A 115343-nucleotide genomic window follows, 5' to 3' on the forward strand; every position below is an offset into this window, starting at 1 on the left:
TGCCAGGCACCGGCCAGATTAATGCTCTCCAGAAAGTCGCCTTTTGATGTGCCTCCATCACCAATACAACACACCACAGCCCGGCTCTGATCCCGGATCTTCATGGCCGCCGCCACGCCCATCGCATGACAACATTGGGTGGCAATCGGCACGGATATTGGTAGGTCTTCCGGGCAATTCTTCCAGGCGCTTCCACGCTCATCGCCACCCCAGTAAAGCAGCAATTCAGTCAGGCTCACGCCCCGCAAAATATGACTAGCCTGATCCCGGTAATAGGGCACGAACACGTCAGATTTCGCCATGCTCTGACCAATGGCTGTGCCCACCACCTCGTGCCCCAGCACAGACGGATAGGTACCGCATTTTCCAGTGCGTTGCAGCGCAATGGCTTTGGCATCGAAGGTGCGTGTCAGCACCATATTTCGATAGGCATCCAACACTCTGTCAATGTTCTCGGCCTGCGGTGGCAGTTCCGCAAGTGGTCTGCCGTGGTCATCCAGATAGCGGGTGCTATCCACATGGAATTCGTGGATTCGTCTCATTCCATCCTCCTGTCCCCCGGCCTCGGGATAAAAGCCTGGCTGCACAGACAACCTGCTTGTGGCGGGCAGCGGCAGCGTTGGGGTGGTTGGCACTCTGTTTAAGGTTTAGTCGAAGGTCCACGAATGATCAAAGGAACTTTACCGGCGGGCGCCTGACAATACGTTCACCCCCGGTTCTTGTTGGTCATGGTTTACTGAAGCTACAATCAACCAACAAGCCACGGGCAACAACGTCATCAGGAGATGAGTAATGAATGTCATGTCGGTACTGAATCAGATCATGGGTCAGGCTCAGGGTGGCCAATCCCAGAGCGGCGGCGGAATGGATGTAAAGGGCCTCATGGGAGGTTTAGGCAACCAGCTTTCTGGCAGCAAAGGTGGCAGCAGCGGGGTTGACGTGAAAAGCCTGTTGGGCGGCGGCGCCCTGGGCCTGATGCTGGGTTCTAAACGCGGCAGGAAAATGGGAGGCACTGCGCTCAAATACGGGGCCCTGGCTGGCGTTGGCGCGCTGGCTTACAAGGCTTACCAAAATTATCAGAACAACGCCCAGGGGGTACCGCAACAAGCGCCCACCCAACAAGGGCGACCTCTGGAACAGCTTCAAGGTGCTGACCAGGAGAGGCGAGGACTGGAAATACTCCAGGCCATGATCATGGCCGCCAGGGCCGATGGCCACATAGACGCCAATGAACGGGCTTTGCTCACTCAGGAAATCGAGAAATTAGGACCAGACGACGAATTACACGCCTGGATTCAGCAACAGTTTGACGGCCCCCTGGATGCGCAAGCCCTCGCCAGAAACTCCGATTCGCCACAAGCAAGCCGTGAAATCTATGTCGTCAGCGCGGTGATGATCAACGACCAGAACCCAATGGAGCGGGCCTGGCTTGACCAACTCGCCGCAGCCCTGAAGCTCGACCCCCGTCTGGCTAAGGAGCTGGAACAGCAGGTGCAGGCTTTAGAGGCCTAACTATCCGCGGTTAAAAGAGACAGGCTTAGGGAATCTGGGCAGAAGCCTGTTTCTACCCGATATCGAACACATCAAGTACTTGGCATATAACTTAGTCGTGCCAGTGTTCACCAGAATTCTTTCGGCTGAGCAACCAGTATGTGATACCCAGAGCCAGCGTGGTTGCGGCAATACCCAGCAGGTACATGGGAGTAAGCGTATCGAAATCCAGAACAATGACCTTCCGGGAAATCGCCATCAGTGCCGTAGCAACCACCAGCTGAACCGGGAACACATTGGTGCCCAAATAAAGCCGGATGTTGATGAAAATCTCCACCGCAATCAGCACCGCCATGAAGGCACCGAAGGTGAAGAAGATATCGTTGATATCCAACAGCAGAAAAGGTGGCGTCAGCAGGCGTTCGTAAATGATATACACTACATCACCCACGCCCCACAGGATTACCGCCACCATCAGCACCGCGAGCACCCTTATGGCAAAGCGAATAACCCGGTGCAGCCCCCGGAAGAAAGGGTCGGGGAAATCAATCGGCAGCTCCTGATGAAGTTCATGATTCCGGGCAGATTGCTCCGGCAAAACGTCCTTTTCTTTATCCACCATGGCACCGCTCCTGTGCTGCCGATGACGACGGGAATCAGGCTTTCTTCACAAACTCCGACTTGAGTTTTATAGCACCAACACCGTCAATCTTGCAATCAATATCGTGATCGCCATCCACCAGGCGAATGTTCTTGACCTTGGTGCCTACCTTAACCACCAGACTGGACCCCTTAACCTTCAAGTCCTTGATCACAGTGACCGTATCACCATCCTGAAGTTCATTACCGTTGGAATCCCGAACCACCTTACCGGCCTCGGCCTCAGCCTGTTCCGCCGCGGTCCACTCATGCCCGCACTCGGGGCAAACCAGCTGAACGCCATCTTCATAGGTGTATTCAGAATTGCATTGGGGGCATGGGGGCAATTGAGACATTATCATTTCCTGTTAATTAAATGAGCACAGAATTATACCACTACCGCCCGGGAGACACCCTCGCCAGAACCGTCGGATTCTCCGACAGCGGCAACGCCAGAATCACACCCTCATTGGAAGCCGGAAAAACCCCGGTCAGCGCCGTCACATTCACCTGATGCGACACCAAAATCACCGCCGCCCCCGGCTCAAGCTCATTCACCAACGCAATCGTTTGCCGCGTTTGGGTATCGCCATCACCTCGATTCCGAAAAAACGAATTCAACGCCGGCCACCCCGTCACCTCACCCATCTCCATTTCCCGAGCCGTATCCAGACACCGACACCACTGACTGGAAAACACCCTGGCCTCGGCAATACCCCGAGACTCCAGAAACGGCTTCCACGAACGCGCTTGCTCCCGCCCAACCGAATTGAGATTGCGCTGTGTGCTGCAATCCTCCAGGTCAAACCCGCCGGGATCGCCCGTGCCTGGCGCAAGAGCGTGTCGCATCATCAGAACCGCCCGGCCCTCCGCGAGGGCAGTCCAGGCTTCGCTCTCGGCTGCCTCTGATTGCAGAGACAACAACGATAAGAGCATTAACAATCCCAAAATCAGAACGTTCATCGCGTTCCCTCATCTTTCGATTTAATTGCCAAACCGCGGAGGCATCCGAGCTGTCAGATCGGTGTCATTGGGGGCCGCTTTCCAAAAATTTCGAAGGCCATGGATGGCCTGAGAGAAGCGCACATGGATGTGCTCGTAGCGGTTTTTGGAAAGCGGCACCCAATGACACAGGCACCGGAACCCTAGACGGCATAGAGACAAATACGCGGCCCAAAACTAACAAGCTCACCTGATGAACGGTTAAAATGCACCAACGACAAGCCAACAAAGGAACACCAAAATGCCAATCTGGGTCGACGCCGACGCCTGCCCCGTCCCCATCCGGGAAATTCTCTGCCGCGCCGCCACCCGCTGGCAAATCCAGACCACCTTCATCGCCAACCACGCCATCACCCTGCCGCCGAGCCCTTACATCAGCCGCCGCCAGGTACCCCAAGGCTTTGACGTCGCCGACAACGAAATCATGGACCAGATGACCAAAGGCGACCTGGTCATCACCCAGGATATCCCCCTGGCTGCTGAAGCCATCGAAAACGGCGCCGACGTTTTTAACCCCAGAGGCCAGGCCTTCACCAAGGAAAACATCCGCCAGCGCCTGGCCATGAGAAACTTCATGGAAGAGATGCGCAACGCCGGGCAAGTCACCGGCGGGCCCGCCCCCTTCGGCCAGGCAGACCGCAAAGAATTCGCCGATCAACTGGACCGCTGGCTGCAACGCAACGGCCGAAGGTGATAATGATTCTATTTTAACTCAGTCAAAAATCCGCTAACCTTCCCGCCTTCAGTGAGATCAGCCACGGCGAGAAGGAAGCGGAACATGGCCACAAGCAGCCAACACACCAGCAGCTTTGCGGCACTCGGCCGCCTGTTGCGTTATGCCCGGGGTTATCGTCGGCGGATCATCGCCGCCACCACCTGCTCCGTCATCAACAAACTGTTTGATATTGCCCCCGAAATCCTGATTGGCGTGGCCATCGATGTGGTTGTGAACCAGGAACAGAGCTTTGTCGCCCGGCTTGGGTTTGAGACCGCCCAGCAACAGATCACCATCCTGGCGGTACTGACCTTTTTCATCTGGGCGGGCGAATCCCTGTTCGAATACCTGTACCAGATCCTCTGGCGCAATCTGGCCCAACGCCTGCAGTCGGATCTTCGGCAAGACGCCTATGAGCACGCCCAGCGTCTGGATATGAGCTTCTTTGAAGCTCGAAGCTCCGGGCAGCTGGTTGCCACCATGAATGACGACGTTAACCAGCTTGAGCGTTTTCTCGATGGGGGTGCCAACGCCATGATTCAGGTGGTGGTCACTGTGGTCGCGGTGGGTGCCGTGTTCTTTGTGTTATCCCCGCTGATTGCCCTGCTGGCGTTTACACCGATCCCCCTGATTATCTGGGGCGCCTTCTATTTCCAGCGTAAAGCCGGGCCGCTGTACGCCGATGTGCGCGAGAAAGTTGGTGATTTGTCCAGCCGTCTTGCCAATAACCTCGGCGGTATTGCCACCATCAAAAGCTTTACCGCGGAACTGCGTGAAGCTCGCCGACTGAAACAGGCCAGCGAGGCCTATGTGGAGGCCAACCGACAAGCCATCCGTATCAGTTCAGCGTTCATACCCGTGATTCGCATGGCCATTCTCGCCGGATTTCTGGCGACCTTTACAGTCGGTGGCATGATGGCATTGAACGGCGACCTCAACGTCGGTGCCTACGGCGTGCTGGTATTCCTGACCCAACGCCTGCTCTGGCCCCTGACGGGCCTCGCTGAGGTTATTGACCTGTTCGAGCGCGCCATGGCCAGCACCCGACGAATTCTCGATCTGCTGGCAGAACCGGTCAACGTTCGGGACCAGGCTGGCAAAGACCTTGAACAACCGGTTCAGGGCAGCGTGGCGTTTGACCAGGTGGGCTTTCACTATGCCAGTAGCGGTGCTGGTGTTAACGACATCAGCCTGGAGGTACCCGCCGGCAATACCCTGGCCTTGGTGGGCGCAACCGGCTCTGGCAAATCAACCCTGATCAAACTGCTGTTGCGATTCTATGACCCCACCCACGGCGAGATCCGCCTGGATGGTCAGGCTATTCGGAACGTGAGCCTGAAATCCCTGCGGGACGCCATCGGTCTGGTCAGCCAGGATGTCTACCTGTTTGAAGGCAGCATTCGCGACAATCTGGCCTACGGTAAGCCCGACGCCACCGATGAAGAGATTATCGAAGCGGCCCGAACAGCAGAGGCCTGGTCGTTCATCAGCCAGTTACCCCAGGGCCTGGATACTCCGGTTGGCGAACGCGGGGTACGCCTCTCCGGCGGCCAGCGCCAAAGACTGTCTCTGGCCCGTGCGCTGCTGAAAGATCCTCCGGTTCTGGTACTCGATGAAGCCACCAGCGCCGTGGACAACGAAACCGAAGCGGCAATTCAGCGTTCGCTCCGGCGCATTGGCCACAACCGAACCGTGATCATGATCGCCCACCGATTGTCGACCATTGTTGACGCGGACAACATCGCGGTGATCGACGGAGGCCAGGTGGTCGAACAAGGCGACCACAAGACACTGCTGGCGCTAAACGGCGCCTACGCTGCGCAATGGCGCGTTCAAACCGGCCAGGTGAACAATGCTGACACCTGACATACATTGATAGTAATTCGCATTTAGATTATCCTGCCCACCAAAGCCAAGGGAGAGTCTGAATGCCAGCGTTTTTTGAAGTCGACCAACTGGCGGTTCGCCTGGGTGACACCGCCATATTGCACAATGTCAGCCTGGCGTTTCAGGAAGGCGAGGTAACGGCGCTGCTCGGCCATAACGGCTCGGGCAAATCCACCTTGTTGAAGACCCTGGCCCGGCAGATATCGCCCTCCCACGGCGAAGTCCTGCTCCATGGCCAGTCTTTCCGGGCTACAGGTGCCCGAGCATTCGCAAGAACCGTGGGCTACCTGCCACAACATCCCCCGGCAACCGACGGACTCACAGTGAGAGAGCTGGTCGCACTCGGACGCTATCCCTGGCGCGGCCCCCTCGGCCGTTACACTGCCGGCGACCAGACACTGATTGATCAGGCCATCCATGACACCGGCCTGGCACGATTCGCTGGCCGCGCGGTCGACACCCTGTCGGGTGGCGAGCGGCAACGGGCCTGGATAGCCATGTTGCTGGCCCAGCAAACCCGCTGCCTGCTGTTGGATGAACCCATTTCCGCCCTGGATGTGAAGCACCAGGTGGAGACCCTGCGCCTGGTCCACCGCCTTGCCGAGGAGCGGGAACTGACCGTCATTGTGGTATTACACGATGTGGATCTCGCGGCCAGATTCTGCGACCGCCTCGTAGCCCTGAAGGCCGGACAGGTTGTGGCGGATGGAACGCCCAATGAGATTATGGACAGCGGCGTACTGGAATCCATCTACGGCGTCGCCATGGGTGTAATGGAACGGGCGCCCGGCCAGTGGGTGTCTTATGTGCACTGAACAACGGGCTCACCGCCCACTGGCGTATCTCTGCTTACTTGCATTGATGATCAGCCAACCCGCGCACCCCGGAACCTGGAGCCACGAAAATGGCTCAATCACCCTGCCCCGGCCGCCTGAGCGCATCGTTGCCCTCAACTGGGCCGCAACCGAGGCGCTTTTGCTATTGGGGGTGACCCCGGTGGGCGTGGCAGACCGGGACGGCTATAGTGCCTGGGTCCAGGCCCCGGAATTACCCGGCGGCATTGCCAATGTTGGTACCCGGGTCGCTCCCAGCCTGGAAGCGATTGCCGAGCTGAAGCCAGACCTGATTGTCACCAGTGCCGAAATGGCGCCTGCGGCCGAATTACTGGAACGCATTGCCCCCACCTACGTCATCAGCGTCTACAAAGAGGGCTCCGCCCCCTTCGCCAAAGCCCGGGAAATGCTGACCACGCTTGGCGAGATGCTGAACCTCGAACACCAGGCCGAGGCTATCCTTATGGATATTGACCAAACTCTCGAGGAGCAACGCACCCGCCTGGCCGAGGCCGGCATGAATCAGCAGCCGGTGGCCCTGGTCAACTTTCTGGATGACCGACATGTTCGTATCTACGCGCACAACGGCCTATATCAGACCACCCTCAAAGCCTTGGGGCTGCGCAATGCATGGCCACACGAGGGTAACTATTGGGGGTTCTCTGTGGTTGGCCTGGAGGCCATTGCGCCCTACCACGACAGTCGTATCGTTGTCATTTCACCCACCCTGCCCGGGCTCTCGGATCACCTGGCAGGCAGTCCCTTCTGGACCTATCTGCCGCCCGTCAAGCGAAACCAGGTTTATCAAATTGAGCCGGTGTGGCCATTCGGCGGGGTGTACCCGGTAAAACGCCTGGCGATCTTGCTGGCTGATGCCCTGTTGGAGGGAGGCCGCAACAATGTTCGCTGACTCGGCACGCGTACCTGCAACCGCCCCGTCCCTCCCCAGAAGACTTCCGGTTGCCATTGCCCTGCTCTGGCTTGTCGCCCTGGCGGCCAGCTCCCTTCCCTGGCTGGGCCAGATGACACCAGGCGAGCTGTTCGCGGCGTTCTGGAGCTATACCGAAGATCATTACCCATCTGTGCTCGCTCACTACAGCTGGGCCCCCAGGGTCTCAATAGCCGTTCTGATCGGCTGCGGACTGGGCCTGGCAGGCGCTGTTACTCAGCAAATCCTTGGCAACCCCCTGGCCTCGCCCACCACGCTGGGCGTGGAAGCCGGCGGGCAGTTCGGGGTGACCATTGCCACCCTTTTTGTACCGGGTTTGCTGGCCTTCAGCCCCGATCTTGCCGCCGTGGCGGGTGGCCTTCTGGCCATTGGCCTGGTGATCGCGCTGACATGGCGCCTGGGCTTTTCACCGGTCACCGTCATTCTGGCGGGGCTGGTGATTACCTTCTTCCTCGGCGCCATGAACATGGCCTTTCTTCTGCTCAAAGGCGAATGGCTGGGCAACCTGTTTATCTGGGGTGCAGGCTCACTGGTCCAGAATAACTGGGAGCCCTTCCTGGAGTTGCTGCCGCGGGTACTGATTCTTGCGGTTGCCATGCTGATGTTGATGCGGCCACTGGCACTGCTGCAATTGGGGCAGGCTTCGGCTTCGGCACTCGGGGCCAAGGTTGCGCTGGTTCGGGGCGGCGCCCTGATTCTGGTAGTCCTGATGAGTTCCGTAGTGGTCAGCCGGGTAGGTGTGGTGGCATTCGTGGGGCTGGCCGCCCCGGTGCTGGCCAGGCTACTGGGCGCCCGCACGCTGGGTGAGAGACTGCTTTGGAGCACGGTCACCGGCGGCGGGCTCTTGCTGCTGGCAGACACCCTGGCGCACTGGGCAACAACTCTGGGTAACGGCTCCATTGTACCCACCGGCACCACCACCGCCCTGATCGGCGGCCCCATTATCCTGATGGCGTTGCAGGGCATTCGAAACACACACCATATGCCCGGCGCAGATTCGAGCCCGGCCGGGTTCATGCCCACCCGCAAGCCAACACTTCTGATCGCCGGCATTCTAATGGCGCTGCTGGTGCTGACCATCGCTGTGTCTATGGCCTGGTCGCCCGGCCTGAGTTCCTGGAACTGGACACCGGTTTCGAACTGGAGCGATGCCTGGGTGTGGCGTGGCCCCCGGCTGATGGCGGCCATTCTTGCCGGCATGGCTCTGGGCATGGCCGGCACCCTGATACAGCGCATGACCGGCAACCCCATGGGCAGCCCGGAATTACTGGGTATTAGCGGTGGTGCGGCTTTGGTGATGGTGGTCCTGGTGCTCACCGGCCTCGACATCGGCCGTGGCGGCCAACTGGTCGGAGCCACTGCGGGGGCCGCTGCTGCATTGGGCCTGTTGATTCTGCTGGCCCGCCGTCATCGCTTTGCCGGCAACCAACTGCTGTTGGGCGGGCTGGCGCTTTACGTTTTTATGGATGCCGGATTGAGGCTGGTAATGGCTTCCGGGGGAACCGTTGCGTCGCGATTGCTGAACTGGATGTACGGCTCCACCTGGCTGGTGTCTGAACCGGAAGCCATTGGTTTGCTGGCACTGGTGCTGGGGCTTGGAGCACTGCTTTTGCTGGTTATACGACCGCTTACCCTTTTGCCTCTGGGGGATTCGGCCGCATCATCACTGGGGCTGCCGGTTGCGCGGGCCCGGCTTCTGCTCCTGCTGATGGCTTCGGTACTCACTGCCGCCGCCACCGTGGTGATCGGCCCGCTGAGCTTTGTTGGGCTGATCGCACCCCATCTTGCCAGGGTGCTGGGCCAGCAAACGGTGGGGCGTCAGCTTGTGGTTGCGGCGCTGGCAGGCGGATTGCTGCTGGCCATCGCCGATTATCTGGCACGGGTCGTCGTGTTTCCCAACCAGTTGCCATCCGGGCTATTAGCGGCCCTGGTGGGCGGCCTGTACTTTCTCTGGGGATTGAGCCGCCATGGCCGTCACTAAGGTTTGTGGTGATCCCTGGCTGGCCAGTTATCGCCATCTGTTAACCGGACATGGCCTGAGCCCACAGAACACCCTGAACAGCGCACTGGCTCAAGACGCCGGGCTGCGCCCTGCGCTGTTTTCCCTGGCACAGGTTCTGGCTAAGCCGGAGCTGCTGGAAAATCAGCTGCTGGAGGATTATCCGGACGCGTGCCGCCCCAGGATGCACAAGGCCCGCGTGTCGGTGCTACACCAGAGCCTGGCTTTGCAGGTCATCGCCCCCCGGGTGCTACAGCTGTTCCGGGATGGAGTCTGCGCCCCCCTGAACCCCGATCGAATTTTCCTGTGCCCGCTGGAACTCGCTGACGCGCCGTCTCGCTGGGTTAACTTGAATGACGGCCAGACACCCCTGGCGCCCGAGGCATTTATTGAGATAACCGCTGATCAGATGCAGGCGTGGTATCCGGTCTTCCGGCAGTCTTTCGGGGTCAGTCCCGGCGCCTACTGGAGCAGTGTTGGCTTGGCACTGGGTGCACCATTTTCCGCGGTCTGGAATCAGGTGGACCCGGAAGCGCTCTGCGCCCTGGCCACCAGCTGGCTGGCCCGGTTTGAGTGTGAGGCAAACCGATACATCGACTGGATACCGGCTGAATTCAGCCAACAGCGCTGTGCACTGCCTCAACGGCGAGGCTGCTGCCTGAAGTACCTGTTACCGGACGGCGGATACTGTGGGACTTGCGGGATTTACCGTAAGCAGCGAATGAAAGAGGCAGAACTTGCGCCCTGCCCCCAATGTCATCAGTAAACCCAGGAAACGGTGATACTGGCATTAGCCGGCGCACCGTAAAAACCCTGGGCCGACGTGCCGAACTTCTTCAGGCTTTCGATGTATTTTTCATCGGTCACGTTGTTCACGTTCAGGGTTGCGTTCCAGTTGCGGGCGAAATCGTAACTGGCCATTAAATCGATGACCGCATAGCTGCCTTGTTCGGTCACTATCGTGGTACCGGCGTTTGGCCCGGTTGTGGCGACCCCTTGCTCCTGGCTGATCGCAGACTGCCAGCGCACTTTGCTGCCCAGTTGCAGACCTTCGATACCAGGCACTTTCCAGGTGCCCCGGAACTGAGCCAGGTGCTCAGGCACAAACGATTTTGCAGAGCGACCCTCGTTGTCTTCAATGTCCACATAGGTGTAGCCCGCAAAGAGCTGAACTCTGTCGGTCACGTCGCCCACAAACTCCAGCTCAACGCCCTGGCTCTTCAGGCCATCCACAGCACGGTAGTAGGCATCCTGTGTACCTTCGAAGGTACCCGCAGCCTCCGCCACGTTCTTCTGTTCAGTCTGGAACAGCGCCACAGTGGTGTTAACGCGATCATCGAGAAACTCACTTTTCAGGCCCAGTTCATAATTCACGCCATCAATGGGATCGAGCCTGCTGCGGTTAATATCCAACTCCGTTTGCGGCGTAAATATTTCGGTGTAGCTGGCATAGACCGAGTGGTTGCGGTTGAGGTCGAAGATCAGGCCAGCGTATGGGGTTTCAACGGCGTTGTACCGAGTCGTCTTGGTATTGCCGTAGCTGGTGCCCTTACTATCGATCCAGGTCATCCGGAGGCCGGTAATGGCGGTGAGCCGATCTGTCAAACTCCAGCGGGCAGCGGCATAGCCAGCGGTTTCGCGATCGGTCCAATCGGAACCATCAACGCCATTGGTGAAAGCAGGTTTGGGGTAATTACCGCCCCACTCATTCAAAGGCGGCAGCGGATCGCCAATACCCTGGCCGTAGCGTGATTCATCTACCGTCTCAGAGCGTGACCAGGTGGCCCCCAACACCAGCTCATGGGTGCGATTGCCAAGATTGAACGGTCCGATTGCAAAGGCATCAACCACCCATTGCTCGACATTCAGATCGTACTGGCTGGCATAGGCCATCAAGCCCTCACCGGTATCCGGGTCTGGAGTGCCGAACTGATAGAAAAGCTCAGAGTCACTGTCACTTTCCAACCGGGAAACCGTGCCTTGCGCCCTCCAGCCGTTTGCCAGCTGCTGCTGCAGCTCAACGAAACTGTTATGCAGGGTGTTATCCCAGTAGGACCAGTCTGAAGAGGTGCTGGTGGAGCGAGTAAACTCGGTAGCAGTGCCGTCGGTGAAAAACAGTGGCAGGGCGCCCCACAACGGGCTATCGGTGTCTGAAGTCTGAATCGCGTGGCCGGCGGTAAGCAGCGTCGTATCGGTCAGGTCCGCCTCAATTGCACCGTAGAACATCTTCTTCTCGTTGCTGTAGCGGTCCAGATAGGAATTCTTGTCCTCATAACCCGCTACGACTCGTCCGCGAACTTTACCGGAATCCGTTACGGCGCCGGCAACATCACCAACAATGCGTTTCTGATCCCACGAACCGCCGGTGACCCTGACAGATGCCTGAGTATCCTCTGTTGGGCGCTTACGTATGAAGTTAACCGTTGCTGCCGGACTGCCAGAGCCGGTCATCAGACCATTTGCGCCCCGAACCACTTCAACCCGGTCAAGGAATGCCGTATCCAGCTCGCCCTGGATATTGTCGTATACGGCTGGCATACCCACGCCATCATACTGAAAGTTATTGATGTCAAAACCGCGAGACGTGTAATAGGTTCGATCCGTCTCAACGGACTCCACGGTCACACCGGTGGTGCCCTCCAGTACATCGTTGACACTGTTCTGGGCAAAGTCGTCCATTTGCTCTCGGGTAATCACGGTAACAGCCTGAGGTGTCTCGCGGTGAGACAGCTCCATTTTCATGGACGTAGTCGTTGCACCGCTTAAGTAACTTCCCGTGGATTCAGTGGACAACACGCCCCGCTCTGCCGAAACATCAATTGCGTCCAATGTGGCGGGTTCGCCGGTTTGAGCCGCTGCTACAGCAGGAAAAGAGGCCAGACAAACGGCAGTCGCCAGTGCATTTCTGCGCAAAGCGGGCGTGGGGAATCGGGACATCAGAATCTCCGTAATTTTGTCGATGATAGGAGCCAAAAAACAGTCGACACATATTAATACGAATCATTCTAATTTTAAATACTAAAGTTGATCCATAATAATGCTCTTCCCCTATTACCAATAGTTAGTCACAGACCAACAGGGCCCTGCGACCTGCTATTCTTGACTAACAACAAGTACCAGACGTGCAGAAGAAACGGCTCAAGGGGAGAGTTCCATGTTTTACGGCAAACAACTTATCGTCATCAGCAGCTTGCTGCTTTCAACGGCAGTCGCCGCCCAGACATTCTCATCCGACAAAACCGAGTTCCGGATAGAAACCGTCGCCCAAGGCCTTGAGCACCCCTGGAGCCTGGCGTTCCTGCCCGACGGCACCATGCTGGTCACCGAACGTGAGGGTCGGCTTCGCCGTATTGAAAACGGCAATCTTGTACAAGAGCCGGTGAGGGGGCTGCCGGATCTGGTTGCCTCCGGCCAGGGCGGGCTTCTGGATGTGGTGCTGCATCCGCAATTCGAGAACAATCAGACCCTATTTCTGAGTTATGCCCACCGTAACAGCGACAGCATGACTACCCGGGTTGCCCGCGCCACCTACAACGGCGAAGCGCTTGGGAACGTAGAAGTGATTTTTGAAGCTCTACCCCGCTCCAGCAATGGCAGGCACTTTGCGGGCCGGATGGTTTTTGACCAGAGCGGTCATCTCTACGTGGCCATCGGTGACCGGGGTGAAATGGACAGGGCCCAGGACAATCGGGATGATGCCGGTGGTGTTCATCGCATTTCCACCAACGGTGACGCGATTGCAGACAACCCTTTTATGGATGATTCCCGCATCAACAACACCTTCTTTACGTACGGCAACCGAAACATTCAGGGCATGACCCTGCACCCGGACACCGGTGAAGTCTGGAGTCATGAACATGGCCCCCGGGGTGGTGACGAGATCAACATCATCAGGGCGGGGAATGACTACGGCTGGCCGAAGGTCACCTACGGCATCGACTACTCCGGCATCCCCATCTCAGACAAGACCACCATGGACGGTGTAACCGATCCACTGCACTACTGGGACCCGTCCATTGCCCCCTCTGGCATGGCCTTCTACACAGGAGACCTTTTCCCCGAATGGACAGGGGATGTGTTTGTCGGTGCCCTGAGAAGTCAAAAACTGGTTCGACTGACCATCAATGACGAAAAGGTGACAGAGGAAGAAGATCTTCTCACCGAACTTGGCGAGCGCATCCGGGATGTGCGCATGGGGCCGGATGGCGCCCTGTGGCTGCTGACCGATTCACGCCAGGGCAAGGTGTACCGGGTGGTGCCGGCCGAGTGATCAGTGCGGATCGTTGGTGCGTTCGGTTTTCTCGAACTGGGGCAGGTTGTCGGTGATATCAAACCAGTCAGACTTTGACCCCACGTAGACGTGCTGGGCCGCCTTTTTTCCCAGGGGTTCGTTGATCACGCCCACACGCAGTCTCAGGATACCGGGGATGGCGTCAACACGGCTGTATAGCTGACTGCCACAACGGGGGCAGAAAGCCCGGTATTTGCCGGGCCGGGATTCGAATTCACGCACTTGATCCTGTCCGGCAACATACCGGAAGCGCACCGTCTGAACCGGCACACTGGCTGAGAAAGCACTGCCGTGCGCCCGACGGCACTGGCTGCAATGGCACAGGGCAACCGGGCCAAGCGGGCCATCGTATTCAAACTGGATATCACCACAAAGGCATTGGCCGGTGTACATCACGCGCTCCCGATTCTGGCTCACAAACTATGGGCGCTGATCATACCGTGTCGGGCCCGGAATGCCACCCCGGGCCAGCCATTGCGTGACTCTCAGCCGCCGTACTGACTGTTCAGGTAAGCCATGATCCGGCCTGATTCAAACAGCTGCTGGCCAGTATTGGTGTCTTCCAGGTAAGGCACCTGAACACGGCCGTGTTGCTGAAAAAACGCATCCCGCTTGCCGCCCGGTATGGGCCTGTACTCGCCTGGCTTTAAACGTTGTTTGGCCGGGCCGATTTCGGTCCAGTGCTCCTTGCCCAGGTTATGCAGTGTGTAGGGAATCTCCAACTCGCACAATCTTTCCCGCACCAGACGCGAATACGGGCTACCCTCAAAGCTCCATAGGTGCAAGCCCTGTTCCGGACGGTTACCAGAGGTGGCGCGCAAGCCGCGCAGTTCACTGGCGGCCGATCCGATTGAATTTAAAGCTGGCTGCCAGGCTTTGGACTGATAGTAGCCGGGCACAGACCGACCGGCATACTGACTGAACAGGTACGCAACAATATCCTCAGATTCGTAGATCACCTTGTTGGTGTTGTGATCCACCAACAACGGGAACTGTTGCTTGCCACCCACGGCTTCGGCTTCCGGGCGGAACAAACGCCCGCCTTTGGGGCAGGGCCGTATTTCCACATCCAGGTGCAGCGCAGTCAGCACTTCCCGTACACGGCGGCAATAGGGGCAGGCTTCCATATCATACAGAATGATAGGTTTCTCCGGCTGCGGAATAGCCTTGATCACCAGGCATCCACGCCAGGCAGCGAAGGAAGAGGTCGCCACGGATTCCAGTACGTTCACCTGATGTCTGATCGCTTTGAGCATATTGTTCCCTTTGTTCGTTGTATTCGGTTCACGGGCTCTGGGGCGGCATTGTCTCACAATCGCTGTCTGCCCCATTGGCCTGGGTGTCAGCAAGGTCCGGTCAAAGCTAACCCCATGATTCTGAAAGGCACTTACGTGCTGTCACAAAAACTCAATATAAACAACGACTCTACTGCCATTTTTTAACGTCATGTATAGCTTTTCTGCATAGTACAAAACCACGGGATGAGCTATTGTACAAAGAGAACATAACAACGGGCTGGTGTGATGCTGATTCAGGGTTTGCAGGCGAGGACCTGCGCTTCAAGGTGTGTAACCTCACCCAAGCGGCTGGTATTGGCCATTGCGGCTGCCTGCACCATGGCAAGCACGCCGGCCCTGGCCCAGGAAAGCAATACCGCTGCCGCAGCCTTTGCGGAATCCCGTCTCTGGGCCAGTCAGATCAAAGACTACGCAAACAAGTCCCTGAATAGCGAGCAGGCCCTCAGTGTTGCAGCCATTCCCCTTAACGGGCCGGGCATTGAGCAGTATGTGAACGCTGACGAACTGATGAGCCCTGGCTCCATCATGAAACTGGTCACCACCTACGCCGCTCTGGAATTGTTGGGCCCGACTCATCACTGGAATACCGACTTCCTGACCGACGGTACCATGGTTGGCGATACCCTGCAGGGCAACCTGTATGTGCGTTTCGGTGGCGACCCCAAACTCACCTTTGAGCGACTTTGGGGTACCCTTCGGGAACTGCGCAGCATGGGTATTAACCGGATTGAAGGCGATCTGGTTCTGGATGGCAGTTATTTTCGGGTGGATGGTGGTTTCCCTGCCTTTGAAGACAACGGCAACAATCCCCACGCGCCGTTTCTGGTGGAGCCCTCCGCTTACCTGACCAACCTTAACCTGTTGTATTTTCAGGTGCGCGCAGATGAACGGGGTACCCAGGCCTGGGCTACGCCCGATCTTGGTGAAGTCACCATTGATAACCGGGTAACCGCCCTGCCGGAAGGCCCCTGCCCCGCTCGCAGCCGCTTTGACTGGAAACCGGTGTTCCATAACGATCACAGGGTAACCGTTCAGGTTACCGGCGAACTTCCGCAGGGTTGCCGGACCACAACCTATCTGTCTTTGCTGCCCCATGAGCGCTATTCCGCCTCCCTGATCCGTTCCGTGCTGTCTGAAATGGGCGTGATTGTCAGTGGCGGCGATCGCTTCGAGACTACACCGGATGAAGCACGCCTGGTTATGCGCACCACCTCACCAGACCTCGTAACCATGGTGCGGGACATCAACAAGTGGAGCAGTAACGTCATGGCCCGGCAAATGCTGCTGACCATTGGCGCCGAATTTCGCAAGGATGATGAACAGGATGACCGGGTGGCGGGCATCCGCGCCATATATGACTGGCTGGAAGGGCTTGGCATCAATACGGCGGGCATGGTGATTGATAATGGCGCAGGACTGACACGCCACGGCCGGATTACCGCGCGCCAGGGCGCCCAGATTTTGCAGCACGCCTGGAACAGTCCCTATTCTTCAGACTTGATGGCCTCCATGCCGATCATTGCGATGGATGGCACCATGTCCCGGCGCCTGAGAAATACCGGCATGGACGGCCAGGGCCGGATCAAAACCGGCTACCTTGAGCATGTGCGCTCCATCGCCGGCTTTACTCGTGATGACAGGAACACCACCTGGGCCATCGTCGGCATGGTCAATAACAACCCGGCATGGAATGGCCAGGCGGTGCTGGATCGCGTGCTTTACTCCCTGCATTTCCGGCCACCGGTCGGAACGTCCCTGTCCCAGTCACCGGCTGATGGCTCGGGGCCTTCCATCCAGTAAGGCCCCGCCAGTAAAAGCCTGAACCTACCGGGATACCCCGGCCATGTCAGGCAGCTTGTGCGCGATGCCCTTGTGGCAATCGATGCAGGTTTGCTCGCCGTCTGCCAATGCCGTTGAGTGCGCCTGGGACGCCCTTGGATCCTGCAGCGTGAAGTCCATCGAATCGAACTCATGGCAATTACGACACTCAAGGGAATCGTTGGCTTTCAGCCGCTGCCACTCCCGCTCCGCCAGCTCACGTCGCTTGGCCTCGAATTTCTCCGGCGTGTTGATGGAGCCAAATATCCAACCCCAGACTTCTTTCGAGGCTTCCATCTTTCGACCAATCTTGTGAGTCCAGCCGTGGGGCACGTGGCAATCTGAACATTCGGCACGTACACCTGATCGGTTAGTGTAATGGATGGTTGTTTTCAGCTCCTGATACGGGTTGCTGTACATCTCATGGCACCCTATGCAGAATTGCTCGGTGTTGGTCACTTCCAGCGCCGTGTTGAAACCACCCCAGAAGATGATCCCCGCAATAAAGCCGCCGAGCGTCAGGAAACCGAGGCTGTAGTGCACACTGGGCTTGCGCAACAGATTCCAGTAGAACTTCAGCCGTTTCATCATCAGCGATCTCCTCTGTTGGAGGCACGGATCACTTCATCTACGGCTTTGAAATCTGACTCCACCAGCGGCTGGGCGTCAGTCTGGGGCACATGACACTGGGTACAGAAATATCGCCCCGGTGTTACCTCAGCCCGTACCTGAAAGTGACGGTCCATAAAGTGGGTCACGCTCACCATGGGCGCACCGGCTTCCACGGCTGCCTCGCGGCTGTGGCAATCCAGACACCGGTTGAAGTTCTTGTCTACCTGATAGTCACGGATGGCATGAGGAATCACCGGTGGTTGCTCCGGGTAGTTACGCACCTCCCGTTTTAGCTCTCGGGGATCACCGGCGATAGGCGGCGCGGGCAGGGTTTGCCCGAGGGTTCCGCCTTTGCGCAGGCCTTCAGGCGAAGAGGGTGACAGATGATCACTCTCAGCGTAAGCCAGGAAGGCCACGGAGGCCGTCAGCAACAAGACAAACGTTCTCATGGTGACGTCTCCTTAAGCCAGGTTAACCAGTTCCAGACGGACAGCGCACTTCTTGAAGTCGGTCTGTTTGGAAATGGGGTCCGTTGCGTCCAGCGTGACCTTGTTGATCAGCTTTCCGGCATCAAAGAAAGGCACATACACCATGCCCTTGGGCATACGAACACGGCCACGGGTTTCCACCCGAACCCGGACTTCTCCCCGGCGGCTGATCACCTTCACCTCACTGCCGCGCCGCCAGCCCTTGTCATGGGCATCATCGGCGTTCATGTACAGCAGCGCATCCGGTATCGCCTTGTGCAGCTCTGCCACACGGCGGGTCATCGAACCGGTGTGCCAGTGCTCCAGTACCCGGCCAGTGCACAGCCAGAACGGGTATTCGTCGTCCGGAGACTCTGCAGGCGGCTCATGGGGTACCGCGAAAATTCGTGCCCGGTTGTCCGGGTTGCCGTAAAACTGGAAACCACGGCCCTTCTCCACGTAGGGGTCTGACCCTTCGCGATAGCGCCACAGGGTTTCCTTGCCGTCAACGACTGGCCATCTCAGGCCGCGGGTGGCGTGGTAGGTCTCGAAATCGGCCAGGTCTTTGCCTTTGCCGGCACCAAACTGGCGGTACTCCTCGAAAATGCCCTTCTGGATGTAGAAACCAAAGTCTTTCGACTCCTGGTTCTCATAATCCGGGTGCAGGGCGTCCAGTGGATAACGGTCTACATTGCCGTTGCGGAATAGCACGTCAAACAGGGTTTTGTCCCGCGTTTCTGGTGCCTTGGCAATCAGATCCTCTGGCCACACATCGGCCACTTTGATTCGCTGAGACAGGGCCAAGGTTTGCCAGAGGTCTGAGCGGGCGTCTCCAGGAGCGTTCACCAGCTGGCGCCAAAACTGAGTCCGGCGCTCAGCGTTACCAAACGCCCCTTCTTTTTCAACCCAACCGGCGGCGGGCAGAATCAGGTCTGCGGCCTGCGCCGAAACCGTGGGATAAATGTCGGAGACAATGATAAAGGTGTCGGGATTACGCCAGCCCGGCAGGGTTTCCTGCATGGTATTGGGACCAGCCTGGATATTGTTGGTGACCTGGGTCCAGTACACCTTCAGTTTGCTGTCTTTCAGCATCCGGCTTTGCAGCACCGCATGATAACCTGGCTTGGCCGGGATGGTGCCCTCCGGCAGTTTCCAGATCTTCTCGGCCTTGGCCCTGTGCTCTGGATTGGCCACCACCATATCGGCTGGCAGGCGATGGGCGAAGGTGCCTACTTCACGGGCGGTTCCACAAGCGGAAGGCTGACCGGTCAGCGAGAACGGGCTATTGCCCGGGGTGGCAATCTTGCCTGTCAGCAGGTGGATGTTATAGATCAGGTTATTCACCCAAACGCCGCGAGTATGCTGGTTTACCCCCATGGTCCAGAAGGTGGTGACACGCTTGTCCGGATCGGCATATAGCTTTGCCAGGCGTTCGAGCCGTGCCTCAGAGACGCCGGAGATCTCGGCGGCCTTCTTCACATCGTACTCACGGACATGCCGGGCAAAATCCTCGAACGACATGTCTTCCCAGTCGTTGGCATTATTGGCGTTCTTGGCATTCTGCTCGCGCGGGTCTTCCGGCCTTAGACCGTAGCCAATGTCGTCTGCACCACGCACAAACCGGGTATGTTTACTGACGAAATCCCGGTTCACCGCGTTACTCTGGATGATGTAATTGGCAATGTAGTTCAGAATTGCCACATCGGCGTGGGGCTCCATCACCATCGGCAGGTCGGCCAGATCAAAGCAGCGATGTTCGTAGGTTGAGAGCACGGCCACTTCCGTGCCGGGATGGGACAAGCGACGGTCCGTTACCCGAGTCCAGAGGATCGGGTGCATTTCCGCCATGTTGGCGCCCCAGAGCACAAAGGCATCGGCGCTTTCGATGTCGTCATAGACACCCATCGGCTCATCGGACCCAAAAGTCCGCATGAAGCCAGCCACCGCCGACGCCATGCAATGGCGGGCATTAGGATCAATATTGTTGGAGCGGAAGCCAGCCTTAAACAACTTGCTCGCCGCATAACCTTCCCAGATGGTCCACTGGCCGGACCCAAACATGCCGACGCTTTCCGGACCGTGCTCCTTGATGGCACTGGTGAATTTTTCCGCCATTACATCCAGGGCTTCGTCCCAGCTGACCTCCTGAAAATCGCCCTCTTTGTGAAATTTACCGTCGCGTTTACGCAGCAGGGGCTTGGTCAGCCGGTCGCGACCGTACAGAATCTTCGACAGAAAGTAGCCTTTCACACAGTTCAGACCACGGTTCACTTCCGATTGCGTGTCGCCATGAGTTGCCACAATCTGGTTGTCCCTGGTTGCGACCATCACGCTGCAACCAGTGCCGCAAAAACGACAGGGCGCCTTGCTCCACTTAAGCTCAGTGAGCTCGGCATTCGTGATCAGATTACTGGCTGCCGCCGGTATCGACAGGCTGGCAGCAGATGCCGCCATGGCGAGCGCGTTGGCTTTTGCGAATTCACGTCGTGTCAGGTTCATGACATTGCTTCCTGTTGCTATGTTTCTGACGGTCCTGTAGCAATCAACTGCTGGCTCGCTTCCTCGGGCGACATCACTTCGTGGTAAACCAGAATGCATTCCAGAACGCCTGGCGCACTCTCAATCAACTCCATGGCACCGAGCAGATCCTGATGGCTACTACCCTCTGCCAGAACCACCAGTTTGCCAACCGGGTCTCGAGTGCCCTCCTCCAGGCCCGTTGTTTGTTCAAGCAGTTCAAGAACAGCGTCCAGAGACTCCGGGCGCACGTGCACCAGAAAACTGGCAATGTGGATTTCGGCTTTCTGCGAGTCAGGCATGGGCCGGCTCTCGCTGTGCCTGAGCAATCAGGCTGATGGCATCTTCAGGGCACACGGCGACACAGGCACCGCACCCGGTACACTTGTCTTCGACAATCTCCGGGACGGCGACATGAGCATGCCTGGGTGGAAATCGGATGGCCATTGGCTCGCAGGCGTCGCGGCAGGTCTGGCAATGGATATTGGCTTTGGCAAGGCAGCTATCCTGCACCTGGGCACGCCAGGGGAATGCCTCCCGGGCCAGGTCAAACACCGGTTCCGGGCAGGACCTGGCGCATTCCCCACACAATGTGCAGCCTTCGCCAGTAAAGCGGATTTGCGGAAAACCGCCGTCACCACGAAACAGCACATCTTCCGGGCAGGCCTCAATGCAGCGATCGCAAAGGGTGCACTGATCAGTGATGGCCTGGGTTGTCCAGGGCGGCCGCCACTCAGACGAAACCGCTCTGCCGCCGCGCAGAAAAAGCCGGCGGGACTCGTTCACAGCCATGTTTGCCTATCCCCCGGGTGGCCCCGGCGGCCCCATGAATACCTGGGACATCCAGATCAGAAAACCGTAACCACCCACAACGGCAACGGCCAGGATGGGAAACAGGAAGACGATGATGAAGACAAATAACCGGAATTCGCTGCTCTTGCGCTGCTCCGGCGTCAGTTGTTGGAGGTCGTCCATAAACCCGCCTTTTTTATGTGTGTATTCATTACCCTAGTCAAACAGAGCAAACTTGGCAAAAATCAAATTTGGTATTTCTTTGGGGGTATAGACAAAAAAGCCCCGGACGGGGCCGGGGCTTTCATCTGGGTCCTGGAGGCAGGAATCAGGTCGCTGGCGGCACGAAATCGTCCAGCAGCGTCAGACCAGCTGTATTCTCGGTATCTTCAGGAGCGAGACGAGCAACTGCCGTATAAACTCCACCGGCTGCGAGACTGATTTCACCGGAACGGAAGAGCACCTCGGTGCCATCGGCGGAGGTGATAAACACAACATAATCACCGGCCGGCACTCCAAGATAGCCCGACGAGTCACCATAGGCGAAGTCATCCAGTGCCGGCATGGCATTGCCCTGGTTGGTACCGGCGTCCGCCGCAGGAACAAGGAATACATCCACCAGCGGTGCTTCTACCGCGCCGTGGATAACCCGGAGGCGAGCCTCTGTGGCAATACGGCGGTTATCGTCTGCAAAGGCCAGGGCTTCGAGTGTTCCCGCTTCGGCGGAACCGGCTGCCAGAATGGTCAGAAGGCTTCCATTATCCAAGGCCAGAGTTTCATCCAACACAGGAGTCAGGCTGCCAGTTGCCGTCACCGCGACGCGGTTATCGCCGGTCTCCAGTCCCACATACTCTCCCAGTCTGGCGAACGTCGGCACTGTCTCACCGAAGGCCACGTCGGTAGCGGCTGCGGAACCGTCCGGGTCTTCGTTCAGATAAATATCAACATTAGGTGCATCTGAAGAGTTGTGAACCGCGCGAATGCCTGCTCCGGTATCCTTGTCCAGAATTTCAGACGTCTCGCTGCCATTAATCACTAGCAGGCTGACCGGAGACTCGCCGTACACCGTGTTATCGATAGCGGCAATCAACAGATCAGAGCCTGCAGGCAACTCGACGGCACCGCTGTCATACACCACATCGGCGCTGCCCTCGGCGGTCACCCGGATCTGGTAGGTTCCGGCGTCCAGCTCCAGCGGCCCAACGGAATCACGGAATGCAAAACTGAAAGCGGGTTCTGCTGGCAAGTCGGCGCCATCAGCAGTCACATAAACCGACACAGCGGGCACCAGGCTGTCAGCGGCTGGCGACAGATGGGCCACCCTCAAGCGAGCCGAGTTCGGATCATCCCGCTGGCCATCGTCTGTCAGCACCACCGGCTCGATGTCGCTGCCGCCAACGGTACCGGTCGCAATAATATCGTATCGGGTGTTTGCCTCAAACCGGGTGCTTCCGACCTCGATGACGGTCAACTGATCGCCTGTTGGTAAGATCGCATCAACATCAACTGAATAATTGCCGCGATTTGGCCGCAAGGTCGCAGCCTGCTTGAAGTCCGCACCGGTAACCAGTGCCTCGCCATTGAAACTGACGTTAACAGAAGGGGCGTCGGATACGGCATGAACAACCCGAACATCGGTTCTTGGAGTACTGCTCGAACCATCAAAACAACCAGAAAGCAAAACGCTGCCGGCCATCAAAACCGGTAAAGCCACTATCGTTTTCATTGTCGCTGTTCCTCACTGTACAAAGCTTGACGATCGGTTTATTTGGTTCGAACCTGCACCAGTTCAGTCCCTGACTAATGCGTCAAAGCAATCTACGGGGAGGGTAAAAAAACGGATTCACAATTTTTTACATTCGAGATCACGAATGTGAGCTGAATACAATTTTCTCTATGCTGGCAGGCACTCAGAAACGATCCTCTACACGCGTCATTTTATCGGAAGACATGACACCTCCTCGGCAATTGTGAGCGAACAGCATCTGAAATTTTCGCCAATCCGTACCTAGACTAAAGTGATTAGCGCGCAGATAGGCGATCGCAACATCATAATAGGGATGTAAAGTTTTACCACCGAGAGACAGGCACCATGGATCAGCGGCACCGCACGAAAACCCTGAAGCTGACAACGCTTTCCCTTGTCGTCCTGTTCGTCCTGGCTGGCTGCAGCTCTACCCGCATGGCCTATCGCTATGCGGACTGGGGTGTGGTTTGGTGGGTAGAAGATTATGTCACCCTGAGCCGGGCGCAGAAACGGCAGCTGAACCAGGACTTGGACAGCCTGCTCAAGTGGCATTGCTCAACGGAGCTACCCCGCTACCGCGCCTGGCTGGACGAACTTGAGGCCGACATAGCCGATGGCGCACCGGATATCGACACCATTGAATATCATCAGCAACAACTCCTGGTCTTTGTACCGGACTTGTTGGATAGAGCCGTGCCAGTGGCTGTGAATCTTCTGACCAGCCTGTCTGATGACCAGGTGACCGAACTGGCCAGGAACATGGCAGAAGATCAGGCTGAGCTTGAACAGGAAATGCTGGGGGGCGACCCGCAACAAACTGCCAAGGCGCGGGCAGAGCGCACCGCCAAACGGGTTGAACGGTGGCTGGGCAGCCTCAATGGACAGCAGCAGGCTCTGCTTGAAGAGTGGTCTGCTGATCGCGGTCAACAAACAGAAATCTGGCTGCAGGGCCGCAAGAACTGGCAAAAGGCCCTGCTGGAGACCATGAAAGGCCGGGACCAGCCCGGTTTTGATGAGGCCATCCGCGAACTGGTGATTAACTCCGAAAACGCCCGAGGTCCCGAATACCAGGCCATGATGAGGGAAAGCCGGCTGGCCATGGCAAACCTGATGCGTGCGTTGATCCAGGCTGGCGACCAACAGCACCGGGAGCACCTACAGGCCCGGGCAAGCAAATTGAACCGAGACTTCACCGCCCTGACCTGCTCCTGATCTGGCCAGCTGAGCACCAGACAGAGAAAAGGGCCGGAGATGACGAATTCTCCGGCCCTTTTTAATTCCGGCGGTTATTAAACCGTCAGGTAACCACCATCCGCATTAATGCAGGCACCGGTGGTGTAGCTGGAAGCGTTGGACACCAGGTACAACACGGTACCGGCCATTTCGTCCGGGTCTGCCACCCGCTTCATCGGAATGTGAGCCATGGCCTGTTTCTTGATGGCCTCGTTGGTGGTCAGGGCGCTGGCGAACTTGGTGTCGGTCAGGCCCGGCAGCAAAGCGTTCACCCGAACATTTTGCTGGCCAAGCTCCATGGCGAAAGACTTGGTCATGGAAATCACCGCCGCCTTGGTCACCGAATAGATGCCCTGGAAGTGGCCAGGGTTTACGCCGTTAACCGACGCCACGTTCACAATGGAACCGCCGCCGTTTTTTTTCATCAGCTGGGCGCCACGGGCACACATGAAGAAGTAGCCACGGATGTTCACATCCACGGTTTTGTGGAAAGCACCCAGGTCGGTATCTTCGACGGGGCCAAAGTATGGGTTGGCGGCGGCGTTGTTCACCAGGATATCCAACTTGCCGTGCTCTTTTGCAATGTGCTCCCAAACCGCCTCAATCTGATCCATCTCGCCAATATGGCAAGCGAAGGCCTCGGCGCTGCCACCATCGGCACGGATGCTGCTCGCGACGGCTTCACAACCGTCAATCTTGCGGCTGCTGACGATCACGTGGGCGCCGTAGTGGGCCAGTGTGCGGGCGATGCTCTCGCCGATGCCACGGCTGGCACCGGTTACCAAGGCGACTTTGCCAGTCAGGTCGAACAGGTTTACATTGCTCATGGAGTTTCCTCAGCTTATCGGAATGTCACCAGGGCGGGGTCTTCCGCTTCCAGGTGACTGTAGTTGTTGAATACGGCCAGGCTACGCCGGGGGCCGGAATACAAAATGCGGGACACGCTGGTGTTGGCAATCACGTTGTTCATCTCCAGCGCCTTTCGATCTGAAAGCTCCAACAGGTGCTGGGCAATCACCGCAATGGGCCCGCCGGATGTGGAGACAATGACATCGGCACCGTCCGCCAGCTCAATCAGTTGATCCAGCGCAGTGCTAACCCGCTGCCGGAAACCCTGCCAGGATTCCGCGTATTCGTGGTCGTGTTCACCACTCACCCAGCGGGCAACAGCTTTTTCAAAAGCCTGCTGAAACGCCCTCGCCGGTTTCGGGAAACTCGCGAGGTCCCGAGCCATCACCTGTTTATCCGCCCATTCCGGGCGCAGGCGTTCCACCACTTCAACGTGATCAAACTCGTTCAGGCCTTCCATCACCTGCATATCCGGCAGGCTTGCACCATAACCGGTGGTGATCGCTTCAACGGTTTCCCGATGGCGCTGCAGGTTACCGCCAAAAATGGCTCCCGGCTCTACTTTGTCCGCCAGCCAGCGGCCCAGGACTTTGCCCTGCGCCCAGCCTCGCGGGGAGAGCTGGTCGTAGTTTTCCTTGCCGAAGCTGGCCTGGCCGTGGCGCACCAGATAAATCGTGGCCATTACAGCGAGCTCTCACTGATCAGGCGCTGGCACCGTTTCTCCAGATAATTGGCAGCGTGGCCGAAGGCGGCAAAGCGCTTGTCTTTGGTCTGTCCGTGATAGAAGCGGTAATAGATCTGCTGGACAATCACTGCCAAGCGGAACAGACCGTAGATTTCGTAGAAATCGAACTTTTCAGACCGGAAGCCGGATTTCTCCATGTAGTAGTCCACCACTTCCTTGCGGGTCAGCATGCCCGGCCGGTGGGTGGGTTGGCGCCGCAGCATCTGGAAGGGGCCTTCATCGCCCGCTTCAATCCAGTACGCCAGACTGTTGCCCAGGTCCATCAGCGGGTCACCGATGGTGGCCATCTCCCAGTCCAGTACGCCAATCACTTCAAACGGGTTGTCCGGGTTCAGCACCACATTGTCGAAACGGAAATCGTTGTGGATGACAACCTGGGCGATGTCGTCCGGCATCTTGTCGTTCAGCCAGGCCATCACGTTTTCAAAGCTACCGACATCCTCGGTGCGGGCCTTGCGGAAACGATCGCTCCAGCCCCCAATCTGGCGCTGCACGTAGCCCGCCCCCTTACCCAGCTTGTCCAGGCCAGCAGCCCTGGCATCGACGGTGTGCAGGTCCACCAGCTTGTCGATCACATTCAGGCATAGCTTGCGGGTGTCTTCTGCACTCAGCTCAAAATTCTTCGGGAAATCCTGGCGTAAAATAATGCCCTTGAGCCTCTCCATCACATAGAAATCACACCCCAGCACGCTGTGATCATCGCAGATGGCGACAATGTTGGGCACATAGGGGTAAACCGGCTTCAAGGCATCCATTACCCGAGCTTCCCTCAGCATGTCATGGGCGGACTTGGCAATCTTGCCGAACGGCGGCCGGCGCAGTACGTAAGATTGCTCGCCGTAGTCCACCTGATAGGTCAGGTTGGACGCGCCGCCGGGATACTGCTTGATACTCGGCTTCCCTTCCAGGCCCGGAATGGCCTGCTTCATGAACTGGTCGACGGCGCTGATATCCAGCTCTTCGCCTTCCCGGATGTCTACGGCCTGGTCGATCTGAGTCATTCGATCTCTCCTGTGATGTATTCAGGCGTTAGCCTTGCCACCCATCTTGCTCATCCAGCGTTTGGTTTCCTGGTGCATCAACCAGTCAAACGCCCAGGGCGCATGGCGCTTGAGCATCCACATACGTCGCTCTTTGGCGTGGGGCAGTACCCAGAAGTCTTTGTCTTTCACACTGCGGAAAATATCTTCGGCCACGTCTTCGGCGGTGATGTTGGAACGCTTCATCAGTTTGTTGACGTTCTGCTGGATGCCGGGAATATCCGAGCGCATGGTGCTGGCCAGGTTGGTCTGAAAAAATGCGGGGCAGACGCAGCTGACGTGAATGCCGGAATCCCTCAGCTCCTGGCTGAGGGTTTCAGACAGGGCAATCACCCCAGCCTTGGAAACATTGTAGCTGTCCATCAACGGCGCCAGCATAAGCCCGGCCATGGAGGCCACATTCACAAACGCGCCGGAACGCTGTTCCTTGAATAGCGGCGTGAAGGCTTTGCAGCCTCGCACCACACCCAGTACGTTGATATCGAGAATCCATTCCCAGTCACCAATGGTGGTGTCTTCGATGGAGCCTGCGGACGCAACGCCAGCGTTGTTGACCACAACGTCCACTCCGCCCCATTTCTGTACCAGTTCATCGCGGACTTTCTCGAAGTCACTCAGGCGGCGAACGTCGCACTCAACGAAGTAGCCTTCGCCCCCGGCGCTATTCAATTCCGCTTCAACGGCCACGCCCTGCTCCGGGTTTATGTCCCCAATGCAGACTTTCGCGCCCTCTTTGGCATATCGCAATGCAATCGCCCGGCCCAGGCCACTGGCCCCGCCGGTTATAAATACCCGTTGTGTCATCGGTGTTTCTCTCCGTTATGTTTATGTTCTGGAGTTCGTGTTCTTTGCTTTGGAGGAGGCGCTGCTACCGGGTAGGCCTTTCCAAAACACGCTGTGAATACTTCCCTGTACGCTCTGCTCCGCCATCCATGGCTCCGCAAGGTTTTGGAAAGGCCTACCCGGCATCAGCTCCCAATCTCATCAGTAAGCTGTTCCGATTTTCTTCTCGCAATCCCTCACCGTAGTAGGAGAGGGGGCCGGCGGGGCGAGACTTCTGAAACCCTGCGGAGCCATGGATGGCGGAGCGGAGCGTACACGGACGTATTCACAGCGTGTTTCAGAAGTCTCGCCCCGTCGGCCACCCCACTGCCAACCAAGAGATCAGGAGAACCAAAGCACCCAACCCAAACCCAAAATCAGGACTTGTACTTCCGGAGCTCCAACCGAGCCACCATCGCCCGATGAACTTCGTCCGGGCCATCGGCCAGCCTTAATACCCGAGCGTAACCGAACAATGCCGTCAGCGGGAAATCATCGTCACTGACACCAGCCCCACCGTGAATCTGAATCGCATCATCCACAATCTGCTGCAACATCGCCGGCACCACCGCCTTGATCATCGACACCTCCTGCAGCGCGCCCATGATGCCCTTGGTATCCAGCGCCCAAGCACACTTCAACGTCAAGAGTCGAGCCTGCTCAATGTTCATACGGGCATTGGCGATGACATCCGGGTTCCCACCCAGCTTGGCGATGGGGCGGCCGAAGGCTTCGCGGGTCATGGCGCGCTTGATCATTAACTCAAGAGTGCGCTCAGCGGCACCGATGGCACGCATGCAGTGGTGCACGCGGCCCGGCCCCAAACGGCCCTGGGCGATTTCGAAGCCACGGCCAGGGCCGGCGATGATGGCGCTCTTGGGCAGGCGTACGTTGTCGAACAGTACCTGGCCATGGCCATATGGCTCATCGTAGGCGCCGAAGACTGGCAGCATGCGCTCGATGGTGATGCCAGGGGTGTCCAGCGGCACCAACACCATGGAGTGCCTGCGGTGTTTCTGTGCGTCCGGGTCGGTCACGCCCATGAAAATGCCGACTTTACAGTCCGGGTGGCCAATGCCGGTGCTCCACCATTTACGGCCATTGAGCACCACTTCGTCACCTTCAACCATCGCGGTGGCTTCCATGTTAGTGGCGTCGGAGGAGGCAACCGCCGGTTCGGTCATGCAGAAGGCGGAACGTACTTCGCCGCTCATGATTTTGGGCAGCCACTCGGCTTTCTGCTCTTCCGAGCCGTAGTGGATCAGCACTTCCATGTTGCCGGTGTCTGGCGCATTGCAGTTAAAGATTTCCGGGGCAATGAAGCTGCGACCGGTTTCTTCGGCAATCAGGGCATAGTCGGAGTTCAGCAGGCCACAGCCGTATTTGTCGTCCGGGAAAAACATGTTCCACAGGCCCTGGGCCTTGGCTTTTTCCTTCAGTTCTTTGATGATCGGCAACACCACCCAGCGGTTTTCCAGGGAGGCAAGCTCCTTGTGGTACTGCTCTTCAATGGGAAAGATCTCGTCACGCATGAACTGTTTCACGCGTTTGAGGTAATCCTGGCCTTTCTCGGAAATATTGAAATCCATGGTGCAGCTCCTCGCGCTTACCTGCCCCAACCGGGGCGCACTTTTGTTCAGATGGAAAACAGTCTAGGAGCCAACGCGCTATTACGCGACTGAATTGTTCTTATCGTTTATCATTACCCTTACTTATTCCGGAACCGGACGCGTCTCATGGCCCTGAATCGACTGGACCTCAACCTGCTGCATGTTTTCGATACCATTTATCGGGAGGGCAGCCTGACCCGCGCCGCCAGGGCGCTGCACCTGACACAGCCAGCGGTGAGCCATTCCCTGGCGCGGCTGCGGGATCACTTTGATGACCCATTGTTTACCCGCCAGGGCAACCAGATGGTGCCCACTCCGTTAGCGCGCAGGTTTCTGGAGTCCATGCGGCCGGGACTGAATCAGGTGCAGAGCGCGGTAAACCAGTTCCATGCCTTTGACCCGGCCAGTCAGCGCAAGACTTACACCCTGGGGTTGCGGGATGTGCTGGAATCAACCTTTCTGCCGCAGTTGATGGGCAAGCTGGCACCCTACCCGGACATGGAGATTGTCTCCCAGCGGATACCAAGGCGGGATATGGAAACCCAGTTAGCCGCCGGCAAACTGGATTTCGCCATTGATGTATTGCTGCCGGTCAGTAACCAGACCAGCCACGAACTGCTTCGGCAGGACCGCCTGGTGGTGTTGGCGCGCAAGGGGCACCCAGCCATTAAAGACGGGCTGGATATGCCGGCGTACCTGAAGGCAAAACATGTACTGGTTTCGTCCCGTACCGAGGGTCCGGGCATCGAGGACTTTGAGCTGTCCCGGCACGGCGTACAGCGCAGCATCAGGCTACGTTGCCAGCACTACTATGCTGCCTGCCGGGTGGTGGAGAATTCCGACCTGTTGTTGACTATGCCGGAAACCTACGCCCGGATTATTGCCGAACGCAGTGAAATAGAAGTGATGAGCCCGCCCGCACAGATGCCCTCCATCGATGTGCACCTGTACTGGCACAGGGCGTATGAGCGGGAGCCTGCGCTGGTGTGGTTTCGGGACCTGCTACGCGGCCTGCCACAACATCAGTAGGCGCCTACCAGGGCAAGGAAGCCAAAGAAACCGGCAGCGGTAATGCCCAGGGAAAGCACTACAATTCCAAAACCCCACCAGATTGCGGCGGCGTCTGACACTGGCACGTCGTGGCCCCGCAAGGTTCGATAGAAAGCCCAGGGGCCGAGCACAAACGAGCCCACGACAGCAAACACCAGGCCAACTGCGATGCCGGCAAAGGTCCAGGTAGCCAGCACCATGGCCCGATCCGAACTCTGCTCTTTGACACCATGGTGCTCCAGAAACTTCTTGCAGAAGAACCACAGCAGGGCAAACAGGGCAACCACAAAGACCAGGCCGCCAACAAGCGTAATAATCCGGTACAGCACTTAGTTATCCTTTACGTTTAGGTGGTCAGTCCGGGAACACGGGCTCTGGCAGGCACTCAAACCCCGGTTTGGCGAACAGGTAGCCCTGATAGAGCGCAATTCCCTGGGAGCGCAGCCAGAAGTATTCCTCTTTGGTTTCTACGCCTTCCGCGATAATCCGACCACCAAGATGGCGCATCATGGTGATGATTCCAAGCACAACCGCCTGTTTATTGGAATCGTCATGAATATTCCGCACCAGCGCCATATCCAGTTTCAGGAGATCCGGCGGGCTCAGCATCATGATGTTGTAGCGGGAGTAACCGGCCCCGAAATCGTCAATTGCAGTGCTGAACCCCATCGATTGGTACGCCTCGATGATGGAGGACAGATGCTCTACGGAACTGAGATCCTCGTTTTCAATCATCTCGAAGATGATTTTCCGGGTATCAAAGTTGTAGGTTTCCGCCGCCGCCAGAGTGGTCCGTATGCAATATTCAGCCTTGTACACCGCGTTCGGCATGAAGTTGATGCTGAGTAGCGGTTGCATGTCGAGCCGGGCTGCCAGCTTGACCGCTTTGACCCGGCAAATCTGGTCAAACGCATATCGGTTGTTTTCATTGACCCTGGACAGCACCGACATGGCGCCCTCTCCTTCGGGGCCGCGCACCAGCGCCTCATAGGCAAACACTGTTTTGTTGTCCGCATCCACAATGGGCTGGAAGGCAAAACTGAACGCAAAATCCAGACCGCTCCCACAGGCACACTGCTCACAATGTGACTCATCAAATAGCACTTCGGGTTTATTCACACGGGCTCCGGAACAAAAACAGATACATGTCGCTGGAAGCTTAAAAGAATCAATTAGTTTCCACTATAGCTATCAACCGACAGGTCGTAAAACTTCGTCAATTAATTAAAGCCACCACCACTGGCATCTGCCAGCCCGAGGACTACACTGGGGTTGTTGTTCAAAACCCGCAAACACCGCACGTTAGGAGGCTCGGGAATGGCCCAGACCACTCGCATCGCAGTTACCCCCGGAGACGGCATCGGTCCGGAAGTTGTCGCCGAAGCTGTCCGCTGTCTGGAGACCCTGCGCGCGAAGCACAACCTGGCACTGGAATGGACCCGGTTCCCCTGGCCATCACATGCCTGGCACGAAGAATACGGCGAATCCTGGCCGGCAGACGCGCTTGCCCAGTTAAAGGCCTATGACGCCATCCTGCTGGGCGCCCTGGGCGATCCCGGCCCTATGGACGACACCAACCGGTACCTCCTGCCAGACAGCATTTCACTGGCTCCCCTGCTGGACATGCGTAAAGGTTTCGACCAGTGGGTGTGTGAACGCCCTGCGCGACTCTTACCGGGCGCCAGGCAGTACCTGAAAGATGATCGCGCCAAGGACATCGATATGCTGGTGATCCGCGAGAACAGTGAAGGCGAGTACGTCAGTCAGGGCGGGCGACTGCGTCAGGGCAAGCCAGACGAAGTGGCCACTCAGATGGAGGTTTTTACCCGCCGGGCCACCGAACGAATCATCCGTTACGGCTTTGAGCAGGCCCGCAAGCGTGCCGGTGAGCGGGTGCAGGAAGGCCGTACCCGCGCCTTCCGCACACTGGATGGCCGAAGCTGTGAAAGCCAGGTTTGCCTGGTGACCAAGCGCAATGCCTTGCGTTACTGGGGTGACATGTACACCGAAGTCTTTGAGGAAGTCAGCCACGACTTTCCCGACGTGGCCACCCACCACGAACTCGTAGATGCCGCCTGCATGAAGTTTGTTCAGTGCCCCTGGGCCTTTGATGTGGTGGTGGCCAGCAACCTGCAGGGCGATATCCTGACCGACCTGGCAGCCGTCCTGTCTGGCGGCATGGGCGTTGCTCCCTCCTGCAACCTCAACCCGACCGACCCGAATATGCCGTCCATGTTCGAGCCCACCCATGGCAGTGCACCGGATATTGCCGGCCAGGGTATTGCAGACCCCACCGCCATGCTGTTTACCACGGCGCGTATGCTCGATTGGCTTGGCCGCAAAGACCCCAAACTGGCACAGGCCGGGAAGGAGCTGTTCGACGCAGTAGCCGCTGACCTTGCCGAACAGGGTAACCAGCAACGGGCGACCAGCCAGATTGGCGATGCCATTTGTAAACGCCTGCAGGCCTGACTAGTCTGCTAAAGAGGTATTTCATTCACTTCGGGAGGTGCCCATGACCGACCATAAAGGCAAACTGTCTCCCCTGCTCAAGCAGGCTACCGGCATTACTGCCGCCAAAGGCGAAGGCGCCTATATTATTGACCCCGAGGGCCGTCGGTATCTGGATTTCACCTCCGGCATCGGTGTCACCAGCACCGGCCACTGCCACCCGAAAGTGGTGGCCGCAGCCCAAAAACAGGTGGCTACCATGATTCACGCCCAGGCCACCACGGTAATGAACCCCAGGCTGCCGGAACTGGCGGAAAAACTCGGAGAGCTGACACCAGACCCTCTGAATGCCTTTTTCTTCTCCAACTCCGGCACCGAGGTGGCCGAGGGCGCGGTTCGCCTGGTTCGCCAGGCCACCGGACGCCCCAACGTGATTGTATTCCATGGCGGTTTCCATGGCCGCACCATGGGGTCATTGTCCATGACCACCTCCAGCGTTGCCCTTCGGGCCGGTGTCAGCCCGATGATGGGTGGCGTTGTGGTTGCCCCCTTTCCACACGCTTTTCACTATGGCTGGAGCCTGGACGAAGCCACCGACTTCTGCCTGCGGGAGCTGGACAGAATCTTCGTAACTTATTCGGCCCCCAAGGAAACCGCCGCCATGCTGATTGAGCCGGTTCAGGGTGAAGGCGGCTACGTACCCGCCAACGCCCGCTTCCTGAAGGGCCTTCGGGAACGCTGCGACAAACACGGCATCATGCTGGTGTTCGATGAAGTGCAGGCCGGCTTCGGCCGCAGCGGGAAGTTCTGGGCCCATGAACACTTTGGCGTAACCCCGGATGCCATCATGATCGCCAAAGGCCTGGCCAGCGGCTTCCCGATCTCTGCCCTGGCGGCTTCCGAGGAAACCATGTCCAAAGGCTGGCCCGGTTCACAGGGTGGCACCTACGGAGGCAACGCCGTGGCTGCGGCGGCAGCTATTGCTACCATCGACGTCATTCGCGAAGAGGGCCTCGTGGAAAACGCAGACCGCATGGGTAAACGCCTGTGGGACAATTTGCATGCCCTGAAAAAGGATTATCCGGAGATGGCCGATGTCCGGGGCAAAGGCCTGATGGTCGGAGTTGAAATGCGCCGGGGCGACTGCCCCGATGGCGAACGGGCCGGCAAGATCCTCAAGGAATGCGAAAACCGGGGATTACTGATGCTTCGCTGCGGGCCTTACCAGGAAATCGTCCGATGGCTGCCGCCACTGATCGTCACCCAGAACCAGATTGATGAAGCGACCGGCATCTTCGAGGAGGCCCTGAAAGCCACCGCCTGAGCCCCATTTCATGAAACGAAAAAGGCCGGATGATATCCATCATCCGGCCTTTCTCACAGAGCCTATCCTGGAACCACGGCGGTATTATCTGTCGGCGGTGACAAACTCCAGGCGCCCGGGGGCAACACGGATATCCACGGGCACAATGCCCAGCATCCGCTGGGCAAAGTCTTCCTCATTGAGGCGATACACCGGCATGGTTTCCAGCATCTGGGCCACCACCCGCATCACGTTGTCCGTGACCGGCGCCAGGTCGCCCTTGAAAAAGGGTGAATCAATGGAGCTCTCCAGAAGCTGGAGCCGGCGGATGTACACCGCTTTTTCCTGACTGTCATACACTGGTGCACCTTCAACCTTGAGCGCCAGGTCCACCGGCAGCTTGGCCATCAGTGCGTTCAAAGCCACCTGCCCCCGAAGATCAATCACCGCGACATCGCGACCATCCGGCCCCAGGGTAATATCTGCATCACTAAGACTCAGGCTGAGCGGCGATCCACTCTGCAAATGCTGCCGATCATAGTCGGCCACGGCCCGCTTGAGATGCCGCTCAATCTCGCCCTCGGAGATGGCATAAGGTGAAATGCTCGCACAACCACTGGCCAGTACTGCCAGCACCAGAACCGGGAACCAGGCCCGAACCTGCATGAATGTTTTCATTTTTCTTTCTCTGAAACCGAGCCCCCTATCCTGCGGCAGGCATGCCTTCCACGCAAGCCGTGTTGATTAACGATTGGTGAGGGAGTCAGTCGTTCTCAGCACGGGCCTGCACGGTTGGGGTCAGCCGTTCATCAAACGTTACGGTCAGCACGATGGGCTGACAGCACACCTGGCAATCCTCGACATACTCCTGTTCAGCCACCGAGGGGTCGACGCTGATTTCCAGCGTCTCCCAGCAGTAAGGGCATTGAACGAGCACTGAATCAAGCGCAGACATGCGAACTCAGAACTGCTGCTTGGCCATCCAGGGGATGATCCGGTCGAACGCCTCTTCCATCCGCTCACAGGTCGTCGAGAAACTGAAGCGCAGGGCATTGGTGCAGTGCTCACCAAAGGCGTCACCCGGCACCACACATACCCCGGTTTCCTTCAGCATCCGGAGCGCAAGATCAGAACCATCCACATGGGGCGGCAAATCCGGAAAAGCGAAGAATGCGCCGCCGGGCTTGTAGCCGGTCAGATAGGGAGTCTGGTCGATCAGCTCCACAATCTTGTCCCGACGCTCGCGATAGATATCGACCATGTCGCGGACGCACTGCTGGTCTGCCGTCAGGGCAGCCACGCCGGCAAACTGCGACGGTGTATTGGCCACCGAGGTGGTAAACATATGGTAGCGCCGTAGCGACTTGATTGCCGCCTGGCTGGAGATGACCCAACCAACCCGCAAACCCGCCATGCTGTAGGTCTTGGAGAAGCTGCTGATGCACATGATGTTATCCAGATCCATAGAACAGTTCAGGACGCTGGCAAAGTCATCATCATCAAAGATCAGGTGGTCATAGACCTCATCTGCGTATACCTGAATCCCGCGATAGGCGCACTCCTCGAGAATCGTCTCGACGGTACTGCGGGGATACACCGCTCCGGTCGGATTGTTGGGGTTATTCAGGATAAGAGCGAATGTTCGTGCCCCCATGGCCCGGATCACATCATCCGGGTCCAGCTGGTGGTTGTTCTCAGCACGGGTGGGCACAAACTTCACCTCACCGCCGGTCATCCGGATAAGGGGTGCGTAGAGCAGGAACGACGGGTCCGTCACGATAAACTGACGACCGGGCGCCGAGGTCGCCGAAATGGCCAGGTACATGGCCTCGGTGGCACCGCTTGTTACCAGAATATTGTCGCGGGTGAGCTTGCGGTTGTAGCGCTTGCCATAGTAATCCCGTAGCGCCACCAGCAGTTCCGGCAGGCCGGCATCCATGGTGTAGCCAGTTTGGCCGGCGTTCAGCGCGTCAATATAGGCATCAATAATATGCTTTGGTGTTGGCAGGTCTGGCTGCCCTATCGACAGGTGAATCACATCCTTCATGGTGGATGCCATATTCACCAGCCGGCGAATCCCCGAAACAGGAATGGCCTGCATGGCCGGGTTCCAGCTGGCCTTGGTCTTGCGGTACTTCACTTTCCGCGGCTTGGTCTCGCCGGCATCCTTGTTCGCGGATTCCGCCATACGCACCTCCCGATAACAGGGTAAATAAAGACCTACCCCTGCAGGTTAGTCAGTAAAAATCAGCGGTACAAGGCCAGTGGGACTAAAGACTGAACAAACCCGCCGAGGCAATGGATCCGTCAAGCCAGGTTGACCCACACCCACTCGCCTACCAGACTACAACGATGGACTAAAACCAATCGTTGCGATTCCTGCGGAGGTGAAATGACAGCGTCCAACAAACCGGTTGTCACTGTTCTGACAGCGCCTGGCGAGGCACCGCCTCCCGGCATAGAAGCCGTTCAGGCCAGGGCGGAAGTTCGCTTCGCCTGCGATGAACAGACACTCCGGGACACCCTGCCCGGCACCGATGTCATGATGGTGACCGATTTCCGGACTGAAGCTCTGGAAGCCGCCTGGCCAACCGCAGACCGGTTGAAATGGATTCACGCCACCAGCGCCGGTGTCGATGCACTCATGTTCCCGGCACTGATCAAAGGCGACGTTACCGTGACCAATGCCCGGGGCATCTTCGACCGGACCATTGCGGAATATGTGCTGTGCAGCATTCTGATGTTCGCCAAGGATTTCCCCCGGTCCATCCGCTTACAACTGAAGCACGAGTGGAAGCATCGGGACACAGAGCGGGCCGAAGGCAAGCAGGTGCTGGTAGTGGGCGCCGGCTCCATCGGCCGTCAGATCGGCCGACTGGTTAACGCCGCAGGCATGCATGCCCATGGCATTGCCCGCACGCCCCGGCAGAAAGACCCGGACTTTGTAGCGGTGCACGGCAACGATGAATTGTATGACCAGTTGAGCCATGCGGACTTTGTGGTGATTGCCGCACCACTGACACCGCAAACCGAAGGGCTGTTCGACAGCAAGGCGTTTGCGGCGATGAAAAAGTCAGCCAGGCTGATCAATATCGGCCGCGGGCCGATTGTGAAGACGGATGATCTTATCAAAGCTCTGGACGATGGTGAGATTGCCGGAGCGGCTCTCGATGTGTTCGAGGAGGAGCCGTTACCGGAAGATCATCCGCTCTGGGAGCGGGATAATGTGATTATGACGGCGCATATGGCGGGCGATTTCATCGGCTGGAAGCGGGCGCTGACGGACCAGTTCCTGGAGAACTTTGACCGCTGGCACAAGGGTGGCGAGCTGTTCAACCTTGTCAACAAGGAACTTGGGTACGCCGGTTAGCCTTTGTGATTGCCGCTCGGGTTCTTTGCCGTTTGGGTCAGAGTCCGGAGCGGCTAACGGGGAGCCCTCTCACAAACACGCTGTGAATACTTCCCTGTACGCTCTGCTCCGCCATCCCTGGCTCCGCAAGGTTTGTGAGAGGGCTCCCCGTCATCCGCTCCTCCGAGTAAGCCGGCCGGACGCCGCTCCTGACTCACTGAAACCAACTCCCGGGTTGGACTGAGCGGGTCGGAGGGTGCCTTCCGAAACCCTGCGGAGCCAGGGATGGCGGAGCGGAGCTTACATGGACGTATTTACTGCGTGTTTCGGAAGGCACCCTCCGACCCGCTCACATCCCCAAGTTATCGGTTGGCCGCCGAAAACTCCCGCTGCAACGGCAACAAGTCGAAAACACGAGTCTCGTCGTTGGGGTCCACAAGCTCCGTGGCGGACTTGTAAACCCGAGGCGTGGTGTAGAGCATTTTCAGAGCCTTGCCATGAGGCATCGCCATGTAACGCTCAGGCTCATTTTCCTCCAACCACTTCCGAACCCGCGGCGCCATGTTATGGGCCATTTTCGGGAAGAAATGGTGTTCGATGTGATGACTGAACCGGAAATGCAATCGATCGAGAACCGGGTTGCTTCGCAGGCTCATGGAGTTATCCAACGGATTGTTCGTGGGCGTTTGCGGCCGCAGGAAGTGATTGGTCAGGATATAGCCCTGCCCCAAGGCATTGGCCATCATGAACGGAATCAGCACCGTGAACACCGCCAGCGGGCCTGAGACAACCGCCAAAGCAACCCACAACGCCAGACACAAGAACACCTGAGCAATGGCCAGATTGCGGTTAAAGCCCTTGAACTGCTTTCGGTGTTTCGCCTGAATCCACAGCACCAGTTGGGCGTGAAAAGTGAACGAATAGGTCAGGAACAGATAGCTGTACCAGGTGCCTGAACCCGGCGCCAGCTTGTGAAACTTCTTCTGCCCGGGATTGGTTTTATAACGGCGCAGCGTGCCGAAGCTGTCCGGATCTGTATCTCCGGTGTTGGTATTACCGTGATGCACCACGTTGTGCCACTTACGCCAGAACTCCGGTGGCACCATCAACGGACCAAACCCCAGCCAGCCAAAAAAATTCTGCCAACGCCGGCTCATGCCCAATGCCCCGTGCAACACCTCATGAGCCAACAAAGCCTGGCAACCAATGGTATGCCCCACCAGCAACGCCAGGCCAAGATTGGCATACCACGGCAACCCCGCCATCAGAATCGCCGCTAGCCCACCCCAGATAATCGCCTGCAGGGGCAAGAACCAGATCACCCGCCAGGTCTGGGCCTTGAACGTATCAGCGGGAAGCTCCTTCTTCATCCGGTCCCGAAGCTCCCGCTCGTCCGGCTTACCATACACCACGGCCTCCGCCGCTCCCGGTTTCACTGCTGCGTTCATTTTTCACCTTTGCTTAGTTGAATTTCGACAATAATAAATTTACAGCGTACATGTGTGCGCTGAATTTATACCAATAAAGACAACTAAACAATGGCTGGAAAATAGAAAAATCACAGAACCCATGAAAAATAAAAACAAGCGTTCGCTGAAAACCACTCGGAGTACGGGGCGATAGTCGGGATGGGCTTCTGAAACCCTGCGGAGCCAGGGATGGCGGAGCGGAGCGTACAGGGAAGTATTCACAGCGTGTTTCAGAAGCCCATCCCGACTACCGCCTAACTCCAAAAAAACGGGCGCCCGAAGGCGCCCGTTCTCAATACATCTGCTAAAAGCTGAATCTCAGCCCCCCGAGAGCGACTGCTCCGAAGGATCAAGCTCCATCTGCTGAATGGCAATCACCGCCTGAGTCCGGTTACGAACACCCAGCTTGCGGAACACCGCCGTGATATGCGCCTTGATGGTAGCCTCAGACACATCCAGATCATAAGCAATCTGCTTGTTCAGAAGCCCCTCAGCCAACATACCCAACACCCGGAACTGCTGCGGCGTCAAAGACGCCAGGCGCTCCGAGAAATCGGTGGATTCAGACTGCATCCGCTCAATCTTGTCGGCTATGCCCTCAGGCAGCCAAACATCGCCTTCCAGAACCGCCTGAATGGCCAGGGTAATGGTTGGCAGCGGTGCACTCTTGGGAATAAACCCGGAGGCACCGTAGTCAATCGAGCGACGCATGGCCTGCAAGTCTTCGGAGCCAGACACAACCACCACCGGCAACCCCGGATACTGGCCTCGCATGAACACCAGCCCCGAGAAACCATGGGCACCCGGCATATTCAGATCCAGCAGGATCAGGTCTGCATCCGGGTGCGACTCTACCGCCGCCTGCAGTGACTTGATGCTGTCGACCTCCACAGTCTCGACATCCGGCACCGCCTGATTGACCGCTTGTTTCAATGCAGCCCGAAACAACGGGTGATCATCAGCGACGATAATTGTTTGTGTCATTCAACAGATTCCTCACAGGTTAGGGCTGTCAACTGCCGGCGTTACTGGAACGCCCGGCTGCTGATCAGATCATCCACTACGCCCGGATCAGCCAGGGTAGACGTATCACCCAACTGATCGTGCTCGTTAGCAGCAATCTTACGCAAAATCCTGCGCATAATCTTGCCAGAACGAGTTTTCGGCAGTCCAGGCGCCCATTGAATCACATCCGGAGACGCAATCGGGCCAATTTCTTTACGAACCCACTGAACCAGCTCCTTCTTCAGCTCGTCCGATGGCTCCTCACCCTGTACCAGGGTCACGTACACGTATATGCCCTGCCCCTTGATTTCATGGGGGTAGCCAACCACCGCAGCCTCGGCCACCTTGTCATGAGCCACCAGAGCACTCTCAACCTCGGCAGTACCCAGGCGGTGGCCGGACACATTCAGAACGTCATCCACACGGCCAGTGATCCAGTAGTAGCCGTCTTCATCGCGACGGGCACCGTCGCCGGTGAAGTACATGCCCTTGTAGGTGCTGAAGTAGGTCTGGATGAACCGCTCGTGATCACCGTAAATGGTGCGCATCTGACCCGGCCAGCTGTCCAGGATGACCAGGTTACCCTCGGTCTTACCTTCCAGGATGTTGCCTTCGTTATCCACCAATGCCGGCTGAACGCCGAAGAACGGCTTGGTGGCGGAACCCGGCTTCAGGTCGACCGCACCAGGCAGCGGAGAAATCAGAATGCCGCCGGTCTCGGTCTGCCACCAGGTGTCCACAATCGGGCACTTGCTGTTACCAATGACCCGGTGGTACCACTCCCACGCCTCCGGGTTGATCGGCTCACCCACCGAACCCAAGAGTTTGAGGCTTTCGCGGTTAGTGCCGTCCATACAGGACTCACCCTGGGCCATCAGCGCACGGATGGCGGTGGGCGCGGTGTACAGGATGTTGACCTTGTGCTTGTCGACAACCTGGCCCATGCGGGAGCTGTCCGGGTAGTTGGGCACACCTTCAAACAGCAGGGTGATGGCGCCATTGGCCAGCGGGCCGTACAGAATGTAGCTGTGGCCGGTTACCCAACCAAAGTCGGCGGTACACCAGTAAACGTCACCGTCGTGGTAGTCGAACACATACTGGTGGGTCATGGAGGCATAGACCATGTAACCGCCAGTGGTGTGCAGAACGCCCTTCGGCGCACCGGTGGAACCGGAGGTATAGAGCATGAACAGAGGGTCTTCCGCGTTCATCGGCTCCGGCTTACACTCGGCCGGCGCATCTTTGATCAGGTCTTCGTAACGAACGTCACGGCCTTCGGTCCAGGGGACTTCTTTGTTGCCGGTGTGGGTAACCACGATCACCTTGTCGACCTTGGCGTCTTCCTCGTGCTTGAGCGCGTGATCCACGTTCTTCTTCAACGGGATGGCACGGCCACCGCGCAAACCTTCATCAGCGGTAATCACAAAACGGGATTTGCCGTTAACCACCCGGGCCGCGAGTGCTTCCGGGGAGAAGCCACCGAACACCACCGAGTGAATCGCACCGATCCGGGCACAGGCCAACATGGCAACCGCGGTCTGCACGATCATCGGCATGTAGATGGTGACCACATCACCTTTCTTAACGCCCTGGGCTTTGAGCGCATTGGCAAACTTGCAGGTCTCTTCGTAAAGCTCCCGGTAGGTAACGTTACGGGATACCGAAGGATCGTCACCTTCAAAGATGATGGCCGTCTGATCACCGCGTTTCTCCAGGTGGCGGTCCAGACAGTTGGCGGAGGCGTTCAGTACACCGTCTTCAAACCATTTGATGGACAGGTTGTTGTAATCGTAGGTGCTGTTCTTGACCTTGCTGTAGGGCTTGATCCAGTCAAGTCGCTTGCCGTGCTCACCCCAGAACGTATCCGGGTCTTCTACTGACTGGCGATACATTGCTTCATACTGCTCTTTGCTGACCAGTGCACGCTCGGCAACTTCCGGACTCACCGGATATACCTGTTTATCAGTCATTGTGCTCCCCCTTAATCAGAGTCTGTTGTCATTGTCGGTTTTTTAAATTCAGGGTGGTCGGGCGATTTTTGCCCTTAAGACAGATGCATGTAGTTCAACATGTGTGCCACCGCACAATGAATTAGACTAACGTCCTAACCTACCGCCATTTTCGGGCTAACCTGTTCAGCAATGCGTCGATCAAGGCAGGGCTTAGCAGCTTTAACAGCGGCTTTATCAAGAATAGTTGCAGATCGGGGAATGGCAAAACATGACGTGGGGAGAGCAGGCCCGGCCGCTGGCCGGACCCAGGAAGGATGATCAGGCAGCTTTTTTGCGCTGCTTGGTAGCCCGAAGACTGTAGACCTTTCTTTCTTTCAGGGCATAGCGGTTCAAACCCGCCAGGTGGATCTTGCGCAGATAGACTTCCCAATCAATTTGGCGTGCATCCACCGGGAAAAGCCCCTTGTCGACCTCACCCATTCTGGCAGACAACGCCTGCAGTTCATCGTTGTGGAAGACGTAATCCGGGGCTGTGTAAAAACCAAAAATAGTGGCCAGTGACTGGGTGGTATCCAGGTTCTTGAGCATTTTCAGGTCACGGGAATTACCCAACAACTTCAGTACCTTGTCTGTCACACTCAGGGGCAGGCGCACACCGCTGACCACCAGGTCAAACAGGGTACGGTTAACCGCAATGAACGGCTTGCTGGGCTGCCGGTAGAACAGATGATCGTAGGCGGCGTAATTGGCTTTGGATTCCGCCATCAGGTGGTCGATGAACTGCCCCAGTGAGACCGGATTGGAGCTGCCACTGCAGCACTGGTAGATCCTCCGCCGACCAGGTTCTGCCAGGCCTTCGGAAAGCGACAAAACAATCGCATTGGCCACCAGGTCCACCGGAATGACATCAATCACACCCGAGCGCTTACCCGGGAACAGGGTCACCTTCTCCCGGGCATAGGCCAGGATAATGGCATCCGCTACCTTGACCCCCTCAATCCAGCCAGGGGCAGGCTCTTCCAGGGCACTTTCAATGATGGAGGGCCGAACAATGGTCAGGCTGCGGCCGTTCAGCGCCTTCATCAAAAGCTGTTCGCCCAACCACTTGGTAAAGGTATAAGTGTCGCTCCAGCCGTAGCGGTTTGCTTCCCGAATACCCAGGTCCACCAATTTCTTTTCAAGGGTTTTGCCAGAGTAGCGGGCGCGAACATCGGCAATCTTGTCTTGCAGTAACTGCACCAGCTCTTCAATCTCGTAATACCCCTCGCTTGAGCGGGGAACTGACTCACCTGCGGGCTTGATCACCGATTCGGTGACCGGCCCGGAATTCATGCCGTTAACATAGCAGGTAGACACCTGCAGAACTGCCAGCTCCGCATTCTGCCGGGCCAGCCCGGCGATATTCTCAAGACACAGGGTGTTGATCGTCAGGGCTTTGTCCAGCTCCTCCCGGAAGTTCACGCTGGCAGCAGAGTTGATCACGGCATCCAGTTCTCCGGCCAGTTTCTGCCAGGCGTCCTCACCCATACCGAAACAAGGTTCCGTCACTTCACCGGTAATGCAATGAACCCGCTCTTCGAGGAAGGTTTCAAACCAGTCTGCATCGACACTCCTCAAGCGATCAAATACCGATGACGTGGCAATTTCATTATCAAAGCGGCTGCGGGCATCAGGATGACGTTTATTGCCCCGAATCAGCAAGTAAATGCCACCAATGTCCGGGACGGACCTGATCAGCTTCTCCAGAACCACCTTTCCCAGGAAGCCGGTGGTTCCGGTAATCAGCACCCGCTTGCCGCGGAGCTGCCCGAGCACCTTCGACGAAGACTCTTTTTGATTCACTTGCTGGTTTGCCATGGTAGAACTCCTTCTCTGAGATCGATGTCACCAGCGATCAACGCCGGTCAAAAGTCGCGGGGGGCCGGTTTCCTTTGCCCCGACATGTATGCATCCGTTTTGCATCCGCCTGTCAGAGCTGCCTGCATAATGCGGGCCACGATTTCGATCAATTCTTGCACAATGATCGTTACAGGGCGGTGACAGACTGCAAAATTACGACACATAAATCCTTAAAAAAATGACCAGCAAGTGGGCACATACTCTTGGCTCGTTCACGATCGGGTAGGATCCCTGCCTGCCAGTGAACGCAAGAGGTCATCCAGGGAAACATCCGAAGGTTTCTCCCGCAGCACCCGAAGTAATTGATCCTGCTCGCCAAAACTGACTCGATCGTACAGTGGTCCCTCCACCCCTCGAGGCAATACAGCAGGCTCCGGCTTAGCCGAGGGTGACGCCAGATCATCGGCCAGGTGCCGCAGGTGGGCCGCCAGTCTATCCCGGTCTACCTGGCACAGATGCTCCCATTTCATTGATGCCAACCCGGTTTGTACGATCTCCACGGTATCGGCATCAGGGTTGCGCCCCAACAGTGCAAAAAGGCGGGTAAATGCGTCATACCGGAGCATGGCATCGTCCGGCTTTGCTGCCAGTAATTTTTCCAACTGCCCGACCAGGGCCCGACATTGCTCGCCAACGGATTCACCGCCGGGAATGGCGGCTTCAGCCTGCCCGGTTTGCCGGCGCGCGGCCTGATGCCAGTATGCCGCTATACCGGCTTTGCGCCGAGGCAGTGCCGCCAGGTGAACATTGAGCATTTCCGCCAGGGTGTGAAACTGCCGGCAGGAGGGGTCAGAGGTGGGCAGCAGGGTCACCGGGTGTTGATTGAGCACGGACTGCCGAAGCGTTTCATCCCGCCAAAGTGCCCCCAGGTAATGCAATGTCCACTGCAGATGCCGCTGGCAGGCACCGTTCAGACGCTGGAACACCGATCGTGCCTGGCTGGCGCCTTGTGCCATGTTGACGATCACGGACGGCTTGCGCCTGTAACCTCGGCGCTTGAGAACTTTCATTAGGGAGAAAGCATCGGTGAGTGAGGCTGGGTCCGGGGTTACAACCACACAGGCCAACTCTGCCGCTGCGATCATATGAAGACCTACAGTCTGCAGCCCTGATGCCGTATCAATAATCACATAATCGTAACAATGCTCCAGCTCATGCAGCGACTTCAGGAGCTTCAGGCTGTCTTCGCGGGTCATCTCCATACACGACTGAACCCCGGAGGCACCTGGAACAATGTCCAGCCCATAGTGGGTTTGCAGAATGGCACCAGCCAGACCACACTGGCCGGCGATCACATCGGCAAGCGTGCGTTCCGGATAAAGCCCCACCAAAAGACTCACGTTGGCAAGGTCTGTGTCCGCGTCCAGCAACAGCACTTTCTGCCCGGCTTTGGCCAGGGCAAGCGCCAGATTGACGGCAACGGTGGTCTTTCCCACTCCACCTTTACCGCCTGTTACCGCGATGGTTCTTGGTTGGCGCACCTTTTGCCTTCCCTCGTAGCTTGAGCAACCGAAAACAGACGAATCCATAGACTTGTCACTATAAGCGACATTTTAACCTGTAAAAAGGGTACACATATCACAGACTTGAAATACCCTGCTTAAAAAATCAGCAGTAACGGTTTAACACTGGCGGATTATTGTCTAAGCTCACTGACTTACAAGAAGAATGAACACCCTGTCATAAAACTTTGATACAGAACAGGGAACCTTACCCGCACATACGATGGCGCGGGGCAGGGACAAAGGGCGCGCGATGAGTAATGCGATGGATATTGCAGCTGATCTTCAACTACCGAGCCTGCCGGAGGTAACCCTGCGGGCGCTGAAAGCATGTCATGCCGGAGACAGTTACCGCGAGATCAGTCAGATTGTCGCCACGGACACCGCACTCGTCGCCCGACTCCTGTCATTAGCCAACTCCGCCCTGTACAGAAGTAATCCTCCCATCCGCTCCATTGAGCAGGCACTGCTTCGCCTGGGCACCCGCCGCTTCCAGACCCTGCTGCTGACATCGGCATTGCGACAATTGCTATTTGAACTCGGCGGCGACGAGTGGCAGCAACTGAGGGATTTCTGGCGCCACTCTCTGACCACAGCCCTGACCGCCCGGGCCCTGGCCACACTGACACGCTACCCAAGCCCTGAAGAAGCGTTCCTGCTTGGCATGGTTCACAACATTGGTGAACTGATCGCCATCAAGACCCAGCCCCAGGAACGAAAACAGGACATCCTCAACCACCAGAATGAGATTGCCGCCCATTTTGTAACCGTATGGGGGTTAGGACCGTTGGCGGCAGACGCCATGCGATATCAGCAGTCGCTACCAACCCAGCTCCGGGACGCCAGCCACCTGGTGAAACTGATCAGCCTGTCGACCCGGCTTGCCCTCTCAGACTCAGCGGGCATTGCTGCTGCAGGAACGATCTTTGGGTTGCAGGAAGACCTGACACGGGAAATCTGCGACAGAATCAACGATGAAGTAGCCACCATGGCGGCCTCCTTCGGAATTCCTCTGGACACCGCCTACCAGAGTGAGGAAGGCGCCCGGCAGCTCAGGCAAACCCTGATACACCAGGCGATCGCCAGCAAAACCCTTGAGCTGCGAGCCACAGACAGCACGACCCCGTGCGATCTGATCGCCAGTACCGTCAGCAGTCTGGGCGTCCTGACCGGACTGCCGGCCCTGTGCTTTGGCCCCGAGGCAGAGGAGCTCAGGCTGCTTTCCGGTACCGGCGCCAACCTTCCGGACCTGCGCCTGTCGCCCCAGCCTGGCGGCAGCGTCCTGAGCGATGCGTGGAACGGCGGCACTCTGGTCAGCCTGAACGAACGTGAGCCCAGCGTACTTGACCGGCAACTGCTGGCCATTCTGAGAACGCCGTCTCTCCTGGCGATTCCTGTTCAGCAGGGTGGGCAAAGACACGCGATCTTTGCCCTGGGCACCGACTCCGAATCAATGGAGGTCACTACCCAGCTGGTTCGGCTGTTCATCCACGAGCTTACGCAGCTGATTGAAGGTCAGACAACCGAAGGGCCAGGCGTCGACAGCCAGATCGCCCACGACCGGATACGTCGCCAGGTACATGAAGTCAGCAACCCCCTGACCATCATCAAACAGTACATTTTCCAGCTTCGTGCCCGGATGCATGATGAGACCGTCCAGGAAGACCTCGGCATAATCCAGGAGGAACTGGATCGGGCAGGCTATCTGTTGCTGCAAATCAGCACCGGCGATGCGCCCGGCACTACCAGCGGTACAGACCTGAACCGGGAGCTTGAAAGCCTTGCCCGCATCCTTCAGGACAGCCTGTTCAACGGCAACGACCGCACCCTCAAACTGAGGCCGTGCCGTGAGGACACCCAGGTGCAGGGCAGCGCCTCTGCCGTCCGGCAGATCATCATCAATCTGATCCGCAACGCCGTTGAGAGCCTGGAGCCCGGCAATGGCGAGATTTCCTTGAGTACAGCAGCACCTATATTCCAGAACCAGCGCCGCTGGGTTGAATTGCAAATTACCGATAATGGCCCCGGCATTCCCGAGGCCGTCAGGCGCAACCTGTATGCGCCGGTAGCCAGTTCGAAGGGCCAGGGCCACAGCGGCCTTGGCCTGAGCATTGTCAAGCAACTGATTGATGACATGGAGGGCATCATCGCTTGTCACACGGGGCAGGAAGGCACTACCTTCCGGATCCTGCTCCCGGCGGCAGGCCACAACAAGCATGGTACCGACTGACGAATTAGCGGAAGCAGACCAATGGCATTAGAGCAGAGCAAGCAGCCCTTCCATGGGTCCGAACCGGCCAGGATTCTGATAGCCGATGACGAACCACGCCTCCTGGCCAGCCTGGCCAACTTACTGAGAGGCCGAGGTTTCGACGTAACCGAAGCCAATGGCGGAAAACAGGCTTGTGAACAACTGGCCTGCAAGGCCTTTGACCTGGCACTGCTCGACCTCAACATGCCCGACACCGATGGTTTTGCGGTGATGGAGCGCATAGCCAGCCACCAGCCGGATTGCGGTGTGGTTGTGGTCAGCGGCGAAGGATCTTTCGGAACCGTCAGCCGGGCATTGCGCCGGGGAGCCCTGGACTACATACGCAAGCCGTTTGATCCCGAGGAACTGCTGACCACGGTTGAGGGCGTACTGGGCAAACAGTCTCTGATCAAAGCCCACGAAATGATCCAGACCCGGCTGGAAAAATCCGAAGCCCTGCACCGCTACATCGTCAACAGTTCACCGGATATCGTATTCATGCTCGATAAAACCGGTCATATCTGTTTCATCAACAACAAGGTGGAAAGCCTGCTGGGCTATCAGCCTTCGGAGCTCTGCGGTCGTCATTTCGGGCACATTCTGGACGACCGGGACGTGGCCAGGGGCACCTACGCCCTTCAGGGGCCGGACATCTCGGTGGATAACCCCAGAACGCTGGAAGTGCGGCTTAAAACCCGCGGCAGCAGCAAGGCAACCCGGCATTTCGAAATCACCGCCTTCCCGGTAGACCCGCAAACCTGGCCCCAGACCGGCGACACCCGTGGCGGCTCGACAGCCCAGCCCGCCCGTTATTACGGCATCGCCCGGGATGTCACTGAACGCAAGGAGGCGGAGGCGTTCATCAACTTCCAGGCCTACCACGACCTGCTCACCCGACTGCCCAACCGGGCCCTGTTCAAAGATCGCCTGGAGCTGGCCATCACCCAGGCTCGGCGGGCCAAGCAAAAACTCGCCGTCATGTTCCTCGACCTGGATCGCTTCAAGGTGGTGAACGACACCCTCGGCCACGCCATGGGTGACCGCCTGCTGCAAGCCGTGACCCACAGGCTCGAGAAATGCCTGCGACGGGGCGACACCCTGTCGCGCTTCGGTGGCGACGAATTCACCCTGCTGCTGCCCTCGGTAAATAGCCCGGAAGACGCCCGGAGCATTGCCAGGAAACTGATACAAACCCTGAAAGATCCTTTCCAGCTGGGTAACCATGAAGTCTTTGTGGGGGTCAGTATTGGCATCGCAGTGTTCCCGGATGCTGGAAACTCCATGGACCAGCTGATCCAGAACGCGGATATTGCCATGTATCACGTCAAAGCCCGCGGTAAAGATGGCTATCGTTTCTATTCCGACAGCATGAGCATCAATACCGCCAACCGGCTCAGCCTTGAGCGGGATTTACGGCTGGCCCTGGAGCGGGACGAACTCAGGGTGTTCTACCAGCCTCAAGTCTGCTCCAAGACCAACCAGGTGGTAGGGCTGGAGGCTCTGGTGCGATGGCAACATCCGGAACGGGGGCTGATCTATCCGGGCGACTTCCTGCCACTGGCGGAAGAAACCCGGCTAATCGGCAAGCTCAGTGAACGGGTGCTGGACCAGGCCTGCAGAGACGTAGGACACTGGATCAACAGCGGGCATCCGAACCTGCGCCTGGCGGTCAACCTGTCACCCAGCCAGGTAGAGCATCCGCGCTTTGTCGAGACATTGCTGGAGCAGGTCCAGTCCCATCGTTTTCCTGCCGGCAATCTGGAAATCGAGATCACCGAGAACGTGATCATGAACGATCTGGAACAGATCAGCCGGAAACTGAAAGAACTGGCGGATTGCGGTGTACGCATTGCCATTGACGACTTCGGCACCGGCTACTCCTCCCTCAACTATTTGCACCGGCTGCCCATCCACACCCTGAAAGTGGATCAATCCTTTGTCAGGGCCATTCGCAGCGGAGAGGACGGCGCCTGCATAGTGAACGCCATCGTTGCCATGGCCCACGGCCTGAAACTGGAGATCGTCGCCGAGGGCGTGGAAACAGACGACCAGCTCAACTACCTGACAAGCCTGGGCTGCCATCAGGTGCAGGGATTCTTCTACGGCCCCGCCCGGCCAGCGGCCGATATTGACCGGCTGCTGAGCCGCGATGGTCTGGCCTTCGCCCACACCGGATAACCGGCTTTCGATTGTAGGACACTCCTAACTAAAACATTGACCCCGTTTGCAAAGTGTTTCGATACGTTACTTTGTGTATCTGGAATTGCGCAGTACTGCACATCTTTGAACCCACCCCTTCTCTAAGCTCAGGTTATCAGTAACCGATCACCGGACTGTCCGACAGGCTGTCGGAATAACAATCACAATAACGGTGACGTTCAACCAGCGAACAAGAAGAAGGCAGCAGTCATCATGCGCGACAAGTACAAGTACATCGGCCCCGTCTATGACTTCCTGAGCAACCTGTACAGCGGCAAAAACATTCACCGCTGCAAAACCGCCATGCTCGACGTGGAAACCGTCAAACCCGGTGACCGCATCCTGTTTGCTGGCGTAGGGCACGGCCGGGACGCCATCCGCGCCGCCGAACTCGGCGCCGATGTAACCGTGGTCGACCTGTCTGAAACCATGCTGCGCAAGTTTGCCGATGCCCAGCAGAAAGAAGCGCCGAACCTGACCATACGCCGTATTCACAGCGACATCATGAAGGTGAACGAGTTCGAGCAGTACGACATGGTAGTGGCGAACTTTTTCCTCAACGTGTTTGACGAAGACATGATGGTGAAAGTGCTGGAACACCTGATTCGCCTGGGCAAGGCAGACGCCAGCGTGGTGGTTGGTGACTTCTGCTACCCGACCGGCAACATCCTCTCCCGCATGTTCAAGAAGCTTTACTGGTACATGGCGGTGTTCATCTTCTGGCTGTTTGCCAACAACGCCTTCCACAAAATCTACAACTACCCGGAACACATGCAGCGCCTGGGCCTGCAGGTTACCGAGAAAAAGCATTTCAAACTTCTGAACATGGATTGCTACTGGTCGATTCTTGGCCGCAAGCAAGCCTGAATCTCTTCCGACTCAAAATAACAACAGGTTACCGGGAGCTTCATCATGTCAGATCAGATTCTTGCCCTCGACAACATCAGGGAACTGGCAGACGGCCAGTTCAGCTTCGCCGAGCGCGTCAACTACCTCAAGAAATACGGCCAGCACTCACAGTCGTTCTCAACCCTGCAGCCGGGCATGCAGTATTTTGATGTGCCGGGTATGGGCTACATTGCCTATATGCGCAAATGGGGCGGCACCTTTGTCCTGTCAGATCCAGTGAGCGCACCCGAGCATTTCCCCGCCATGCTGGAGAAGTTCCAGCAGACCTTTCCCAACGCCTGCTACATCCAGGTTTCGAAATCGGTGGTGGATTTTCTACACCTTCGCTTCGGCCTGTATGGCACCCAGTTTGGCTGCGAATCCCGGATTGATCTCAGGTCCTGGAGCCTGACCGGCAAGAAGAAACAGATTCTGCGCACCGCACTTAACCAGGCCGAGAAGAACGGCATTACCGTCATGGAACGGTTCAGTGATGACCACACCCGGGAGATCTCCGAAGCCTGGATACGCACCCGCAAGTGCAAGAGCAACGAGATCCGCTTCCTGATTCGGCCCATGGAAATGGACTATCGGGAAAACGAGCGGCACTTTTACGCCTACCAGGACGGCAAGGCGGTGGGCTTCATCTATTTTGATCCGATCTACCGCAACAACGAGATCATCAGTTACGTACCGAATATCTCCCGCGCCAACGCCGATTTCCGACAGGGCATTTTCTACACCCTGATGGCCCACGCCATGGACACCTTCAAGGCCGAAGGTGTGCCCTTCCTGGACCTGGGCCTGATTCCGCTATCGCTGGACCAGGCCACCGAGCACCAGGAAAGCCGATTACTGAAACGTTTGATGCACGGCATCTACGAGAAAGGCAATTTCCTGTACAACTTCAAAGGCCTGGAATTCACCAAATCCCGCTTCCGGGGTGACAACTTCAAAACCTACTGCTGCCACAAACGCGCTATTCCGGCTCTGGAATTCCTCGCCATGTTCAAGCTGACCCGGCTGTTGTAACGCCGGGCCAATGCTCGCAAACCCGCGCCACTGACATCCCCATTTCGGCCATGAACAGAGCAACATCCGGGGGGGCGTCCCCGGTAAAGTGGGCCTCTGACACTACGCCACCGGTATCCGCTCTGGGGGTTTCCGCTGCTGCCAAACGCCCGGATTCGCCCAGCAGAAAGGCGACCCGGCGAGCGATGGCGTCACCGGAATCCACCCATGCAGTGACCTCCGGCAGGCTTTTCCGGAGCCAGGGTAACAACAGCGGATAGTGAGTACAGCCAAGCACTACGGTATCTACACCCGCCTCACGCAGCGGCGCCATGGCTTCATCCAGCTCATCCTGGGGCGGTTCTGCGCCTTGCACCAGTTGCTCTGCCCAGCACACCAGCCCAGGGTGGCCAAGCCGCACCACGTCGCAGTCACTGGCAAACTCGGCAATGAGCTTATCCAGATAGGGTCGCTGTACCGTTGCCGGCGTTGCCAGTAGCCCGACCCGACCATTGACGGTGCAGGCGGCGGCGGGTTTGATAGCTGGCACCACCCCCACAACCGGTAGCTCCGTCATAGCCCGCAAATGCGGAAGCACCACCGTGCTGGCGGTGTTGCAGGCCACCACGATGATGTCACAAGGCGACTGTTGCAGGCTTTGCCGGATCAGGGAGCAGCAGCGCTCAATCACCACCTGCTCGCTCTGACCGCCGTAGGGAAAACCAGCGTTATCCGCGAGATACACCAGGTCCGCACCGGGCAGCGACTGGTGAATTCGGGCAGCCACACTGAGCCCGCCAACACCGGAATCGAATACCAGCACCCGAGGGGGCAAACCGGCCATCATCCGGCATCGCTCCCGTTCTCGGCAATTTCCTGTTTCATGGCACTGATCAGGCGGCCGGCAATGGTGGTATCGGGCGGTATGGGGGGATGATCGTCGGCACTGAACCAGCCGGCATCCGCCCGCTCATCTTCCTGCAGGCTGAGTTCACCACCCTGATAATCGGCAAAAAAACCCACCATCATCTGATGGGGAAAAGGCCAGGGTTGGGAACTCCGGTAGCGGATATTGCCAACGTCCAATCCGGTCTCTTCTTTTACTTCCCGGGCCACGGCCTGCTCAAGGCTTTCCCCTGGTTCGACAAAACCGGCAATCAGGCTGTAGAAATTCCGGGTCACCCTGGAAGACCTCGCCAGCAGGAACTGGCTGCCGCGCCGGATGACCACAATCACACAGGGTGCGATTCGGGGATACCAGGGGATATTGCAACGACTGCACCAGCGAGCCCGCTCCCGGGGATGTGACTCGGTGCGCTCTCCGCACCGACCGCAATAGCGGTGGTCCTGCCACCACTGCAGTACCTGGAAGCCGGTACTGAGCAAATCTGCAGGCGCCTCGGATGACACCAGCAGGGCGTCCCTCAAGGTAACCAACTGGGCGCCAGGCAGCCCGGAGTCTGGCAAGGTACAAACGAACAGACGCCGGCCATTCCAGGTACCCAGAGCAAGGGCCTCCGGGCGACTGTCGCCCATTTCCGGACCGCCCCAGGCCAACAACCAGCCGTTATCCGGCTTAAGGACATTGTTACCGGAAAACGCCAGAAGCAGGTCCCCTTGCACAGGGGCGTCTTCAAACCAGCCCGGCAACCACTGCTCGCTTTTGCTCACCATGCTTTTGCCTTATCAGCAACCGTTTATCTGAGCGGCAATGTAACACATCACAATCACTAGCAAGAATCTGTATACCGCTTTCCGCACCCGCCTCAACCCGTTAAACTTGGCGCCTGTTTCCAGTACCGGAGTAACATCTTATGCGACTTTATCAGGGCATTCGCAGCCTGATCCTGTCTCTTTTCCGCAAGATCCTGTTTTTATGGGTCAGGACCGATGTCAGCGGCAATACCCTGGAGGCCCTGGGGCTCGATCCGGACAAACCGGTGTGCTACGTACTCCAATACAGTTCGTTGTCCAGCCGGCTGGTGCTTGAGCAAGAAGTTATCCATGCCCGCCTGCCCGGTGCCACCGAGAGCCTGCCCGTTAAAAATGGGCCAGCCCACTCGTTCTTCTTTCTGTACAAGCGCATTGGCGGGCCATTCAACGGCGGCCGACAAACACCGGTTCCCACCAAAGAGTTCACCGGCCTGGTAAAATTTGGACTGGAGCACCCCGAGCAGGACGTCCAGATTGTTCCTGTCTCTTTGTTCTGGGGCCGCTCACCGGATAAAGAAAAATCCCTGGTCAAGCTGTTGCTGTCAGACACCTGGTCGGTTGCCGGGCGGCTGCAGAAGTTCCTGATCATTCTGGTGCATGGTCGCAACACCTATGTGCAGTTTAACCAGCCCCTGTCACTCAAGCAGGTGGTCGACGAATACCGGAACAACGAAGAAAAAGCCAAGCGGAAGCTGGCACGTATTCTGCGCACCCATTTCCGCCGGGTTCGCCAGGCGGTGCTGGGGCCGGATCTGTCGCACCGTCGTACCCTGGTGGAAGGCCTGGTACGCACCCAGGCTGTCAAGGAAGCGATAAGGGAAACCGCCGCCAAAGACGGTATCCCGCCTGAAAAGGTTCGCGCCAAAGCCTACAAATACGCGGACGAAATTGCCGCCAGCATGTCCATTGTGACCATCCGGTTCCTCGAACTGGTGCTGGCCTGGCTCTGGAACCGCATCTACAACGGCATCGCCGTCAACAACATCAAGGTGGCCAAGGAAGTCGCCCAGGACCATGCCGTGGTCTATGTTCCCTGCCATCGTTCGCACATCGATTACCTGTTGCTGTCCTACGTGTTGTACAAGAACGGCCTGATGCCACCCCACATTGCCGCCGGCATCAACCTGAACATGCCCATTGTTGGCCCTATCCTGCGCAGGGGCGGGGCTTTCTTCATGCGCCGCAGCTTCCGGGATAACCCGCTGTACGCCACGGTTTTCAACGAATACATGCACGTGATGTTCACCCGCGGCTACTCGGTGGAATACTTTGTCGAGGGCGGCCGCTCCCGTACCGGGCGCATGCTGCCACCACGTCCGGGCATGCTGTCGATGACCGTGCGCAGTTTCCTGAGGGATCACCGCAAACCCATCGTCTTCGTGCCGGTTTACATCGGTTATGAGAAAGTGATGGAGGGCCGCTCCTACCTGGGCGAGCTGCGCGGCAAGAAGAAACAAAAGGAGAGCGTCTTCGGCCTGGCCAAGACGGCCCGGAAACTGACCAACTCGTTCGGCCGGGTAGCGGTGAACTTTGGTGACGCCATACCACTGGCCGATGTTCTGGACGAAGTCCATGAAAGCTGGCGCAGCGAGGCTTACGACGCCGAGTACCGGCCCTCCTGGCTTACCGAAGCGGTGGATGAACTGTCCAAGCGGGTAGCCAGCAACATCAACGCTTCGGTGGCGGTCAACCCGATTGGCATGACCGCCACGGTTTTACTGGGCACCGAGCGCCTGGCCATGGATGAGGGGCAGTTGATCAGATTGATGGACCAGTATGCCCACTTGCTCAGGGCCTACCCGTACGCCAACACCGTCACCTTGCCAGAGGGTTCTGCGCGGGACTGGGTTGCTTACTGTGAGAACATGGGGCTGGTCACCCGCCAACCCCAGAAACTGGGCGATATCATTGCCCTGGAAGGCGCCAATGCCATTCTGATGACTTACTACCGCAACAACATCCAGCACCTGTTTGCACTGCCGGCGCTGATTGTAAGCCTGTTCGAGAACAAAACCAGCCTGCGCAGAGACAAGGTTCTGTTCCTTACCAGCGTTGCCTACCCTTACCTGCAGTCCGAACTGTTCCTTAAATTCGGTCAGGATGAAGTGGAATCGGTTATTAACAAGTGGATCGACGTGCTGATTGATCAGGGCCTGGTTATCCAACTGGATGACGAGCGCCTGGGTCGCCCCGAAGAAGGCACCGAAGCCATGCTGCGGGCCCGCATCCTGTCCCGGTTTATTATCCAGACCCTGGAGCGCTACCACATTACCCTGGGGATTCTGCGCAAGTATGGTTCGGGCAAACTGACCGCGGCGGAACTGGAAGAGCAAAGCACGCTGCTGGCCGAGCGGATGTCTATCCTGTTTGGCCTTAATGCACCGGAATTCTTCGACAAAACCCTGTTCCGGAACTTCATTGCCAATATGCAGAAAACCGGCGTGCTGACCACCGATGACAACGGCCTGCTTTGTTACGGAGAAGGTCTGGATGAGGTGGCCGAAGATGCCCGGCTGGTATTGAGCGTTGAGAAAAGACAAGCCATTCAGCAGGTCACCATGCTGGATGCGTGAGTCTTTGAGGCGGGCCGGCCCGGGTTATCTCAGGCCGGCAGCGCCTTGATGGAATAGATATCGTAGCGGCTGCTTTTACCTTCCAGCCGCGTAGTGGGCTCCGGCCCCGCCACCGCTGGAGCCTTCCGGGGGCGCTTCACAACCACCCGGTAACGGGCACAGGCCAGGGCTGCGGCAAGCAGCTGTTCAGAATCGTCATCGTCGCCGACAACCTGCCGGAACACCTGCATTTCCTTTTTGACCAAGGCGGCTTTGTCCCGGTGGGGGAACATCGGGTCCAGATACACCACATCCGCCGCATCCTTGCCGGCGCTCTCAAGCCAGTCAATGGAACTGCCGGCCTCAAGCCGCATATGCGCCACCAGGGGCGCGCAATCGATATTCAGTGCGGCCCTTGCCAGGCCATCTGCCAGCAAGGCATGGATCACCGGGTTTCGCTCCAGCAGGGTTAACCGGCAACCCAGGCTGGCAAGCACGAAAGCGTCCTGGCCGAGGCCGGCAGTGGCATCCAGTACGTGCAGCTGGGCCCTGGTTTTCTGCAAGCCAACCGCCCGGGCCACCAACTGGCCGGTGCCGCCACCATGCTCCCGACGGTAGCCCATTTTGCCGGTCACAAACTCCGCCCGCACCGGTCCTGGCGCCCCTTTGCCGGTCAACTGGAGGGCAAGCCCTTCGTCGTCCATGTACAGCAGCACCGGAAATTCCCGGACCTGTTTGGGTTTGACGATACCCAGCCAACGCAACTCCAGCTCTTCCGCCAACTGTCGTGCAGCCATCTGGTCACCCAGCGGGCTGCAACCAACGGCAACGGTCGCCGTCAGGGAGTGGCAAGTATCATGGGAAGGGTTTGGCATCAGACGAGAATGTCGATACCGGAAATAACCGAGCCACCCTCGAATTCCTGCCCGGCGGCGGCCACACCGGCAAAGGTCGAAAGCGCTCTTGAGGCTGGCAAAGGCAGCTCGTCGGCGCGGAATCGTTCAAGCCGGGCATCCTCAGCGGCCCTGCGGGCTTCAACGCGACGATCGGTCGCTTCACTAGCCGTCTGGTTACCGGGAGCGGTATCCCGGCTTTGCTGGGGCGCATTCAGGTCACGGCGAACCGACTCGGCACCGGGGGCCTGGGGAGAAGCGGCCGGGGACCTGGCGACATCGGTACGCTCTCGTGCCGGGTTGTTGTTACCCGTTTGAATCAGGGAGGAATTGGCCGGATTAATACCACCGATCATAATGCGCAACCACAGAAACGGTTCAAGTGTGTTGCTGCATTATGGAAGAACCAGGGCCTCTTGGAAAGGCAGGCGGCAACATTTCTGATCAGAAAACGACCTTTCACGCACGACCGGGCAGTTTCTTCCAGGCCACTTCATCCCGGACATAGACCGGCTGCGCCAGCTCCGCCGGCACCGCGATGCCATGGCGAAAATCCTGTTCTGCCAATCGTGCCACCATGGCGGCCCGGGGCACCAGGGTGTCATCCACCGCTCTGATCCGGCAGACCACCACTTCGGGCATATCGCCCTTTAATGTCCAGCCCTGGCCGGCACCAGTCCAGTTCGCTGATACGTCTGAGTCCGGCAGGCTCACCGCCCCGGGCGGGCAGACCCGCTCCTCGCCGATCAACACCGGCAACCCCTGCTGACACAGGAAGGTACCCCAGTACACTTCGCCCATACGGGCATCAAAGGCCACCGCAATGTGTTCACCATCGGCCAACTGGTGCTGTTCAATGGCGTCCAGGGCGACAGCCGACAGCGACGACACCGGCACAACCGGTAAGTTAAGCCCCCAGGCCAGCCCCTGGATAACCCCGGTCGCAATACGCAAACCGGTGAAGGAGCCCGGGCCACGGGCAAAAGCCAGGGCGTCAAGATCGTTCCGGGAAAGCCCCTGTTCGGCGAGCAGTTCGCGAACCATGGGCATTAGAAGGCGGGTGTGGCCCCGTGGGGCCAGTTCAAACCGCTCGCTGATCTGGCCATCCAGCCATAGAGCGGCGGAGCAGCCCTCAGAAGACGTATCCAGTGCTAAAAGCTTCACAGAATCAAGCCTCCCGGGCTACTCCGGTTTCGATTACTTAAGCTGGGACAGGATCTGGTCGCGGATGCTGTCCAGGCTACCAATGCCTTCCACGCGCACGTACTTGGGCGCGTCGGCAGGTGCCTTGCTGGCCCAGTCCTGGTAGAAGCCGATCAGCGGCGCTGTTTGCTCGTGGTAGATGTTCAGGCGCTTGCGTACGGTTTCTTCCTTGTCGTCTTCACGCTGTACCAACGGCTCGCCGGTCTCGTCGTCCTTGCCCTCTACTTTGGGTGGATCGTATTTCACGTGATAGATACGGCCACTGCCCTCGTGCACGCGACGGCCAGACAGACGGCTGACAATTTCTTCGTCTTCAACGGCGATTTCCACCACGTAATCGATGGCGATACCCTGGTTCTTCAGCGCTTCAGCCTGGGGAATGGTGCGTGGGAAGCCGTCCAGCAGGAAACCGTTCTTGCAATCCGGCTGCTGAATACGCTCATCGATCAGGGCGATGATGATATCGTCAGACACCAGACCACCGGAGGCCATCACTTCCTTGACCTGTTTGCCCAGCTCGGACTCGGCCTTGACGGCGGCACGGAGCATGTCGCCTGTAGAGATCTGGGGGATCTCGAAACGCTCGGTAATGAACTGAGCCTGAGTACCCTTTCCAGCGCCTGGCGCGCCTAACATGATGATTCTCATAACGTTGTGCTCCCGTTGTCTTATATTATCGTTTGAAAAGTTGCGGCAAAAACCGTCGCCTTTGCGACAACCTCTCAGGGCGTCCAGGCCCACTTGCTGGCGCGCCTGCCCAAAATTGAGGCAGCATTATACGAAGTCCGCCCCGACAGAGAAAGTCGACCTCCGTATCATGGTTGGAATTACCGGAACACAGGGGGCTTCAGGCACAGAAGCCTGACGCCGTTTTGCTCAGGATGCAAGCGACGACGCCAGCACATCCAGGTCGGTTGCAACGGCCTGGATTTCCTCCTGAACCAGCGCCAGTGTTGCTGGCTCCAGGCCAAGCGCTTCTGTCAGTGCGGGGATATCATCCGGGTTGAACTCGTCGCCAATACCCTGCTCTTTCAGCAGGGCATTCGCCAGTTGGACCATCAAAACATACTCTTCATGCTCACCATGGTAACCCGGGTGCTGGTGCATGCCTGCAGCCTTGATGACAGGTTCCGGCAGTTGCCAGAGCCGATGCAGAATACCGCCAATGGCGCCATGGCCAACCGCCAGGATATCCTGGCGCTCGCTATGGCCAAACACTTCCTGTTCCAGTGAATGCATGCTTGCTTCAGGGTTGATCTCCCGAAGAGCGTTCAGTTCCTGAAATTCAGAGGGAAACAGGTGCCCCACCAGCAACAGGCCAAAGTTGTGCAACAGCCCGCACAGATACGCCAGCCCCTTGTCCCGGCCCGAACGCGCCGCCAGGCTTTGGCACAGGAAGGCACAGTAAAGTGAGTGACGCCAGAAATTATCCATGCCCAGCATTCCACCCCTGGGCACATCAAAAGCCCTCACCGATGCAATACCCATGGCAATATGGGCGACCCGATCAAACCCCAGCACCCGGGTAACGGCCTCCTGAACCGAGTTGATCTGGCCAGGGTAATTGAACAGTGCCGACCGTGCGTAGCGCATGATCTGGGCCGTCATGCTCGGGTCAAACTCAATCAGTTCCGCCAGCTCTCTGGCGGTGGCTTCCGTATTGGCGGTCAGGCGCAGAATCCGCAACGCCAGCGCCGGCATGGGCGGAAGACGATAGAGTTTCTGCAGTTTGTCAGCCACTTCGTCGAGGCTCAGCGCGCCACGGGAACCATTACCCTGCCCCCGGATAACCAGGTGCCCTTCGCGGGCACCCGCCAGTGCCAACCGGAACGAGCGGCCATCCATCACAACCAGGGTATCGTTGGTGCCAGCTGAGAACACCACTTGGTCGGCGGTGGTGAGATCTTCGTCAATCAGCACCGGCAGATCCCAGGCATTCCCGACCGGTGGCACGAATCCTGGCTCGCAGTCGCCAAACAGCCTCGCTGTCTGGCGCGCGGTCAGCGGCTGCAGGCGACGCCCGGTAAACTGATGCAGGGTGTCCATATCCAACGTACTGTCGAAGCGATGCACCGCCATGACCACACCATTGATGTCGATCAGCAGCGTGGGCTGGATAAAATCATGCTGGGGCTTGCCAGAGGCAAGAACCGCCGCATCGAGATTGCTTACCGGTGCAATTTCGATCTGCTGATAGCTGATACCCTTACGGGCGAGGTAATGCGACAGTCGCTCTGACAGTGCCAACGGGGAAGACTCCTTTATCCGGTTCAGGGCTTTCCGGCCCCGGCGTTATTATGCACGTTAGCCCGTATTACGCATACCAGCGGCGATGCCTGCCATGGTGACTTTCAGCGCCCGCTCCACCATATCCGGCACCTCACCTTTGCCCTCACTTTCGCGGTCGCGTTTGAGCAATTCCGCCTGAAGGTAATGCAATGGGTCCGTGTAGGGGTTGCGCACTCTCATGGAATGGGCAAACACCGGTTCGCTCTCCAACAGGGCTTGCTGATCCTTGAGCTCCAGCACACGCTCGATACAGCCGTTCAGCCGTTCCCTGAGGCTACCCCCAAGGGCCCTGAGGCTTTCATCCTCCACCAGGGTCTGCTCGTAATAGCTGGCAATGCGCAGGTCGGCTTTGGCCAGCACCATTTCCAGCATGTCGACATAGGTGCGGAAAAACGGCCAGCCCCGCATCATCTCACGCAGCTCTGACAGGCGCTGGTGCCGGGCGGCTTCTTCCAGGGCCACATCGCTGCCCAGCCAGCTGGGTAGCATCAGGCGCATTTGGGTCCAGGCGAAAATCCAGGGAATGGCTCGCAAACTCTCCACACCACCGGTGGCTTTCCGGCGCGCCGGTCGACTGCCCAGAGCCAGCTTACCCAGCGCCGTTTCAGGTGTAACCTGGCGGAAATAAGGCACGAAATCCGGGTTCTCCCGCACCACTTCCCGGTAAGATTTGAGGGAACGCTCGGTCAGCCAGTCCATCATCTCGCGCCAGCTGTCCTCGGGTTGTGGCGGTGGCGCCAGGGTCGCCTCAATGACGGCAGTGGTGTACAGGGTAAGGCTTTGAACCGCCAGCCGGGGCAAACCGAACTTGAATCGGATCATTTCCCCCTGCTCGGTAATCCGGAAACTGCCGTTCACCGATCCCGGCGGTTGCGACAGAATCGCCCGGTTCGCCGGGCCGCCACCACGGCCCACCGTGCCGCCGCGACCGTGGAACAGGGTCAGGTGCACGCCATACTGGCCGGCCACCTGGGTGAGTTTTTCCTGCGCCTGGTACTGGGCCCAGGCTGCCATCAGCTGGCCGGCGTCCTTGGACGAGTCCGAGTAGCCTATCATTACCTCCTGGCGGCCCTGACAGTATTCGCGGTACCAATCAACCTGATACAGGGCAGCCATGCTGTCTGGCGCGCCCTGAAGATCGCTGAGGGTTTCAAACAGCGGCACCACACGCATCGGGAACTTCATTCCCGCTTCCCGCAACAGCAGGATCACGTTCAATACATCCGAAGGCTTGCTGGCCATGGAGATCACGTAAGAACCCAGTGCTTCCGGGGTCTGGCCCGCCACCACCTCGCAGGTAGCCAGCACTTCCTTGACGGACTCTGAGGGTTCCCAGTTGCGGGGTACCAGTGGCCGGCGGCCTTGCAGCTCGCGCAGCAGGAATGCCTGCCGGTCGTCTTCCGACCAGGACAAATAGTCTCCCAGCCCCAGGTAATCCACCATTTCCGCCACCGCCTCCGCATGCCGGGAAGCCTCCTGCCGGATATCCAGGCGAATCAGCGGCAGTCCGAATGTGTGAGCACGGCGAATGGTGTCCAACAGCGGGCCGTTGGCAATTTGCGCCAGGCCGCAATCCATCAGTGATCGATAACACAGCTCCAGGGGAGCTGTCAGGTCTTCGTTCTCAAACAGGATACCGGTCTCGTCCGCTACGAGACCTTTAACGCCGGCCTCGGCCCAGTCCCGGGTACGGACCAGGCGCTCCCGCAACTCGGCCAGTACCTGACGATAGGGTTCCCGGCAATCACCAACCCGCGCCCTCAGTTCATCACTGGCCTGCCACATGGATAACTCGGCCCTCAGAGCCTGAATATCCCGCAGGTAAAGATCGGCAGCCATCCAGCGGCCCAGCAGGAAGACCTGACGAGTCACATCGTGAGTCACGTTCGGGTTACCGTCGCGGTCTCCCCCCATCCAGGAGGCAATGCGGATCGGGGAATTCTGCAGGGGCAGGCCTTTGCCCGTTGCATCAGAAAGTGACTGGTCCAGGCTTCGAAGGAATCTGGGCAATGCCTGCCAGAGGCTGTTCTCGATGACCGCAAAGCCCCACTTGGCCTCGTCCACAGCCGTCGGCCGCTCATGGCGGATTTCGTCGGTGTGCCAGGCTTCAGTAATCAGCTGTGACAGGCGGGCAACAATCTCATCACGCTCCGCCGGCATCAGATCATCGTGGTCGAGCCGGGCCAGGCAGTCGGACATTTCGTCGTATTTCAGAATCAGGGTACGGCGGGCAACTTCCGTCGGGTGTGCCGTCAGCACAAACTCAATCCGCAGGTCCGCCACCCGCTGGTGTAATTCCTCCGGACCCACTCCCCCGGACTTCAGACGTTCAAAAACCTCACCCAGGGATTCCACCATCAGGTCGGAAGGGTGGCCCTGCTTGCGGCGAATGCCGTGGTACTGCTCGGCCAGGTTCGCCAGGTTGAGAAACTGGTTAAAGGCTCGGGTGACCGGGAGCAATTCATCGTCAGTTAACTGCCCCAACAGGGTCACCAGGCGCTGCCCGGAGCCACTTTCCTGACGGCGATCGGCTTTCGCGGCTGCCCGAATCTCCTCAATCCGCTCGTAGCAGTCCTGCCCGGGAAAACGCCGGATGCTCTGGCCCAATAATTCGCCCAGCAGACGCACATTTTCTCGCAGATCGGGGTGCAGTTCGGTCACGTTAAGTTCCTTCTGAATTGACGGAGACGAAGTAAACTTACGATACTAAGGATCCGTTCGAAAAGTCTATTGGCGATTCAATCCCCTCGCCCCAAGGAGCCACCATGAAAGTGACCGATTTGCCCCAGCACTGGGAACAGGAAAAACAGGCGATGGAACGTACACACGAATACAATCTGCGCCTGCCCCTTGAAGACGCCGCCCGGGTGGCCGCGCTGGCGGAACTCTATCCAGATCGCAGCGAAAGCGAGATTCTCAATGACATGATTGCCGCTGCCCTGGACGACCTGATTACTCAGGGGCCGCTGAAGGATCGCCTGGCAGACAAGGGAAAGTAATATAAATGAGCAGACATCAACCCAAGCGCACGGCGCCTGGGTTGATGGAAACCCGGTGGTGAGCCGAATCGGTGCTGGCGTCAGGCCACGGATTCAAGCTGGCGGGCTTTGATCCGCTTGATATGCTTCTGGCTAAGGGCTACAAACCGCGGAGTCAACCCCTGGTCTTCGTAGATCTCAAAACCATCCTCATCATAAGCGACCACTTTGTCGCCCTGAACGTAGGGAAAGCTGGTTTCCAGCTCATCAAGCGCAGCGGAGATCAGATCACGCATCAGGTCTTGAGAGGATTTCATCGGATACATCGCTGCCACTTTCTGCAACAGCTCGTGATGCTGGTCAGACAACGATAGGTACGCGGCATCACGAGTGAGCCGACCACGACCGTGCTTGTCCCAATGCTTGACCAGATCTTTGATTTTCATGGTGCCTTCACCCCTGCATCTTATCTGACGGTACAGCGCACCGATATGGTGCAAGCCGTACTAGAAGTGTAGACGAAGAATGACATTTCAGTGACTGAAAATTGGTAACGGATTGTACTTATCGGCGACGGTTCCGAGGCACTGACCGTTAACGGTTTTCAACCCCCTTGACCTTCTGCCATATGGCATCCAGCGCTTCAAGGGACTCCTCATCCAGATCACGCCCCTCACTTTCCAGCACCGCTTCGATCGCCCGAAAACGTGCGTCGAATTTGCGGTTCGTTCGGTTCAGGGCCTGCTCAGGATCCACTTTCATGAATCGTGCCAAATTCACGCACACGAACAGCAGATCACCCAGTTCATCCTCGACCGCATCCTGGTCGCCACTACCATTCTGGGCGGCCTGCCATGCGTCTTTCAGCTCATCGATCTCCTCGTGAAGCTTGTCGAAGACCGGGCCAACGTCAGGCCAGTCAAAGCCATGGCGCGAAGCCCGGCGCTGCAATTTTTCGGCACGGGCCATGGCCGGCAGGGTTCGTGCAATGCCATCCAGGCGGCTGACCGAAGACTCAACAACAGGTTTCTCGGCCCGCTCCTCCGCCTTGATACGCTCCCAGCTCTCCTTGATCCAGGCTTCGCTGGGACGGTTGCTCGGGTCAATGCGGCTTTCCAGAGTGCCTTCCGGGAAGACATGGGGATGCCGGCGAATCAGTTTGCGGACCAGGTGATCAACGATGCTATCGAAATCGAAATGCCCTTCCTCACGCCCCATCTGAGCGTAGAAGATCACCTGGAACAGCAGGTCTCCCAACTCATCCTTCAGATGCGGGTAATCCGCCTGTTCAATGGCATCGGCCACTTCGTAGGCTTCTTCTATCGTGTGGGGCACGATGCTGGCGAACGTCTGCCGGGTGTCCCAGGGGCAGCCCGTGTCTGGCTCCCGGAGCCGGGCCATCAGGTTTTTCAGGTCATCAATGGAATAGCTCATCCGCGCTTTCGCCTTACGTCGATGATGTTCGGCAGGTTGCGAATCTGGGCCAGCAACCGCGCCAACTGTTCCAGGCTGGAGATTTCCACCGTCACCCTCATGGTAGCGATGTTCTCATCCTTGTTGGTCAAGGTATTCAGGGCCAGCACGTCACTGCGGGACGACGACAACACATGGGTTATATCCCGCAACAGCCCCGAGCGATCGTAAGCTTCGATTTCGATATCGACAGGGTACACAGAGGCCGGCTTGCCACCCCAGTTCACCTCGATGATCCGGTTGGGCTCGAATTCCCTCAGGCTGAGGAAGGTCAGGCAGTCCTGTCGGTGCACGGTGACACCGCGCCCAACCGTGATATATCCGCCAATCGCATCACCCGGTAGCGGTTTGCAGCACTTGGCCACCTGGGTCTTGAGTTTGCCCACACCGAGAATCTGGATGTCTGACTCGGTGTCATAATCCTTCTTGCGGGCAGTGGTCAGCTTCAGGTCGAGCTGTTCAGACTTCGGCTCCAGCATCTGCTGCGCCACGTTCGCCACGTGCGCAGGCCGCAAATCGCCGGCCCCAATGGCGGCGAACATATCGTCTGGCGAGTGGTAATTCACCTTTTTGGCCAAATCCCCCAGATCAACATCGTACAGCGACAAACGCTTGAATTCGTCTTCCAGGATTGCGTGGCCGTCTGTGATATTACGGTCACGATTCTGTTGCTTGAACCAGTGGGTAACCTTTGCCCTGGCCCGGGATGTCTGGATATAGCCCAGGCTTGGGTTCAGCCAGTCCCGGCTCGGCGCCGGGTTGTTGGAGGTGAGTATAAATACTTGGTCGCCGGTTTTCAGCGGATAGGTCAGAGGAACTATTCGGCTGTTCACCCGGGCACCCCGGCAGGCGTGACCGATTTCGGTGTGTATCCGATAAGCGAAATCCACCGGTGTGGCACCCTGGGGCAGGTCGACCACGTGGCCTTCGGGGGTGAAGACATAAACCCGGTCCGAGGCGACGTCTGACTTCAGGTGATCAGCCAAACCAGACAAGTCGCCCAACTCTTCCTGCCACTCCAGCACCTGCCGCAGCCAGTTGATCTTGGCGTCGTAACCGGTGGACTTGTTGTTCTTGTCGGTGCCCTTGTACAGCCAATGGGCACAAACACCTAACTCAGCTTCCTCGTGCATGGCATGGGTGCGGATCTGCACTTCCATCACCTTGCCTTCGGGGCCGATCACCGCGGTATGGAGCGACTGGTAGCCGTTCTCCTTGGGGTTGGCGATGTAGTCGTCAAACTCGTTGGGAATATGCCGCCACAAGGTATGAACAATGCCCAGAGCGGCATAGCAGTCCCGGACTTCCGGCACCAGGATACGCACTGCACGGACATCATAGACCTGGGAAAAGTCGATACCCTTACGGCGCATTTTGCGCCAGATACTGTAGATATGCTTGGCCCGGCCAGAGAGTTCACCCTTGATACCGGAGGCCTGAAGTTCAGTTTGCAGGGTCTCGATTACTCGCCGGATATAGCCTTCACGGTCCAGCCGCTTCTCATCCAGCAGCTTGGCGATCTTCTTGTACGCTGAGCTGTGCAGGTACCGGAAAGACAGGTCTTCGAGTTCCCACTTGATGTGACCAATACCTAACCGGTGTGCCAGGGGCGCGTAGATATCGAAGACTTCCCTGGCCACCCGCATGCGCTTCTCTTCCGGCGCGTCCTTGACGGCCCGAATCGCACAGGTCCGCTCGGCCAGTTTGATCAACGCCACCCGGACGTCGTCAATCATGGTAACCAGCATTTTCCGGACATTGTCGAGTTGCCCTTCACTCTGGCCCAGCACATTGCCCTTGAGCGGGTGGTGCACCGACGAAATGGCTGCCATCTGCTGCACACCATTGATCAGCCCGGCGACTTCGTCACCGAATTCCTTGCGGATCTCTTCCAGGGGTACCCGCTCTTCACGCACTGCCCGGTACAACACCGCAGCCACCAGACTGGCCTGGTCCAGATGCAGTTCGGCCAGCACCTGTGCCATTTCCAGACCCGTACGGAAACTACTGGAGCCCGGCGCCCAGAGGCGATCCTCTCTGAATGCCTGCACGGCAATCCTGGCCGCTTTTTCACAGGCCTGCCGGAGCTGCTCCGGATTATCCAGGTGCGTCTGTTCAGCGATGTGGCGAACACAACGATCAATGTCGATCTCGCCATCACCAGTGACCGAATAATCTTCCCGAACTTTTACCATAGCAGAGGCATACCCGCTGATTTTCCGGTTACCCGGGTCGCGATCCTGGCGCCCCGGCATCTGACTGTCGACTGATCAGTCAGAGTCATTCACGCTCAAAAAGAGCAATGGATTCGACATGGGTGGTGTGGGGGAACATATCCATCACACCTGCGCGCACCAGGCGATAACCGTTGCGCACCATAACGCCGGCATCTCTTGCCAGAGTGGCCGGATTACACGAAACATAGACAATCCTGCTGGCCCCGAACGCCGTGAGGTACTTGCAGATGTCTTCCGCGCCAGACCGGGGCGGGTCGATCAGAATCTTGTCGAAACCCTCTTTAGCCCAGCTTTGCCCGGTAAAGTCACCGTGCAGATCGGCCCCAAAGAATTCCACATTATCCAGACCATTGAGCTGTGCGTTCTCGCGGCCACGCACCACCATGGCATCATCGCCTTCGACGCCAACCACCCGGCCACCTTTGCGAGCCAATGGCAGGGTAAAGTTACCCAGGCCACAGAACAGATCCAGCACCCGCTCACCGGGCTGAACATCCAGCCACTCCACTGCACGATGAACCATATTCTGATTGATACCGGCATTGACCTGAGTGAAGTCCATCGGATGGTACTTCATGGTCAGATCAAACTCATCCAGGCTGTAGCTCAGGCGCTCACCATCACGACCAGACGATTCCGGCCAGATGCGGTGCACCGTATCCGGGCCCTTGGGCTGCAGATAGATATGCAAGTCATGGGCCTGGCCAAAGGCAATCAGTTTTTCCCGATCTTCGGGAACCAGTTCGTCCATGTTACGGAACACCATGGCCGCCACATCATCACCACAGGCCACTTCTACCTGGGCAATCCGGTCGAAGGCCACCATACCATGCAGCAGTTCCCGCAGGGGCTTGATGCGATCACCAATACGCGGGTCCAGCACCACACAACGGTCAATATCCGTTAGAAAGCTGTTACGCTTTTCCCGGAATCCTACCAGCACCGACTCCCGGGCTTTCACATAGCGCACGCCCAGGCGGGCTTTGCGACGATAGCCAAGGGTAGCGGGTGAGCGCATGGGTTCAACCCACTCCTGGGGTTCGATGCCTCCAAAATGGGCAAAATGCTCCCTCAGCGTGTCTTCCTTGAACCGAATCTGAGCATCGGCGCTCATGTGCTGGAGGCTGCAGCCACCACAAAGGTCAGCAAAATCACAGGGCGGTTGCTGGCGGTCTGGAGCCGCTTCCAGAACCTCCAGGGTACGCAGTTCATCAAACTTGCTGCGGGTGCTGACCATCTTTGCCATCACCGTTTCACCCGGCAGAGCGCCGTCCACAAACTGGACTTTACCTTCGGCCCGGGCAATGCCCCGGCCGTCGTGGCCAAGGGTCTCAATTTCACAACGCACCGGTTCCTGGGGCAGAACCTTGCGGCGACGCTTACTCATAGGGGTTAATCTCTCTTGTGTAGCCGGCTTGGATGAACGGTTCAGGCGCCGGGAAAAACACCGGTAGACAGGTATCGGTCTCCGCGGTCACAGATAATGGCCACGATCACCGCGTTTTCAACCTCACGGGATAATTTGAGGGCAGCGGCAATGGAGCCACCGGACGACACGCCACAGAAAATTCCTTCTTTGGCGGCCAGCGCCCTCATGGTGTCTTCTGCTTCTTTCTGGCCAATGTCCAGAACCTGGTCTACCCGGGCAGCGTCGTAGATCGACGGCAAATAGGCCTCGGGCCAGCGGCGGATACCGGGGATGGATGCACCATCTTCCGGCTGCAACCCAATAATCTGAATATCGGGATTTCGCTCTTTCAGATAACGGGACACGCCCATAATGGTCCCGGTGGTCCCCATGGAGCTGACAAAGTGAGTCACCTTGCCCTGGGTCTGCTCCCAGATTTCCGGGCCGGTGGTGCGGTAATGGGCCAGCGGGTTATCCGGGTTGCTGAACTGATCCAGCACTTTACCCTTGCCTTCAGATTCCATCCGCGCAGCGAGGTCCCGCGCCCCTTCCATGCCTTCTTCCTTGCTGACGGTCACGATCTCCGCTCCGTATGCCCGCATGGAAGCGCGGCGCTCCTCACTCATGTGCGCCGGCATGATCAGAACCATCCGGTAACCTTTGATTGCCGCAGCCATCGCCAGGGCGATGCCGGTATTACCGGACGTCGCTTCAATCAGGGTATCGCCAGGCTTGATTTCTCCACGGCGTTCGGCCTCCTGAATCATGCTGATGGCAGGCCGGTCCTTCACCGACCCGGCCGGGTTATTGCCTTCCAGCTTGGCCAGAATGACATTGGAGGTTTCCCCCGGTAGACGCTGCAATCGAACCAGAGGGGTATGCCCTACATAATCTTCAATGGTCGGGAAAATCATAGCGAAACCCTGTGATACACTTTTGGGTTCGAATCATACGCTTTATGGCCGCATTGTCCCAATACAGCTTGTCGCTATATCCATGACCCGCGGCTATAACTGTTTGTTCCCGGAACCTTTACCACAGTTTTCGGGAATCAGATCAACTATGCTCATAACACAGGGAAGTGCCGGTTCCGGGTAAGATCGGCCCGGCCAGGCTCAGGAAACTTGCAGGAACATATCTATGCGGCGCTGGGGCATTCGCAAAAAAGTACTGGTGGTAACGCTGGTTCCCACCTTGTTGACCACTTTGTTGCTGGGGCTGTTTTTCACCTACAGCTGGGTTAACAACATCGAGAACCTGCTGAGGGATCGGGGCGAATCCCTGTCCCGCCAGCTTGCTGCCGGCTCCGAGTATGGCCTGTTCACCGCCAACCGCAGCCTGCTGAGCAGCCTGTCCAACGCCCTGCTGGAAGAGCAGGACGTTCGCTCGATCACCTTCTTCTCGCCAGACGGCCGCCGCTTGCTCCACACCGGTCCGGGCGGCGCCGATGCCATCGACGAATCCTCCCTGAAGCCGGACCTGGCGGTAAAGATTACCCGGGACAGCAGCACCCGGTTTGTCACTCCGGTTTATCTGCAGGACCTGATGATCGAGACCATGCTCGACCCGGATGTCCGGCAGTCGGCCACCCGGTTACAGGAACCCCTGGGCTGGGTTGCGGTGGAGATGTCCCATGTCCGCACCGAAAAGGAAACCTACAAGGCGCTACTGATTTCCCTGCTACTGGTGATTGGCGGGGTACTGCTCAGCATGGCCATAGCCCTGCGCCTGAGCCGTGCCTTCACCGATCCGGTGTTCCAGCTCAATGAAGCCGTAGCCCGGCTCAAGGAAGGTAAGCTGGATACCCGGGTGTACACCAGTGCCGGCCCCGAATTCGAACAGCTGGAATCCGGCCTGAATGACATGGCCTCCGAGCTCAGCAAGGCCCAGGCGGAAATGCAGCAGAACATCGACCAGGCCACAGAGGACCTCCGGGAAACCCTGGAAACCATTGAAATTCAGAATATCGAGCTGGATTTCGCCCGCAAGGAAGCCCTGGAAGCCAGCCGGATCAAGTCCGAATTCCTGGCCAATATGTCCCACGAAATCCGCACGCCCCTGAATGGCATCATCGGCTTTACCGAATTGCTGCTGAAAAGCCCCCTGCCCCGCCAGCAACGGGACCACCTGAACACCATCCGGAAATCGTCCGAGATTCTGCTGACGATCATTAACGACATCCTGGATTTTTCCAAGATCGAGGCCGGCAAGCTGATTCTTGACCGGGTACCGTTCCAGCTAAGGGATATCGTGGAAGAGGTGATGGTGATGCTGGCACCGGCAGCCCACGCCAAGAACCTGGACCTGGTGCCACTGGTCTATAACGATGTACCGGACAACGTCATGGGTGACCCGCTGCGGGTGAAGCAGGTCATCACCAATCTGGTCAATAACGCCATCAAATTCACCCAGACCGGTGAAGTGGTGCTGCGGGCCAGCCTGGAAGACGAAACACCCGACAGCAATCGGGTAACCCTGCGTCTGAGCATCACGGACTCCGGCGTGGGCCTGTCCCGGGCCCAGCAACAATCGTTGTTTAACGCTTTCAGCCAGGCTGACGCCTCAACCGCCAGGCAGTATGGCGGCACCGGTCTGGGGTTGGCCATTTCCAAGCGGCTGGTGGAAGAGATGGGCGGCAAGATTGGCCTGGAAAGCGAACTCGGCAAAGGCTCTACCTTCTGGTTTACCCTCACGCCGGAACTGTCTGCCGCTGCCGATACCAGCGCGCCAAAAGACGCCCTGCGCGGCGAGCGGATAATCTACCTCGAACAGCAGAAAACCACCGGGCTCGCGGTCGAACACCTGTTACGGGACTGGGGCGTGGCGGTACAACGGGTGTCCTCGCCAGCCGCCCTGGTGGAACACGTGGAGGAAGCCCAACGGAAGCAGGAAGGCTACGCCGCCGCCATTATCGGCATTACCCGCCACCTGCTGAACTCCAGCCAGTACTGCAACATGGTGCGTTCGCTAGAAGTGGAGCGGGACTGCCGGACACTGCTGCTGACCCCCACCCTGGAAACCCACGACACGCCGCTGTCCGGGCTGTCCAGCGGACACCTTACCAAACCGGTTTGCCGGGATGCCTTCTACGACGAACTGTTACTATTGATCCACGGCATCCAGGCCAGCAACCGGGGAGCAGGAGAAGTGTCCCTGCCAATGAGAAGCAGCGGCCCTTCGAGAGTTCCGCGTGTACTGGCCGTGGACGACAATGACGCCAACCTGAAACTGGTGATGACCCTGCTGCAGGACTGCCGGCTTGAAGCAGAGGGCGCCTCAAGCGGATTCGAGGCGCTGACCAAGGCCCGGCAGAAGCCCTTTGACCTGGTGTTCATGGACCTGCAAATGCCGGGCATGGATGGTGTGGAAACCACGGCACGAATCCGGGATCTGGATACCGGCTCTCACCATACCCCGATCATCGCCCTGACCGCCCATGCCCTGGCCGATGAACAGGAAAGACTGACGCAGCAGGGCTTCGACGGTTACATGCCAAAACCGATCAGCAGCACCCAGCTGGTCCAGTTGATTCGCGAATACACGGGTTATGACTGCAAGAGCAGCAACGACAGTTTCAAAATCTCGGAAGTCCGGGATACCCGCCGCACCCTGCGGCCATCAAACCGTCGCATGCAGCAGGATTGCGTCAGTGTTGATGAAAGCATTCAACTGGCCGCTGGCAAGGCCGACCTGGCGGAAGAGCTGTTCAGCATGTTGCTGGAACAACTGCACACCGACATCGGGCGTGTAACCGAACTCTGGAACAACAATGACACCGACGAGCTGCTTGAATGCGTACACAAGCTCCACGGCGCAACCCGTTACTGCGGCGTACCGGAGCTGAGAACCGCCGCCAACCGTTTTGAAACCGCACTGAAGTGCCAGGCCCCGGATATGGAGTTACAGAAGGACCAGCTATTGGCAGCCATGGACCGACTGCAGATCTGGAGTGAACAAACCGACTGGCAGCAGCTGTTCAGAGAGCAGCAGCGCCAGCCGGAGACCACCTGAGGCCAGCTTAGGGGCGGGCGCGCTCAACAATGGCGCGCATCTCCCGAACCGCCTCTTTCAGACCAGTGAACACTGCCCTGGCAACAATGGCATGGCCGATGTTCAACTCGTTAATGCCCGGAATCGCCGCCACCCGCTCGGTGTTGTGATAATGCAGGCCGTGGCCAGCGTTCACAATCAACCCTTTCTTTCGGGCATAGGCCACGGCATCGGCCAGCTGTTTGAACGCTTTTTCCCGAACAGCCGGGTCCTGCGCTTCGGCGTATTCGCCGGTGTGCAGCTCGACAACCGGCGCACCACAGCGCACAGCGGCGTCTATCTGCACCGGGTCCGGGTCAATGAACAGTGATACTTCGGCCCCGATCTTTGCCAGCCGGTCGCAGGCCTTGGCCACACGCTCTTCCTGACCGTCGACATCCAGCCCACCCTCGGTGGTCAATTCTTCGCGCTTCTCCGGCACCAGGCAGACACACTCCGGCCGAACCTGTTCGGCAAAGGCCAGCATGGCATCGGTTACCGCCATTTCCAGGTTCATCTTGGTTTGCAGGACTTCGCGCAGCAACAGTACGTCACGATCCTGAATGTGCCGGCGGTCTTCCCGGGGGTGAATGGTAATGCCATCGGCGCCCGCTTCCTCGGCCACCAATGCCGCCTGAACCGGGTCTGGATAGCGGGTGCCACGGGCCTGGCGTAATGTGGCCACATGGTCAATATTCACACCGAGCAACACTCTGGAATTCATGGGGTTCTCCCTGATGATGAAACGGAATGGCTGAACAGATTGCGGCTGTGTAACGGCTTACCCTGCAACAGGTAGTCCACCAGAACACGCATGATCCGCTTGGCCGTCCTGCGCGGTAACTCACCGGTAAAGTCGCCTTCGGCCAGGGCCAGCAGAGCCTCGCCCGGAATCTGCTGCAAGCGAACCCCGGTGGCGGCGGCAGACACAATGCCCTGCACCGGATCATAACCGTAGTAACCACCGGCCACCACTGGCAAGCCGGTATCAGTGGCTTCATCCCAGGCAAAGTCATACCCGAGGGCCCCGGCAAACGCCCGTTCAAAGTGCCGCAATATTGGCTCTACATCGGTTTTGGCCGCCAGTGCCGCGAGAGCCTGCAGGCTTTCTATGTAACTGGCAAACAGGGTGGGATGAGGGTCTGCCGCTGGCAGAACGCGCTGAAGCAGTTCATTGATGTAGAGGCCGCTGTACAAGGCACGGGTTTGCGAAAGCAGCGGCGCCGACCGAACCTCAAGCTGCACCAGTGTTTTCAGATCGCTTTTTCCGGTCCAGTCCACCATTAACGGCTGGAACGGCTGCAACTGGGCCTTGAGGGGGCTTTTGGCACTGTTGGCGCCGCGCGCCACCAGACTCATTCGGCCGTGATTCAGAGTAAACAGATCCACCAGCAAGGCGGTTTCCCGCCAGGGGCGCCGGTGAATCACATAAGCGGGCTCCTGCTGCACCGCTCCCTTCATAGCGACCTCAGAAATCGCTCATGCCAAGGCTTTTCAATGCCCGGTCGCTGTCGGCCCAGCCGCGCTTTACCTTCACCCACAAACGTAACATGACCTTGGTGCCAAACATGCGTTCCATATCCACCCGGGCTTCCTGGCCAATGCGGCGCAGGCGCTCGCCCTTGTCACCGATAATGATTTTCTTCTGGCCTTCCCGTTCCACCAGAATCAGGGCCGAGATATGCAGGGTTTTCCCCTCGTGCTTGAACTCTTCGATCTCTACTGCCACGGAATAAGGCAATTCAGCACCGAGTTGGCGGGTAATTTTCTCCCGCACCATCTCTGACGCCATAAAGCGCTCGCTGCGATCCGTAATCTGATCGTCCGGGTAGAAGTGCACACTCTGGGGCAGGAAACGTCCCACAGCTTCCTCCAGTGGCTGGAGGTTGGTTTCTTTCAACGCAGACAAAGGGATAATTTCGGCAAATTCCCGTTTTTTGGACAGTGCCTCAAGGTGTGGCAGCAGTTTGTCACGGTTCTCAACCTTGTCCACCTTGTTAACTGCAAGGATAACCGGGCATTTCAACCGCGACAATTTCTCCAGCACCATGTCATCGGCAGTGGTCCACGCCAGTTGGTCCACCACGAACACCACCACGTCCACGTCAATCAGGGCAGACGACGCCGCTTTGTTCATATAACGGTTCAGCGCACGGGGCTCGTCTTCGTGCATGCCGGGGGTATCCACATAGATGGCCTGCACAGGTCCGTCTGTCTTGATACCCAGCACCTGATGTCGGGTGGTCTGGGGTTTGCGGGAGGTAATACTCAGTTTCTGGCCCAGGATATGGTTCAGAAGCGTGGATTTTCCCACGTTCGGCCGGCCAACAATGGCGACGAAACCACAACGGCTGTCCGGATCTTCCGGGCGAGTAATATCATTCATCAGGAGTTCTCCACGCCCAGTTGCTTGAGGGCATTGCGGGCAGCCTGCTGTTCAGCAATTCGCCGACTGCTACCGGTGCCGCTGGTCTTTCGATCCAGTGACGGTAGTGCACAGGAGACATGGAACGTCTGCTCATGGGCTTCACCGTCGACGGATATCACTTCGTAACGAGGCAGCGGGAACTGCCGGGATTGCAGGTATTCCTGCAACCGGGTTTTGGGATCTTTCTGGGTATCCTGAATGTCCAGATTGGCCAGGCGATGCTCGAACCAGCGCAGTACCTGCTCACGGCAGGTATGAAAATCGCTGTCCAGGTAAATAGCACCTATGATGGACTCCACCGCATCCGCCAGAATCGACTCGCGCCGGTAGCCACCACTTTTAAGCTCACCGGAGCCCAGCCTCAGATACTGGCCCAACTGGAATTCGCGACCAATCTCGGCGAGGGTCACGCCTTTGACCATCCGCGCCCGGAGCCGGCTCAACTGACCTTCCCGGGCTTTCTCGAAGTGCAGGTACAAGTGTTCTGCAATCACCATATTAACGATGGAATCCCCAAGGAACTCCAGGCGTTCATTATTCTGGTTCCCGTAACTTCTGTGGGTCAGGGCCAGCAGCAACCGCTCGGGTTCCTTGAAGGTGTATCCGATACGACGCTGCAACTGATCCAGATCTGGTTGTGAACTCACTGTCCCTTTAACTCATACTCGTGCTGGAAATGAACGATGGTGTCCACGTTTCCGAATAGATGATTGCGAACCTCGTAGTCCACCTTGATGACCACAAACTCGCCATTTTTCTCAATGCTGATCTGCTTGGCGTCGAAGCCCCTGACGTTATTGACACTCAGGCGCCGGTTAATCAGGTTGCGCACTTCTGCCGGCCCCATTCGCGACAACCCCTCGGTGCCATCAAGACCTTCCAGTGCCTCCTGGATGGTGAAATCGTCCAGATAGGCAGGGCCGATTTTCAGCCCCAGGGCCAGCAGACTGCCAAAAAACATCGCCACAATCAGCATGGTTAGAGCGCTGCCGCCCTGCTGCTGCAATCCGACGGGATTATTCTTTTTCATCATGCTTGTCTCCGGCACAACGGGGTTAGTCAATGCTACCCACTCGATCAAAAGATGGCAGACTTGTCAGTGATTTCCAGTGCATCCAGATGGCAAAGGCCTTTCCGACCACAAGCTCATCAGGCACAGTGCCCCAGAACCGGCTGTCGTTACTGTTGTCCCGGTTGTCCCCCATGACAAAGTAATGGCCATCAGGCACCAGCCATTCACCTTCGCCGTTGCCTGCAACCCGGCCCAGGGTCAGATACACATCGTGCTCAACGCCGCCCACTTCCTCACGCCAGCGCTCCATTGGCGGAAGACGGGCCACAAACTCCCTGGCCACCGGTTCATCATTGATGAACAGCTGTTTATCGCGATAGCGCACCCGGTCACCCGGCAAACCAATCACTCGTTTGATGTAGTTGGTGGCGCCATCCTCCGGATAACGGAACACCATGACATCACCACGCTCGGGATCACCCATCGACACCACCTTGGTGCCGGCCACTGGCAACCGGAGCCCGTAGGCGTACTTGTTTACCAGGATAAAATCACCAACTTCGAGGGTCGGCAGCATCGAACCGGAGGGAATCTGAAAGGGTTCCACCAGAAACGAACGAAGCACCAGAACGATGGCCAGTACCGGGAAGAACGATCGGCTCAGGTCGACCAACCAGGGTTCACTGGTCTCGGCAGTTTCATCGGACGCGGCACCGCCAACGTCCGGGCCAGCTGCCTGCCGCCGTTTGCTGAAAAACACTTTATCCGCCAGCCAGATCAATCCAGTCGCGAAGGTCAGAACCACCAGTACCAGCGGAAAATCAATATCCATCCGGGAGCCTTAGTTTTAGTTATCCACTTTCAATACAGCAAGAAACGCTTCCTGAGGCACCTCGACATTGCCCAGTTGCTTCATACGTTTTTTACCTTCTTTCTGCTTCTGAAGCAGTTTCTTCTTCCGGCTGACGTCCCCACCGTAACACTTGGCGGTAACGTTCTTGCGCAATGCCTTGACCGTAACCCGTGACACCACCTGGGTTCCGATTGCCGCCTGGATGGCGATATCAAACATCTGCCTGGGAATCAGCTCTTTCATCTTCTCGATCAGCTGGCGTCCCTTGCGATGCGCCAGATCCCGATGAACGATCAGAGCCAGGGCGTCGACCCGTTCACCGTTAATCAACACGTCCAGTCGAACCAGATTGGCCTGCTGGAACCGCACAAAGTGGTAATCCAGAGAAGCGAAACCACGACTGGCTGATTTGATCCGATCGAAGAAATCCATCACCACTTCCGCCATCGGCAACTCGTAGGTGAGCTGAACCTGGGTGGACATAAAGTGCATGTTCTTCTGAACACCCCGCTTCTCTTCACACAGGGCAATAACGTTACCCAGGTGTTCCTGGGGCACCAGGATATTCGCCTCGACAATGGGCTCACGCATTTCCTCAATAGAGCCAATATCCGGAAGCCGCGAGGGGTTGTCCACCGACAGGGTCTCACCCTGTTTGGTAATGACTTCATAGATTACCGTGGGCGCCGTGGTAATCAGATCGATATCGTACTCACGCTCCAGTCGCTCCTGGATAATTTCCATGTGCAGCATGCCCAGGAAACCACAGCGGAACCCGAAACCGAGGGCGTCAGAATTCTCTGGCTCAAAAAACAGGGAGGCGTCGTTCAGCGTCAGCTTTTCCAGGGCATCCCGGAAGTCGTCATAATCGTCAGCGCTGACCGGGAACAGGCCCGCGTAAACCTGCGGCTGAACCTTCTTGAAGCCCGGCAGCATCGGAGTTTCGTCGGCGAACTTCTGATGCACGATGGTATCGCCCACCGGCGCGCCGTGAATATCCTTGATACCCGCCACCACAAAGCCTACGTCACCGGCTTCCAGAACATCGGTGTCTGTGGGTTTCGGATTAAAGATACCCACCTTATCTGCATTCCAGGCTTTTCTGGTGGATTTGATGACAATCTTGTCGCCTTTGCGCAGAACGCCCTCGGTCACCCGAACCAGGGATACCACGCCCAGATAGTTATCGAACCAGGAATCGATAATCAGCGCCTGCAGAGGCGCACTGCGGTCACCCTTCGGTGGCGGAATCTTCTTGATCAGATCCTCAAGTACATCTTCCACGCCCAGACCACTCTTGGCACTGCAGCGTACAGCATCGGCGGCTTCAATGCCGATGATGTCCTCAATTTCCGCCGCCACCCGCTCCGGCTCCGCCTGGGGCAGGTCCATCTTGTTCAGTACCGGCACCACCTCAAGCCCCTGCTCAATGGCGGTATAACAATTGGCTACCGACTGGGCTTCCACACCCTGGCCTGCATCTACCACCAGAAGCGCACCTTCACAGGCGTAGAGGGAACGGGATACCTCATAGGAAAAATCCACGTGGCCGGGGGTGTCGATGAAATTCAACTTGTAGGTTTCACCGTCTCTGGCGGTGTAGTTGAGCGTTACGCTCTGGGCCTTGATGGTAATGCCCCGTTCCCGCTCCAGGTCCATGGAGTCAAGCACTTGTTCGGCCATTTCGCGGTCCGTCAGGCCACCGCATATCTGGATAAAACGATCCGCCAGTGTGGATTTACCGTGGTCAATGTGGGCAATAATGGAAAAGTTACGGATTCGGCTCAGTTCAGTCACAGACAATGATTACTCATATAAGACGTAGGGTTGAGCCCGGAATGGCCGCTACCGGGTCCGGGAACGGCGTGATTTTACCGGTTACCGGCCGCTATTGCCATGATCAGGAAATAAGCGGCTTCTCGTACTGCCGGATCAGGAACCCAATCAACGCGTCTTCGTCCAGCGGGTAGCTGAACAGATTGCCCTGGCACTGGGCGCAACCGGCGGATTTCAGGAAAGTCAGCTGCTGCAGAGTTTCCACGCCCTCGGCTACCACGGTCAGGTGCAGCTTCTTCGCCAGCGCAATCACCGCAGACGCCACATCGGTGGCACTGACATTGTAGGGGATGTCCCGGATGAACCGATGATCAATCTTGATGACATCCAGCGGCAGTTGCTGCAGTGCCACCAGGGAGCAGGACCCAGTCCCGAAATCATCCAATATCAGGCAAACCCCCAGGTCATTCAGTGACACCAGCAGTTCACGCAGCATGCGAGGGTCTTCGTTCAACAACTCTGCCGGCATTTCCAGCTCCAGGCGCTCCGGCGACACGCCGGTTTCCGTAATGACCTGACGAATCATGTCCAGGAAACCGGAATCGGTCAGCTGTCGCACCGACAGGTTCACCGCCATCTTCAGGGATTCGAAGCCGGCCCGTTCAAGGGCCTGCACCTGAATACACGCTTGCCGCAGGGCGAGCTCGCCCAGCCGGACGATCAGGCCGGTCTCTTCCGCCAGGTTGATGAACTGCTGCGCCGAAACCAGTCCCTTTTCCGGGTGGTGCCAACGCAGGAACGCTTCCACGCCAATCACCCGCTGGCTGACGAGGTCGATCTTTGGCTGATAATGCAGAACAAACCGGTCGCCATCCAGGGCCGTGGCCAGCTCTTCCTGCTGCAACAGGCGCCGGGCGGCCTTGATATTCATGGCAGGGGTGAAGAACTGGTAGGTATTGCGACCCAGCTCCTTGGCCCGGTACATGGCCAGATCGGCGTATTTCATCAGGGTGCCGGCATCCTCGCTATCATGCGGAATCATGGTGATGCCAATACTCACGGTGATGCCCACTTCGTGGTCGTTCAGGCGTATTCGCTGACACAGGCGGCGGAGTATGGACTCTGCCACCTTGCCGGCGGCATCCGGGCCGCTGATCTGGGACAACAGCACCACAAATTCATCCCCCCCGAGGCGGGCCACCGAGTCTTCCTCACGCACACAGCCTTCCAGCCACAGTGCCACCTGTTTCAGCAGCTCGTCCCCGGCGTCGTGCCCCAGAGTGTCGTTAATACGCTTGAAACCATCGAGATCCAGGAACATCAGCGCCGCCGGTTCACCACTGCGGCGACTCCGACGTACCACGTGGTTCAGACGGTCCCTGAACAACTGACGGTTTGCCAGCCCGGTGAGCGGATCGTAGAACGCCAGGCGATGCAACTCGGATTGGGCTGCCTTGAGCTGGGTCAGGTCCCGCAGGCTCAGTACCACACCATTAACACCAGGCACCGACAACATGGCGGTATAGGTGCCCTCCATGTCACGCCACTGGCCCTCAGCATCCCGGATACGCGCCCGGACGACCGGCATCTGTTTGCCCGGCGCGCGCATGGATTCAGCAAAACCGCGTTGCAGCAGGGGAAGGTCGTCCGGATGCACCTGGGCTTCCAGCTGCATGGAATGGACCTTGTCGGGGTCGAAGCCCAGGATGTCCCGGCTGGACGGACTGGCATAAAGCGGCTCGCCACCGCGATCCATCACCAGCGTGACATTGGCAGCTCCTTCGGTAATGGCCCGGTAACGGCCAGCGCTGATCTGAGCGATCAGGCGGGATCGGATCAGCGCCAATACGAACAGGCACAATAAAGCACTGATGGCCAACCCAGACCCCAGCACAATCGGTGGGCGAGGGTCTGCCGCCAGAAAGTCGAAGGCAGGTGTTGAACGGGTTTGCAACAGCCAGTCCCGGCCACCGTGGGAGATGGTCTGGCTCATTTCAAAACTGAATTCGTTATCCAGGGACCCCAGGTTGGATCCATACATCAAGGTGTCCCGGGCCACCACGCCACTGTCGTAGATCCGCACGTCAAGAAAGGGAGAGATAAGGCCGACAATGCCATCAATCAGGTTGTTCATCCGGAAAGCACTGAACACATAACCAGACAGCATCATCCGCCGCTCTGCGCGAATGTCCGGAATTTCTCCGCCCTGGTATACCGGGTAGTACATCAGGAAGCCGGCCTGATCTTCCGCCAGCGACTCCTGAACCAGAACCACCTTACCCGTCACGGTAGGTACGGCATCATCCCGTGCCTTTTCCATTGCTACCCGGTGGATGGGATCACTGAAGGCATCGTAACCCAGCGCCCTGCGGTTGCGATCTGTGCCCGGTTCCAGGTACACCATGGGGTAATAGAACGGGCCTGTGCCGAGCGGCTTGACCAGATAGTTATAGACACCTTCGGCCCGCACCGAAGCGATATGATCGGCCATATCCCGAACCCCAATCCGCTGCACAAACCCGATACCCTGAATACCCGGGTAGTAACGGTCGATATCCACTTTCTCGACATACTCCCGCCACTGATCCCGGGTTACCTCCCCGGCTACCGAGAACAGACCGGAACTGCCTGCCAGCACCTGCTCATAATTGAGTAACCGTTCTTCGATGGCGCTTTTCAACTGCAGGGACTGGGTTCGGAAGTGGGCCTCGGTGCGGTCTTCCACAAGGCGGATTGACACCTGCCATAGAAGCAGGGTGGCGGCTACGGCAACAAAGAACACAAGCCAGGCAATCCAGGCATGGCGTAATTGCAGAAGCTGTCGGAGGGGAAGTTCCTTGCTGGTTATCATCGTTTTCGGTCCGTTCCATGACCCCATTTATTATCAGTTCGGGCGATTATAGCAAAAGCCCCCGGGCCTGTCGTCAAAGACACCGGGGGCTTGCGAAACGCCTGTTTTCTAGGGTGTCAGGGCTTCATCACCAGATAGATGGCACGGCCCTGGCGGACGATTCTGACCGAAACCGCCCGGTTAGACGGCAGCTTGCGGGTGGCGTTCCGGAAATCCTCCACTGAGCGTACCTGTTCGCGATTGATCTCGGTGATGATGTCTCGGGAACGAATCCCGGCTTCCGCTGCGGGCCCCTGGCCTACCCGAGTCACCAGCACGCCACCTTGAACACCGGCAGCACTGGCTTGCTCCGGCGTCAGGGATTCAACCGCCAGGCCCAGCGGGTCCTGTGACGGCGCATTGTTTTCACCAACCACGGGGTCTGAGCTGTCATCGCCATCTTCCGGCAAGCGGCCGATGGTCACATCCAGCTCAATTTCCCGACCACCCCGCAGTACCGTCAGCCGAGCCGATTCGCCCACCGGCGTCCGGCCCACCAGCGGCGGCAGGTCTGATGACAACTGAACCGGCTCGCTGTTGTATTCCAGCACGATATCTCCGGATTCCAGGCCTCCCTTCTCAGCCGGCGACCCCTGCATGACTTCCGCAATCAGCGCGCCCCTTGGGCGTTTCAGGCCAAAAGATTCCGCCAGGTCCCGGTTTACTTCCTGAATCAACACACCAAGCCAGCCCCGTGCAACGCTGCCCTTGTCCCGGATCTGGTTGAATACGTTCATCGCATCGTCAATGGGAATGGCGAAAGAAACCCCCATGAAACCGCCAGAGCGGGTATAGATCTGGGAGTTGATACCCACTACCTCACCATCAAGATTAAACAGTGGCCCACCGGAGTTGCCGGGGTTGATTGCCACGTCTGTCTGAATGAATGGCACGTAGTTTTCGGAGGGCAATGAACGGCCAAGGGCGCTGACAATGCCTGCCGTCACCGTGTAGTCAAAACCGAACGGTGAACCGATGGCAAACACCCATTCGCCCACCTTGAGGTCACGTGAACGCCCCACCTTGACCACGGGCAGATCCTCACCGTTCTCGATCTTCAGCACGGCCATGTCTGAACGGGGGTCAGTGCCAACAATGGTGGCCTGGAATTCACGACGGTCGTTCAACCGCACGATGACCTCGTCAGCACCTTCCACTACATGGTTGTTGGTGAGTACATAACCATCTGTTGACACAATGAAACCAGAACCCATGGAGCGCTGGGGCTGCTGGGAACGGGGCGAGCCGCCGAATGGCGATTGCGGGCCACGGAAAAATTCCTGCAGGAACGGCGGCAACTGCTCGAGCTGCCGTTCATCGAACGGCGAACCCTGGAAACGGGAGCCCTGATTACGTGGTTCACTTGTGGTGCTGATATTCACTACCGCGCTGGAGTTCTCTTCAACCAGTTCGGTAAAGTCCGGCAAGCCGCGCGCGGCGAGGGATTGGCTCCAGAAAACTGAAACCATGACGGAAAGCATCAGTAAGGCCGCCCAGTAGTGTCCTGCGCTCCGGACCGGAGCCAGACGGGCAACCTCTGTGTTTGATCTCGGCATGTGGAACCCCCTGTTCTGCTTGTAATTACGCTGTAATTCTGGGGCCGGCAACCCGTTTTTCAACTTACAAAACGGTAGGATTCACAGACATGTCACGGAATGAGCACTGTTCACTCTGATCAGCCGCGGCTGGTATCGATCTCCACCCCGGCGCTGCCATCGACGCACCCACCAGAATCCCGCCCCGAGCCCTGCCAGGGCGCCCGCGATGGCCGCGGCATCGGTGCCGCCAAACCATCGGTAACCAACAATACTGGCCAACACCATCAGCAGCAACGGAGCACCATACACAGCCAACGATGCTGTCAACAGGGACTGTTCATCAATACCGATCACCACTTCATCACCAACCCTGGCACCCAAGGTATTCGCCACCAGAATCTGATTCGCGCGCCCCCCGGACACTTTGGCCAGTGCCCGCTGACCACAACCAGCTCTGGCGGAACAGCTCTGACAAGCGCTGGTACGGATGGTTTGCACCCAGACGCTATCGCCACTCAGGGCCACCACCTTGCCGGTCTCGGTGATCACAGCCCTGATAACTCCAGGGCCAGGGCGTCATCTATTTCAACGGCATCCGCCACTTTCCGGGCAGTACGCGGGGGAATCTCGCCCACCACGGCAACCAGGAACGGTCTGTCGGCGACCAGGATCTCGCGCATGTATATGGTGGTTGCCCCCACCCGAGAGGCCCCTGTCGGCATTTTCAACTGGCCAACCGGTTCGACAAACACCGAAAACGCTGCCAGGCCATCCGAGAAAGCGACGGCTTTGCCCTTGCCAGAACGCGGCGCGGCCGCTGGCACAAAGCCCTCGGGCCGCCAGTTGAGAGTCCAGCCGCTCATGCGGCCGACCACCGATTGCTGAGGTTCTCTGGTTGCCAGTGTGCGGGTTATTTCGCGCCCCTGGGTCTGTATTTCCAGCTCCTCGTCGGCGATTTCATCGGTAATCTCGAGACTGGTAAACTGAAAGTGCTCCAGCACTTCCCCATCACCGTCGCGCACCTGGCTCTTGACCAGCAAGCCGGTGTCTTTTTCCATCCACAGCCGATGACTGTAACGCTCGTCATCACGGGCGGTTAACGCGATGGTCACGACATCATAACCGGCGATGCGATCTTCACCAGCAAGCTCCGAGCGATACCATTGGCCAAACGGCATCAGCTGACTTGTGAATGCCTCGGCAAACGGGCCGGAGGGAATCACTTCATCAAGGCTCACCCGACCACGGTCAGGGAGCACACAAACCACATTCATACCTTTACGGACTATCTCGCCACTGCCGCCATCCTGCATGACCAGTCGCTCTTCCACCTGGCCATCCCGAAACCGATGGGCAATCTTCATGGAATGGACCTGATCCCCACGGGCATAGACGAAAACACCTCGGTAAGAAGTCATGTTCAAAGCCGGGCCCAGGCGCTCCAGCCACGACATCGCATCAGCGGGATCTGCAGAAACAGGTTCGTTGCTCGTCTCAGCATTGGCTCCGTGAACAGGCAGCATGATCAACACTCCGGCAAGCACACCGGCGAACACGCTTCGGCTCAGAGACACCAAACTGCTCACCACCCACTTCATCGTCCGTTCCCCAACGTCAGTAGCCACTGCTGGCACTCACCAGCCGGGCATAACCAACAGAACCCCGGCCTGCGCCAACACTGTTATGCTGTGCGTGTTCGAGCATAAACTGGCGCATCTGCTTAAGCTGATCTTCGTCCAGACGCTGCAAGGCAACTTCCTCTACCCTGGCAGACAAAGCCAGTGCATCCTCATCAGACAGCTCGGTCACTGCCACCGCAGCCACCGGCTCCTGGGTTTGCCCATCCCATCCGGCGCCGGCGCCAAATCCGATGACCAGAGCCATAACGACCATCGCCGCCACCGGCCATCGCCAGTAGGAGCCTGCGGCAACCTGAGTCTTGAGCCTTGAAGGTTCAGGGCGTACGTGACCATCGAGAGCCTCACGGACAGCCACCGCCACATCGACGCTCTCTTCAGGGCCATGACTTTCATGCATGAGGTCACGAACCTGTTGCCAGCGTTGCCACTGGTTCCTGACCTCATCCTGATTACCATGAGACAACAGGCGACGAACCGATAGTTCATCTGCTTCGTCGTCCATCATCGCGGACAGGGTTTCTCTGAGACGCTCATCCATCGGATGCAACCTCATTTACGTCACTGAATGATTGAGCAAGGGACCCAAGTGCCGGTCCACTGCATCCCGGGCCCTGAATATCCGCGACCGAACGGTTCCGATCGGGCATTCCAGAATCCGGGCGATATCCTCATAACTCAGGCCATCATATTCCCTGAGCAGAAAAGCGGAACGAAGTTCCTCAGGCAGACCAGCTATTGCTTCCGAAAGTGCTTTTTGCAGCTGCTCCCGCTGCAACAGCCGCTCGGGAGAAGCGACATCCCGCAGCCGACCACCATCGTCAAAATTCTCTGCGTCTGCTGAGTCCGCCGAGCCCTGCGGCCGGCGACCACGGGCTTCCAGATAGTTCTTGGCGGTGTTAACGGCAATCCGGTACAGCCAGGTGTAGAACGCGCTGTCGCCACGGAACCGCTCGACCGCCCGGAACGCTTTGACAAAGGTTTCCTGGGTCAGGTCCATTACTTCCTGGCTGTCGTAGACGTATCGACTGATGATGGAGGCCACCCGCGACTGATACTTGACCACAAGCAGATCAAAGGCCGCACGATCGCCATTGCGAACCTTGCGCACCAACTGCAGATCCGTCTGACTGTCGGTCTGCTCACCCGGTTTCCAGTCGTTATCAGGAGTCATGGACGACGTAACAGAATGTCCTGTCTTGGTAGCCAACGGAGTGGCCTTGATAAGATTTGCTGCTTGTGTCATTCGGCTCTTCCGGCGTTCGATCATGAACCCATGGTCCTGGACAGCAACCGGCGGGCGGCTTATCCATCAGGCCAAATAGACAGCAAGCGTAAAGTTTAGTTCAATACACGTCCACATTATGGCCCGCGATAACGACTCAATGCCACAGTCCTTCGAATACGACGTTCTCATTATCGGCAGCGGCGCTGCCGGTCTGACCGTAGCGCTCAATCTGCCAGAGCACCTCAGCGTGTGCGTGGTCAGCAAGGCAGACATCAGCTCCGGCGCCACACTCTGGGCCCAGGGCGGCATTGCTGCGGTGATTGATGCTGCCGACTCCGTTGAAAACCATATCCTGGATACCCTCAACGCCGGCGGCGGTCTGTGCCACGAAGATGCCGTGCGCTTTACCGTGGGGCACAGCAAAGAGAGCATCCAGTGGCTGATTGATTCGGGCGTAAAGTTCACCCGCCAGGATGACAGCGAAGACTACCACCTGACCCGCGAAGGTGGCCACAGCCACCGGCGCATCATCCATGCCGCCGACGCCACTGGTCATGCGGTGTCGACCACACTCGCCAGCCAGGCACAGGCTCGCCCGAATATTGACCTTAAAGCGGGCCGGGTGGCGGTGGACCTGATCACCAACCGCAAACTCGCCCTGCCAGGCAACCGATGCGTAGGCGCCTACATACTGAACCTGGAAGATAACCACGTAGAACTGTTCCGCGCCCGGTTTACCGTGATTGCCACCGGCGGCGCCTCCAAGGCCTACCGCTACACCACCAATCCGGACGGTGCATCCGGCGACGGCATCGCCATGGCCTGGCGGGCCGGGTGCCGGGTAGCCAACATGGAATTCAACCAGTTTCACCCCACCTGCCTGTACCATCCACATGCCAAATCGTTTCTGATTACCGAAGCGGTTCGTGGCGAAGGCGGCGTGCTGAAACTGCCAGACGGCAGCCGATTCATGGACCGGTTCGACAAACGTGCCGAACTGGCGCCCCGGGATATCGTCGCCCGGGCCATCGACCATGAAATGAAACGCCTGGGTGCCGACCATCTGTACCTGGACATCAGCCACAAACCGGCGGATTTCATCAAGCACCACTTCCCCACCATTTATGAAAAGTGTCGGGAGTTTGGCATCGACATCACCAGGGAGCCCATTCCGGTGGTGCCGGCCGCCCATTACACCTGCGGCGGCATTGTCAGCGACGAACGGGCTCGCACCGACATCAACCAGCTGTATGTGGTGGGCGAAGCTGCCTTCACCGGCCTGCACGGTGCCAACCGCATGGCCAGCAACTCCCTGCTGGAATGCCTGGTGTACGGCCGCGCTGCCGCCGCTGACATCGCCCGGCGGGAATCCGACATACCGGAGCCGCCCATCGCACCGGACTGGGATGAAAGCCAGGTACGGGACTCCGATGAAGACGTTGTGATTTCCCACAACTGGGACGAATTACGTCATTTCATGTGGGACTACGTGGGCATTGTGCGCACCACCAAACGTCTGCAGCGGGCCAAGCACCGGGTGGATCTACTGTCCCGGGAGATCGGCGAGTTCTACAGCAATTACCGGGTTACCAATGACCTGATCGAGCTGCGTAACCTGGTGACGGTTGCCGACCTGATCATCTGCTCGGCCCTACAGCGAAAGGAAAGCCGCGGCCTGCATTACACACTGGACTACCCGGGCCTGCTGAACGATCCGCAAGACACGGTTCTGGTACCCACCACTTATCGCACGCTGTCACCCTGACGGGCTGACAGGGAGACTCCACTGTTTTTCAAGGCAACCGACTATGTCAGACACCAATGCGTCCAACGACCATACCGAATTTCACCGCCTGTGGTGGCACAGCCGCCGGGGCATGCTGGAACTGGATGTTCTGCTGCTGCCCTTCCTGGAGGAAGCGTACCGGGATCTCGAGCCGGACGACCAGGCCCGATACAAGAAACTGCTGAGCTGCGAAGACACCGATATGTTCGAATGGTTCATGCAACGCAGCCGGCCGGAAGACCCGGATCTTCAGCGCATCGTTGACATCATCCTGAACCGTGTCCAGCCGGATTAATCTGACTCTATCCCCCTCCGGCATCGCGGGCCTGCTGGCCAGTGCACCCTGGATACTGCTCAGCGCTTTCGCCCTTGGTTCGGCACTGGAAACCAGCCTCTGGTTACTGATGGCAGTGCCGGTCACAATCGCTTTCGCTTGGCGAAACTTCCGGCGCTATGGCCTGTTACGCGGGCCCAAGGCCATTAAGGCCCTGCGCACCGACAGCGGCGGCATAACCTGCCAGTTCGGCGATGACCATGAGACACCCGTTCGGGTCTGCGCCTCAAGTACCCTGGGTGCGTCCTGCCTGATCTTGAAACTCCACCCCCAAGACTCCAGATCAGGTAGCATCATGGTAATGATTACCGGCAAGATCGGGCCATTCCAGGCCAATGCTCCCGAGCATGAGTTTCGACGCCTGCGGGTATGGCTGAGAATCGGCCATACGCGTAACGCACACTGAACTCCGCTGACCCAACATGGAGATCACGATGAACCCCACGGAAAACCCTCGGCCACACTACTCGCCTGACGCCGGGTACACACAGCTCACCAACAGACTGGTGGTGCGCATCAGCGGCCCCGGCGCCGACAAGTTTGTCCAGGGCCAGTTTTCCCAGCATGTGGATGAGGTGACACAGACCCAGTCGTTGCGGGCAACCGCCTGCACACCCAAGGGACGAGCTTACTGCGTAACCCGCATGGTACGGCACGGCCAGGACCTGTTGATGGACCTGGATACAGAACTGGCGGATGACACCCTTAGCCACCTCCGCAAGTACCTGATGCTGTTTCGTGGGACCAGCATGGACGTGCTGCCTTCCGCCCGAATCCTTGGCCTGATCGGTAAACCCGCCGCCATCACTGCCTGCGGAGACGCAGCCGAATCGCTTTCCCGGCCGGGGCAGACGCTGGCCACCGGTTCCGGAATCCTGATTCGAATCGAGGATACCAGTGACCAGACGGCCCGCTACGAATGGTGGCAGCTTGAGGGAGATCAACCGCTGCCGGAGGAACTGCCCGAGTTATCCATGGCACACTGGAACGCTTCCAGTATTTCCGCCGGCGTGCCTTGGCTAACGGCCCAGACCCGGGAGGCCTATGTTCCGCAGATGCTCAACCTGCAACACCTGCAAGGCGTTCATTTCAAGAAGGGCTGCTACACCGGTCAGGAAGTGATCGCCAGAATGCACTTTCTGGGGCAGCTCAAGAAGAGCTTGTTCCGGTTGCGTTTTGAGGGTTCCGACACTGCACCGGAACCGGGCACCAGGCTACTGAGCGAGGGCAAGAACGTTGGCGAGGTAGTTAACGCAGAGCTCACGTCTGAACAGGCTGGTGAGATGCTGGCGGTTATCCGGCACGACGCTCAGCAAGGCACCCTGGCGCTGGAGGGCATGGACTCGGTGACCGTGACCATGCGCCCCTTGCCTTACCCGGTGCCCGAGCAACAGCCCGCAACGCAGGCAGATACATAAGTTGACAGGAAAAACCGGAAAAATTTGCTATAAATTAAACCACATACCGGTTTACCCCGTGCGCGCGAGCAGCGCACCCAGACAAGCGGAACGTTACTGACCATGGCCAACATTGTAGATACCATCAAGGCTGACCTGACCGACGCCATTGAGAACGACAAACTGGTGCTGCCAACGCTGCCGGAGGTGGCGCTTCAGGTTCGGGACATCGCCGAGTCCGAAGACTCGGCGATCGCTGACCTGGTCAAGGTCATCAGTAACGACACAGCCCTCTCTGCCCGGATTATCCGCGTGTGCAACAGCCCGCTATTCCGGGGTAGCCGCGCTATTGAAAACCTGAACATGGCGGTCAGCCGCCTTGGCATGGCCTACACCAGCAACCTGGCCATGGGTCTGGCCATGGAGCAGATGTTCCAGGCCACCTCAGACATGGTCGACAAGCGGCTGCGCGCCACCTGGCAAACCAGCACTGAAGTGGCCGGCGTATGCCACGTTCTGGCCCAGCATTACACCAAGCTCAAACCGGATCAGGCCACGCTGGCGGGGCTTGTGCACCTGATTGGGGTGCTGCCGATTCTGCGCTATGTGGAGGACAGGGACATCCAGATCAGTAGTATCATGCTGGATAATGTCATTGATCAGCTGCACCCGCGCATTGGCGCGCTGATTCTCAAGAAGTGGGATTTCCCGAGTGATCTTCAGAATGTCCCGCTGGAGTATGCCAATTTCCAGCGCGAGGTGCCGGCGGCGGATTATGCCGATCTGGTGATGGTGGCGAATCTGCAACTGGTGGCGGGTACCGATCACCCTTGGACGGAGATGGATTGGAATACCATTCCCGCCTTTGGGCGTTTGGGGTTGGATCCGAATATCGACATGAGCGAGGAGGAGGATCTCAACGCTCAGATGGAAGCGGCGATGGCGTTGCTTCAGTAAGTTCCATCGATACACGGAACATCGAGGAGCTTGCCCCGTCTCCGGGGTTGGGGCATGCTCCCAAAACACGCTGTAAATACGTCCTTGTACGCTCGGCTCCGCCATCCCTGGCTCCGCACGGTTTTGGGAGCATGCCCCAACCCCGAAGACTACCTTTGCGTTAAGCCTCAGCCTTTTTATAAGCCTCCAGCAACTTAACCCTGCTCGGCAGTGACCAATCAACTTGAGCTATTCCCTGTCTCTGCAGCCAGTCATTAGCTTGCGAGAAGTGCTGACAACCGAAAAATCCTCGATAAGCACTCAGCGGTGACGGGTGCGGTCCTTCCAGAACCAGATGGCGATTGCGGTCAATGTGCCGGCCTTTCTTCCTGGCGTAGCTGCCCCAGAGCAGAAACACCACACCATCCCGCTCCCGGTTGATGGTTTCGATCACTTTGTCGGTGAAGGTCTCCCATCCCCTGTTCTGGTGCGCACCAGCGTTGCCCTGTTCGACGGTGAGCACCGCGTTCAGGAGTAATACGCCCTGTTCTGCCCAGGGTTGCAGGCAGCCGTGGTCTGGCGGGGTGATGGCAAGGTCGGTTTCGATTTCTTTGAAGATGTTCACCAGGGACGGCGGCGTGGGCACGCCCGGGCGGACGGAGAAGCAGAGGCCGTGGGCCTGGCCGGGGCCGTGGTAGGGGTCCTGGCCGAGGATGACGACTTTGACCTGGTTCAGGGGGGTGCTGTTCAGGGCGTTGAAGCAGTGTCTTTGCTCCGGGAACAGTACTTTACCCGCCTGTTCCTGGGCGGCCAGGAATTCGGCCAGTTGCAGCATGTAGGGCTGGCGGAACTCGTCCGCCAGCCACTGGTCCCAGCCGCGACCGGGCTTCAGTTGTTGAGCCAGTGCCTCGGCAGGGTGCATGGGCTTACTCGCTTTCCGGTTTCTGTTCGGCTTTGTGCTCGGGGCGCATGGCCGGGAACAGGATCACGTCGCGGATGGACGGTGAGTTGGTCAGCAGCATGGCCAGGCGGTCGATACCGATGCCCTCGCCGGCGGTCGGCGGCAGGCCGTATTCCAAGGCCATGACGTAGTCGTCGTCGTAGAACATGGCTTCGTCGTCTCCGGCGTCTTTCTCTGCCACCTGGGCCTGGAAGCGTTCGGCCTGGTCTTCGGCATCGTTCAACTCGGAGAAGCCGTTGGCGATCTCGCGGCCACCCACGAAGAACTCGAAGCGCTCGGTCACGAACGGGTCGCTGTCTTTGCAGCGGGCCAGTGGAGAGATCTCTTTCGGGTATTCGGTGATGAAGGTTGGCTGCATCAGGCGGTGCTCGGCCGTCGCCTCGAAGATCTCGATCTGCACCTTGCCCAGGCCCCAGATGTCTTTCACATGGATACCCAGGTTCTTCGCCACGGCACGGGCCTGCGCGTCGTCTGCCAGCTGCTCGCGGGTAATGTCCGGGTTGTAGCGCAGGATGGCGTCAACCACGGTCAGGCGCTCGAACGGCTTGCCGAAATCGTATTCGATGGTTTCTTCGCTGCCGTCCTTGAGCACCCGGGTGTTGATCACCGTGGTGGTGCCCAGCACTTTCTGGGCGATGGTGCGCAGCATGTCTTCGGTCAGGTCCATCAGGTCGTTGTAGTCGGCGTAAGCCTGGTAGAACTCGACCATGGTGAACTCGGGGTTGTGCCGGGTGGACAGCCCTTCGTTACGGAAGTTGCGGTTGATCTCGAACACTCGCTCAAAGCCACCAACCACCAGGCGCTTGAGGAACAGCTCCGGGGCAATCCGCAGGTACATGTCGATGCCCAGGGCATTGTGATGGGTCACAAACGGACGTGCGGTGGCGCCGCCGGGGATCACCTGCAGCATGGGGGTTTCCACTTCCATGAAGTCACGGTCGGTGAAGTACTGGCGCATGGCGTTGATGATCTTCGAGCGAGCGTGGAACACGCGGCGGCTGTCTTCGTTCACCATCAGGTCCACGTACCGGTGGCGGTAGCGGGCTTCGGTGTCGGTCAGGCCCTTGTGCTTCTCCGGCAACGGGCGCAGGGACTTGGTCAGCAGCACGTACTCGTCCATGGTGACATACAGGTCGCCCTTGCCGGATTTCGACAGGGTACCGCGCACGCCCACGATGTCACCCATGTCCCAGTGCTTGGTGTCTTTCTGTACATCCTTGGAGGCGTAGATCTGGATACGGCCCGTCATGTCCTGAACCACCTTGAACGCCTTGCGGTCGAGCATCATGCGGCCGGCAATGGCCACTTTGATACCCAGGGACTCCAGCTCTTCCTTGGATTTGTCACCGTATTTTTCCTGCAGCTCGGCAGCGGTGGCATCGCGACGGAAGTCGTTCGGGAACGGATTGCCCTGCTCGCGCATGTTTGCCAGTTTGGCGCGGCGCTCGGCAATCAGCTTGTTGTCCTCGGGCTGTGCAGCGTTCTGGGTGTGTTCAGTCATGTTGGCTCACTAAGAAGTCGGGATTGTCCGGGTGTGGGTGAATGGCGCTGATTACAGCGCCATCTTCAGACTGGCTTCAATAAACTTGTCGATGTCGCCATCCAACACCGACTGGGTGTTGCTGGTTTCCACCTTGGTGCGCAAGTCCTTGATACGGCTATCGTCCAGCACGTAGGAACGGATCTGGCTACCCCAGCCGATGTCAGACTTGGAGTCTTCGGCTTTCTGTTTCTCTTCGTTGCGCTTCTGCATTTCCAGCTCAAAGAGCTTGGCCTTGAGCTGCTTCATGGCCTGGTCTTTGTTCTGGTGCTGGCTTCGGCCAGCCTGGCAGGCAACAACAATGCCCGTGGGGTTGTGGGTCAGGCGCACCGCGGATTCGGTCCGGTTAACGTGCTGACCACCGGCACCGGATGCGCGGTACACATCGACCCGCAAATCCGCCGGGTTGATTTCGATTTCAAAGCTGTCATCCACTTCCGGGGACACAAACACGGAAGAGAAGGAGGTGTGGCGACGGTTACCGGAATCGAACGGGGACTTGCGCACCAGGCGGTGTACGCCGGTTTCGGTACGCAGCCAGCCGTAGGCGTAGTCGCCCTGGATGTGAATAGTGGCGCTCTTGATGCCGGCCACTTCACCTTCCTGCAGTTCGACGATTTCGGCCTTGAAACCACGGCGCTCGGCCCAGCGCAGGTACATGCGAAGCAGCATGTTGCCCCAGTCCTGGGCTTCGGTGCCGCCGGAGCCGGCCTGGATGTCCAGGTAGGCGTTGTTAGCATCCATTTCACCCGAGAACATGCGGCGGAATTCAAGTTTTTCCAGCTCACCATCGAGGCTTTCCAGGTCGGCCTGAATTTCGTCGACGGTGCCTTCATCATCCTCTTCCACGGCCATGTCGAGCAGACTCTCGGCATCGCTCAGGCCGTTGGTGAGGTTGTCGATGGTTTTGACGATCAGTTCAAGATCGGAGCGTTCTTTACCCAGGTTCTGGGCTCGCTCGGGATCGTCCCATACGGTGGGGAGCTCGAGTTCCCGTTCTACTTCGACCAGTCGTTCACTTCGCTGATCGTAGTCAAAGATACCCCCTCAGCGCTTCGGTGCGCTCGCGAAGCTCTTTGATCTTCGTCACTATGGGATTAATTTCCATGAAACCTTGTCTCGCTTTGGAAAATGGTGCGATAAAAACAGAGGGCGGATTCTACCGGAATTTGCGGGGTAAATCAGCAAGGGGAAACTACGGAGTCCGGGGCTTTCAACTTTGCCGCTAGCACCAGAACTTTGGCGGAAGCACAGGATGGGTGGGGTGCTGTTCGGGAGACACTGTAAATACATCCCTGTACGCTTAGCGAAAACATCCCTGTTTTCGATACTCCCGAACAGCACCCCACCCATCCTGCGCCCATGCATGGTTCTGGGATTCCCCACTCGCCGGCTACAAAGGGGTCTGACCCCTCGGGGTCAGACCCCACCCTTCTCTAGCGCCAATCTCCAACGAGAGTTCAGCCCAATGGCTCCAGATAATCCACCAACAACTGAAGGTTGGTTCTCCCCCGAAAGGTATTGGCATCCGGCTTGTAAACCACCCGCGCGCCACTCCGGGTAAAGTCCGGCACCTCAGGCCCCGTATTGAAGGCGATGCCATCAATAATGCCGCCTCCCTCAACAGGCTGCAGCACCAGTTTTAGATGGTTCTCGCCGACAATCCGCTGGCTCACCACCCGGAATTCGCCATCAAACACCGGCTCGGGGAAATGCTGCCCCCAGGGGCCGGCGCGTTTGAGCAGGTAGGCGGTGTCCAGGTTCAGTTCGTCTGGAGTCAAGGGGCCATCGGTGGTGATGGCGGCTTCCAGGTCTTCCGGTTTCAGGGTATCACGCACGGCCTGGTCGAAGGCGTTGCTGAAACGTTGGAGGTCATCCCTGGCGATGGTCATGCCGGCGGCCATGGCGTGGCCGCCGTATTTTTTCATCAGGCCTGGATTTTTCGCGTCTACCACGGCCAGAGCATCGCGGATGTGCAGGCCGGGGATGGAGCGGGCGGAGCCTTTGAGGTGTTCGCCGTCATCATCGGGGGCGAAGGCGATGGTGGGGCGGTGGGTCTGCTCGCGGATTCTGGCGGCCAGGATGCCGATTACGCCCTGGTGCCAGTCCTGGTCGAACAGGGCCAGCCCCCAGGGCAGGCCTTCGATGTCGAGGGACATGGAGGCAAGCAGGTCCTGGGCCTGGGTTTTCATGTCTTTTTCGATGCTGCGGCGTTCGCGGTTGAAGTTGTCCAGTTCCCGGGCCAGGCGCAGGGCTTCGTCGCGGCTGTCGGCGAGCAGGCAGGCGATGCCGATGCTCATGTCGTCCAGCCGGCCGGCGGCGTTCAGGCGCGGGCCAACCACGAAGCCGAGGTCCGTAGCGCTGATTTCGGTGTAGTCGCGGCCAGCCACTTCCAGCAGGGCCAGGATGCCCGGTCGGGCTTCGCCTTTGCGGATGCGGCGGATGCCCTGCTCTACAAAAATCCGGTTGTTGTGGTCCAGCGGTACTACGTCTGCCACGGTACCCAGGGCCACCAGGTCCAGCAGGTTACCCAGGTTGGGCTCCGGGTCTGGCAGCAGGTTGTTGTCCCGCAGGTGTTTGCGCAGGGCGGTGAGCACGTAGAACATCACGCCAACACCGGCAGCGTTCTTGCTCAGGAACGGGCAGCCAGGCTGGTTGGGGTTAACGATGGCATCGGCGTCTGGCAGTTCGTCACCGGCCAGGTGGTGATCGGTGATGACCACCTTGATGCCCAGTTCCCGGGCAGCACGCACACCTTCGATGGCGGAAATACCGTTATCGACGGTAACGAGCAAGTCGGGTAAATCGCCTTCGTCCTGTAACCGGTGAATGATGCCCGGCGTCAGGCCGTAGCCATCGGAGAAGCGGCTGGGCACCCGGAAATCAATGGCTGCAACACCGAGCATGGACAGCCCGAGCATGGCGACGGCAGTGCTGGTAGCGCCATCGGCATCGAAATCCCCCAGCACCATCACCCGCTGCTTCTGGGCAACGGCCTCGGCCAGCAGTTCAACCGCGCGATCTATGCCACGCAACTGCATGGGCGACGCCAGGTGTTTCAGGGTGTACTGGAGCTGGTCGTCGGAATGCACACCGCGGGCGGCGTACAGGCGGCGAAGGATGGGGGGCAGGTTTTGCCCCCAGCCCGTCACGTCTGACGGCTGGGGGCGACGCAGGATTTTTTTAGGAGTCATGCCGGATCAGGCGTTCTTCCAATGCTTGGCGATAAAGCCCTGCACCTCGGACACGTTGTTATCCAGCACGGTGTAGCGCTCTTCACGCTCAAACAGGTCCGCCATGTGGGCCGGCAGTTGCGGCTTCACAACCAGGCCAGACTCGGCGATGGCGTCCGGGAACTTGGCCGGGTGAGCGGTACCCAGGGTAATCATCGGTACAGTGCTGTCGCGGCGGCAGTTGCGGGCGGCGCGCACGCCGATGGCGGTGTGCGGGTCCAGCAGGTATTCGTTCTTCTCGTAGATGTCCCGAATGGTGTCGCAGGTGGTTTTGTCGTCCACCGCGTCGCTGTCAAACAGCTTACGGGCATGCTTCCAGCGGTAGTCTTCGATGCTGACCGGACCCTTGGCTGCCCGCTCCAGCAGATCTTTCACCGCCGCACCGTCACGACCGTGCAGGTCAAACAGAAGGCGCTCGAAGTTGCTGGACACCATGATATCCATGCTCGGCGACAGGGTATGCTCCAACTGATGCTGCTCATACTTGTTGCCGCTCATGAAGCGATGCAGTATGTCGTTGCGGTTGGTGGCAATCACCAGTTGGGAAATCGGCAGGCCCATTTTCTTGGCCAGGTAACCGGCAAAAATGTCACCGAAGTTGCCGGTGGGTACCGAGAACGCCATGCTACGATCCGGGCCACCCAGGGCCAGGGACGCCTGGAAGTAGTAAACGATCTGGGCCATGATCCGCGCCCAGTTAATGGAGTTCACCGCTGCCAACTGGGTTTTGCCACTCAGGAAGGACTGGTTGCCGAAGCTTTCTTTTACCATGCGCTGGCAGTCATCGAAGTTACCCTTGACCGCGATGTTATGGATGTTGTCACCCTGCACCGTAGTCATCTGCCGGCGCTGTACTTCCGATACTCGCTGGTACGGATGCAGGATAAAAATATCCACATGCTCGCAACGGCGGCACCCTTCGATGGCGGCAGAGCCGGTATCACCGGAGGTGGCACCCATGATCACCACGTGCTGCTTGCGTTTCTCGAGGACGTAATCCAGCAGCCGACCCAGCAGCTGCAGGGCAAAGTCCTTGAACGCCAGCGTGGGGCCGCGGAACAGCTCCATCACCCATTCATTGGTGTCCAGCTGAACCAGGGGCGCGACCGCCTGATGACTGAATACGCTGTAGGTTTCGCCCAGCATCTTGCGGAAATCATCCGCTGGAATGGCGTCTTCCACAAACGGGTACATCACTTTGTAAGCCAGCTCTGCATAAGGGAGCCCACGCCAGCTGCGGATTTCTTCCACACTGAAGTGCGGCAGTGATTCCGGCACATACAGGCCGCCGTCTGTGGCCAGGCCTGTCAGAAGAACGTCTTCAAAGCCCAGAGCGGGCGCTTCACCCCGTGTACTGATGTATCTCACGTGCGTACCTGTCAGTTAAAGTTTTCAGCGCGGATGCGGACAACCTTGCCATCGATGTCGGCCAGGGCTTCCATTTCCTCGATGGCCAGGTTCATCTGGCGTTCCTGAACGGTGTGGGTCAGGATGATGACCGGGATGCGGCCATCCTTGAATTCGGATTCTTTCTGCATGATCGATTCGATGTTGATGCCATGCTCACTCAGGATCGCGGCAATCTTGGCCAGCACACCCGGATGGTCGAAGGCCTGAATACGCAGGTAGTAAGCCGACTGCACATCTTCCATAGGCAGAACCGACAGGTCTTCCAGAGCCTCCGGGCTGAAGCCCAGATAGGGAACACGCTGCTGACTGCTGCTTGCAACCGCGCGGGCTACGTCAACGATGTCTGCGATCACCGCAGATGCTGTGGCCTCGTCACCGGCACCAGGGCCGTAGTACATGGTCTGCCCTACCGCATCGCCATCTACCAGCACCGCATTGAGCACGCCATCCACCTGGGCAATCAGGTGACTTTGCGGCACCAGCGTTGGGTGGACACGCAATTCAATACCGTCATCACGGCGACGAGCAATACCCAGGTGCTTTACCCGGTAGCCGAGGAGCTCGGCATGGGAAATGTCGTAAGGCGTAATGCCGGAAATGCCTTCGGTGTAGGCTTTCTCGAACTGCAGCGGAACGCCAAAACCTGACGCTGCGAGGATGGTCAGCTTGTGGGCTGCATCAATGCCTTCCACATCGAAGGTCGGGTCTGCCTCTGCGTAACCCAGGGCCTGGGCCTCTTTCAACACTTCACCGAATTCACGACCTGCGCGCATCTCGGTCAGGATGTAGTTACCTGTGCCGTTGATGATGCCGGCAATGGTGTCGATGCGGTTGGCCGCCAGGCCTTCACGTACCGCCTTGATCACCGGAATGCCACCGGCAACGCCGGCTTCGTAAGCGACAACAACGCCGGCCTTCTCCGCCGCCTCAAAAATCTCGTTGCCGTGCACAGCAATCAGCGCCTTGTTGGCGGTCACCACATGCTTGCCCTGGGCAATAGCAGCCAGCACCAGCTCTTTGGCGGCATCATAACCACCAATCAGTTCAACCACGATATCAATATCAGGATCATTCACCACATCGAAGATGTCGGTACTGAAAGGAACGCTGCCAAGCTCCAGGTCATCCCGGCTATGGCGACTGGCCACCCGGGTAATCCGGATATTGCAGCCCGCACGCCCCGCAATAATCGCGGCATTGCGAGTCAGGACATTGAATGTACCGCCGCCAACGGTTCCCAGTCCGCAAATTCCGACATTAACGTCTTTCAAGCTCTCACCTCTGATCCCGATGGGGTGCTGATGGATTGCAACAAAGGGCAATAGTATACCGATTCGGGGCCCTCTGAATAAGCCCTGAATCCGTTGCAGTTAACACGATAAACGTCGGAGCTGTGCGACAGCTCCGGGGTAAATCACAGAATCCCTAGACCCTCGGCCAGGTTTCGCGCAGGTACGTAGCCCCGGACCATGTTACCGTCTTCGAGAAGAATGGCCGGTGTACCGGTGACCCCTACCTGGCCACCCAGGCGGTACTGTTCCTCGACCGGGTTATCACAGCTTTTCTGGGGCACGGACTTTCCACCCTTGGCTGCGTCCATCGCTTCCTGCTGATCCTCAGCGCACCAGACCGACACGTACTTTGTGAACGAGGGAGTTCCAGGGCCGGAACGAGGGAAACCATAGTAGTTCACGGTGATGCCATAGTCGTTTAACTGCGGCACTTCGTCATGCATTTTCCGGCAGTAGGGGCAATCAATGTCGGTAAACACATCAATGACCGCCTTCTGCTCCCCCTTCGCCGGGTAGGTAATCACACCCTTGCCGGCAAACGCGGCCATCTGCTCTTTCCGTTGCCCGGCCCGCGACGCCTCTGACACGTTAGCTATACCGCTGTCGGTAATCTTCAGCAGATCTCCGGTCAGCAGGTATACACCGTCGGCCGTGGTGTAAATGGTGTCGCCATTGTTGCTTTGCACTTCGTAAAGACCAGCCGCCTCCGATTCCCGCACCGAGGTCACTTTCAGACCAGGCACCGCATCCATCAGGCGCTTGGCAATTCGATCCTCGGCGTCGGCAGCACTCGCCCCGGAAACCCAGGTCAGCGACATCACCAGACCCGCCACAACGGCCACAATATTCAGATTCATAGGGTTAACTTACCTTCTGTGTTTGTAATTTCGAAACCTTGTGATGCGACACCGCCACTCAGCAAAAGTTCATCCGGCTAACATACCAGATTAGCCCCGGGGATGGTGTGCCTGGTGCAAATCCTGAAGCCGCTGGCGCGCCACATGGGTGTAGATCTGAGTCGTCGAAAGATCGGAATGTCCCAGCAGCATCTGCACCACCCGCAAATCAGCACCGTGATTAAGCAGATGCGTGGCAAAGGCATGGCGCAGGGTATGCGGAGAAATAGGCTTATGGATGCCTGCGCGAATTGAATAATGCTTGATTCGATGCCAGAAGGTCTGGCGAGTCATGGCCGCGGCCCGATTACCGGGAAACAGGGCGTTACTGCTTTTGCCCTTCAACAACTCGTTGCGGGCCTCTTTCATGTAGCGAACCAACCAGTCCACGGCTTCTTCACCCAAGGGCACTAGCCGTTCTTTGCCGCCTTTACCACTGATGCGGACAACCCCTTGACGCAGATTAACCTGATCAACCGTCAACCCGGTCAGCTCAGATACCCGCAGTCCGCAACCGTACAGAATTTCCAACATGGCCCGGTCGCGCAGCTCTATTGGCTCCTGCGGGTCCGGCTCTGTGAGCAAGGCATCCACATCATCTTCAGTCAGGGTATCCGGCAGCCGCCGGGGCAACCGCGGGCTGTCGATTCTGAGGGTGGGATCTTCGGCAATCAGGCCTTCACGCAGCAGGAAGCGATAAAAACGACGAATGCCAGACAACCGCCGGGCTGCAGTACTGGTTTTGAGGCCATCCGCAAGCCCTCTCGACATCCAGGCCAGAAGATCGGTGCGCCTGGCATCACGGAGTACTGGGCTACCTGGCTGGGTCTGCAACCAATCGGCCAGCCTGAACAAATCACTGGCATAGGCTTGACGGGTTTTCTCACCCAGGCCATCTTCCAGCCAGATGGCATCGGAAAACCGGGTTATCAACTGCTCATCGTCTGGCCGGGGCAAGATGACACCTCTTCACTGGCTGCCTGTCGGCATTACAGCATAAAAAAAGCAGCCCCTCGAGGCTGCTTTTTTTGTTACTGATCAGCCAGAAGCTTGAATCAGTTAAGCTTTTCCTTGATACGAGCCGCCTTACCAGACAGATCGCGCAGGTAGTAAAGCTTGGCCTGACGCACGTCGCCGCGACGCTTCACGCTCACGCTGTCAATCAGCTTGGAGAAGGTCTGGAAAGTACGCTCAACGCCCACGCCGTAAGAGATCTTACGAACAGTGAAGGAAGAGTTCATGCCACGGTTGCGCTTGCCGATAACCACGCCTTCAAACGCCTGCAGACGCTCACGGTTACCTTCAGTTACGCGAACCTGAACAACCACGGTGTCACCCGGCGCGAACGCAGGGATTTCCTTGGTCATCTGTTCTGCTTCAAGTTGACTGATGATGTTGTTCTTGCCGCTCATCGTAATGCTCCTGATACCCAATCTTTCAATGCCCTGATGACTCAGAGACACCCGGTTCGTTAAAAATTTCTTCCAGAAGCTGACGCTCTTCTTCCGTAAGCACCCGCTTTTCCAGCAGGTCGGGGCGTCGCTCCCGGGTTCGCCTCAACGATTCTTTCAATCGCCAACGCCGGATCTGTTCATGGTGACCGCCCAAAAGAACTTCCGGCACCGCCTGACCTTCGTAAACCTCGGGCCGGGTATAGTGCGGACAATCCAGCAAACCGTCAGCGAAGGAATCCTGCTCCGCTGACTGCGCATGACCCAGCGCTCCGGGGATGAGGCGTGTTACCGCATCAATCACAGCCATCGCCGCCAGTTCGCCGCCTGAGAGGACAAAATCCCCCAGAGACACTTCCCGGTCGACTTCCGCCGATATCAGGCGCTCATCTACGCCTTCATAACGACCGGCAACGAGAATCAGCTGCTGTTCGGCGGCCAGAGACTCCACCACCGACTGATCCAGCCTTTCACCTTGCGGCGAAAGGAAGACCACACAGGCCTTGCCGGGTGCCGATGCCCTGGCCTCATGGATGGCATCCCTGAGAGGCTGAATTTTCATCAGCATTCCGGGGCCGCCGCCATAGGGCCGATCATCCACCGTGCGATGTCGGTCGTGGGTATAATCCCGGGGATTCCAGCAGTTGAAGGTCAGTAACCCTTCACGAACTGCCCTGCCGGTAATACCGTAATCCGTCACCGCAGAAAACATTTCCGGGAACAGACTGACCGCGCCAATCCACACCCGTCAGAACTCCGGATCCCAGTCGACCACCATGCGCGAGTTGTCCAGATCTACCCCGTGAACCACCTGATCAGGCAGATAGGGGATAAGCCGTTCGCGCTGGTCAATGGAGCTCGCCGTTGCGCGCACCACCAGGACATCGTTGGAGCCTGTTTCCAGCAGGTGATGCACCTTACCCAGGCACTCACCCTCAACCGTGAACACTTCAAGCCCCTCCAGCTGGTGCCAATAGAATTCCCCTTCAGGCAATTCCGGCAACTGCTCGGTTGGAACCCGGATCTCGGCACCGCCATAGGTACGGGCCAGCTCACGATCATCAACACCTTTAAGCCTGACGACGATCCCCTGCCCCTGGCGGCGACCCTCCTCAAGCTTTACCGGGATACGCTTACCGTCCAGGACCAGGGTCCAGTCACGATAAGCCAGTATCCCTTCCCGGGGATCAGTATAAGAGAAGACTTTAAGCCAACCCTTGACCCCGAACACCGAGGTGATCTGGCCGATCACAGTTTCCTGTGGATGCTGTGTCATGCCTGTCAAACCCCGGTCTTTACGTGCAATTAACCAGCAGTTTTAAGCAGCTGGGCAACGCGATCGCTTGCCTGGGCGCCCTGGCCCAGCCAGAAATCAACGCGCTCACGATTTACACGCAGACGCTCTTCCTGGCCGCGGGCAACCGGGTTAAAGAAACCAACACGCTCAATGAAACGGCCGTCACGGGAGTTACGGCTGTCAGTGACTGTCAGATGGTAGAACGGGCGCTTCTTGGAGCCGCCACGAGCCAAACGGATTGTTACCATTTCGACCAATATCCTGTTCTGTTGTACGAACTTTGTACGATTCACGTCATGCCGACTGGCGGCTGACGAGAAGACCCATACTCGAAAGGGGCGCTATTCTATGTCAAAAAAGCGCCAATGAAAACAGGGAAACGCCAGGTTTCCCTATTTTATATGTAAGGCTTTTTACATACGGCCGAACGGGGGCATGCCACCACCGCCGCCGGGCGGCATCATACCACCAAGACCACGCATCATGTTGGCCATTCCGCCTTTCTTACCAAACTTCTTCATCATCTTCTGCATCTGCTTGTGCTGCTTCAGCAGTCGATTCACATCCTGTATCTGGGTACCGGAGCCGGCGGCAATGCGGCGCTTGCGGGAGTTGTTGATCACATCCGGGTAGCGCCGCTCTTTGGGCGTCATGGAGCAGATAATGGCCTCCATCTGGCCAACCGACTTGTCATTCACCTGTTGCTGCGCCATCTGGGCCATCTGCCCCATGCCCGGCAACTTGTCCAGCAGACCGCCAATACCTCCCATGCTCTTCATTTGCTGGAGCTGGTCACGAAAATCCTCCAGATCAAACCCCTTACCCTTCTTGATCTTTTTGGTAAGTTTCTCGGCCTTCTTCTTATCCAGCTTGCGCTCCGCTTCCTCAATAAGAGAAAGCACATCTCCCATCCCCAGGATGCGGGAGGCGACACGGTCCGGATAAAACGGCTCCAGAGCATCAGACTTCTCGCCAACACCCAGGAACTTGATCGGCTTACCAGTGATGTGGCGCACAGACAGCGCAGCACCGCCCCGGGCATCACCATCGGTCTTGGTCAGCACCACGCCGGTCAGCGGCAGAGCATCGTTGAACGCCTTGGCGGTATTCGCGGCATCCTGACCGGTCATGGCGTCAACCACGAACAGGGTTTCCACCGGGTTCACGGCCTTATGCAGCCGACCGATCTCTCCCATCATCTGCTCGTCCACGTGCAGGCGACCGGCGGTATCGAGAATCACCACATCGATATGCTTGCGCCGCGCCGCCTCTATGGCACCGTTCGCAATATCCACAGGGTCCTGTTCGGTGGTGCTGGGGAAAAACTCGACGCCCACCTCACCGGCCAGGGTTTCCAGCTGCCGGATGGCCGCTGGCCTATAGATGTCGGCACTGACCACCAGCACGGATTTTTTCTGACGCTCTTTGAGGAAACGGGAAAGCTTCGCCACCGTCGTGGTTTTACCAGCACCCTGAAGGCCGGCCATCATGATTACCGCCGGCGGACGGGCAGACAGGTTCAGGGATTCATTGCCCTCGCCCATCACACGCTCCAGCTCCTGCTGGACAACCCTTACAAACACCTGACCCGGCGTGAGGCTGCGCTGGACTTCCTGTCCAATAGCGCGCTGCCGGACACCTTCGATGAAATCCTTGACTACCGGCAGCGCGACGTCCGCTTCCAACAGCGCCATACGAACTTCGCGAAGCGTGTCTTTGATGTTGTCGTCGGTCAGGCGTGCCTGGCCGGAGATCTTGCGCAAGCTACCGGATAGCCGGTCCTGGAGGTTCTCAAACATGTTGCTCTTCCGTACCCCGGAGAAATTGTTCACACAAATCAAGAAGCCAGCCCGGGCTGCTTGATTCCTGTTGCATAATCGCGACATTATACCCAGACTACGGAGCCTCTGAACAACTCCGTGCCCGCTTTCATTACAAGGCAACACACTAAGGATGTCATGGGAACGCTGATTCTCGCGGTTACCGCACTCTTTCTTTACAGCGTTGGAACCGCCCTGCAGGCGCTGCATTTCAGGGGGCGGGTACAGAGTAATCTGGCCATCACCACCCTGATTGGCATCCTGGCACTGATTGCCCATGGCCTGCTGATTGCCCAGACCGTGCACATGGATGGTGGCTTCGATTTGAGCTTCTTCAAAAGTTCCGTGCTCATATCCTGGCTGATCGTGTTTCTGTTGTTGGGGCTCAACCTGACCAAGCCGGTCGCAAGCCTGTTCCTCGGAGCCTACCCTATCGCAGCACTGACGATTGTCATGGCGCTGATCACCCACACCCCCTCCCGCCTTGTGCCAGACCAGAGCTATGGCATGCTGTCGCACATCGCCCTATCAGTGACCGCCTACAGCCTGTTCACCCTGGCCGCCATTCAGGCGGTGCTGCTGTATTTCCAGAACCGGCAGCTCAAGCACAACTACAACAGCCTGCTGGTCCGCAACCTGCCACCGCTGCAAACCATGGAGTCCCTGCTGTTTGAAATGGTCTGGGCGGGCGTTGTTCTGCTGGTGCTGGCCATTGTGACTGGCGCAGTCTTTATCGAAGACCTGTTCGCCCAGGACCTGGCCCACAAAACGCTGTTTTCCATGCTCTCGCTTATGGTGTTTATTGGCCTGCTGGTAGGCCGGTACACCAAAGGGTGGCGGGGAATGACGGCCAGCCGCTGGACTCTGGCCGGGTGCGCCTTGCTCATGCTGGCATTCTACGGCAGCAAATTCGTACTGGAACTGCTGTTCCAGAGAGGCGGCTGACCACCTGAATCGCTTGACACCACAAACCAATTCACCCTATTTTCCACTCTTGTCGTCAATATAAGGGCTTTTCTTTTGAACGAAACATCGCTGACGGCGCTGTTCATTCTTCTTGTCTGCCTGATTATCCTTTCAGGCTTCTTTTCCAGCTCAGAGACGGGAATGATGTCCCTCAACCGGTACCGCCTGAAACACATGGCGAAAACCGGCCACAAAGGTGCGCTCCGGGCGCAGAAACTCCTGAACAGGACCGACCAGCTGATTGGCGTCATCCTGATCGGCAACAATTTCGTGAACATCTTCGCCTCGGCCATCGCCACAGTGATCGCCATCCGGATCTGGGGTGATGCCGGCATCGCGATAGCCACCGTTCTGCTCACCATCGTTATCCTGATCTTTGCCGAAGTTACCCCGAAAACATTGGCCGCCCTGTTCCCGGAGAAAATTGCTTTTCCTGCCAGCTTCGTGCTCAGGCCGTTACTAAGGATCCTCTACCCACTGGTGTGGTCCGTCAACCTGTTCACCACCGGCATTTTGCGCGTGCTCGGCGTATCTTCAGCCCAGGCCACGGAGGATCACCTGAGCCGCGAGGAACTCAGAACTGTCGTCAATGAAGCCGGCGCGCTGATTCCCGCCAAACACAAAGATATGCTGGTTAGCATACTGGATCTGGAAAAAGTCACGGTGAACGACATAATGGTGCCCCGCAATGAAGTAGCGGGTATCGACCTGGACGACGACACGGACACTATCGTCCGCCAACTTAGAAGCAGTCAGCACACCCGGCTCCCTGTATTCAAGGGCGATATCAACAATATTCAGGGCATCCTTCATATGCGCAGCGCCGCAAAGCTGCTGCAAGAGCCGGAAATCAACAAAGCTATGGTGATGCAGCTAAGCCAGGAGCCCTATTTCATTCCGGAAAGCACTCCCCTGAATACCCAGCTTCTCAATTTCCAGAAGGGCCGGCGCCGCTTTGGCATCGTGGTGGATGAATACGGAGAGGTTCTGGGCCTGGCGACACTGGAAGACATCCTTGAAGAAATTGTGGGCGAGTTCACCACCGATTACTCCGCCACTTCACAAGACATCATTCCACAGGATAACGGCACCTATATCATCGACGGCGGCACAGCGGTCAGATCCATCAACAAGACCCTGGGCTGGAAACTGCCCACCGACGGACCAAAAACCCTGAACGGCCTGATCACCGAAACCCTGGAAAACATTCCGGAAACCAACGTCTGCCTCAAAGTGGGTGGCCATCGGGTGGAGGTGCTACAGATCAAGGACAACGTGGTGAAAGCGGCGATTGTGCACCCCAAACGCCTCGGCAAACGCTCCCGGCCGGCCCTTGAGCCGAGACCGGCTCGATGAATCAAACACGGCCGAAAAGGCCGGCTTTTTGAATGACGTCCCAGGTTAGCGTTTATTCATGTTAATCCGACCAAAAATGCGCTAAATTTAACCAATAATTTAGAATAGAAGAAGAGCAAGCTCGGTCATGTATCCGGTTGAGGCGTAAACAGGAGTCGGCCATGAACAAGCAGTCCGGCATACATTACCTCCGCGAACACCGGGAAGCAGCCAGCTCCCGGCCGGTTCCTGCGGAGGTAACCCGTATCCGTGACACGGTTGTCGCGGGATTGGGAGATTTGCTGCAAGGGGCTTTTGACGCTGTCGATGATTCACTCTTCGAACTGGCGAATAATGCCCGTAGTAACAACGAGCAGAACCGGTACTTTGAAGCGATGCGGGAAATCCGCATAAAGCGCAAAGGGGTTGAACGGCATTTCCAGAACGCCGTTGCCCAGTTCTTTGCCAACCCACCCCACGCCGGACAGCTGCAAACGCCGGACGCCACCCAGCAGGCAAGTGCAGACACCCTGTCTCTGGTCGGCAATGATGACCTGGAAGAACAGGTTGCCCTGAATGCCATGATCACCAAGGCCAAGGCGCACTTCCAGGGGCCCCTGATTCAGCTGCAGGCAAGATTCACCGAAGTGTACCCGGACGCCACTGAAGAGGTGCCGGTTAACCCAATGGCACCGGAACACCTGTGCAGCGCGTTCACCGAGGCCATCCAGGCGCTGGAGATCCAGATTCGGGAGCGGCTGATCGTTCTCAAGCAGTTTGATCGCTACGTGGTGTCCAACCTGGGCATGCTGCTGGATGAAGCCAACCGAATACTGATTCAGGCCGGCGTCATCCCCAACTTCCGATTCCACGGCAAGGCTGGCCAACAGCAAAAAGCCTCAGGCAAGCCAGCCCAGGGCGAAGCGCCCAAGACCGGAGGCGGTGAGGCTGCCGCTTACGAGCAGAGACCTGAAGACACCGCCCTGTTTGATCAGATTCGCCAGATGCTGGCGCTGCAGAGGGCCAATTCAGGCCTGCCTCCACGTAGCGCGGACCCGGCCCTGCGGGTAGTCGGAGGACCTGAACTGGCAGATATGCTCAATTCCCTGCCTAGCTACGACAACCTTCAGGACAGCGAAGATCTAAGCACCGGCAAACCGGTGGAACTGGATCTCCGGCAGATCGTGCAGCAATTGCTGGCAAGAGCCGAAGGCCAGGATGGACGCAAGCCAGCACTGAATGAAGTAGACGAAGACCTGATCAACCTGGTCTCCATGCTGTTCGAGTTCATACTGGATGACTACAACCTGTCTGCTCCGGTACAGGTACTGATCAGCCGGCTGCAGATTCCGATATTGAAAGTGGTCATCAAGGACAAAAGCTTTTTCAGCAAGGCTACCCACCCGGCCCGCAAACTGCTCAACTCCCTTGCCCGCGCCGGTATTGGCTGGAGCTCCAGTGATGAAAAAGCCAGAGACAAGCTCTATGGCCAGATTCATAACGTCGTGCAGCGAATTCTCAACGAGTTTGACGGCGATGTCGCCCTGTTTGAAACCCTGAACCAGGAGTTCGAACAGTTCCTGGAGCGCGAAAACCGCAAGGCGTCTCTGGTGGAACAACGTACCCGGGAGTCTGAACGGGGCCGCATCAAGTCCCAGAAGGCCCAGGAAGCGGTCGACCGGCTGATCAAAGAAAAAGTCTCCCGATACCGCCTGCCCGAGCCGGTTCACGATATTCTGATTAATGGCTGGAGCCGGGTCATGTTTCTCGCCTACCTGCGTGACGACACCGAGCACCGCTGGCACGAGACGGCCCGGGTGGTGGACGACCTGATCTGGTGCCTGCATCCCCACGAGGAAGACGAAGAACGAGATCAATGGGTCCGGGTTGTCCCTGCCTTACTCAAGACACTCCGGGCCGGGCTGGAGGAAGTGTCTTACAACGCTTCTCGTCTGGACCAGATGATGGGGCAGCTTAAGCACCAACTGGCGGAAGCCTTCCGCACCAATGCGGCCATCGAGGCACGCCAGGACAGCCCTGAAGAGATCGAAGAAGAAGCGCCCACCGTGCATCAGACCGCCGTTGAGCGCCAGCAGGAACTGGAAGATGCTGCCATTGCGGAGTATGTAGCGAAGCTGGATGACATCGAGATCGGCAACTGGGTCGAGTTCAAGCTGGTCAACGGTACCAGCTTCCGATGTAAACTGTCTGCGGTTATCGAAGAGGCCGATTGTTTCGTGTTCGTCAATCGCATGGGCCTGAAGGTGATCGAGAAAACCAGGGTGGAACTGGCCCACGAAATGCGCCGGGGCCGCCTGACGCTTCTGGAACAGGGCGCCCTGATTGACCGTGCCTTGAATGCCGTCGTGGGCAACCTGCGCACCAAAACCGCCTGATTGCGATGTCAGAGCCAGGCCTTCGACCTCCGTCGATCCCGGCGTCCTATCGGCTGGTTCTGGCCATATCCTTGGCCCTGACAGTGCACACCTTGCTACTGGCCGGGTTTCCCTCACCCCTGAGGGAAGCCCGGGAGTTCAGTCATCGCCTGGTGTTTACCCTCCAGTCCCCGGCCTCCGAAACCAGCACCGCATCCAGCCCCAACGCCGCTGAACCACAACTCCCGAGGCATCCGGATTTTACCGTTGAGGCCCCTGAGCAAATAACGACTGACTCAGCAAACCGACCCGTTGCCGAGCCTGGCTCGACCCAAACCGCACAGCCCAGCCCAGAGCCAGCAGCCAGAACCGAATCCAGCCGACCCCGCTCACAACAGCAACCTGCCAGCCCTGAATCGGCGGCCTCCACACCGTCAACCTCAACCACCACAGATGAGCCGGAAGCGATTCAGCGGATAGCCCTGTCGCCGTCAGAGCAGGACCCATACCTGATTCTGCTGGCCACCCATCTGGCAGAACAATTGGAGCGGCAGCGGGTGCCTGCGATTGCGGGCCTGCAGGAGACACTCACCATGGAACTGGAACTCAGGCTTCTCGACAATGGCGCCCTCACCCGGGCACGGGTTGTGGCGTCGACAGGCGTTCAGGGGATTGATGATGCAGCGTATCGTGCAGCGCTCGCTGCCAGCCCCTATCCGGAGCCAAAAGGAGAAGAGCGGGACCGCTTCGAGGTAAAGCTGGTGTTCACCCCGAAGCGCCGCTAAAAAAACTCAGGCTTCGGCTTGCTTGACCGCGTCTTTAACCGCCTTGGCCAGCTCACCGCTCTCGGACATTTCCAGAACGATGTCACAACCGCCCACCAGCTCACCACCAATGTAGAGCTGCGGGTAAGTCGGCCAGCTTGAATAAACTTTGAGGGCTTCGCGCAGCTCCTGATTGTCCAGAATGTTCACGAACGCAAACCGCTCACCGCACGCCATCAGAGCCTGAACGGTACGGGCGGAGAAACCGCACTGTGGTGCCTGCGGAGTGCCCTTCATGTAAAGAATGACCGGGTTCTCTTCGAGCTGGCTCTTGATGGTTTCATTGATATCCATGAACTCATACCTCTGGTTGAAATCAGGTTTACCGTTACACGGCACTTAACCGCTATTGTACACGGCGGGTCGATTAGCCACCAAACCGATGTGTTTGACCCAGAGCAACCACCCCACCCCCGGCGTTGTTTTACGGGTTGTGAAGGGCTAGACTTGATGCCCTTTTCAGATGCAAACCGTACAGCAGTTTCCTTGAAACAGGGGCCTTTCATGGCGGCAAGACATTTTCTGACCCTGAACGACATGACAACCAGTGAGCTGGAACAGCTCCTTGATCATGCGTCCAGGCTTCGTAAAGAGTGGCATGCGGGTAAAACCCGGGATTCCCTGAAAAACCGGGTATTGGCGATGATCTTTGAAAAGTCGTCCACCCGCACACGGGTTTCCTTTGAAGCGGGCATGACCCAGCTCGGTGGCACCGCCATGTTCCTGTCACCCCGGGACACCCAGCTTGGCCGGGGCGAGCCCATCGAGGACTCTGCCATCGTGATATCCAGCATGGTGGATGCGGTGATGATCCGGACCTTTGCCCACGAAACCGTTGAGCGCTTTGCCTCGGCTTCCAGCAAGCCGGTGATCAACGCCTTGACCGACGAATTCCACCCGTGCCAACTGCTGGCGGATATGCAAACCTATCGTGAACATCGCGGCAGCATCCGCGGAGCTACCGTTGCCTGGATTGGTGATGGCAACAATATGTGCCACTCCTACATCAACGCGGCGGCCCAGTTCGATTTTCATCTGAACGTGGCTTGCCCGGAAGGGTATGAACCAGACAGCAACCTGCTGAAAGCCCACAGTGATCGCGTAACCGTGGTGCGCACACCGGAAGACGCTGCAAAGGGTGCCAACCTGTTGGTCACCGATGTCTGGGCCTCCATGGGCCAGGAAGACGAGCAAAAGGCCCGAGAGAAAGCCTTTCAGGACTACCAGATCAACCCGGCACTGATGTCTGTGGCCGCCAAGGATGCCCTGTTCATGCACTGCCTGCCTGCCCACCGTGGCGAGGAGATTTCCGCCGACATGATGGAACACCCGGGTTCAGTGGTGTGGCATGAAGCGGAAAACCGCCTGCACGCCCAGAAGGCCCTACTCGAGTTCCTCATTCTCAATCGCCTGGACTGATCCATGCCTGAATCTTTGCTGCCACCGGCCGACTGGCTGCTGGAAGTCAACAACCTGTCCTGCGGCTATGGCGGCGACTCTGTCGTTAAAGACGTCAGCTTCGCCCTGAGCCACGGCGACATCGGGTGCCTGCTCGGCCCCAGTGGCTGTGGCAAAAGCACCATTCTCAGAGCCCTGGCCGGTTTCTTGCCTTTAAACAGCGGGGAAATCCAGCTCCAGTCCCAGGCAATCAGCCTTCCCGGGCGCACCCTGGCTCCCGAAAAGCGGCGTATCGGCATGGTGTTTCAGGATTACGCGTTGTTCCCGCACCTGACCATCGCCGATAACGTCGGGTTTGGCCTGAGGAACATGAACAAGGCCGAACGCCGCCAGAAAGTTATGGAACTGCTCAACCTGGTTCACCTACAGGACCTGGCAAACAACTACCCCCATGAGCTATCCGGCGGCCAGCAACAGCGGGTTGCCCTGGCCAGGGCATTGGCGCCAGAGCCAACGCTTATTCTGCTCGATGAGCCGTTCTCGAACCTGGATACCGACCTTCGTCGCCGGCTGAGCCTGGATGTACGGGATATCCTGAAAACACTCGGCATCAGCGCTATCCTGGTCACCCATGACCAACAGGAAGCGTTTGCCATGTGCGATCAGGTGGCGGTACTCAAAGACGGCACCCTGCAGCAATGGGACGTACCCTACAACCTGTATCACGAACCCGCCAACCGCTTCGTAGCCAGCTTTGTTGGCCAGGGCGGCTTCATTCCCGGTACCGCCCTGGGGCCGGACACCATTGAATCCGAACTGGGCGTTATCCACGGCAACCGGGCCTATAAATGGAAGCCGGGCACGTTACTGGACGTTCTGATTCGCCCGGACGACATCGTCTACGATGAGCACTCCGACCTGAAACCCAAAGTGGTGGAGAAAACCTTCGCAGGCACTTCAACCCTGTATCGGTTCCGGTGCTCAGAAGATACCGAATTCGAGGCCCTGTTCCGAAGCCACCTGGACTTCCACATGGGCGAACACGTGCCGGTGCGTGTCGAAGCCGATCACCTGATTGCCTTCGAACGCACCAGTTGAGAGTGCGGGTCAGTTGTTGCAGACCCGCTCGACTGCATCCAGCCAGCCTGCATACAGCGATTCCCGAAGCGCCGGCTTCATATCCGGCCGGAATTGCCGCTCGCACTCCCACATATCGGAAATCTGCTCCAGGCTTTCGAACACCCCGGTCTGTAGTCCTGCCAGATACGCCGCGCCCAGGGCGGTGGTTTCTGTTACCTTTGGCCGATCAACAGTCACGTTCAGAATGTCACAGAGAAACTGCATTACCCAGTCGTTTACCGCCATGCCGCCATCTACCCGGATCGACTCCAGGCGCGCGCCATCGTTGCGAATGGCCCTCACCAGGTCCTTGGTCTGGTAACACACCGACTGCAGTCCAGCGGTGACAATCTCAGCAATACCGGTATCACGAGTAAGTCCCAAGATGGCGCCCCTGGCATTCGGGTCCCAGTGGGGAGCCCCCAACCCGGTGAACGCCGGCACCAGATAAACCGGGTTATCCACACCCACCGTTTCGGCATGGCCTGCCGACTCGCTGGCGTGGGTAATCAGGCGCAAACCGTCCCTGAGCCATTGCATGGCGGCGCCAGCAACAAAAATACTGCCTTCGATGGCATAGCATGGTTTACCGTTTAGCCGGTAAGCCATGGTGGTCAGTAACCGGTTTTCCGAACGCAGGGCTTGGTCACCGGTATTAAGCATTAAAAAACAGCCCGTTCCGTAGGTGCTCTTGGCCATACCAGGCTCAAAACAGGCCTGGCCGATCAGCGCAGCATGCTGATCACCGGCAATGCCCGCCACCTTGACCGGTGCCCCAAGCCAATCCGCGTGGGTATCGCCATATTCATCGGCACAGTCGAGCACTTCTGGCAACAACGCTTTGGGCACCCGAAAAAGCGCCAGCAGGTCATCGTCCCAGTCCTGGTTATGGATATTGAACAGGGCCGTTCGTGATGCGTTGGTGGCATCGGTGTAATGGGACTGACCATTGGTCAGGTTCCACAACAACCAGGTATCGACGGTACCAAACGCCAGCTCACCGGCTTCAGCTCGCTTGCGGGCACCCTCCACATTGTCCAGCAACCAGGCAACCTTGGTGGCAGAAAAATAGGGATCAATCAGCAGGCCCGTGCGTTCAACCACCAGGGCCTCATGGCCATCCGACTTGAGCTTGGTGCACAACGAAGCGGTACGGCGATCCTGCCAGACAATGGCATGGTGGATCGGCTCGCCGGTCTCACGGTCCCATACAACCGTCGTTTCCCGTTGATTGGTAATCCCGATGCCGGCCAGGTCAGACGCCTGGACACCGGCTTTTTCCAAAGCCTCGCGACACACCGCCAGGGTGCTGTCCCATATCTCCACGGCGTCATGTTCAACCCAGCCGTCTCGGGGAAAATACTGGTGAAACTCCTGCTGGGCGACCGCCACCTGAGCCCCCCTGGCATCGAAAACGATGGCCCGGGAGCTGGTGGTACCCTGATCAATGGCAAGCAAATAGCGGGACATTCAGATCTCCTTTTTTCAGGAGAGTCTACCAGCCCGGGAGCATTCCGAGTGTGAATAACCACTATTGGCGGGAAATTTTGCATAAAAAAAGGGCCGGATAAATCCGGCCCTCAAATGACGAATGAAACAAGGAAAGTTCGTAAGAACTACAACCTCAAAAGTCATCCCTTACGTTGTTTATTCTCAACCCGGGAGCCGCCCGATTCAGTAGCGATTCTGTAGAGCTTTGTTACATCAGGTGAGGTCGTGAGTACTGGCTCACAAAATGGCGTCATCCGGCTTACGTCTTGGCCAGACCAGACTAAACCGTGCGCCCCCGAGCTCGTCACTGCGCCCAACAAAGGCCTGACCGCCATGCCAGTAAAGAATGCGCCTTACGATGGACAACCCCAGGCCATAGCCACCCGAGGTTCTGGTGCGGCTGTCATCCAGTCGGGCAAAGGCGGTAAACACCTTCTCCCAATCCTGCTCCGGGATCCCCGGGCCGTCGTCTTCCACGTCAACCCGGCAGTTGTCCTCGTCAAGATGGCAGTTCACCAACACCCGGCCAGCAGCATAGCGGACAGCGTTGCCCACCAGATTCTGGATAGCCCGGTGGATGTACCTGGGCTCCACATCCGACAGGGCCCAACGCTCGGATTCCTCATCTATACGACACTCAATCCGGATCTCCGGGCGGATCATCTGTTGTTCAGAAACCACTTGCCGAACCAGGTCTGTTACCGAGTCCTCTCGCAAGCTGAACACCGGCCCACCCTGCTCCAGGCGGGCATAGGTCAGTATTTCATCAATCAGCTCATCGAGCTCCTGGATATCGCCATCGATACCTTCCAGCTGCTTCTCGAGAACCTCCGGGCTGCTTCCGGATTCGATCATCTGGACACCAAAGCGAATTCGGGCTACCGGAGTGCGCAACTCGTGGGAAACGGCGTGAATCATCTCCCGCTGAACCTGAACCAGCCGCTGTATGTGCTCCGCCATACAGTTAAACGAACAGGCAAGCCGCGACACCAGAGTGCCATCCTCAGACTCCACCCGGGCGCCCATTTCGCCACGACCAATACGCACGGCCACAGATTCCACCTTCCGGAGATGGCCGTCGACAAACCTCATGGCCAGGAACAGAGCTGCCGCCAACACCGAGCCCACCACGACGCCAAGCAAGACAATCATTGGCCAGGCCCAGGGATTGAACGGTGACGGCATGCGAACAACAACCAGATCACCTTCCTCAAGACGCAGCAGCACCTGGGTGTTTCGGGTGCCCTGCTCATTGAAAACCACCAGCCCCGTGTTGGCGATGGTTTCAATAACGTCCTGATTGGGCAGCGCCTTCAGGTCTTGTACCGGTTCAACACGCACGCCCAAGGCCTCCGCCAGTTGCGCGGCAACATCGGCCCGCTGCTCAGCGCTCACCGTTTCCAGATGCCATCGAACTACCAGGGCAACTGCCTGGGCCATTTCCCGGTAGGGTTGCTCAAGGCGCAGGCTGACAAGGCCACCCTCGAAAGAGCGAACCAGATAACGAAACCCGACATCGGTACGTTGCGCCACTACCTGCCCATACCCCAGCCGCTCTGCGGCCACCCTGTCGAGATCAAACTGCTCCGGCGGGCCAGAGCGCAGATCGAACAGGGAAGGCATCCAGTGATACTGCACGGTGGGCGCGGGCGTCGCCGCC

103 protein-coding genes (2 of these 103 only partly in view) are annotated in these 115343 nt (G+C 58.0%); 32 read left to right on the top strand and 71 right to left on the bottom strand.

Going from position 1 to position 115343, the window contains the following annotated elements; genetic code table 11:
- A protein-coding gene (pdhA, locus tag ACZ5Q2_RS17835; RefSeq protein WP_061333348.1) for a pyruvate dehydrogenase (acetyl-transferring) E1 component subunit alpha crosses the window boundary here: on the bottom strand, window positions 1-542 show its 5' portion. 538 nt of this gene lie to the left of the window's left edge; the window shows 542 of its 1080 coding nt (coding positions 1-542); its start codon is at window positions 540-542; its stop codon lies off the left edge, out of view.
- A 250-nt stretch (window positions 543-792) separates the two neighbouring features.
- Between pdhA and ACZ5Q2_RS17840 the strand changes: the two genes are divergently transcribed.
- Window positions 793-1512 (top strand): tellurite resistance TerB family protein, encoded by a 720-nt coding sequence (locus ACZ5Q2_RS17840; RefSeq protein ID WP_061333349.1) that lies wholly within the window; start codon window positions 793-795, stop codon window positions 1510-1512.
- 91 nt (window positions 1513-1603) lie between these two features.
- On the opposite strand, the gene ACZ5Q2_RS17845 is transcribed toward ACZ5Q2_RS17840, so the two are convergent.
- From ACZ5Q2_RS17845 to ACZ5Q2_RS17855, 3 genes are read right to left on the bottom strand one after another with little or no spacing between them, the layout of a single operon-like run.
- Complete coding sequence (locus ACZ5Q2_RS17845) at window positions 1604-2113, bottom strand: phosphate-starvation-inducible PsiE family protein (protein WP_061333350.1); 510 nt, start codon at window positions 2111-2113, stop codon at window positions 1604-1606.
- 34 nt (window positions 2114-2147) lie between these two features.
- The gene (locus tag ACZ5Q2_RS17850; protein ID WP_061333351.1) at window positions 2148-2486 is read right to left on the bottom strand and encodes a zinc ribbon domain-containing protein YjdM; all 339 of its coding nucleotides are present in this window, start codon (window positions 2484-2486) and stop codon (window positions 2148-2150) included.
- Between the two features lie 40 nt (window positions 2487-2526).
- Window positions 2527-3066, bottom strand: a complete 540-nt coding sequence (locus tag ACZ5Q2_RS17855; RefSeq protein WP_374787271.1) for a histidine phosphatase family protein — start codon at window positions 3064-3066, stop codon at window positions 2527-2529.
- Window positions 3067-3373: 307 nt separating this feature from the next.
- Here ACZ5Q2_RS17855 and ACZ5Q2_RS17860 point away from each other — a divergent pair, with 307 nt between their 5' ends.
- The 6 genes from ACZ5Q2_RS17860 (at window position 3374) to ACZ5Q2_RS17885 (ending at window position 10281) form a co-directional block, all read left to right on the top strand.
- Entirely contained in the window at window positions 3374-3826 is a 453-nt protein-coding gene (locus tag ACZ5Q2_RS17860; RefSeq protein ID WP_061333353.1) for a YaiI/YqxD family protein, read from the top strand.
- A gap of 84 nt (window positions 3827-3910) precedes the next feature.
- Window positions 3911-5713, top strand: coding sequence for an ABC transporter ATP-binding protein (locus ACZ5Q2_RS17865; protein ID WP_061333354.1), 1803 nt, complete (start codon window positions 3911-3913; stop codon window positions 5711-5713).
- 62 nt (window positions 5714-5775) lie between these two features.
- Entirely contained in the window at window positions 5776-6549 is a 774-nt protein-coding gene (locus ACZ5Q2_RS17870; protein ID WP_061333355.1) for an ABC transporter ATP-binding protein, read from the top strand.
- Window positions 6539-7477: an iron-siderophore ABC transporter substrate-binding protein gene (locus tag ACZ5Q2_RS17875; protein WP_082780628.1), complete on the top strand. Its 939-nt coding sequence runs from the start codon at window positions 6539-6541 to the stop codon at window positions 7475-7477. Before ACZ5Q2_RS17870 ends, ACZ5Q2_RS17875 begins: the two co-directional genes overlap by 11 nt.
- On the top strand, window positions 7467-9497 hold the full coding sequence (fhuB, locus tag ACZ5Q2_RS17880) for a Fe(3+)-hydroxamate ABC transporter permease FhuB (protein WP_061333357.1): 2031 nt from the start codon (window positions 7467-7469) through the stop codon (window positions 9495-9497). Before ACZ5Q2_RS17875 ends, fhuB begins: the two co-directional genes overlap by 11 nt.
- Complete coding sequence (locus ACZ5Q2_RS17885; protein ID WP_061333358.1) at window positions 9484-10281, top strand: (2Fe-2S)-binding protein; 798 nt, start codon at window positions 9484-9486, stop codon at window positions 10279-10281. The genes fhuB and ACZ5Q2_RS17885 overlap by 14 nt, the downstream gene beginning before the upstream one ends.
- Here ACZ5Q2_RS17885 and ACZ5Q2_RS17890 read toward each other — a convergent pair.
- Window positions 10275-12257, bottom strand: coding sequence for a TonB-dependent siderophore receptor (locus tag ACZ5Q2_RS17890; RefSeq protein ID WP_227510260.1), 1983 nt, complete (start codon window positions 12255-12257; stop codon window positions 10275-10277). The genes ACZ5Q2_RS17885 and ACZ5Q2_RS17890 overlap by 7 nt on opposite strands.
- Before the next feature lie 412 nt (window positions 12258-12669).
- Between ACZ5Q2_RS17890 and ACZ5Q2_RS17895 the strand changes: the two genes are divergently transcribed.
- Window positions 12670-13785, top strand: coding sequence for a PQQ-dependent sugar dehydrogenase (locus ACZ5Q2_RS17895; RefSeq protein WP_061333360.1), 1116 nt, complete (start codon window positions 12670-12672; stop codon window positions 13783-13785).
- Here the strand turns inward: ACZ5Q2_RS17895 and ACZ5Q2_RS17900 are convergent, their stop codons facing one another.
- Both ACZ5Q2_RS17900 and ACZ5Q2_RS17905 read right to left on the bottom strand, forming a co-directional pair.
- Window positions 13786-14199: a GFA family protein gene (locus ACZ5Q2_RS17900; RefSeq protein WP_061333361.1), complete on the bottom strand. Its 414-nt coding sequence runs from the start codon at window positions 14197-14199 to the stop codon at window positions 13786-13788.
- Between the two features lie 92 nt (window positions 14200-14291).
- Complete coding sequence (locus ACZ5Q2_RS17905; RefSeq protein WP_061333362.1) at window positions 14292-15062, bottom strand: glutathione S-transferase N-terminal domain-containing protein; 771 nt, start codon at window positions 15060-15062, stop codon at window positions 14292-14294.
- A gap of 267 nt (window positions 15063-15329) precedes the next feature.
- Between ACZ5Q2_RS17905 and dacB the strand changes: the two genes are divergently transcribed.
- Complete coding sequence (gene dacB, locus ACZ5Q2_RS17910; RefSeq protein WP_061333363.1) at window positions 15330-16904, top strand: D-alanyl-D-alanine carboxypeptidase/D-alanyl-D-alanine endopeptidase; 1575 nt, start codon at window positions 15330-15332, stop codon at window positions 16902-16904.
- Window positions 16905-16928: 24 nt separating this feature from the next.
- Here dacB and ACZ5Q2_RS17915 read toward each other — a convergent pair whose 3' ends face one another.
- From ACZ5Q2_RS17915 to ACZ5Q2_RS17945, 7 genes are all read right to left on the bottom strand, one after another.
- Window positions 16929-17513: a NapC/NirT family cytochrome c gene (locus tag ACZ5Q2_RS17915; protein WP_374787263.1), complete on the bottom strand. Its 585-nt coding sequence runs from the start codon at window positions 17511-17513 to the stop codon at window positions 16929-16931.
- Window positions 17513-17983: a nitrate reductase cytochrome c-type subunit gene (locus tag ACZ5Q2_RS17920; protein WP_061332230.1), complete on the bottom strand. Its 471-nt coding sequence runs from the start codon at window positions 17981-17983 to the stop codon at window positions 17513-17515. The genes ACZ5Q2_RS17915 and ACZ5Q2_RS17920 overlap by 1 nt, the downstream gene beginning before the upstream one ends.
- Before the next feature lie 12 nt (window positions 17984-17995).
- Window positions 17996-20500, bottom strand: coding sequence for a nitrate reductase catalytic subunit NapA (gene napA, locus ACZ5Q2_RS17925; RefSeq protein ID WP_061332231.1), 2505 nt, complete (start codon window positions 20498-20500; stop codon window positions 17996-17998).
- 17 nt (window positions 20501-20517) lie between these two features.
- On the bottom strand, window positions 20518-20820 hold the full coding sequence (locus tag ACZ5Q2_RS17930) for a chaperone NapD (protein WP_061332232.1): 303 nt from the start codon (window positions 20818-20820) through the stop codon (window positions 20518-20520).
- Window positions 20813-21310, bottom strand: a complete 498-nt coding sequence (gene napF / locus ACZ5Q2_RS17935) for a ferredoxin-type protein NapF (RefSeq protein ID WP_061332233.1) — start codon at window positions 21308-21310, stop codon at window positions 20813-20815. Before napF ends, ACZ5Q2_RS17930 begins: the two co-directional genes overlap by 8 nt.
- Window positions 21311-21316: 6 nt before the next feature.
- Window positions 21317-21493, bottom strand: a complete 177-nt coding sequence (locus tag ACZ5Q2_RS17940; protein WP_061332234.1) for a periplasmic nitrate reductase, NapE protein — start codon at window positions 21491-21493, stop codon at window positions 21317-21319.
- Window positions 21494-21638: 145 nt separating this feature from the next.
- Window positions 21639-23036 (bottom strand): DUF4397 domain-containing protein, encoded by a 1398-nt coding sequence (locus tag ACZ5Q2_RS17945; RefSeq protein WP_061332235.1) that lies wholly within the window; start codon window positions 23034-23036, stop codon window positions 21639-21641.
- A gap of 366 nt (window positions 23037-23402) precedes the next feature.
- Here ACZ5Q2_RS17945 and ACZ5Q2_RS17950 point away from each other — a divergent pair, with 366 nt between their 5' ends.
- Entirely contained in the window at window positions 23403-24269 is an 867-nt protein-coding gene (locus ACZ5Q2_RS17950; RefSeq protein WP_061332236.1) for a DUF6279 family lipoprotein, read from the top strand.
- A 77-nt stretch (window positions 24270-24346) separates the two neighbouring features.
- On the opposite strand, the gene ACZ5Q2_RS17955 is transcribed toward ACZ5Q2_RS17950, so the two are convergent.
- The 5 genes from ACZ5Q2_RS17955 to ACZ5Q2_RS17975 all read right to left on the bottom strand — a co-directional run bounded on the left by ACZ5Q2_RS17955 (window position 24347) and on the right by ACZ5Q2_RS17975 (window position 29335).
- Window positions 24347-25117: an SDR family oxidoreductase gene (locus ACZ5Q2_RS17955; RefSeq protein WP_061332237.1), complete on the bottom strand. Its 771-nt coding sequence runs from the start codon at window positions 25115-25117 to the stop codon at window positions 24347-24349.
- Between the two features lie 14 nt (window positions 25118-25131).
- The gene (locus ACZ5Q2_RS17960; protein ID WP_061332238.1) at window positions 25132-25821 is read right to left on the bottom strand and encodes a histidine phosphatase family protein; all 690 of its coding nucleotides are present in this window, start codon (window positions 25819-25821) and stop codon (window positions 25132-25134) included.
- Complete coding sequence (locus ACZ5Q2_RS17965) at window positions 25821-26885, bottom strand: phosphotransferase family protein (RefSeq protein ID WP_230713679.1); 1065 nt, start codon at window positions 26883-26885, stop codon at window positions 25821-25823. The genes ACZ5Q2_RS17960 and ACZ5Q2_RS17965 overlap by 1 nt, the downstream gene beginning before the upstream one ends.
- A gap of 21 nt (window positions 26886-26906) precedes the next feature.
- Window positions 26907-27728, bottom strand: coding sequence for an SDR family oxidoreductase (locus ACZ5Q2_RS17970; RefSeq protein ID WP_230713681.1), 822 nt, complete (start codon window positions 27726-27728; stop codon window positions 26907-26909).
- 395 nt (window positions 27729-28123) lie between these two features.
- Window positions 28124-29335 (bottom strand): acyl-CoA dehydrogenase family protein, encoded by a 1212-nt coding sequence (locus ACZ5Q2_RS17975; protein ID WP_061332241.1) that lies wholly within the window; start codon window positions 29333-29335, stop codon window positions 28124-28126.
- Window positions 29336-29482: 147 nt separating this feature from the next.
- On the opposite strand from ACZ5Q2_RS17975, the gene ACZ5Q2_RS17980 reads away from it, so the two are divergent.
- Window positions 29483-30385: a LysR family transcriptional regulator gene (locus ACZ5Q2_RS17980; RefSeq protein WP_061332242.1), complete on the top strand. Its 903-nt coding sequence runs from the start codon at window positions 29483-29485 to the stop codon at window positions 30383-30385.
- On the opposite strand, the gene ACZ5Q2_RS17985 is transcribed toward ACZ5Q2_RS17980, so the two are convergent.
- Together ACZ5Q2_RS17985 and ACZ5Q2_RS17990 are read right to left on the bottom strand one after the other, a co-directional pair.
- A complete protein-coding gene (locus ACZ5Q2_RS17985) occupies window positions 30379-30735 on the bottom strand; it encodes a hypothetical protein (RefSeq protein ID WP_072677863.1) in 357 nt (118 codons plus the stop codon). The two genes, ACZ5Q2_RS17980 and ACZ5Q2_RS17985, sit on opposite strands and share 7 nt — an antisense overlap.
- 25 nt (window positions 30736-30760) lie before the next feature.
- Window positions 30761-31525 carry an EAL domain-containing protein gene (locus ACZ5Q2_RS17990; RefSeq protein ID WP_172972247.1) on the bottom strand — a complete coding sequence of 255 codons (765 nt, stop codon included), beginning with the start codon at window positions 31523-31525 and terminating at the stop codon, window positions 30761-30763.
- A 198-nt stretch (window positions 31526-31723) separates the two neighbouring features.
- Here ACZ5Q2_RS17990 and ACZ5Q2_RS17995 point away from each other — a divergent pair, with 198 nt between their 5' ends.
- A complete protein-coding gene (locus ACZ5Q2_RS17995; RefSeq protein WP_061332244.1) occupies window positions 31724-32878 on the top strand; it encodes an isocitrate/isopropylmalate dehydrogenase family protein in 1155 nt (384 codons plus the stop codon).
- A gap of 43 nt (window positions 32879-32921) precedes the next feature.
- Complete coding sequence (locus ACZ5Q2_RS18000; RefSeq protein ID WP_058090647.1) at window positions 32922-34181, top strand: aspartate aminotransferase family protein; 1260 nt, start codon at window positions 32922-32924, stop codon at window positions 34179-34181.
- A gap of 84 nt (window positions 34182-34265) precedes the next feature.
- On the opposite strand, the gene ACZ5Q2_RS18005 is transcribed toward ACZ5Q2_RS18000, so the two are convergent.
- The 3 genes from ACZ5Q2_RS18005 to ACZ5Q2_RS18015 all read right to left on the bottom strand — a co-directional run bounded on the left by ACZ5Q2_RS18005 (window position 34266) and on the right by ACZ5Q2_RS18015 (window position 36348).
- Entirely contained in the window at window positions 34266-34838 is a 573-nt protein-coding gene (locus ACZ5Q2_RS18005; protein WP_058090648.1) for a YceB family lipoprotein, read from the bottom strand.
- 85 nt (window positions 34839-34923) lie between these two features.
- Window positions 34924-35115: a CPXCG motif-containing cysteine-rich protein gene (locus ACZ5Q2_RS18010; RefSeq protein WP_058090649.1), complete on the bottom strand. Its 192-nt coding sequence runs from the start codon at window positions 35113-35115 to the stop codon at window positions 34924-34926.
- A 6-nt stretch (window positions 35116-35121) separates the two neighbouring features.
- Window positions 35122-36348 carry a pyridoxal phosphate-dependent aminotransferase gene (locus tag ACZ5Q2_RS18015; RefSeq protein WP_061332245.1) on the bottom strand — a complete coding sequence of 409 codons (1227 nt, stop codon included), beginning with the start codon at window positions 36346-36348 and terminating at the stop codon, window positions 35122-35124.
- Window positions 36349-36552: 204 nt separating this feature from the next.
- Between ACZ5Q2_RS18015 and ACZ5Q2_RS18020 the strand changes: the two genes are divergently transcribed.
- A complete protein-coding gene (locus ACZ5Q2_RS18020) occupies window positions 36553-37530 on the top strand; it encodes a D-2-hydroxyacid dehydrogenase (protein ID WP_432210619.1) in 978 nt (325 codons plus the stop codon).
- Window positions 37531-37871: 341 nt separating this feature from the next.
- Here ACZ5Q2_RS18020 and ACZ5Q2_RS18025 read toward each other — a convergent pair whose 3' ends face one another.
- From ACZ5Q2_RS18025 to ACZ5Q2_RS18045, 5 genes are all read right to left on the bottom strand, one after another.
- Window positions 37872-38957, bottom strand: a complete 1086-nt coding sequence (locus ACZ5Q2_RS18025; protein ID WP_432210618.1) for a fatty acid desaturase family protein — start codon at window positions 38955-38957, stop codon at window positions 37872-37874.
- Between the two features lie 339 nt (window positions 38958-39296).
- The gene (locus ACZ5Q2_RS18030) at window positions 39297-39962 is read right to left on the bottom strand and encodes a LuxR C-terminal-related transcriptional regulator (protein ID WP_058090659.1); all 666 of its coding nucleotides are present in this window, start codon (window positions 39960-39962) and stop codon (window positions 39297-39299) included.
- Window positions 39963-40003: 41 nt separating this feature from the next.
- A complete protein-coding gene (gene acs / locus ACZ5Q2_RS18035) occupies window positions 40004-41953 on the bottom strand; it encodes an acetate--CoA ligase (protein WP_061332254.1) in 1950 nt (649 codons plus the stop codon).
- A 300-nt stretch (window positions 41954-42253) separates the two neighbouring features.
- Window positions 42254-43792, bottom strand: a complete 1539-nt coding sequence (locus ACZ5Q2_RS18040) for a fatty acyl-CoA reductase (protein WP_432210617.1) — start codon at window positions 43790-43792, stop codon at window positions 42254-42256.
- Between the two features lie 254 nt (window positions 43793-44046).
- Complete coding sequence (locus ACZ5Q2_RS18045; RefSeq protein WP_432210616.1) at window positions 44047-45363, bottom strand: MinD/ParA family ATP-binding protein; 1317 nt, start codon at window positions 45361-45363, stop codon at window positions 44047-44049.
- Window positions 45364-45601: 238 nt separating this feature from the next.
- On the opposite strand from ACZ5Q2_RS18045, the gene ACZ5Q2_RS18050 reads away from it, so the two are divergent.
- The 4 genes from ACZ5Q2_RS18050 (at window position 45602) to ACZ5Q2_RS18065 (ending at window position 51706) form a co-directional block, all read left to right on the top strand.
- Entirely contained in the window at window positions 45602-47566 is a 1965-nt protein-coding gene (locus ACZ5Q2_RS18050; protein ID WP_432210615.1) for an HDOD domain-containing protein, read from the top strand.
- Window positions 47567-47587: 21 nt separating this feature from the next.
- Window positions 47588-49765, top strand: a complete 2178-nt coding sequence (locus ACZ5Q2_RS18055) for a putative bifunctional diguanylate cyclase/phosphodiesterase (RefSeq protein WP_432210614.1) — start codon at window positions 47588-47590, stop codon at window positions 49763-49765.
- Between the two features lie 234 nt (window positions 49766-49999).
- Window positions 50000-50653: a class I SAM-dependent methyltransferase gene (locus ACZ5Q2_RS18060; protein ID WP_061332259.1), complete on the top strand. Its 654-nt coding sequence runs from the start codon at window positions 50000-50002 to the stop codon at window positions 50651-50653.
- Window positions 50654-50698: 45 nt separating this feature from the next.
- Entirely contained in the window at window positions 50699-51706 is a 1008-nt protein-coding gene (locus ACZ5Q2_RS18065; RefSeq protein WP_068351570.1) for a DUF2156 domain-containing protein, read from the top strand.
- On the opposite strand, the gene murI is transcribed toward ACZ5Q2_RS18065, so the two are convergent.
- Window positions 51684-52529: a glutamate racemase gene (gene murI / locus ACZ5Q2_RS18070; protein ID WP_432210702.1), complete on the bottom strand. Its 846-nt coding sequence runs from the start codon at window positions 52527-52529 to the stop codon at window positions 51684-51686. The genes ACZ5Q2_RS18065 and murI overlap by 23 nt on opposite strands.
- Window positions 52529-53359 carry an NAD(+) diphosphatase gene (gene nudC, locus ACZ5Q2_RS18075; protein WP_432210613.1) on the bottom strand — a complete coding sequence of 277 codons (831 nt, stop codon included), beginning with the start codon at window positions 53357-53359 and terminating at the stop codon, window positions 52529-52531. The genes murI and nudC overlap by 1 nt, the downstream gene beginning before the upstream one ends.
- Before the next feature lie 140 nt (window positions 53360-53499).
- On the opposite strand from nudC, the gene plsB reads away from it, so the two are divergent.
- Window positions 53500-55971, top strand: coding sequence for a glycerol-3-phosphate 1-O-acyltransferase PlsB (plsB, locus tag ACZ5Q2_RS18080; RefSeq protein ID WP_432210612.1), 2472 nt, complete (start codon window positions 53500-53502; stop codon window positions 55969-55971).
- A 29-nt stretch (window positions 55972-56000) separates the two neighbouring features.
- Here the strand turns inward: plsB and ACZ5Q2_RS18085 are convergent, their stop codons facing one another.
- The 6 genes from ACZ5Q2_RS18085 to ppc all read right to left on the bottom strand — a co-directional run bounded on the left by ACZ5Q2_RS18085 (window position 56001) and on the right by ppc (window position 62996).
- Window positions 56001-56825, bottom strand: a complete 825-nt coding sequence (locus ACZ5Q2_RS18085; protein WP_432210611.1) for a class I SAM-dependent methyltransferase — start codon at window positions 56823-56825, stop codon at window positions 56001-56003.
- Entirely contained in the window at window positions 56825-57199 is a 375-nt protein-coding gene (locus ACZ5Q2_RS18090; protein ID WP_061332265.1) for a hypothetical protein, read from the bottom strand. The genes ACZ5Q2_RS18085 and ACZ5Q2_RS18090 overlap by 1 nt, the downstream gene beginning before the upstream one ends.
- Window positions 57200-57302: 103 nt before the next feature.
- Window positions 57303-58007: a tRNA (adenosine(37)-N6)-threonylcarbamoyltransferase complex dimerization subunit type 1 TsaB gene (gene tsaB / locus ACZ5Q2_RS18095; RefSeq protein WP_061332266.1), complete on the bottom strand. Its 705-nt coding sequence runs from the start codon at window positions 58005-58007 to the stop codon at window positions 57303-57305.
- A 33-nt stretch (window positions 58008-58040) separates the two neighbouring features.
- Window positions 58041-58694: an adenylate kinase gene (gene adk / locus ACZ5Q2_RS18100; protein WP_061332267.1), complete on the bottom strand. Its 654-nt coding sequence runs from the start codon at window positions 58692-58694 to the stop codon at window positions 58041-58043.
- Between the two features lie 228 nt (window positions 58695-58922).
- Window positions 58923-60293, bottom strand: coding sequence for an HDOD domain-containing protein (locus ACZ5Q2_RS18105; RefSeq protein ID WP_058091708.1), 1371 nt, complete (start codon window positions 60291-60293; stop codon window positions 58923-58925).
- 57 nt (window positions 60294-60350) lie between these two features.
- Window positions 60351-62996, bottom strand: a complete 2646-nt coding sequence (ppc, locus tag ACZ5Q2_RS18110; RefSeq protein WP_432210610.1) for a phosphoenolpyruvate carboxylase — start codon at window positions 62994-62996, stop codon at window positions 60351-60353.
- A gap of 104 nt (window positions 62997-63100) precedes the next feature.
- On the opposite strand from ppc, the gene ACZ5Q2_RS18115 reads away from it, so the two are divergent.
- Window positions 63101-63334, top strand: a complete 234-nt coding sequence (locus tag ACZ5Q2_RS18115; RefSeq protein WP_138437761.1) for a hypothetical protein — start codon at window positions 63101-63103, stop codon at window positions 63332-63334.
- Window positions 63335-63414: 80 nt separating this feature from the next.
- Here the strand turns inward: ACZ5Q2_RS18115 and ACZ5Q2_RS18120 are convergent, their stop codons facing one another.
- The 5 genes from ACZ5Q2_RS18120 to cysM all read right to left on the bottom strand — a co-directional run bounded on the left by ACZ5Q2_RS18120 (window position 63415) and on the right by cysM (window position 69345).
- Window positions 63415-63759: a hypothetical protein gene (locus tag ACZ5Q2_RS18120; RefSeq protein ID WP_061332269.1), complete on the bottom strand. Its 345-nt coding sequence runs from the start codon at window positions 63757-63759 to the stop codon at window positions 63415-63417.
- 148 nt (window positions 63760-63907) lie between these two features.
- Complete coding sequence (gene mazG / locus ACZ5Q2_RS18125; protein ID WP_061332270.1) at window positions 63908-64747, bottom strand: nucleoside triphosphate pyrophosphohydrolase; 840 nt, start codon at window positions 64745-64747, stop codon at window positions 63908-63910.
- Window positions 64744-66981 (bottom strand): GTP diphosphokinase, encoded by a 2238-nt coding sequence (gene relA / locus ACZ5Q2_RS18130; RefSeq protein ID WP_432210701.1) that lies wholly within the window; start codon window positions 66979-66981, stop codon window positions 64744-64746. The genes mazG and relA overlap by 4 nt, the downstream gene beginning before the upstream one ends.
- Window positions 66982-67066: 85 nt before the next feature.
- Window positions 67067-68410 carry a 23S rRNA (uracil(1939)-C(5))-methyltransferase RlmD gene (rlmD, locus tag ACZ5Q2_RS18135; protein ID WP_106693528.1) on the bottom strand — a complete coding sequence of 448 codons (1344 nt, stop codon included), beginning with the start codon at window positions 68408-68410 and terminating at the stop codon, window positions 67067-67069.
- Between the two features lie 41 nt (window positions 68411-68451).
- On the bottom strand, window positions 68452-69345 hold the full coding sequence (gene cysM / locus ACZ5Q2_RS18140; RefSeq protein ID WP_058091714.1) for a cysteine synthase CysM: 894 nt from the start codon (window positions 69343-69345) through the stop codon (window positions 68452-68454).
- 226 nt (window positions 69346-69571) lie between these two features.
- Between cysM and ACZ5Q2_RS18145 the strand changes: the two genes are divergently transcribed.
- Window positions 69572-72442, top strand: coding sequence for an ATP-binding protein (locus ACZ5Q2_RS18145; RefSeq protein ID WP_432210609.1), 2871 nt, complete (start codon window positions 69572-69574; stop codon window positions 72440-72442).
- A 7-nt stretch (window positions 72443-72449) separates the two neighbouring features.
- Here ACZ5Q2_RS18145 and pdxJ read toward each other — a convergent pair whose 3' ends face one another.
- From pdxJ to rpoE, 13 genes are all read right to left on the bottom strand, one after another.
- Window positions 72450-73184 (bottom strand): pyridoxine 5'-phosphate synthase, encoded by a 735-nt coding sequence (gene pdxJ, locus ACZ5Q2_RS18150; RefSeq protein WP_138437764.1) that lies wholly within the window; start codon window positions 73182-73184, stop codon window positions 72450-72452.
- Window positions 73181-73921: a DNA repair protein RecO gene (gene recO, locus ACZ5Q2_RS18155; protein WP_432210608.1), complete on the bottom strand. Its 741-nt coding sequence runs from the start codon at window positions 73919-73921 to the stop codon at window positions 73181-73183. Before recO ends, pdxJ begins: the two co-directional genes overlap by 4 nt.
- Window positions 73922-73928: 7 nt before the next feature.
- Complete coding sequence (gene era / locus ACZ5Q2_RS18160) at window positions 73929-74846, bottom strand: GTPase Era (RefSeq protein WP_061332275.1); 918 nt, start codon at window positions 74844-74846, stop codon at window positions 73929-73931.
- Entirely contained in the window at window positions 74846-75535 is a 690-nt protein-coding gene (rnc, locus tag ACZ5Q2_RS18165) for a ribonuclease III (protein WP_061332276.1), read from the bottom strand. Before rnc ends, era begins: the two co-directional genes overlap by 1 nt.
- Entirely contained in the window at window positions 75532-75918 is a 387-nt protein-coding gene (locus ACZ5Q2_RS18170) for a DUF4845 domain-containing protein (protein ID WP_432210700.1), read from the bottom strand. Before ACZ5Q2_RS18170 ends, rnc begins: the two co-directional genes overlap by 4 nt.
- 25 nt (window positions 75919-75943) lie before the next feature.
- Window positions 75944-76732: a signal peptidase I gene (gene lepB, locus ACZ5Q2_RS18175; RefSeq protein WP_061332277.1), complete on the bottom strand. Its 789-nt coding sequence runs from the start codon at window positions 76730-76732 to the stop codon at window positions 75944-75946.
- 15 nt (window positions 76733-76747) lie between these two features.
- Window positions 76748-78550, bottom strand: a complete 1803-nt coding sequence (gene lepA / locus ACZ5Q2_RS18180; protein WP_058091742.1) for a translation elongation factor 4 — start codon at window positions 78548-78550, stop codon at window positions 76748-76750.
- 103 nt (window positions 78551-78653) lie between these two features.
- On the bottom strand, window positions 78654-81380 hold the full coding sequence (locus ACZ5Q2_RS18185) for a bifunctional diguanylate cyclase/phosphodiesterase (RefSeq protein ID WP_432210607.1): 2727 nt from the start codon (window positions 81378-81380) through the stop codon (window positions 78654-78656).
- Window positions 81381-81496: 116 nt separating this feature from the next.
- Complete coding sequence (locus tag ACZ5Q2_RS18190; RefSeq protein WP_061332279.1) at window positions 81497-82975, bottom strand: DegQ family serine endoprotease; 1479 nt, start codon at window positions 82973-82975, stop codon at window positions 81497-81499.
- A gap of 81 nt (window positions 82976-83056) precedes the next feature.
- Window positions 83057-83506, bottom strand: coding sequence for a SoxR reducing system RseC family protein (locus tag ACZ5Q2_RS18195; protein ID WP_432210606.1), 450 nt, complete (start codon window positions 83504-83506; stop codon window positions 83057-83059).
- Window positions 83503-84555, bottom strand: coding sequence for a MucB/RseB C-terminal domain-containing protein (locus ACZ5Q2_RS18200; RefSeq protein ID WP_432210605.1), 1053 nt, complete (start codon window positions 84553-84555; stop codon window positions 83503-83505). Before ACZ5Q2_RS18200 ends, ACZ5Q2_RS18195 begins: the two co-directional genes overlap by 4 nt.
- Before the next feature lie 16 nt (window positions 84556-84571).
- Window positions 84572-85135, bottom strand: a complete 564-nt coding sequence (locus ACZ5Q2_RS18205; RefSeq protein ID WP_432210604.1) for a sigma-E factor negative regulatory protein — start codon at window positions 85133-85135, stop codon at window positions 84572-84574.
- A 15-nt stretch (window positions 85136-85150) separates the two neighbouring features.
- Window positions 85151-85840: an RNA polymerase sigma factor RpoE gene (rpoE, locus tag ACZ5Q2_RS18210; RefSeq protein WP_061332282.1), complete on the bottom strand. Its 690-nt coding sequence runs from the start codon at window positions 85838-85840 to the stop codon at window positions 85151-85153.
- 139 nt (window positions 85841-85979) lie between these two features.
- Between rpoE and nadB the strand changes: the two genes are divergently transcribed.
- The 5 genes from nadB (at window position 85980) to ACZ5Q2_RS18235 (ending at window position 90296) form a co-directional block, all read left to right on the top strand.
- Window positions 85980-87587 carry an L-aspartate oxidase gene (gene nadB / locus ACZ5Q2_RS18215; protein WP_432210603.1) on the top strand — a complete coding sequence of 536 codons (1608 nt, stop codon included), beginning with the start codon at window positions 85980-85982 and terminating at the stop codon, window positions 87585-87587.
- Window positions 87588-87630: 43 nt separating this feature from the next.
- Complete coding sequence (locus tag ACZ5Q2_RS18220) at window positions 87631-87903, top strand: FAD assembly factor SdhE (RefSeq protein WP_061332284.1); 273 nt, start codon at window positions 87631-87633, stop codon at window positions 87901-87903.
- Window positions 87887-88348 (top strand): hypothetical protein, encoded by a 462-nt coding sequence (locus tag ACZ5Q2_RS18225; protein WP_432210602.1) that lies wholly within the window; start codon window positions 87887-87889, stop codon window positions 88346-88348. Before ACZ5Q2_RS18220 ends, ACZ5Q2_RS18225 begins: the two co-directional genes overlap by 17 nt.
- A gap of 28 nt (window positions 88349-88376) precedes the next feature.
- The gene (gene ygfZ, locus ACZ5Q2_RS18230) at window positions 88377-89360 is read left to right on the top strand and encodes a CAF17-like 4Fe-4S cluster assembly/insertion protein YgfZ (protein WP_432210601.1); all 984 of its coding nucleotides are present in this window, start codon (window positions 88377-88379) and stop codon (window positions 89358-89360) included.
- A gap of 102 nt (window positions 89361-89462) precedes the next feature.
- A complete protein-coding gene (locus ACZ5Q2_RS18235) occupies window positions 89463-90296 on the top strand; it encodes an HDOD domain-containing protein (RefSeq protein WP_058091731.1) in 834 nt (277 codons plus the stop codon).
- A gap of 160 nt (window positions 90297-90456) precedes the next feature.
- Here the strand turns inward: ACZ5Q2_RS18235 and ung are convergent, their stop codons facing one another.
- The 13 genes from ung to ffh all read right to left on the bottom strand — a co-directional run bounded on the left by ung (window position 90457) and on the right by ffh (window position 104154).
- Window positions 90457-91197: a uracil-DNA glycosylase gene (gene ung, locus ACZ5Q2_RS18240; protein WP_342631980.1), complete on the bottom strand. Its 741-nt coding sequence runs from the start codon at window positions 91195-91197 to the stop codon at window positions 90457-90459.
- A 4-nt stretch (window positions 91198-91201) separates the two neighbouring features.
- Window positions 91202-92737: a lysine--tRNA ligase gene (lysS, locus tag ACZ5Q2_RS18245; protein WP_152437476.1), complete on the bottom strand. Its 1536-nt coding sequence runs from the start codon at window positions 92735-92737 to the stop codon at window positions 91202-91204.
- Between the two features lie 51 nt (window positions 92738-92788).
- Window positions 92789-93884, bottom strand: a protein-coding gene (gene prfB, locus ACZ5Q2_RS18250; protein ID WP_152437475.1) for a peptide chain release factor 2 whose coding sequence is annotated in 2 segments (ribosomal slippage) — window positions 92789-93811 and window positions 93813-93884 — 1095 coding nt in all. Because the reading frame shifts where the segments join, the coding sequence is not laid out codon by codon here.
- Between the two features lie 352 nt (window positions 93885-94236).
- A complete protein-coding gene (gene recJ / locus ACZ5Q2_RS18255; RefSeq protein ID WP_432210600.1) occupies window positions 94237-95970 on the bottom strand; it encodes a single-stranded-DNA-specific exonuclease RecJ in 1734 nt (577 codons plus the stop codon).
- 6 nt (window positions 95971-95976) lie between these two features.
- On the bottom strand, window positions 95977-97377 hold the full coding sequence (gene thrC / locus ACZ5Q2_RS18260) for a threonine synthase (protein ID WP_432210599.1): 1401 nt from the start codon (window positions 97375-97377) through the stop codon (window positions 95977-95979).
- Window positions 97378-97388: 11 nt separating this feature from the next.
- The gene (locus tag ACZ5Q2_RS18265) at window positions 97389-98690 is read right to left on the bottom strand and encodes a homoserine dehydrogenase (RefSeq protein ID WP_106693506.1); all 1302 of its coding nucleotides are present in this window, start codon (window positions 98688-98690) and stop codon (window positions 97389-97391) included.
- A 143-nt stretch (window positions 98691-98833) separates the two neighbouring features.
- Complete coding sequence (locus tag ACZ5Q2_RS18270; protein WP_286922232.1) at window positions 98834-99568, bottom strand: thioredoxin fold domain-containing protein; 735 nt, start codon at window positions 99566-99568, stop codon at window positions 98834-98836.
- 90 nt (window positions 99569-99658) lie between these two features.
- Window positions 99659-100564: a site-specific tyrosine recombinase XerD gene (gene xerD / locus ACZ5Q2_RS18275; protein WP_061332294.1), complete on the bottom strand. Its 906-nt coding sequence runs from the start codon at window positions 100562-100564 to the stop codon at window positions 99659-99661.
- Between the two features lie 98 nt (window positions 100565-100662).
- The gene (gene rplS / locus ACZ5Q2_RS18280) at window positions 100663-101019 is read right to left on the bottom strand and encodes a 50S ribosomal protein L19 (RefSeq protein ID WP_022988899.1); all 357 of its coding nucleotides are present in this window, start codon (window positions 101017-101019) and stop codon (window positions 100663-100665) included.
- Between the two features lie 25 nt (window positions 101020-101044).
- Complete coding sequence (gene trmD, locus ACZ5Q2_RS18285; protein WP_431474826.1) at window positions 101045-101803, bottom strand: tRNA (guanosine(37)-N1)-methyltransferase TrmD; 759 nt, start codon at window positions 101801-101803, stop codon at window positions 101045-101047.
- Window positions 101804-101806: 3 nt separating this feature from the next.
- On the bottom strand, window positions 101807-102334 hold the full coding sequence (rimM, locus tag ACZ5Q2_RS18290; RefSeq protein WP_106693500.1) for a ribosome maturation factor RimM: 528 nt from the start codon (window positions 102332-102334) through the stop codon (window positions 101807-101809).
- A 29-nt stretch (window positions 102335-102363) separates the two neighbouring features.
- Complete coding sequence (gene rpsP / locus ACZ5Q2_RS18295; protein WP_058091782.1) at window positions 102364-102603, bottom strand: 30S ribosomal protein S16; 240 nt, start codon at window positions 102601-102603, stop codon at window positions 102364-102366.
- Window positions 102604-102768: 165 nt separating this feature from the next.
- Window positions 102769-104154 (bottom strand): signal recognition particle protein, encoded by a 1386-nt coding sequence (gene ffh, locus ACZ5Q2_RS18300; RefSeq protein ID WP_432210598.1) that lies wholly within the window; start codon window positions 104152-104154, stop codon window positions 102769-102771.
- Window positions 104155-104313: 159 nt separating this feature from the next.
- Here ffh and ACZ5Q2_RS18305 point away from each other — a divergent pair, with 159 nt between their 5' ends.
- The 4 genes from ACZ5Q2_RS18305 (at window position 104314) to ACZ5Q2_RS18320 (ending at window position 109636) form a co-directional block, all read left to right on the top strand.
- Window positions 104314-105120: a cytochrome C assembly family protein gene (locus ACZ5Q2_RS18305; RefSeq protein WP_061332298.1), complete on the top strand. Its 807-nt coding sequence runs from the start codon at window positions 104314-104316 to the stop codon at window positions 105118-105120.
- 75 nt (window positions 105121-105195) lie between these two features.
- A complete protein-coding gene (locus tag ACZ5Q2_RS18310) occupies window positions 105196-106497 on the top strand; it encodes an HlyC/CorC family transporter (protein WP_061332299.1) in 1302 nt (433 codons plus the stop codon).
- A gap of 161 nt (window positions 106498-106658) precedes the next feature.
- The gene (locus ACZ5Q2_RS18315) at window positions 106659-108872 is read left to right on the top strand and encodes a DUF1631 domain-containing protein (RefSeq protein ID WP_061332300.1); all 2214 of its coding nucleotides are present in this window, start codon (window positions 106659-106661) and stop codon (window positions 108870-108872) included.
- Window positions 108873-108943: 71 nt separating this feature from the next.
- Entirely contained in the window at window positions 108944-109636 is a 693-nt protein-coding gene (locus ACZ5Q2_RS18320) for a TonB family protein (protein WP_432210597.1), read from the top strand.
- 6 nt (window positions 109637-109642) lie between these two features.
- Here the strand turns inward: ACZ5Q2_RS18320 and grxD are convergent, their stop codons facing one another.
- Complete coding sequence (gene grxD, locus ACZ5Q2_RS18325) at window positions 109643-109969, bottom strand: Grx4 family monothiol glutaredoxin (RefSeq protein WP_061332302.1); 327 nt, start codon at window positions 109967-109969, stop codon at window positions 109643-109645.
- A gap of 210 nt (window positions 109970-110179) precedes the next feature.
- On the opposite strand from grxD, the gene argF reads away from it, so the two are divergent.
- Together argF and ACZ5Q2_RS18335 are read left to right on the top strand one after the other, a co-directional pair.
- Window positions 110180-111094, top strand: coding sequence for an ornithine carbamoyltransferase (argF, locus tag ACZ5Q2_RS18330; protein ID WP_061332303.1), 915 nt, complete (start codon window positions 110180-110182; stop codon window positions 111092-111094).
- A gap of 3 nt (window positions 111095-111097) precedes the next feature.
- Window positions 111098-112171: an ABC transporter ATP-binding protein gene (locus ACZ5Q2_RS18335; protein WP_061332304.1), complete on the top strand. Its 1074-nt coding sequence runs from the start codon at window positions 111098-111100 to the stop codon at window positions 112169-112171.
- Between the two features lie 9 nt (window positions 112172-112180).
- On the opposite strand, the gene glpK is transcribed toward ACZ5Q2_RS18335, so the two are convergent.
- Window positions 112181-113662, bottom strand: coding sequence for a glycerol kinase GlpK (gene glpK, locus ACZ5Q2_RS18340; RefSeq protein ID WP_432210596.1), 1482 nt, complete (start codon window positions 113660-113662; stop codon window positions 112181-112183).
- A 258-nt stretch (window positions 113663-113920) separates the two neighbouring features.
- Window positions 113921-115343, bottom strand: partial view of an ATP-binding protein gene (locus tag ACZ5Q2_RS18345; protein WP_432210595.1) — the 3' portion only. Its footprint extends 152 nt past the window's final position; only the last 1423 of its 1575 coding nucleotides appear in the window; the start codon falls outside the window, past its right edge — the gene reads right to left on this strand; its stop codon occupies window positions 113921-113923.

It is taken from the genome of Marinobacter alkaliphilus, assembly GCF_055394375.1.

Bases quoted from the DNA above. Each gene is read 5' to 3' on its own strand.
- ACZ5Q2_RS17840 (WP_061333349.1), top strand. From the start codon at position 793: ATGAATGTCATGTCGGTACTGAATCAGATCATGGGTCAGGCTCAGGGT.
- ACZ5Q2_RS17845 (WP_061333350.1), bottom strand. From the start codon at position 2,113: ATGGTGGATAAAGAAAAGGACGTTTTGCCGGAGCAATCTGCCCGGAAT.
- ACZ5Q2_RS17850 (WP_061333351.1), bottom strand. From the start codon at position 2,486: ATGTCTCAATTGCCCCCATGCCCCCAATGCAATTCTGAATACACCTAT.
- ACZ5Q2_RS17855 (WP_374787271.1), bottom strand. From the start codon at position 3,066: ATGCTCTTATCGTTGTTGTCTCTGCAATCAGAGGCAGCCGAGAGCGAA.
- ACZ5Q2_RS17860 (WP_061333353.1), top strand. From the start codon at position 3,374: ATGCCAATCTGGGTCGACGCCGACGCCTGCCCCGTCCCCATCCGGGAA.
- ACZ5Q2_RS17865 (WP_061333354.1), top strand. From the start codon at position 3,911: ATGGCCACAAGCAGCCAACACACCAGCAGCTTTGCGGCACTCGGCCGC.
- ACZ5Q2_RS17870 (WP_061333355.1), top strand. From the start codon at position 5,776: ATGCCAGCGTTTTTTGAAGTCGACCAACTGGCGGTTCGCCTGGGTGAC.
- ACZ5Q2_RS17875 (WP_082780628.1), top strand. From the start codon at position 6,539: ATGTGCACTGAACAACGGGCTCACCGCCCACTGGCGTATCTCTGCTTA.
- fhuB (WP_061333357.1), top strand. From the start codon at position 7,467: ATGTTCGCTGACTCGGCACGCGTACCTGCAACCGCCCCGTCCCTCCCC.
- ACZ5Q2_RS17885 (WP_061333358.1), top strand. From the start codon at position 9,484: ATGGCCGTCACTAAGGTTTGTGGTGATCCCTGGCTGGCCAGTTATCGC.
- ACZ5Q2_RS17890 (WP_227510260.1), bottom strand. From the start codon at position 12,257: ATGAAAATGGAGCTGTCTCACCGCGAGACACCTCAGGCTGTTACCGTG.
- ACZ5Q2_RS17895 (WP_061333360.1), top strand. From the start codon at position 12,670: ATGTTTTACGGCAAACAACTTATCGTCATCAGCAGCTTGCTGCTTTCA.
- ACZ5Q2_RS17900 (WP_061333361.1), bottom strand. From the start codon at position 14,199: ATGTACACCGGCCAATGCCTTTGTGGTGATATCCAGTTTGAATACGAT.
- ACZ5Q2_RS17905 (WP_061333362.1), bottom strand. From the start codon at position 15,062: ATGCTCAAAGCGATCAGACATCAGGTGAACGTACTGGAATCCGTGGCG.
- dacB (WP_061333363.1), top strand. From the start codon at position 15,330: ATGCTGATTCAGGGTTTGCAGGCGAGGACCTGCGCTTCAAGGTGTGTA.
- ACZ5Q2_RS17915 (WP_374787263.1), bottom strand. From the start codon at position 17,513: ATGATGAAACGGCTGAAGTTCTACTGGAATCTGTTGCGCAAGCCCAGT.
- ACZ5Q2_RS17920 (WP_061332230.1), bottom strand. From the start codon at position 17,983: ATGAGAACGTTTGTCTTGTTGCTGACGGCCTCCGTGGCCTTCCTGGCT.
- napA (WP_061332231.1), bottom strand. From the start codon at position 20,500: ATGAACCTGACACGACGTGAATTCGCAAAAGCCAACGCGCTCGCCATG.
- ACZ5Q2_RS17930 (WP_061332232.1), bottom strand. From the start codon at position 20,820: ATGCCTGACTCGCAGAAAGCCGAAATCCACATTGCCAGTTTTCTGGTG.
- napF (WP_061332233.1), bottom strand. From the start codon at position 21,310: ATGGCTGTGAACGAGTCCCGCCGGCTTTTTCTGCGCGGCGGCAGAGCG.
- ACZ5Q2_RS17940 (WP_061332234.1), bottom strand. From the start codon at position 21,493: ATGGACGACCTCCAACAACTGACGCCGGAGCAGCGCAAGAGCAGCGAA.
- ACZ5Q2_RS17945 (WP_061332235.1), bottom strand. From the start codon at position 23,036: ATGAAAACGATAGTGGCTTTACCGGTTTTGATGGCCGGCAGCGTTTTG.
- ACZ5Q2_RS17950 (WP_061332236.1), top strand. From the start codon at position 23,403: ATGGATCAGCGGCACCGCACGAAAACCCTGAAGCTGACAACGCTTTCC.
- ACZ5Q2_RS17955 (WP_061332237.1), bottom strand. From the start codon at position 25,117: ATGAGCAATGTAAACCTGTTCGACCTGACTGGCAAAGTCGCCTTGGTA.
- ACZ5Q2_RS17960 (WP_061332238.1), bottom strand. From the start codon at position 25,821: ATGGCCACGATTTATCTGGTGCGCCACGGCCAGGCCAGCTTCGGCAAG.
- ACZ5Q2_RS17965 (WP_230713679.1), bottom strand. From the start codon at position 26,885: ATGACTCAGATCGACCAGGCCGTAGACATCCGGGAAGGCGAAGAGCTG.
- ACZ5Q2_RS17970 (WP_230713681.1), bottom strand. From the start codon at position 27,728: ATGACACAACGGGTATTTATAACCGGCGGGGCCAGTGGCCTGGGCCGG.
- ACZ5Q2_RS17975 (WP_061332241.1), bottom strand. From the start codon at position 29,335: ATGGATTTCAATATTTCCGAGAAAGGCCAGGATTACCTCAAACGCGTG.
- ACZ5Q2_RS17980 (WP_061332242.1), top strand. From the start codon at position 29,483: ATGGCCCTGAATCGACTGGACCTCAACCTGCTGCATGTTTTCGATACC.
- ACZ5Q2_RS17995 (WP_061332244.1), top strand. From the start codon at position 31,724: ATGGCCCAGACCACTCGCATCGCAGTTACCCCCGGAGACGGCATCGGT.
- ACZ5Q2_RS18000 (WP_058090647.1), top strand. From the start codon at position 32,922: ATGACCGACCATAAAGGCAAACTGTCTCCCCTGCTCAAGCAGGCTACC.
- ACZ5Q2_RS18005 (WP_058090648.1), bottom strand. From the start codon at position 34,838: ATGAAAACATTCATGCAGGTTCGGGCCTGGTTCCCGGTTCTGGTGCTG.
- ACZ5Q2_RS18010 (WP_058090649.1), bottom strand. From the start codon at position 35,115: ATGTCTGCGCTTGATTCAGTGCTCGTTCAATGCCCTTACTGCTGGGAG.
- ACZ5Q2_RS18015 (WP_061332245.1), bottom strand. From the start codon at position 36,348: ATGGCGGAATCCGCGAACAAGGATGCCGGCGAGACCAAGCCGCGGAAA.
- ACZ5Q2_RS18020 (WP_432210619.1), top strand. From the start codon at position 36,553: ATGACAGCGTCCAACAAACCGGTTGTCACTGTTCTGACAGCGCCTGGC.
- ACZ5Q2_RS18025 (WP_432210618.1), bottom strand. From the start codon at position 38,957: ATGAACGCAGCAGTGAAACCGGGAGCGGCGGAGGCCGTGGTGTATGGT.
- ACZ5Q2_RS18030 (WP_058090659.1), bottom strand. From the start codon at position 39,962: ATGACACAAACAATTATCGTCGCTGATGATCACCCGTTGTTTCGGGCT.
- acs (WP_061332254.1), bottom strand. From the start codon at position 41,953: ATGACTGATAAACAGGTATATCCGGTGAGTCCGGAAGTTGCCGAGCGT.
- ACZ5Q2_RS18040 (WP_432210617.1), bottom strand. From the start codon at position 43,792: ATGGCAAACCAGCAAGTGAATCAAAAAGAGTCTTCGTCGAAGGTGCTC.
- ACZ5Q2_RS18045 (WP_432210616.1), bottom strand. From the start codon at position 45,363: ATGGATTCGTCTGTTTTCGGTTGCTCAAGCTACGAGGGAAGGCAAAAG.
- ACZ5Q2_RS18050 (WP_432210615.1), top strand. From the start codon at position 45,602: ATGGATATTGCAGCTGATCTTCAACTACCGAGCCTGCCGGAGGTAACC.
- ACZ5Q2_RS18055 (WP_432210614.1), top strand. From the start codon at position 47,588: ATGGCATTAGAGCAGAGCAAGCAGCCCTTCCATGGGTCCGAACCGGCC.
- ACZ5Q2_RS18060 (WP_061332259.1), top strand. From the start codon at position 50,000: ATGCGCGACAAGTACAAGTACATCGGCCCCGTCTATGACTTCCTGAGC.
- ACZ5Q2_RS18065 (WP_068351570.1), top strand. From the start codon at position 50,699: ATGTCAGATCAGATTCTTGCCCTCGACAACATCAGGGAACTGGCAGAC.
- murI (WP_432210702.1), bottom strand. From the start codon at position 52,529: ATGGCCGGTTTGCCCCCTCGGGTGCTGGTATTCGATTCCGGTGTTGGC.
- nudC (WP_432210613.1), bottom strand. From the start codon at position 53,359: ATGGTGAGCAAAAGCGAGCAGTGGTTGCCGGGCTGGTTTGAAGACGCC.
- plsB (WP_432210612.1), top strand. From the start codon at position 53,500: ATGCGACTTTATCAGGGCATTCGCAGCCTGATCCTGTCTCTTTTCCGC.
- ACZ5Q2_RS18085 (WP_432210611.1), bottom strand. From the start codon at position 56,825: ATGCCAAACCCTTCCCATGATACTTGCCACTCCCTGACGGCGACCGTT.
- ACZ5Q2_RS18090 (WP_061332265.1), bottom strand. From the start codon at position 57,199: ATGATCGGTGGTATTAATCCGGCCAATTCCTCCCTGATTCAAACGGGT.
- adk (WP_061332267.1), bottom strand. From the start codon at position 58,694: ATGAGAATCATCATGTTAGGCGCGCCAGGCGCTGGAAAGGGTACTCAG.
- ACZ5Q2_RS18115 (WP_138437761.1), top strand. From the start codon at position 63,101: ATGAAAGTGACCGATTTGCCCCAGCACTGGGAACAGGAAAAACAGGCG.
- ACZ5Q2_RS18120 (WP_061332269.1), bottom strand. From the start codon at position 63,759: ATGAAAATCAAAGATCTGGTCAAGCATTGGGACAAGCACGGTCGTGGT.
- mazG (WP_061332270.1), bottom strand. From the start codon at position 64,747: ATGAGCTATTCCATTGATGACCTGAAAAACCTGATGGCCCGGCTCCGG.
- relA (WP_432210701.1), bottom strand. From the start codon at position 66,981: ATGGTAAAAGTTCGGGAAGATTATTCGGTCACTGGTGATGGCGAGATC.
- rlmD (WP_106693528.1), bottom strand. From the start codon at position 68,410: ATGAGTAAGCGTCGCCGCAAGGTTCTGCCCCAGGAACCGGTGCGTTGT.
- cysM (WP_058091714.1), bottom strand. From the start codon at position 69,345: ATGATTTTCCCGACCATTGAAGATTATGTAGGGCATACCCCTCTGGTT.
- ACZ5Q2_RS18145 (WP_432210609.1), top strand. From the start codon at position 69,572: ATGCGGCGCTGGGGCATTCGCAAAAAAGTACTGGTGGTAACGCTGGTT.
- pdxJ (WP_138437764.1), bottom strand. From the start codon at position 73,184: ATGAATTCCAGAGTGTTGCTCGGTGTGAATATTGACCATGTGGCCACA.
- recO (WP_432210608.1), bottom strand. From the start codon at position 73,921: ATGAAGGGAGCGGTGCAGCAGGAGCCCGCTTATGTGATTCACCGGCGC.
- era (WP_061332275.1), bottom strand. From the start codon at position 74,846: ATGAATGATATTACTCGCCCGGAAGATCCGGACAGCCGTTGTGGTTTC.
- ACZ5Q2_RS18170 (WP_432210700.1), bottom strand. From the start codon at position 75,918: ATGAAAAAGAATAATCCCGTCGGATTGCAGCAGCAGGGCGGCAGCGCT.
- lepB (WP_061332277.1), bottom strand. From the start codon at position 76,732: ATGGATATTGATTTTCCGCTGGTACTGGTGGTTCTGACCTTCGCGACT.
- ACZ5Q2_RS18185 (WP_432210607.1), bottom strand. From the start codon at position 81,380: ATGATAACCAGCAAGGAACTTCCCCTCCGACAGCTTCTGCAATTACGC.
- ACZ5Q2_RS18190 (WP_061332279.1), bottom strand. From the start codon at position 82,975: ATGCCGAGATCAAACACAGAGGTTGCCCGTCTGGCTCCGGTCCGGAGC.
- ACZ5Q2_RS18200 (WP_432210605.1), bottom strand. From the start codon at position 84,555: ATGAAGTGGGTGGTGAGCAGTTTGGTGTCTCTGAGCCGAAGCGTGTTC.
- ACZ5Q2_RS18205 (WP_432210604.1), bottom strand. From the start codon at position 85,135: ATGGATGAGCGTCTCAGAGAAACCCTGTCCGCGATGATGGACGACGAA.
- rpoE (WP_061332282.1), bottom strand. From the start codon at position 85,840: ATGACACAAGCAGCAAATCTTATCAAGGCCACTCCGTTGGCTACCAAG.
- nadB (WP_432210603.1), top strand. From the start codon at position 85,980: ATGCCACAGTCCTTCGAATACGACGTTCTCATTATCGGCAGCGGCGCT.
- ACZ5Q2_RS18220 (WP_061332284.1), top strand. From the start codon at position 87,631: ATGTCAGACACCAATGCGTCCAACGACCATACCGAATTTCACCGCCTG.
- ygfZ (WP_432210601.1), top strand. From the start codon at position 88,377: ATGAACCCCACGGAAAACCCTCGGCCACACTACTCGCCTGACGCCGGG.
- ACZ5Q2_RS18235 (WP_058091731.1), top strand. From the start codon at position 89,463: ATGGCCAACATTGTAGATACCATCAAGGCTGACCTGACCGACGCCATT.
- ung (WP_342631980.1), bottom strand. From the start codon at position 91,197: ATGCACCCTGCCGAGGCACTGGCTCAACAACTGAAGCCCGGTCGCGGC.
- lysS (WP_152437476.1), bottom strand. From the start codon at position 92,737: ATGACTGAACACACCCAGAACGCTGCACAGCCCGAGGACAACAAGCTG.
- recJ (WP_432210600.1), bottom strand. From the start codon at position 95,970: ATGACTCCTAAAAAAATCCTGCGTCGCCCCCAGCCGTCAGACGTGACG.
- ACZ5Q2_RS18270 (WP_286922232.1), bottom strand. From the start codon at position 99,568: ATGAATCTGAATATTGTGGCCGTTGTGGCGGGTCTGGTGATGTCGCTG.
- rplS (WP_022988899.1), bottom strand. From the start codon at position 101,019: ATGAGCGGCAAGAACAACATCATCAGTCAACTTGAAGCAGAACAGATG.
- rimM (WP_106693500.1), bottom strand. From the start codon at position 102,334: ATGACACAGCATCCACAGGAAACTGTGATCGGCCAGATCACCTCGGTG.
- rpsP (WP_058091782.1), bottom strand. From the start codon at position 102,603: ATGGTAACAATCCGTTTGGCTCGTGGCGGCTCCAAGAAGCGCCCGTTC.
- ffh (WP_432210598.1), bottom strand. From the start codon at position 104,154: ATGTTTGAGAACCTCCAGGACCGGCTATCCGGTAGCTTGCGCAAGATC.
- ACZ5Q2_RS18305 (WP_061332298.1), top strand. From the start codon at position 104,314: ATGGGAACGCTGATTCTCGCGGTTACCGCACTCTTTCTTTACAGCGTT.
- ACZ5Q2_RS18315 (WP_061332300.1), top strand. From the start codon at position 106,659: ATGAACAAGCAGTCCGGCATACATTACCTCCGCGAACACCGGGAAGCA.
- grxD (WP_061332302.1), bottom strand. From the start codon at position 109,969: ATGGATATCAATGAAACCATCAAGAGCCAGCTCGAAGAGAACCCGGTC.
- argF (WP_061332303.1), top strand. From the start codon at position 110,180: ATGGCGGCAAGACATTTTCTGACCCTGAACGACATGACAACCAGTGAG.
- ACZ5Q2_RS18335 (WP_061332304.1), top strand. From the start codon at position 111,098: ATGCCTGAATCTTTGCTGCCACCGGCCGACTGGCTGCTGGAAGTCAAC.
- glpK (WP_432210596.1), bottom strand. From the start codon at position 113,662: ATGTCCCGCTATTTGCTTGCCATTGATCAGGGTACCACCAGCTCCCGG.